The organism is Thermodesulfobacteriota bacterium, assembly GCA_035325995.1.
GTDB lineage: Bacteria > Desulfobacterota_D > UBA1144 > Nemesobacterales > UBA2774 > JADLGH01.
The window spans coordinates 115,343-230,685 of record DAOKYU010000003.1; the positions used below are offsets into that span (position 1 = coordinate 115,343).

Here is a 115,343-nt window from a genome sequence, read left to right on the forward strand (position 1 = left end):
GATAAACGATGCGATAGACGCGATACTCGCGATCCCGCAGCCGTTCCGCGATGCGATTCTCGATCCCAATGCGACCGACGATATAGTAGCGGCGCAGGAAGCCTGCATAAAAGCATTCAACACCCTTAACGGGGAAGTATTACCTGTCATAAGGCAGTAAATCCGCAAATAGAGCGCCCGCCCCGAGCCATCCCCAAGCGGCTCGGAGCAGGTGCATACATATTTCTTTTAAGGTGAGGGGAACATGTGTAAAACGGGTGAGTCCGAGCCGGGAGTTTTCCGCCGGCTCTTTTATGCTTTTGTTCTTTGTGCACTCTGCCCGGTGTTTTTTCTGGCGTCTTGCGGGGAGGGCGATTCGTCGGATACGTCACCGGAGCCTGAGCCGACTGCCGGGCCTGTAAGGGCAGGCGGCGATACGAGTGTCTATAACCGCACTTCTTTTGCATTCGAGGTGCCCGCAGCGAATCTGTCGGAGGAGTCCTTGATCAAGCATTTAAACGGCGACGTGACGTTCGGCGACATATTCGTGACGCCTCCCGCGCCGAGAAATCCGGGACTCGGCCCGCTTTTCAACAACGTGTCGTGCGAGTCTTGCCACGTGAAAAACGGAAGGGGGCAGCCCGTGTTCGGCAACACGGGCCTCAGGAGCCACGGGCTCATCAGGGTTTCCGACCCCGGAGGAACGCCGCTCGTCCCGGGCGGTAACCGCCCCGTCGAAGGCCTCGGCGAGCAGATACAGGATCACGCAACCTTCGGATTTACACCCGAGGGCGAGGTCTTCCTCGACTGGGAGGAAGTCCCCGGCGCCTACCCCGACGGGACGCCGTATAGTCTCAGGCGGCCCATAGTCGAAGTGATCCTCTCGAACGGCGAGCCGCTGCCGGATTATATAGAAAGATCCTTACGGCTGCCGCCGCCCGTAATCGGTCTCGGCCTTCTCGAAGCCGTATCGGAAGAAACCATTCTCGAAAGGGCGGACCCCGACGATGCAGACGGCGACGGGATTTCCGGGCGGCCGAACATGGTCTGGGACACCGTTACATCCAACTTCGAGCTGGGGAGATTCGGGCATAAAGCGAGCTCGCACAGCCTGCGTGAGCAGGCCGTGAAAGCATATTCCGAGGACATGGGGGTTACGAACCCTGACCTCCCGGGTGAAGACCCCGAGCCCGATATAGACGAGGAGACGGTCAAGCTCACGACGTTTTACACGCAGACGCTCGCCGTGCCGCTCAGGCTCGACACCGACGACACCGACGTACCCGCCGGAGAGCGCATCTTCAACGACATAGGCTGCGAGCAATGCCACAGGTCCGTCCTGCGGACGGGGCAGCACGAGCTCCCCGAGCTAAGCGATCAGCTCATACAGCCTTTCACCGACATGCTGCTGCACGACATGGGCGAGGGGCTCGCCGATCACAGGCCGGACCACGAAGCAACCGGGACGGAATGGCGGACTGCGCCGCTCTGGGCTATAGGACTCACGAGAACTGTCTCGGGCGTACAGAACTTTCTCCACGACGGGCGTGCAAGGACGCTCGAAGAGGCGATACTCTGGCACGACGGCGAGGCGCGCAACGCCAAAGAACGCTTTATGAACCTAAATAAAACAGAGCGTGAAAAGCTCATCAAATTCTTGAACGCACTTTGAGGAACGTGAAGATGAAAAAGTTTATTCTCCAACTCTTTATCGCCTTGGCGATACTTCTGCCGGGCGGCGATTTCGCCTACTCTCAGGCCCAGCCCAGCAGTACCGAAATGCAGGAGCTCAAGGAAATGATAAGGCAGCTCCAGCTCGACAACGCGCGGAGAGTGGAGGAGATCGAACAGCTCAAAAAAGAGAACGCAGAAAAAATAAAGGCGCTCGAAAAGAAGGTTGACGATCTCTCGGGCCAGAAGCCTGTCATGGTGGAAGAAGGCGCGCCCGGCAAGCCTGCCGCGCCTGCCGCGCCTGCGGCACCGGTAGCGCCGGGAGAAGCCACGGAGGAAGAAACCCTGAAAGCGGCCGAGGAAGAAGAGCGCGACGCCGGCGAGGAAGATTTCTTCGAGATGGTGAACAAGGGCGAAAAACCCTATAAGAAGCTCGTCGACGAAGGGCCGTTCCAACTCACCTGGGGGGGATACGCCGACATTCTCTTCTCCTGGTACGGTTACGGCCCGGACCAGACGCGGCCCGGCGGATCGGGCGACGACAACAGGCTCGAATTCGACATGACACGGTTCGTTCTCGAGCTCGAGGGCGAGATGTTCGCGGGGCTCGGCTTCGAGGCGGAGATAGAGTTCGAGCACGGCGGCACGGGCTCTACATTCGAAATCGAGTACGAGGAATTCGGCGAATACGAGCAGGAGATCGAAAAGGGCGGAGAGGTGTACGTCGAAGAGCTCTACCTCTATAAAAAATTCAGCGATTGGGGGAAACTCAAGGCCGGGCGTTTTTACCTTGCGTTCGGACTCATGTCGTTCCTGAGCAAGCCTACGGATTACCTGGCAGCTAGAAGACCCGAATCCGAGACGATGGTCATACCGGCCGTATGGGACGAGATGGGCGCAAGCTTCCAGTATTACGCGACAGACAGCCTCAATCTCACGTTCCAGGTTGTAAACGGGCTTGACTCGACGGGCTTCGGGTCGCTTAACTGGATACGCGGCGGACACCAGGGGAAATTCGAAACCATAAAGGCGACGGGGCTCGCGATGGTGGGCAGGATCGATTACAAGTTCCTCGACTACGGGCTTCTCGTTGGCACGTCGGCCTACTACGGCTTCGACACATCGGCCAACAGGCCCAAGGACGATCTTCCAAACGTGGACGCTCCGATACTGCTGCTCGACGCTCACGCCATATTCAACTACGGAAGATGGCGCGGAAGCGGTCTCTTCGTATGGGGGCACCTCTGGGACGCAGCCGAGATCTCGGAAAGGAACGCGAGACTTTCGAATAACCTCGACGTACCGAGGACCGCCGTTTCGGACAACGCGATTTCGGCATGGGCCGAGCTCGGCTACAACATAAACACATACGTCGGACTCGATCATCTCCACCGTCTCGAGCCCTTCTTCAGGGTCGATTACTACGACACGATGTACGACCCGCGGAACGACCTCTTCGACAACCCGAGGTACGAAAGAACAGTGCTCACGGGCGGGCTGTCGTATACGTTCGCAAACGCAGTCTTTCTAAAGCTCGACTACGGCTACAGGATGATCGCCGCGAGCGACATAAGCAACGAAAGCACGATAGACCTCGCCTTCGGGTGGGTCTACTGATTTTACGAGACGAATTGCCGGTGCTCACAGCTTCTGATTACCCGTGCGGAAGGAGCCGGCCTTCCAAACGGGGTGTATACACGCGGGGCTTTCGCTTATAATAACTCTGATGTTCGGAGATAAATTCCGGAAGGCTTACATCAAGACCTCAGGCGCAGGGATAAACCTCGTCCACGGGGGCGAGGGAAGGCCTTTGCTTCTCCTTCACGGCTATCCCGAGACGCACGTCATGTGGCACCTGACCGCGCCCGAGCTCGCAAAACATTTCCACGTCGTCTGCATTGATCTCAGGGGTTACGGCGACAGCTCGAAACCCGAATCGACGCCGGACCACCATACGTACTCCAAGCGCGCCATGGCCGAGGACTGTGTCGAGGTCATGGAGGCGCTCGGCTTCGGTAGATTCTTCGTCGCAGGGCACGACAGGGGCGGACGCGTGACGCACAGGCTTGCGCTCGACCATCCGGACAGAGTGAAAGCCGCATGCGTGATGGACATAGCGCCGACGCATACTATGTTCAAAACGGCCGACAAGAATTTCGCCACCGGATATTACCACTGGTTCTTCCTCATTCAGCCGGACGGCCTTCCCGAGAGGATGATAGGGTGCGACCCCGAATATTATCTAAGGGAGAAGCTCGGGAGATGGAGCGCGCCCGGCGCGGTGTTCGACGAAGAGGCCGTCAGGGAATACGTCCGGTGCTTCGGCTCGCCCGAGGCGATACACGCGAGCTGCGAGGATTACAGGGCTGCCGCGACGATAGACCTCGTCCACGACGAGGCCGATTTCGAAAAGAGGATCGAATGCCCGCTGCTCGTACTCTGGGGCGGGAAGGGATTCGTACACAGGACATACGACGTCCTCGCCACGTGGAGAGAGAAGGCCATTGACGTCAGGGGCGGGCCGCTCGACTGCGGGCACTTCCTTCCGGAAGAAAAACCGGAAGAGGTTACGGACGAGCTCCTTAAATTCTTATCGTCGATCTGAACCTTGCCGCAAGTATTCTCCACGGTTACCCTTGAGCCCTGAAAAGTAATTTGCCTAAAGCACCGGACACGATCCGGCCCCGGAGTAGACTAGGAGAAAATGCGATGAACAAGAGAATGGCGATTCCGCCCGACGGCGGCGACAGCTTCGACTTCGGCGGGTTCGGCGTACACTGGAAGATAGAAGGTGAAGAGACCGGGAAGAGGTTTTCTGTCGTGCATCACCCGCTTGCTCCCCGCGCGCTGGCAGCGCCTCTTCACTATCATCACAACGAAGACGAATACTCGTACGTCGTCCAAGGCACGCTCGGCGCACTCCTGGGCGACGAAGTTGTGACCGCCGGCCGGGGCTCGTGGGTATTCAAGCCGCGCGGGCAGTGGCACACGTTCTGGAACGCGGGCGACACGCCGTGCCTTATAATCGAGGTCATATCCCCGGCGGGGTTCGAGAACTATTTCCGCGAGGTGGCCGCCGCCTGGGGCGACCTCGGCAAGTTCGCCGAGATAAACAAAAAGTACTCGCTGGATATGGACTTCGGCAGCGTGCCCGCTTTATGCGAGCGGTTCGGCCTCACGTTTCCGAGCCTCTAAAGCGTAAGCGCAAATTTTCCACTCGCAAAAGAGGCTGCGCGCTACACCCCTGCGTCACTGCCGTGACCGGGATGTAACGCGCACACCGTCTCAGGGATCCAGCGTTACCTTCACAGGTACCGGATTCGACACTATGTCGAATACCGGGGAGCGCCTCTCCGCCAGCTTTACGAGCTCGTCTATCTCCTCCTTCGTGGCGCCGTCGGCCCTTATCCTCACCTTTATCCTTATCTCCTCGTAGCCGTTACGCTTCGCCCCTGGAATTCCGAGAAGGCCCCTGAGATCGAGGTCCCCCTCGAAGCTCGTCTCCATCTCGTCGATCCTTATGCCCTTTGCAGCGGCGTGGTAGACGAGCGTCGTCGTGATGCATCCCGCAAGCCCGTGGAGAACCTGCTCGACAGGGTTCGGCCCCCTGTCCTCCCCGAGAAGGACCGGCGGCTCGTCGTTATCGAGAACGAACGGCGCTTCCCTCGTGTGCTCGTTACACGCACCGTAGAAGCCGTCGACGAAGGACCTGTTGAGCCCTCCGGTAATCCACTGATTCCTGTTTCGGAACTGGAACTTCGCGGCCCCCGCGTCGCAGCTCATAAGGGCTATAGCACGAAATATTCCGTCGACGTTGACCCCGTTCAAAACCTTGTCTTCTGTGGTGTCCTTTGCCAGTTCTGACATTTTACTTACCTCCTTATTTAGATTTTGTTGTGTGTCAAGAACTGTTGAAACAAAAGTGCAAGGGGCATGCCAATCTGCTTCGGCAATGGAATATGTAATTATTTCAATGAGTTAACAATACCCTCCTATGTTCGGCGATATTACGGGATTTCGTAATTTACGAGACTTCGCGGATCGTCCTGACGATATCTCGCGAACATCCGTAACCACGGGGGCGTCTCGCCCGCCTCCTCCGAAACCTAACCCGCCGTGGAGATTGAACTATTGAAAATTTCCTCAAATTCGGCACGGAGGTTGCCATACTTCATCCAAACAGAGCGGGATTCGGTTCCCGAAATCAAAAATGGAGGTAAGCAAGATGGCGATAAGATGTCCGGCAGGATTCGACACGGAGTATCTGAGAGAAAGGGTTTACGAGACCTACGACAGGGTCGCCCGTGAGCCTCGCGGCGAGTTCCATTTTCACAGGGGGCCCGTGTATGCGTCGGGGTATCTCAAATACGATATGGAAGAGCTGATGGCGCTCCCGGAAGAGAGCACGGCCAGTTTTGCTGGCGTGGCCAATCCCCACAGAATAGGTAAGATCGCGCCGGGGGAAACTGTTCTCGATCATGCGTGCGGGGCCGGCATGGATCTCCTGCTGGCGGCAAAGCGCGTCGGCCCCGGGGGAAAGGCGATAGGCGTAGATATGACGAAGGCGATGCGCGACTGCGCCGTAGCCGCCGCACGTAAAGCCGGGATGTCGCATTACGTGGATATACGGGAAGGCGTTTTCGAAGAGCTGCCGGTGGAGGACGAGAGCGTAGACGTCGTTATATCGAACGGCGTCGTGAACCTCGCCCCGGACAAGGAAATAGTGTTTCGTGAAATCCACCGCGTGCTGAGGCCCGGAGGAAGGCTATTCCTGGGCGACGTGGTGGTGCAGAGGGAGCTGAAGCCCGAAGCGAGGGAAAACCCGGACCTGTGGGCGGCCTGTATAGCTGGGGCGCTTACCGAAAAAGAGCTGCCCGAAATCGCCGGGGCCTGCGGCTTTACGGACTGCCGGGTGACGGAGTACTTCGACTGCTTTAAAAACACGTCGGCGGAGGTGAAGGTTTCGAAGGACCTTTACGTCCAGGGGATCAATTTCTTTGCGAAAAAGCCCTGAGATCCCTATATATAAGGAAGAACGGACGACCGGGCAAAGAGCGTGACGTAGGGACTATCCCCCGCGCTTTATTCCGAGGGCTTTTATCCGCGAGCCGAGAGTGGTCGAAGGCACCCCGAGGAGCATCGCGGCCCCCTTTTCGCCCGAAACGCGCCAGCCCGATTTTTCGAGCGCCGCGACTATGTTGCTCCTTTCGAGATCGAGGAGCTCCTTATGCGTGAGGATGCGCCTGTCTCCGTCGGCCTCGGGAGCCGGGGCCGTCCGGGTAGTCCTTATAGAACCCGCCGGGAGCGCGCTGTCCAGGTTGAGCTCACCCGCTCGGGAGGTAATTACGGCGCGCTCCATCACGTTCTGAAGCTCGCGCACGTTGCCGGGCCAGTCGTATGACGTGAGCCTCTCTATCTGCTCCCCTGTAAGAGGCTTCACGGTCACCCCGATCTTGCGCGCAAACCTCTCTGAAAAAATGGCCGCGAGCGTTATTACATCCCCGTTCCGCTCCCTGAGCGGAGGTATGTCGAGCGGAAACACGTTCAGCCTGTAGTAGAGGTCTTCACGGAATTTCCCCTCCTTCACCATACGCATGAGATCCCTGTTGGTGGCCGCTATAACGCGCACGTCCACCCTCCGGATCTCGGAGCTCCCGACAGGTTCGAATTCGCCTTCCTGGAGCACGCGGAGGAGCTTTGACTGGAGGTCGAGCTGGAGCTCACCTATCTCGTCGAGGAAAATCGTCCCGCCGTCAGCGAGCGAGAACCTCCCCTCTCTCTTTCCAGTGGCGCCCGTGAAAGCGCCCTTCTCGTGCCCGAAGAATTCGCTTTCTATAAGCCCGCCCGGTATGGCAGCGCAGTTGACCCTTATGAGCGGCGAGTCGCTCCTTAAACTCTCGGCGTGCACGGCCCTGGCTATGAGCTCCTTGCCCGTTCCCGTCTCGCCCGTTATCAGCACCGTTGCATCAGTCCTGGCCACCCTCGCTATGTTGTTTATTACTTCGCTCAGGGCGGGGGAGTTGCCCGCGATCTCGCCGAAGTTTCTGAGCGAGTTAATCTCTTCGTTAAGATAATCGGCCTTCTCGGAGAGGGCTTTTATACGCCTTTCGGCTTCGAGCCTTTCCTCTATATTCCGGAGAATCACGGTGTAGAACCTTTTCTTTTTCATCTCGAACTGGGAAACCGTGGCTTCGGCCGTGAAAACTCTTCCGTCCGAACGCCTGGCCGACAGCCCTCCCGCGACCCATAGAAACCGCCTTCCCTCCGGGAGCACGGCGAGCTCGGAAATAATTCCCCTCAGCCTGGCCGCGCTTTCTCCGGAGAGGAAGTCGAGGAAGCTCTTTCGCCTGCACTCGGATATCCCGGTCCCGAACACACCCTCGGCAGCGGGGTTCAACATGCTGACTTCGAGCATGTTGTCGAGCTCGATGATGGCGTCCATGGCGCTGTCCACGAGGCGGGTCAGCTTTTCCTCCCTCTCGCGTACGCCCGTCTCGGCGCGGAGTCTCTGTAGCTCGGCCGAAGCGCGCGCCGCGAATATCCTGAAAATCGCTTCGACGCGGGATTCCTCGGGCATGGGTTTTGAATCGAGGACCGCCAGATGACCGAGCACGTCCCCCTTAGGATCGAGAAGTGGTACGCCCATGTAGCTCACAGCACCCATCGGGCCGAGGTCCGGGTCGTCGGGGAAGAGATTGACCACATTGTCTTCGATGCGGAAGATGGTCTTTCTCTCCACTACGAGCTCGCACGGGGTGCCGGATACACGGTATTCGTACTCGTCCACCCAGCCGTCGTCCAGGCGGAAGGCAAGAGAGCTCAGGCGCCCGGCCTCGGGGAGATACTCCGTCACCCACGCGCCCCTTGTGCCGAGCACGGCGGCAAGATTCCGGACCAGCGCTTTGAAGAACCCCTCGCCCGTCTCGGCGGCTGTGCCTTCCACTATGAGCCTGAGGGCTTTTTCTTCGTCCATCGCGTGCTGGCCGTGCTCGATCTTTCGCCGCATTCGTCTACCTCGTTTCTGAGTTTATACAGAGCTCATACGGGTCCCGCGAATATAATAAAAGCAACCATATATCATTTCAAAAGGAGTGATTTAACTGTAAAGAGTATCAGGACAAAACGATCAGGGCGAGAAGTATGCGTATCTCACAAAACAGGCATCCATGAGAAGCCCGGGTGCATCTTATTTCACGAGGAAAAGCCCCGCTGTTGAATAATCCGGTTTTCCCGGAAACTATATTTTTAATACCGATACCGCGCGGGCCGTATACATAGCCATATGCCGAGGTAATCCCAATGACGACCGATTCCATGCCAAGAGCTGAGCTGAAAGAAAACCGAAAGGCGGGCGAGCCCGAGACGATCTCCATACTCGCGGGCGACGGCTTTACGATAAGGGGCTCCATGTGGCGGAGCCCCGGGCCCGATTCTGCGGACAGGCCCGTCGTCATAATAAACGCGGCGAATTCGGTCAGGTGCAGATACTATTCCCGCTTCGCCTCGTTCCTGTTCAGGAACGGCTTCGACGTGATAACTTACGACTACCGCGGCATAGGTGTATCCCGGCCGGCCACACTCAGGGGATTCGACGCCGGATGGATAGACTGGGGAGAGCGCGACTTCGACGCCGTCATAAGATTCGCTCGGGACACGTTCCCCGGCCGGCCTATAGACGTCGCGGCACACAGCGTAGGCGGGTTCCTCATCGGCTTTGCGGAATCGAGCCGTCTCGTCCGGAGGATCTTCACCATGGGAGCGCAATACGCCTATTGGCGGGACTATGCGCCCGGCAAGAGGGCGGGAATGTTCGCCAAATGGCACGTCGCCATGCCGCTCCTGACGCTCCTCTTCGGCTACTTTCCCGGAAAGAGGCTCGGATGGCTCGAAGACACGCCCAGGAGTATAGTGAGGGACTGGGCGCGCAGCCGGCCGCGCTTCGAAGATGTCCCCGGCGGGAGCTGGGCGGCGCGCTATCCGGACAAACGAGTATTCCTCGACAGGTTTGAAGCCGTCACCGCCCCTACCTTAGCCGTAAGCGTCTCGGACGACGAGTTCGGGACCATACCGGCGGTGGAACGCCTGCTCTCCTACTACACCGGCAGCCGGCGGACACATCTCAGGATCCCGCCCGGGTCGATAGGCGAGCCTTCGATCGGACATTTTCCGTTTTTCAGTGGCAAGTTCGAAGAGAAGCTCTGGCGCATTCCGCTGGAATGGCTAAAGTCAGGAAAGATAGCTGAAGACTGGCCCGGCGAGATTATAACGCCCGAATGCCGCGGCTGAGCCGGATATAGACCGGATGTGGAATTCAAGGAATCCGCGCGGGCGTGGGAAATCTTCCCGCCCCGCGCGGAAAGGAGCTTTTTATAATCAATCGGGCCGCTCGTTGGCCGCCGTACTTCAGTGCCTCTGGCCGAGCTGGGAATCGAGAAGGAGGATTGCCGAGCTGTTGTCACCGGCCAGCTTTAATTTATCGAGTATCTCGGTGGCAGACTTTTCTTCCTCTACCTGCTCGTGTATGAACCACTGAAGCTCGACTGCCGTCGCGTGGTCGTTCTCGCTTATGGCCTTCTCGTAGAGCTTGTTTATCATCCCTGTGACCTCTCTTTCGTGATCGAGGGCCTGCTGGAAGATGTCGACGAGCGACTTGAACTTCGACTGGGGCTTTTCGATGCCCTGGAGTACGACCTGCCCGTCCCTGTCGACGATGTAATCGAAGAGCTTCATCGCGTGCTGGAGCTCCTCCTGGCTCTGTTTCCTCAGCCACTTGGCAAAACCCGTCAGGTTCTGCGACTCGCAGTGGGCCGCCATCGAAAGATAGGTGTAAGAAGCGAAATATTCGTTTTTAATCTGATCGTTCAGGGCATCCTGAATTTCTTTACTCAGCATAATAGCCTCCTCGCATGGTTGATGTGTCAGGGCACCTTCCGGCCTCTGCCCTTGTCACTAAAATTATGTCATAAAATGGAATTAAATACAAGTAATTATCAGGCGGAAATTATTACCAATTAGAATTTAGCTTCCAGGGGCCTCATGCTATATAAGTGTTGTAAACACTGTAATTTTGAATAAATACGGCGTATTCAGCGCCATTTTCTGGCAACGAGATAGTAAAAGCCCAGGAGCCCGCCTATAAGCCAGACAATGATTCCGAGGCCGAGCTTCCCCTGAGCACCGAAAGACTCGGGAAGGGAATAAGCCGCAAAAAAGGAGACCGGGGTCCAGAGAATCAGGAATACGGCAATGGCGGTCAATGAAGTCCCCGCCTTCCATTTTGAGTCATTTCCAATAATAATACTCGCAAAATCGGGACGAGGGGACACCACTGTCCGCCCGAAGAATCTCTAAAAAAATGACCGAAGCCGACGCGAAGGGCAAAAAGAGGGAAACCCTCAGCTGGTGTATGTACGACTGGGCGTATTCCGCCTTCGCCACCGTCGTTATCTCCGCCGTCCTGCCGGTTTACTACAGCCAGGTCGCGGCCTCGAACCTCGAAGGGCACATCGCGACCGCCTATTGGGGATACACCACCGTCATCACCCTTTTCATAGCCGCCGTACTCTCCCCGGTCGTGGGCGCAATCGCCGACTACTCCGGCATGAAAAAGCGTCTTCTCCTTCTATTCGCCGCACTCGGAATATTTTCGACCGCCCTTCTTTACTTCATCAAAACAGGGGACTGGCTCCTGGCTTCTCTCTTTTTCATTTTCGGGAACATAGGCTTTACGGTCTCCGAGGTCTTCTACAACTCGATGCTGCCCTACGTGGCCAGGCCGGGGGAGATGGACCGGGTGTCCATAAAGGGATACATATTCGGCTACACCGGCGGCGGCATCCTTCTGGCTATCGACATAGCCATGATCGAGCTCATGTCGGACAAGCTCCTGGCGACGAGGCTATCGTTCCTGACCGTATCTCTCTGGTGGGCCGTTTTTACGATCCCGCTAATTCTTAACGTAAAGGAGCCCCCGGGCGGGCGGAAGGGCGCCCGGGGCGTAAACCCCCTGACGGCAGGATTCAAAAGGCTTTCGGAGACTTTCAGGGAGCTAAGGAGGTACAGGGAGCTCGCCCTCTTCCTGGCGGCCTTCTGGATCTATAACGACGGCATCGGGACCATAATAAAGATGGCGACGATTTACGGGGCCGAGATAGGCATAAGCCAGACGGCGCTCATCGGGGCCCTCCTCATGACACAGTTCGTCGGCATACCGTTCTCCTTCGCCTTCGGACGGCTCGCGGGGATTATCGGCACGAAGAACTCGATCCTCCTCGGGCTCTCGGTGTATACGGCGATCTCCATAGGCGGCTACTTCATGGAGAACGCCGTTCACTTCTGGATACTCGCGTTCCTCGTGGGGACGGTTCAGGGAGGCACACAGGCCTTAAGCCGCTCCATGTTCGGCTCTATGCTGCCCGGGGACAAGACGGCCGAGTTCTTCGGATTTTACGGCATGAGCTCGAAGTTCGCGGGTATCGTCGGCCCCCTCGTATTCGCCGTCGTCTCGCAGACGACGGGGTCGAGCCGCCTGAGCATTTTCTCGCTGATAGCCTTCTTCGTCATAGGGGCCGCGATGCTCTCGCGCGTCGATGTCGAGAAGGGAATACGGGCGGCCCGGGAAGGGAAGGTATCCACAGATCCGGATACTCCGGGGGCGTAAAGATATCCACAGATTCGCCGGGGTGCGAAAATTCTCTTTTTCTTCCAACCCCTTGCGCCCGCGGGCAAGAATATCCACACCGGAAAGCTACACGCAAGCGCCACTTACCGCAATAAGATGCAAATACACGTGTCGATTTAGCATTTTTGTATAAGTTGCTGTAATAACTGAATAAAAAAAATAAACTTGACAATGTCTTTCGGCATCTGTTAGGATGTACCGTACGGATTAGGGTGGGGCTTAATTCACATACAAACCAGCACTACGATTTGTCCACAGGCTGTTGATGGATTGTGGATAAATTGCCTTTTTCAAGATGGAGGAATGATAGCAATTGGCCACTAAACGTACGCCCCTTAAACATAATCTGAGAACGATCTTCAACAGGCAAAAAGACGACGGAAAAGGGCTCGAGCAGTTCATGAGCAAGTCCATACGTCCGGGGAAATCCCACCAGAAGACAGCGGCCGAAAACACCGGCTCGGGGATTTGGGAAAGCGTCCTCGAAAGGATACAAAAGAAATCGAACCCGCAGGTCTTCTTCTGGTTCGCCCCCCTAAAACCCGTCGCCGAAACCGGGATATCCATAACCCTCGCCGCCGGGAGCGAATTCGACAGGGACTGGATAAACAACCACTACCTCGACTTCATAAGCGATACGATAAACGAGGTGTGCGGAAAGCGGCTCGAGGTTTCCGTGGTCGCCGATCACGAGAGGGCGCAGGCCGCTCACGAAAAGAAGGACAGGGACGAGCACAGGGAAAAGCCCGAAAAGGAGACGAAGGCTTCAAAGCTCTTCACCGGGGTCCTCAACCCGAATTACACGTTCGACAGGTTTATAGTAGGGCCGAGTAACCAGTTCGCCCACGCTGCGTCTACGGCGGTCGCCAGGAAGCCCGGAGAGGCTTACAACCCCCTCTTCATATACGGAGGAGTGGGGCTCGGAAAGACGCACCTTATAAACGCGATAGGGAATCACATAATCAAGTCCACTTCCAACATGGCGCGCGTGTGCTGCATATCGGCGGAGCACTTCACGAACCAGGTCATAAACAGCATCAAGTCGAACAAGATGGAGGAGTTTAGGAACCGCTACAGGTTCGGCTGCGACGTTTTGCTCATAGACGACATACAGTTCATCGCCGGAAAGGAGAGCACGCAGGAGGAGTTTTTCCACACCTTCAACACGCTCTACGAATCGAAAAAGCAGATAGTCCTTTCGAGCGACAAGTCGCCCAAAGACATGTCCTATCTCGAGGAAAGGCTCCGCTCCAGGTTCGAGTGGGGTCTCATCACCGACATACAGCCGCCCGAGACCGAAACCCGTATAGCGATTATAAAGAACAAGGCCGAATCGGAGGGGACGGCGCTTCCCGACGAGGTCGCCCTCTATCTGGCGCAGAACACGACTTCCAACATACGCGAGCTCGAAGGGACGCTCACGAACATCATGGCCCACGCGAAGCTCCTTAACACAGAGATATCGCTCGACCTCGCAAAGGACGTCCTTAAAAACATCCTAAAGCAGCACGATAGAAAATTCCTCAGCATAGAGAGCATACAAAAGGAAGTCGCCGGCTACCACGGCCTCAGGGTGCAGGATTTAAAATCAGCGAAGAAGCAGAAGAACATCTCCGTCCCGAGGCAGATAGCCATGTACCTCGCCAGGAGATACACCGGGGCTTCCTATCCCGAGATAGGCGAGAAGTTCGGCGGAAAGGATCACTCGACCGTAATACACGCCGTCAAGAAAATCGAGGGCACCCTCGGGAAAGACCCTGCGCTCGAAAATGCGGTGAAGGCGCTTTGCAGAAGAATAGAGGGCCTTACCGGCGGATAAGCGGTGGAAAGGCCTGTGAATGAAATTGTGGATAAAAACCGGTTTTGCGTTTTTACACCGTTCCTGTGGATGAATGTTGATAACCAGTCTTTTTAATCAACAGGGTTACAAACACCAAAAATCTTGTGTTTCTAGCCGGATGGGATACATTTTCACATTCTCACAGGGCCTACTATTACTACTGCTGAGAATATAGAATAATGTTTTAAAAAATAGCAGGAGCAGAGACCATGAAATTCAAGACTCGGGTAGAAGACTTTGCAGTAAAGCTCGGTCTCATCCAGGGCATTTCCGAGAGACGGGCCACCATGCCTGTACTATCGCACGTTTTGCTTAACGTCGCGAAAAACAGGATAGGGATTTCCGCGACCGACCTCGAAACGACCATGAGCACGTGGTCGCCGGCCGAGGTTTTGAAGGAGGGCGCACTGGCAGTGCCCGCGAGAAAGCTCTACGAGATCATAAAGGAGCTCGAAGGCGGGGACATAGAGGTCGAGGAGATAGGCAACCACTGGATAGAAATAAGGACGTCTTCCGCGGTCTTCAAGATAGCGGGTCTTCCGAGCGACGATTTTCCGATAATACCCGAGCTTCACTCGGACCATCTCTTCTCTGTCGAAAGCTCCCTTTTGGAGGAGATGATTTCGAAGACCATATTCGCGGTTTCGCCCGACGAGCTCAGGCGTAATCTCGCCGGCATATATTTCGAGGAGGCGGGGAGCAAGAGCCTCCGGCTGGTGGCGACGGACGGACACAGGCTTTCCCTCGTCGAAAAGAACATAGACAGCAGGGTTAAGTTTGAGAAGGGGTTTGTGGTTCCCAAGAAGGGCGTGGCCGAGCTTAGAAAGGTGCTCAAGCTTACGGATAAGGTTAGGATAGGCGTCGGGGACAGCTTCTTCATGGCCGAGGGAGAGGATATAGTCCTCGTGGCGAGGCTCATAGACGCCGACTTCCCGGACTATAAGCAGGTGACGCCCGAGGTGACGAAGGCTACGCTCACGCTCAAGAAAGGGGAATTTCTGAGCGCCCTGAAGCGCGTGTCGATTCTCTCTTCCGAAAAGACCCGGAGCGTTAAGTTCGTAATAGACAAGGACGGGATGACGCTCATATCGGTCTCGCCCGAAGTAGGCGAGGCGAAGGAAAAGATAGCGGTCGAGTATTCAGGCGAGCCCATGGAGCTCGGTTTTAATTCGAGGTATCTCATGGACGTCCTCGAGGTAGTGACCGAGGAAAGGGTTCAGATGGGCCTTATAGACGAGCTCAGCCCTGCCGTGTTGAGGCCCGAGGGCGAAGAGGTATACCTCTCCGTCATAATGCCGATGAGGGTCTGATAGAGGCGCGGGAGCGCGCGTAAGCACATCGCACGATGCCGTCCCCGGCGTCTTGGGATGAAGACGCGCCTTTCGCGTGAATCCGTCTCCGGTGCTTTCGGTCCGCAAAAAAATTTTGCGCAAGTCGGCCCGGGTCCGCAGTCGGTATACTTTTACCGGTGGCCGAATGTTAGACCTCGTCTTTCCCAAAACGTGTCCCGGGTGCGATTCCGCGATCGATGAAAACGAGAAGCTGTGCGGGGATTGTCTCTCCGGCATAACTTTTATAAGCGGATTGTCGTCGTGCGCCTGCTGCGGGATTCCGTTCGGGTTTTACAAGGATAAAAACGACTACGTGGTTAGAGGGAAGAACGAGGGGCATCTCTGCGGAAGGTGTCTTACGGAATACTATAGTTTTTCGAATGCCCGCTCCATAGCGTTATATGACGGTAAACTTATAGATATAATCTACGGATTCAAGTACAGGGGGAATCCCGGGCTCGGCGATTTTCTTTCCGGGCTCCTGGCGGGCGGCATGCCCTACGGCTCGGACGAGTTCGATGTCGTCGTCCCGGTTCCTTTGCACATAAACAAGCTCCGGTCGAGGGAATACAACCAGTCGGCCGTCCTTGCGAAGAATCTCGCAAAGAGCATCGGAGTAAAGCACGACCTTTTCAACCTAAGGAAGATAAGGGATACGATGCCGCAGTTCGAGATTCAGAAGGAAGAGGCGAGGCGGAAGAATGTAAAAGGAGCGTTTTCGGTTACGGACCCGGACGCCTTTTCCGGGAAATCCGTTCTCGTCGTGGACGACGTTTTCACGACGGGCTCGACGACCGACGAATGCGCGCGGGCGCTTTTGAAAGCGGGCGCTTCGGAAGTAAGGGTTTTGACGGTGGCCAGGGCGAGGTGGGCATAAATTCATTTGACTTTAAAGGGCCCTTACTTTAAATTTAAAGCGGAAGATTAAGTAATTTACTTAAACATGTACGGAAGATTTGCAGGACTCGATATAGGGAAGAAGGAAGTAAGGATAGCCTTAATTAACAGGGGATTGAGAGAAGTCCAGCTCCTTCAGACCATACGCGCCGAAATCGGAGGCGACCCGTCCGGGGCGCAAGAGAACTCCCTGGGCAATGTATTCAGGGAATATTCCCTTCCGAGGGGCGATGTAGCGGTTTCCCTCACGGACGACCCGGTATCGGTAAGGGTGATGAAGTTCCCCTTTTCGGATCCGAAGAAGATAGACCAGGTCTATGAATTCGAGCTCGAGAACATCTCGACGTTCGAACCCCAGGAAAAGATACACACGTACCATCTTATAAAGAACGCCTCGGGCGGCGAGGCCCTCGTCTGCGTCTTCGAAAAAGAGGACGTAGAGGGTATCCTTGGGCATCTTAACGAAGAGGGCATAGACCCCAAGGTTCTGACCTACACGCCCGCGGCATTCGGGGCGCTGGCGGATATAGTCGAGGGACAGAGGCCGCTCGTACTGGTCGATATAGGCGAGCGGGAAATCAGCTTTACGCTATTCGACGATTCGGGGTTTAAGCGCGGGAGGTCCTCGACGAGGGCGATTGCGCTCTTTATGGAGAATCTGGGCGAGTCGGGCGGCGGGGGCGAAGAAGACAGGTTCGGATTTTCGAAGGGGAAGCTGGAGCACGCCGAAAGCAGCCTCATGAAAGAGGCCCTTTCGCCGATCATAAGCGAGATCAGAAAGACCGTTCAGTTTTTTGAAAACGAGACCAAGGACAAGGTAAAGACTATACTCGTTTCGGGTTCGATGTCGCGTATCCAGGGCCTGTCGGAGCTTTTGAAAAACGAGCTCGGAAGGGACGTAAAGAAGCTCTTTATCCCGGACCTCGGCGTCGACAACTCGCCGCTTTACGCAAAGGCCTATGCGCTTGCGTTTTACGGGAGCTCTTACAGGGGCGGCTATCTCAATTTCAGAAAAGACCAGTTTAAATACCAGGGCGCCGATCGTGAGCTCCGCAAGGTGTTCATGGTCCCGGCGGTCCTGTTCGTCGTGCTCGCCGCTCTGCTCTTGTATAATATGACGTCCAGATATTTCGAGCTTAAAGATCAGGTGAGCGTGCTCGAGGCGCAGGTGGCCCGCGAGGTGAAGGAGACCTTCCCCGACGTTCAGACGATCCCGCGTCCCGCCGAGTACATGCAGTCGGAGGTGGCGAAGGTGAGGGAAAGGCTCAGCATGATAGAGGGCGTCGAGGGAGCGAGCACACCGCTCGAAATCCTGAGGAATCTTTCAGGCAGTCTCCCGCCCGGGATGAGCCTCAGGGTGAACGACATAAAGATAGAAGGAAATAACGGCGTAAAGGTGCAGGGGCTATGCGATTCGTATCAGGAAGTGGCCGAGATAGAGGAGGCTCTCTCCAAGTCCGGCAAATTCGAATCCGTAATCAGGAATCAGACGGGTAACGCCGTCGACGGAAAGACGAAATTCGAGATATCCCTCGTACTCAAGCGCGAGACATAGATATGGAATTAGGCTCTTTAACCGAGAGTATAAACAAGGCGGTGAGGTCCGCCCGTGAAAAACTGGCGCAGATTTCCTCGACGGAGCGCGACAGGAGGGCTGTAATAATCGGTGCCGCCGGTCTCTGTCTTCTCATTCTTTATATAGTATTCCACTCGATTTCCTCGGGTACGGACAGGCTCGAGAAAAGGGTTACGCAGCTCGAAACGGAGCTCGGGAGGATACAGGAGCTCAAGACCGAATACGAAGATTCTCAGAAAAAAATCGCGGTTCTTTCCAGCAAGATAAAGGAAGAAAACGAGCCGCTCATATCTATTGTCGAGCAGATACTCCTTTCGGAGAATCTCGACAGAAAGAATTTCTCGATAAGGGACGTCAACCTCCGGACCTCGGACTCGGAAGATTTTTACGAGGAGAGGAGCATAGACGTCGAGCTCAAGAACATATCGCTCAAGGACCTTGTGGACGTGCTGTACAAGATTCAGAACGCGCCGTCCTTTCTCAAGGTATCTAACCTTAACCTGAGCACGAAATTCGACAGATCCGACTCCCTTACCGTCAAGCTCCGGGTCTCGACGTTCCGCTTTAAAGAGGTAACCTGAAATGAAAGAGAAAATAAAAAAATATAAACACATAAAGCCCGTATCTTACACGCTCTTCTTTCTGGTCGTATTCACGCTGTTTTTATTCATGACCTTTCCGGGCGACATAATAAAGAAGCGCATAATCGCGGAGATAGAAAGCAATACTCCATACAAGGCCGACATCCAGAACGTAAAGGTCTCGCCTCTTTTGAGGATAAACATGGAGGGGGTAAAGCTCTCGAGAGCGAGCTCCGTTTTCCTGGAGCTCGAAAGCCTCGATCTCAGCCCCTCGCCCCTTTCGGTTTTCTCCGATAACCCCAAAGTGCCGTTCACGGCAAGGCTCTGGGGCGGCGAGGTGAGCGGAAGCATCCGGATCAATAAAACGACCGGCCGCGTGAGCGAGCTCGACGCGACGCTCGAGAGCGTGAGGATAAACTCCGTCCCGTCTCTTTTTTCCGAGGAGGCCGAAAAGTCCCTCAGCCTGGGCGGCGTGATAGACGGGAGAGTCAACCTCGTTATGACCCCTCCGGCGAGCGGGGACATACAGTTCGAGATAACGGGGCTCAAGCTCGAAAACATGAAGCTCAAGGGCATCACGCTACCCAACCTGACTGACCTCACGTCCATGTTCAAGGGCACCGTCGAGGGTGACATGACCAGGATAGATCAGTTCAGCATCGCGGGCGCGGACATAGACCTCGACATAACGGGCACGACGCCGCTCCCCTGGGAGATACAGAACGGCGGGGTAATAGATATCGGCTACAGCCTTCAGATGAAGGGCGGGCAGATGGCGAAGTACAAGGGCCTCCTCTCGCCCTACCTCGCGACGCAGAGGGACGGCAGCCTCGGCGGCAAGATACTCGGCACCGTCGCGAACCCGAGGTTCGAGAAGAGCTCCATAACCAGATTCTGATACGCCTGATCGGGGCGGTCGGCCGCCTTTACTAGGACGTCTTTCATGAATGAAAGAGAGTTTGAAAAAGAGCTCCTGGCCGAAGGGTTCTCGGGGATATTCGTCCACAGGGACGGCCCCGGCGCCCGCTATCCCGACCATACGCACGGCGGCATTACCGCCCACGTAGTTCTCGAAGGCGAGATAACGATTACGAGCGAGGGAAAGACTGTAACCTACGGCCCCGGGGAAAGATTCGACGTTCCCGCCGGCGCCGTCCATTCGGCCGTCATAGGCCCCTCGGGCTGCCGCTATATGATAGGGGAAAAGTAGGCGCGGGCCGGCCCGCATACCCGCGCTCCGGCTTGCGCTGATTCACCGTTTCTGCACATATCCCCGCGGGTTCTCTGTATGGCAGTTCACATTTGAAGTGCAGCGGACTGGAGAATGAGTAGAAAACTTCGGCCGGGGTTTTAAAGCCGGGACATTTTCTCTGGGCCCAGTCCGCCGCATCTGTCTCGTGAACCGCGCGGCCAGGCCCGGTCGTCTGCATAGGCGGGCCGCTCCGCCGGGCCGCTCCTTCTTGCTTCCCCGCGATATCGCCCCGGCCGCGCGATCCATACTCGCTGCAATTTGCCGGACCGTTTTACCGCTTTTCCGCATACGGGTAGTCATGCAGCGATCCTCCAGCGAGGGATGAGCGCATCTTCTTCCCATAACGACGACACCTTGGCACAGTGCTGCACTTCGTTTGTGAACTTAACGATTCGGTGCTTTGCGCCCGGTGCTTCCTTCGCGGAGCAGCTTTGTGCTATTCTTTTCCGAGGAGGTGACCGCTATGCGAATAAGGGGTTTGATTGCAAGCGCTTCGCTTTTGACCGTTCTATCTCTCGCCCTCACTCTGCCGCTGAGCGCGGAAAAGAAGCCCGAACCCGAGCAGGAGATGAAGATACAGGGGCTCGGATTCGACCAGCTCATGCAGGCGCCCGTCGTCCTTCTGGCGAACGAGAAGAAGGAGACAATGCTCCCCATATGGATAGGCCTCTGCGAGGCGAGGTCCATCGAAATCGGCCTGTCCGGCGCGGTGCCCCCGCGCCCGCTTACGTACGACATGGTGGCCGCGATGGTGAGGACGATGAACGCCGAAGTGAAGAGGATTGTAATCACCGACCTGAGAGACCAGGTCTATTACGCACAGGTGGAGATGTCGGTCGGGGGGAAGCTGTCGCGCATAGACGCCCGTCCGAGCGACGCCCTCGCCCTTGCCGCCCGCATGGAATCCCCTATATTCGTCAGGAACGCAGTTATCGAAAAGGCCGCGCTTATAGATTCGGACGTCGTTCAGAGGGAGCTTTAAGGGATTCCCGCTAAGTGCCAACGGCGTCGGGCCGGCGTTCTCTTTTCCGTGCGACGAAGGCCTTATTGACATATATTTTCACTGTCGCTATCATTCTCATCAAACCGCATTGACCGATAGATAATGGGCTCCTCTGAAGATCTCCGGAAATTAAGAAAAAAGATAGACGATCTCGACACCGAAATACTCATGCTCTTAAACAGGCGCGCCGAGGTTGCTCTCGGCATAAGGGAGCACAAGAAGGAGAACTTCGTCTGTGTTTACGATCCCAAGAGGGAAAAAGAGATAGAAAAAAAGCTTAGGGAGCTCAATACCGGCCCGCTCTCGGGCGATTCGGTCCTCAGTATTTACAGGGAAATAATCTCCGCATGCCGGGCGCTTCAGTATCCGCTCAGGGTTTCGTATCTGGGCCCGGAGGGGAGCTTCACGCACCAGGCAGCTTACAACGAATTCGGGGGCTCCGCCGAGCTCGTCCCCGCCGGGAGCTTCGACGAGATATTCGACGAGGTCGAAACCGGCCGGGCGTCCGTGGGCGTCGTGCCCGTGGAGAATTCGAGCGAAGGCTCTGTAGGCACGGTGCTCGATCTCCTTTCGGCGTCAAGTCTTACGGTTTCGGCCGAGCTATTCGAGAAAATAAATCATTTTCTTCTTTCGAAGTCCGACAAGCTGAGCGGTGTCAAGGTGGTCGCGTCCCATCCCCAGGCGCTGGCCCAGTCGAAGAAGTGGATAAGTAAAAAACTGCCCGACGCGAAGATAAGAGAGACGTCGAGCACGGCCGAGGCGGCGAGGCTAGCCTCGCGAAGTAAAGATATAGGCGCAGTTGCCGGGCTTCATTCGGCTTCCATCTACAAGCTCAACGTCCTCGGAAGGAACATCGCCGACAGCAAGCGCAATACAACCAGGTTTTTCGTAATCGGCCGCCAGATGAGCCCCCCCTCCGGGGACGACAGGACGTCCATCGTTTTTTCTCTGAAAGACAAGCCCGGCGAGCTCCAGAAGGTATTTTTCCAGCCCTTCGCCGAGGCGCGCGTGAACCTTAGCAAGATAGAATCGCGGCCCTCGAAGGAAAACCCCTGGGAGTACCTCTTCTTCGTCGATTTCAAGGGGCACCGCGACGAAAAGCCCATTGAAAAGCTCCTGGCCAAGCTCGCAGGCAACTGCGTTTACCTGAAGGTGCTCGGCTCCTATCCGGTCGGCGACCCGGGAAGATAACGCTTCCCATCTCCTTGCTCTATCCGTTTTCCGGAATATCCGGAAGGCAGGTCCATGGCCGGACAACCTGCGGAGTTCTCCGGATTTATACTTTATTATACGGGACGAGGTCGTCGGGGGATGTCTGGTAGCTATAGGGAAGGCTTATGCTGAACTTGCTTCCCGTGCCTTCTTCGCTCTGAACGTCGATTTTTCCGCCGTGCATCAATACGATGTGTTTTACGATACTGAGACCGAGGCCGGTACCCCCGAGATTCCGGGACCGCGTCTTGTCCACCCTGTAGAATCTCTCGAATATTCTCGGGAGATGCTCCTTCGGTATGCCTATCCCGGTGTCCTCTATTTCCGTCAGCACGGCGCCGCCCGAAGACGATACCCTGATGGCTATCTTACCGTCCTCCGGCGTGTACTTGACCGCGTTGTCTATGAGATTTATGAACATCTGCTCGAGGAGAAACCTGTTCGCTTTTATCCGGTTGGAGTCTTTGTCCATGCAGAGCGATACTTCGAGATCCTTTTCGGCGGCCGCCGACCTGAGCGCTTCGAGTGAAGATTTTATCACTTCGTTTACGTTGATCTCTTCGACGTCGGCATCGACCGCATCTCCGAAGGCGGTGTCCCTGCTTTCGACTTCGGACAGCACGAGCAGGTCGGACACTATGTTTATAAGCCTGTCCGTATGGCGCTTTATAATCCCGAGGAAGTGCTCCCTGTCCTCCGGGCTCTCGTACGCCTCCTCTTCGAGTGTTTCCGTGTAACCCTTTATGGCGGTGAGCGGGGTTCTCAGCTCGTGGGATACGTTGGCAATGAAATCGGCCTTTATCTTTTCGAGCCTCTTGAAGTCCGTAATGTCGAACATGACCACGATGATGCTACGGTCCGGGGAATCGAGCGGTATGACGTTTACAAAATAATGTCTCTCGTCCGGATATAGATAGAATATCTCCTTACTGTCGGGCGTTCTTTTCTCGAGGACCCCCTCGACGAGCCTCGTGAGCTCACGGTTCCGTATTATCTCCCAGAAAGGCTTTTTCCCCGGCTCTTCCTTAAGGTTGAACATGTTCCGGAGGGCCTTGTTGATTATGATGACATTACCGTCGCTGGATATAACCATGACGCCCTCGCTCATCGCTCCGAGGACCGCTTCGAGCTGGTTCTTTTCGCGGGAGATTTCCTTGAAGAGCCCGCCCAGGTTGCGGGCCATCTTGTCGAGGGCGCCCGTTATGCGGGACGCCTCGTCCCCATTGCCGGCGACTGGGATGCCGACGTCGAGGTTCCCCCTGGCCAGCTCCTCCGAGATGCTTATAATTCCCGATAGCGGGCGCGTCGTTCTTTTGGTGATGATGAAGAAGAGAAGCGCCGCGACCGCCGCAAGGAGCGCACCGATGTAGACGACGCGTTTTTCGGCCGGCGAGGGCTCGCCCCATATCGAGCCGAGCGGTAGCGCCGTCCGGACGGCCGCTATTGTATTTCCGGCTCCGTCCTTTACGGGGACGGCGAGATAATACATGTCGCTTTCGAGCTCGCTGCTGTACCGCCGGCTTTTGCCGATGTTTCCCGACAGGGCTTCCCCGACCTCCGGACTGTCGGAATAGCTCTCCCGCGGACGGGTGATCTTATGCGAATCCCCGAGGGCGTTTCCGCGCCGGTCTATAACCGTTACCCTCATGTCAGTCCTGCCGCCGAGATTTTTTAAAAGAGAGTCAACATCGACCTGTCTTCCCTCTTCGACTGCGGGCCTTAATGTTTCGCCCACGACTTTTGCCGACGTCAGGAGCATTTCCCCCGTGACCGATTCGTCATAGCTCCTGAGCTCGCCGATGACGAGGAACACGAACAGGGAGATTGTTATGAGGATTATTAAAACGGAGGCAAGGAATTGTTTCCAGAATATGCTCAATAGCCGCCTACTCTTCTAGTTTATACCCGATGCTTCTTACGGTTTTTATAAGGTTCCCCGCAGTGCCGAGCTTTTCCCTGAGGTTCTTTATGTGAACGTCGATCGTCCTGTCGTACACCAGCTTGTCGTCGCCCCAGAGCCTCTTTTTCTTAAGAAGCTGGTCCCTTGTAAATACCCTTCCCTTACCGCTTGCGAGGACTTCGAGTATCTTGAATTCCGTGGTGGTGAGGAGGACCTTTTCGTTGTCCACCGATACCTCGTATTTCTCGGTATTGATGGCGAGCGGCCCGATTTTTATCTCGTCGTCCTCGGAATCCCTGGCGCTCGTCCTTCTGAGGACGGTCTTCACCCTGGCGACGAGCTCGCGCGGGCTGAAGGGCTTTACTATGTAATCGTCGGCCCCAAGCTCGAGCCCCACAACGACGTCCGCCTCGGAGGCCTTGGCCGTCAGCATTATTATCGGCACCGATGCGGTGCTCGCCTTGTTTTTAAGAATCCTGCAGATCTCGAGGCCGTCTATACCCGGAAGCATTATGTCGAGGACCGCCAGATCCGGGACGACGGAATTCACGTAGGAAAGAAAATCCCTCCCGTTGTGGAACTCCTTGACCTGGAATCCCTCTCTTTTCAGATGATGCCCTACGAGCTTGACTATGTCCTCTTCGTCGTCTACTACCGTTATAAGTTTTTCAGTCATTCAACCTAACCTGTATTAAGTATATAGGAAATTTTACCTTTAGAATAAACGATAACGCCCGCCGTTCAATGATTCCCCAAGTCCGTTAACCGTATCTTAACATCGATTTCACATCATATTAACCCGGCTCTTTTATCTTGATAGTCCAAATTCTTGTAAAGGAGGAAGTGCGAGATGAAAACTCTAGCGAAGCTGCTATTCGCCGCTGCGCTCGTTTTACCGCTCTTTGTGACAGACGCGGCAGCGCAATCGACCAAGCAGCAGATTGAGGAATTACAGGAGCAGATACGGCAGTTACAGCAGCAGAACCAGCAGCAGATCCAGCAGCTCCAGCAGCAGGTACAGACGTTACAGAATGCTCAACAGCAGTCGGACCAGACGCTTTCTCAAATCAATCAGAAACAGGTTGAGTCGGAAGACGCATGGTACAACAAGTTTATGGCCAAGTATGACAGCGGTTTCGTCTTTGAATCGACCGATAAAGCGGGGATGCCGTTCAAGATGAAATTCGGCATACTCGCCCAGATTCAGGGTTATGTAAATGATACGGACGATGAGAACGTAGCGACAAACTTTCGTCTCAGAAGGCTTGAGCTATCGTGGTCTGGTATTGCGTTCGCACCCTGGTTTTATTATAAGTTCATGATTGACCCCACCAGCAGCCAGCTGATGAAGGATATGTATTTCACAGCTCAGTACGTGAATACGATCGGTCCCAGGATCGGGCAGTGGAAGGTTCCTTTCAACAAAGAAGAGCTGCAGTCATCTTCGGCCCTCCAGCTTGTTGAAAGATCTATTGTTAACGAGCAATTTTCACTTGAGAGGGATCGCGGTTTCACGCTCCAGGGCGCCCTCGGAGCACATAATAATTTTTCATATGCCGTGGGTATATTTAACGGGGACGGTATAAATGGGACAAGCGTCGATTCGAACATGCTCTATGTCGGCAGGATTCAGCTGGGACTGGGCGGAGACGGCGATGACAAGTTCGATGCGAACGGCACATATGCAACGGCGAAAGATTACGGTCTTACCCCCAATTTCGCCAAGGCTCCTACCTTAGTGATAGGCGCCGCCGGTTCTACGTTACCGGGTCTCAATTGTGATGTAAAACAGCCCAACGGCAACGTTTGCGACAGGATAGCGGACCTGGGATTCGGGACGGATGTGGACTTTAGCCAGGTAACCGGTGACATCATGTTCAAGATGCCGTGGTTCAACATAGAGGGTGAGTACGACGGCAGATGGCTAAATCCGTCCACCGGCGGTCAGGGTACTGCTTACGATCAGGGCTTTAGGGTACAGGCTGGTGTGTTCCTTCTTCCGAAGACATTTGAATTCGCGGCAAGGTACGCATATATCGACTATGATACGAGCGGCAGCGTAGTACCTCCGGGCGTCAGCCTCGAAAGCTCGCAGTGGGAATTAACGCCGGGCGTCAACTATTACCTTTCCAAATCTCACAAATGGAAGGTTCAGCTAAGCTACTCGTTTATAAGGAATGAATACACTCAGAACGCTCCCGATATAGACGAGAACATCGTCAGGGCGCAGGTACAGGCCAACTTCTAATCCGGCCGGGTACTGATGGGTGAACGAATAATGAGAAAATAGATCATCTCCCTTTAGTTCAGTCCGAGACCTCCAAAACCCGCTGCCGGGTGCAAGCTCCGGCAGCGGGTTTTTTTATTGCCCTATCCACTTCTATTAATATTAATAAGGTAAACATAGAGCCGCCGTGAATTAGCGGACGGAAAAATCCCGGTGTAGCCCGGGATGGGCACGGGTATGGTGTGAAAAAAGTGTGAGTTGGGAAAAATGGAGAGGAGATGTTTCCGACTAGCCGGCAGCCGCGCCCGAGAGCAGCATCGATATAAGCCTGCCCTTTACTTCGTAGGGCATCCTGCTTCTTTCGAGGCCCTTGACGGTTTTCTCTATATCGTACTTCACCCGCCTTATCGAGGCCTCGCCGTCCTCGATCACCGCGTAAGATGCGCGGGGGTCGTTATCCCTCGGCTGACCTACCGAGCCCGGGTTCAGGACCGCAGTGTCGCCGAAGCTCCTTATATAAGGTTTGTGGGAATGGCCGACGAGTATGAACTTCCGGCAGGAGACGGGGTCTGTTGTTTCCTCCCCGCGCTCGAGGATCGGAAGGGTCTCGGGGTCGGGCCTGTGGGCAAGCTCGAAGTCCATTCCGTCCAGGGATATCCTCTCTTCGAGAGGAAGCCTTCTCAGGAATCCTACCTCTCCGCTCGAAAGCAGACCCTCGCTCCATTCACGGGATACGTTCGATATCCTTTCCATCTCGCCGCCGGGAGAAGCGCCTATCCCGAAGGCCATGGCGTGGTCGTGCTCGCCCCTCACCCCCCAGAAGCGCATCCTTGCCGACTCCATGAGGAAGTCGATGCACTTTCGCGGGTCCGGGCCGAAATCCACCACATCCCCCAGGAAAATAAGGGCGTCGTAGCTCTCCCGTGCCAATACGGCCTCGGTGGCGTACCAATTTGCGTGTATATCCGACATTATGAGTATCTTCATATGTAGTCAAAAGGTATCGCGTTATTGTTAAGCCGTAATCAATGTATGGTTAAGGCGGCGTTTGCCCCATGGTTTGAAAAGACTGTAGTGTTTACATTAAGGATGTTGTATAATCCTATTACGGTTATGGAGAATTTTGTGATTTTTACAAATTTGAGCTAGATTTTTAGACAAAGTGTGATACAATGTCTAAATCGGAGAGAAGATGAAGAAAGCTTGCACAAGGGAGCCTCAAAAAACCCCTTGACAAAATTACGTGATTTATATAAAGTAAGCTCAGAACTTTAAAACTAAATCAAAGGAGGTAAGGAGAGATGAGTAAAGCCAAATGGCTTTTTATGTTTTTATTGGCTCTGACTATGGCCGCGCCTACGTTCGCCGTTGAACTCACACTGGGCGGCTTTCCGAGCTATATGCGTACCAGGGCTCGTTATATAGGAAACGCCACGTTTATATCGGCGTTGAGCAACAGTAACGCACAGGCGCTCGGATTTACTAACAACAAAGACGAGATATTCTTCGTAGACACGAGTCTGCGTTTAACTCCTCAGTTGGTGCTCAGCGATGCGGTAACGATCCGGGCCCAGTTTAACGTCTTTGACAACAACATCTGGGGCGGTTCAACTTCGGAGCTGCTCGGTGGACGTAACGGCGTAGTGAACTCGAACCTTTCGTTCAGCGACAGGTTCCGTGGCGCTATACTGACCGGGCCTCGTGCGATAGACGATCCGGGGTTCTTTAACGTGAGGATGCTTCATGCAGATATCGTGCTTCCTCATAACCTCGGTTTTGTAAGGATTGGACGCCAGCCGTTTGACTGGGGTCTCGGTATTCTTGCCAACGGCGGCTGGGATCCGTACAGCGACCTCGGTTTCGTAGTAGACAGGTTCCTCTATCTTAAATCTTTCTCTGCAGGTTCCTCGTCTATCACGTTCGTATTGGTTTCGGATATCTTCACACAGGGAAACAGCGTAGTCACCGGTCAGGGTAACGGTTACGATATCGCTGCTGCGGCTCTTATCTTCAACAACCCGAACGTCGGGGGCGGTAACCTCACCGTCGGTGGTTACATATTCCCGTATATCCACCAGAACAACATTGGTTCAATCCCGACCAGGGGGACGGACCCGGGCGTTCCGCCGAATGCCGGTGCGGCATCTGGCGATGTTAACCTCGACCGTCTGACCCTCTATGCCGGTTTCATCGACTATAAGACGGACCTCTGGAGACTCGTTGGTGAAATCCAGGGTGCCTGGGGTAAGATCAAGGTTGATGGCGTTCCTGGCAGCATAGACGTTGATTCGTCGAACATTATCTGGGCGGCCCGCGCGGAAGTTTATCCGGGATGGCCTCTTAAGATGGTTGCGGCTGAGTTTGGCTGGGCGAAGGGTGACGACCTCGGAACCGGTTCTACCGAGGGTGGCGTTATATTCTTCAACCCTGCTTACAACATCGACAACCTCCTCTTCAAGCACATGATACCTAACATCTACCAGGTAGAGAGCAGCGTTTACAACGCTTACTATGCCAGGATATGGGGTACCGTGAAGCTGATCGACGAGCTTTCCTTCACGCCGCAGGTTCTCGTAGCGTTTAACGAAGAAACCAGCAATCCGTATCCGGGTGTAAGCAACCTCGACACCTACATGGGTACTGAAGTTGAAGGTACGCTTACTTGGCACGTACATCCGGGTGTCAGCCTCGACGTAATCGGTGGCATAGTTTTCGCGGGAAGCAGTCTGGATACGCTCCTCGAAGCTCAGGCGCTGAATACGCTCGCAGCTAATGACGTTTCCCCTGACAGGGTAAACTACAATGAGACCCCTTGGACGGTTCAGGGCAGGCTGATGATCTTCATCGATCAGTTCTTCAAATAGAAACAACACATCGCAGTTGAGATGAAGTAACATCTCTCTTCGGTGTTACAAAATTAAACCCCTTCTCCTGCAGCAGCGGGAGGAGGGGTTTTTGTTTATGTAAGCATTCTCTCGCGTCTCACCACGCCTACATGTCCTCGTATAACATGCCGATTCTTTGGGTGAGTCCCACCCTCGTGATGTAACAATGGTCTCGCGAAATTCGACTGGCACCAGCCTCATCCCAAGGCTGGAAACGGCGTTCACGACCAGGGTTTTCGAACGCAGCGTGCGGAGGGGGGACTTAAGTATAACAGTCGGTAATTATTAGTATTTCGGGATATTGCAAGTTGTGATAAGGGATGCTCGCCTCTCTTTCCGTATAAACCAGGGCGTAAAGCGGGATTCCTCGATTCGGGGAGGGGGCTTAGAGCTTCGAAAGGGTCCTCTTGATCATCGCCCGCATGGTCTCGATCGACTGGCAGCCGTGTACAGGGAAGCTCCCGAGTATGAAGGTGGGAACACCGAGGACCGTGTATTTTGCGGCCTCTTTTTCGTTTGACTCGACTGCGCCGCGCATCGTTCTTCTTTCGAGCGACTCCGTAAGCGCCTTGCGTTCTATACCGGCCCGCTCGCCTATCGAGAGGAGTACGCCCGGCTTCCCTATATTGAGCCCTTCCCCGAAGTACGCCTCGTATACCACATGGTGAAAAGCATCGAAGCGCCCGACGATCTTCGCGAGCTCGGAGGCCTCGAGCGCAAGCCTGGAGTTCGCCGCAAACCCGGGGGGTCTGATTTCGATGCCTTCCTCTCGGGCAGCTTCCCCCATCGTCTCCCTTACAATCAGGCTTTTGACTGACCTGCCTCTCTTTGCGCCTTCAGGCGGGAACTCCGGATGTATCTCTATCCCTTTCCATTGCATGGATAGATCGAATTCCCCGGAGAGCAGGGTTAGTCTCCGGGAGGCGATGTAGCAGAAAGGGCAGTTATAGTCGTAGAATACGGTAACGTCCATTCTCCCGGAATTATAGATTGTGAGGCCGGGGGCGTCAAAGCGATTGTAGTGAACGGCACGGCTTTATAAGCAGTCCGGGGCTATAAAGAAGGGCGCGGCGAGTGCCGGGGGGTGTGGAGAGAAACGCGCGGCCGGCCGACCACGGCGACAGGGAGGGGCCTGGGGCTGTAGCGAGAATCGGTTCGTGGGTATCTAAAAGGAGCGCGCGAGTGCGAGGCGGCAAAGGGCCGGCTCGCATGAACTCTTCCGGAGTAGAGAAGGGAGAAGAAGGATGTTCACGAGTGAAGCCACGGCGGATTCCGGGAAACCTGAATCGGTAGCGGGCATGTGGCTTATATTGGGAGGGGAGGCCCGGAAGGGAATAGGGGGAGAATGTAAACTTGAGGAATACCGGCGGGCTAGAGCTGCCCCGGACCCGCCGGCTACAGTTGTTATTTCGAGTAGGTCAATGCTTGAAGTGTCTTACGCCGGTGAATACCATTGCGATCCCGTGCTCGTCAGCGGCGGCGACTATTTCACTGTCCCTTATCGAGCCCCCGGGCTGTGCTATGGCCGTAATACCCGCCTTGGCAGCCTCGTCTATACCGTCCCGGAAGGGGAAAAAGGCGTCCGAGGCGAGGACGGCGCCCTGCGTCGGAATCGCGGCCTTCATTGTCGCGATCTTAACGGAGTCCACCCTGCTCATCTGGCCGGCCCCTATTCCCACCGTTTGTCCCTTACGGGCGAAGACTATGGCATTCGACTTTACGTGCTTGCAGACCTTCCAGGCGAACTTGAGGGCCTCTAATTCCTCGTCGGTAGGCTGGCGCTGCGTCTCTACCTTCATATAGCGGAAATCGTTTTCTACGCCGGTGTCCCTGTCCTGTATGAGCGCGCCGCCCACTACCTTCTTGAAATCGAGCCCGGGCTTCACGTGGCCGTCGAGCGCCGGGGACTTCATTACGCGGAGGTTACCCTTGCTCGCCAGCACCTGGAGCGCCTTTTCGGAGTATCCCGGAGCGATTACGACTTCGAGGAACATGTTGGCGAGCTCGGAGGCCGTGACCTCGTCTACCTCCCTGTTAAACGCCACTATTCCCCCGAAGGCGCTCACCGGGTCGCACTCCTTTGCCTTGAGGAATGCCCCCACCAGGCTCTCGTCCGTCGCTACGCCGCAGGGGTTATTGTGCTTAACGATGACGCACGCCGTTTCGGTGAAGTCCTTCACAGCCTCGAACGCGGCGTCGGTGTCGTAGATGTTATTGAGCGAGAGCTCCTTTCCCTGGATCTGTGCCGAATTGGAAACGCACGGCTCCTCCACGCCCGGTATAACGTAGAAAGAACCTTCCTGGTGCGGGTTCTCGCCGTACCTGAGCTTCATCCTCTTTTCGAGGTGAAGCGTCATGCTCGAAGGGAACTTGCCGAAGCTGCCGTCGGCCTCTATCGCGCCAAGGTAATTCGAGATGGCGGCGTCGTATCTGGCTATGTACGAGAACGCCTTTACCGCGAGCCTGAAATTCGTCTCGGGCGTTATGCCGCCCTTGTTCTTTTTGAGCTCTTTCAGTATGTCCTTGTAGTCCTCGGGGTGCGTTACGATCGACGTGAAGTGATAGTTCTTCGCGGCCGCCCTCAGCATCGTCGGCCCCCCGATGTCGATGTTCTCTATGGCCTCGGCGAGCGAGACGCCGCTCTTTTTGATTACCTCTTCGAACGGGTAAAGATTGACGACGACCATGTCGATGGGCTCGATCTTGTTCTCCTTCATCTGTCCTATATGGACCTCGTCGTCCCTGAGAGCCAGTATGCCGCCGTGGATTACCGGGTGGAGGGTTTTGACCCTGCCTCCGAGTATTTCGGGGAAGCCTGTGAATTCCGATATGTCCTTCACCTCGACCCCACCGTCACGTAGCCATTTCGCGGTCCCTCCGGTGGAAAGTATCTCCACCTCGTAGTCCTGGAGGCCCTTTGCAAAGTTGCTTATGCCCTCCTTGTCGGAAACACTTATTATGACTCTCCGTATCTTGTTCATCGGTTATGGCTCCTCGCTAGAGTAATTTGTCCGGGATGCTGTCCGGCAGTCCGTCCCGAATCGCGGAATATTGTCATTCCCGGGATGGCGGCTGAAAACCTATATTGTAGCGGAATGGCGGTAAATTCCAATAGAGAGAGGGCGGCCGTGAATCCCGGCGCGCCGCGGCAGTTTTGTGATTCACCCGATTCTTACGTATAATCTTTTCAATCTGCCCGATGGGGGTTAGAATTTATCCAGTATTATCAACCGGTTTAATTTAGTAACAGGATTGTCGGGAGACCGTACATATGCGGAATCAGAAAGCCTTGAGCTTCAGAGTAGGCCTATTCGTCTTAATAACCCTGAGCCTGTTCGTGCTGATTGTATTCTTTCTTTCGGGCGAGCAGCGCTTCTTCGAGAAGAGCTATACGCTGACTACGACTTTCGCTAATACGGCGGGCCTCATAAAGGGCGCAGCGGTCAGGCTATCGGGCGTAAGGATAGGGGCGGTAACGGACATCGACTTCGCCGAGCAGCCCGTAGGCGACAAGGCAATCAACGTCGTCATGAAAATAAACAAAGACGGCATGGAAAGACTGAACCCCGACTCGAGGGCGACAATAAGGACCGAGGGGCTTCTCGGTGATAAATATATCGAGATAGTCCCCGGCACTCAGCCCCCGCTGGCCAAGCTGCCCGACACGCTTGCGATCGAGAGCCAGACCCCTGTAGAGTTTTCGAGCATAATCGGACAGTCGGGCGACCTGCTTACAAATATTATCAGCATTTCGGAAAGCCTCGACAAAATAGTAAAAGCCTTCGGACAGCAGGAGAATATAGAGAACATAAACCAGACCATACTTTCCGTGAGGCGGAGCTCCGAGGCCATTCAGAAGAACCTCGAAGCGATAGAGACCAATAACGGTATATTGAATACGATGATATACGGCGAGAAAGACGCTTCGGGCAAGAAGATAGACGAAAACGCCATAGTAAAACTCAACAGGGCTGTAACAAAGCTCGACAAGCTCATAAACGAGATAAATACCGGCGACGGGGCGCTCCACGATCTCATTTACAACGAAGAACTCTCGGGCGACATAAACAGCACCTTCGCCAACATCAAAACCGCGACGGCCGGGCTTAACGGAGAAGACGGGGTTGTAACCGAGCTCAAGGAGATCATGACGAACTTCAAGGAAATCTCCGAGATGCTGAAGGGCGGCGAGGGGACTCTCGGCGCGCTTCTCATAGACCCGAGCGTTTACGACAGCTTGAAGGGCATATTGGGCGAAGCGGAGAGGAGCAGGTTCGTCCGCGCCGCAGTCAGGTATTACATCGAGCAGGGTAAGGAAAACAGCGATTCGGACAACGATAAAGATCCATCCGCGCCGAATTAACAGCCTCTAGCGACGTACCGGCAACCCGATTTATTTGGCTGACATCCCGGCCTGGGCAAAGCCGGCCGATACGGTACCCCTTAAAGCCTCGACGTCGCGGGCGGGCGGGGCCCCGAACATTCTCGTATATTCCCGGCTGAAATGTGACGGACTTTTATAGCCGACGCGATGCGCGGCGTTTTCGGCGCTTAGACCCTCGGAAAGCATTATACGCCTCGCTTCGAGGAGGCGGAGATGCTTCCGGTATTGGAGCGGGCTCATGGCGGTCATTTCCTTGAAATGGTAATGAAACGAGGAGGGGCTCATGTATGCAAGCTCCGCCATATCCTCGATTCGCATAGCCTCCGGGATGTTCTCCTTTAGAGTCTGAATCACCTTCGCTATGCGTTCCGCATGGCTTCCGTTAACGGCGATCTGCGCGATTCTTTTTCCCTGCGCCCCGCTGAGGAGCCGGTAGCATATCTCGCGCGTTATCATCGGCGCGACGAGGGGAATATCCCCCGGCGCATCGAGAAGCCTCACGAGCCTTAGGACGGCGTCGGTCAGCGCCCCGTCGAGCTTGTCGACGAAGAGGCCGCGAGCGGTGCCGCCCCCCGCGAGGGCCGGCCCCCGGTCCATCTGCGTAATGAGCTCGCCGATATGCTTGGGGTCGATGTCTATCTGGAGGGAAAGATACGGCCTCTCGGGCGAGGCCTCTGTAACCTGCCCCGTAGCCGGGAGGCTGACCGATACCACGAGATACTCCGAGGGCTCGTAGCGGTAAATTTCGCCTTCGAGCATGACTTCCTTTTTACCCTGTACGATGACGCAGAATGACGGGCTGTAGACTACCGGCATCTTCATGCTCGGGCTCGACGATCTTATGCACCGGACGCCGGGTATGCCGGTATCGTGGATACCGTCTTCCCTGGAGTATTTGTCAATTAATTCTATAAGCTCTTTACGCTGAAATTCGTCCATGAGACTGGTTTCTCTCAAGTGTCGGCTGGGTTTATTGTACCGGTTTATAGAAAGAGTATAAGGTGATTGGAGGATTAGGCAATAATAAGGGAGTTCCGGGTATTCAGAAAATGCAGCCGGATTGTAGACTGAATCTTATCGAAACCAAAACCCGTAAACAAAAAGAGGAGGCAGTAATGAGCAGAAGCATTGAAGGTAAGGTTATCGCGATCACGGGGGCCAGCAGCGGAATAGGCGAGGCCACGGCGCGGCTTCTTGCCGGGAGCGGCGCGAGGGTAGTCCTCGGCGCACGCCGCACGGAGAGGCTCGAAGGCATAGTGAGAGACATACGGGGAAAGGGCGGCACGGCGGAGTTCAGGGAGCTAGACGTCAGGAGCCGCGAAGATACCGCGGCATTCGTCGATTTCGCCGGGGAAAAATTCGGGTGGCTGGACGTTATATTCAACAACGCCGGCGTTATGCCGCTTTCGCCGATGAGCGCGCTCAAGACGGACGAATGGGATAACATGATAGACGTCAACATACGCGGGGTTCTAAACGGCATTGCAGCGGCGCTTCCGGTCATGGAGGCCCAGGGCGGCGGGCATATAATCAACAACGCATCCATAGGCGCGCACGTGGTCGTGCCGACGGGGGCCGTGTACTGCGGGACGAAATATGCCGTATGGGCGATTTCCGAGGGGCTCCGCCAGGAATCTAAAAACGTGCGCGTCACGATCATATCGCCGGGCGTGATCGAGACCGAGCTCGGCTCGGACATCACGGACGACACCGCGAAGGGCGCCCTCGAAGAGTTCAGGAAGATATCGCTTACGCCGGATGCGATTGCCGGGGCGGTGCTTTACGCGGCGTCGCAGCCGGACAACGTGGACGTAAACGAGATTATCGTTCGCCCGACAGCGAGCGCTTTTTGAGGGATAATTAATCCAAAGAAATTAGACAGAAAGGAGGCAGCAATGAAAATCGCAATCGTAACCGGTGGGAGCAGGGGACTCGGGAAGAGCATGTGCCTTCACATAGCCGACGGGGGGCACGACGTCCTGCTGACATACCGCAGCCGTAAGGACGAGGCGGATGCCGTCGTCTCCGGGATTCAAAAGAAGGGCCGGAAGGCCGCGGCTCTCAAGCTCGACGCCGGAGATTCCGCGTCGTTCGGCGCTTTCGCCGAGTCGGTAAGGAGCATGCTCGGAGAAGCCTGGGGCAGGGACAACTTCGATTTCCTCGTCAACAATGCGGGTATAGGGATAAGCGCTCCTGTAACGGAGACTACGGAGGAGCAGTTCGACACCCTCTGCAACATTCATTTAAAGGGCGTTTTCTTCCTGACGCAGAAGCTTCTCCCTCTCATGGCGGACGGCGGGGGCATCGTGAACGTGTCCACGGGCCTCGCGCGCTTCACTCTCCCGGGCTATGCCGCCTACGCGTCGATGAAAGGGGCGGTAGAGGTTCTCACCCGCTACATGGCAAAGGAGCTCGGCCCGAGGGGAATCAGGGTGAACACGATCGCGCCCGGCGCGATAGAGACTGATTTCGAAGGCGGCGCGGTGAGGGACAACGAGCACATCAATGCATTCATCGCCTCGCAGACGGCCCTCGGAAGGGTGGGGCTTCCGGACGACGTAGGGAGCGCCGTCGCGGCGCTTTTGTCGGACGACGCGCGCTGGATAAACGGGCAGCGCGTCGAAGTCTCCGGCGGTATGTTCCTATAGGGGTAAACGCAGGGCTGCCGCAAGGCGGCCTTGCCTTATTTACGGTTTGGTTTGTCCGGGGATTGGGACTCTGGAGCGGGCGACGGGATTCGAACCCGCGACCCTAAGCTTGGGAAGCTTATGCTCTACCAGCTGAGCTACACCCGCGCCAGTTAAAAATCTATTATAACCTTGGGTGGTTGTCAATAAATTCCGGGGCGAAGTCCCGGCAAGATGAATTTCCTCTATGGGACGAGCGTACTCCCCGGGGGGCTCCAGTTGTTTTTTTCGGTGGACGGCTGTGTTACGATTAATCTACACGTCTCGCTTCCGGGCATTTCATTCTCGCAGCCTCAGAAATAAAACGCGGGGCGGAGGTTTCCGTAATGGCCGATTCCCCCATATTCATAGTGGGCTGCCCCAGGAGCGGCACGAAGCTTATAAGGGACCTCCTCCGCTCTCATTCGAACATAACGTTCCCGCCCGAGTCTCATTTTATTCCGCGCCTCTACAAACTGTACGGAAACCCCCGCAGCGAAAACGAGGCAGTCAAGATCGCGTCGGCCATACTCGATATACACTGGGTGAAGGGATTCGGGCTTTCCCTGACCCCGTCTTCGTTCTCCGGCTGCCGCGGCTACGGGGAGATAGTATCCGGAATCTTCCGGGAATGGGCCCGGATGGAGGGCAAGCCGCGCTGGGGAGACAAGACCCCCCAGTACGTTACCGACATCCCGGCGCTCGTCGAGATATTCCCCGGCTGCAAGATAATACATATATACCGCGACGGGAGAGACGTCGCCCTCTCTTTAATGAGCACATGGTTCGGCTCGGGGAACGTGTATTCGGCTGCCCGGGCATGGAAGCACATGATGGAGAAGGGGCTGCGCGACGGGCACAGGGCAGGCCCGGAGAGATACCTGGAGATCAGGTACGAGACCCTTATCGAAAGGCCGCGTGAGACAATGGAAAAAGTATGCGAGTTCATAGGCGAGCCTTTTAGCGAAGCCGTTCTCGCCCCCAGTTTTATAGAAAGCGAGGTCAAGCGCAACAGGCCCGGCGGGTACGGGACGAAGACCAAAATATTGAAAGGCAACCACGGCAAATGGAGGAATCGAATGTCCGAAGCCGACCGGTCAGTGTTCGAATCGATGGCCGGGGATTTACTCGATGAGCTGGGATACGAGACGGAGGGGCGTGCCCGTAGAATAGCTGCTCACGAAAAGCTTTTCTGGACGGCGCAGGATTACTGCAAATTTATATGGGGACGGAGAAACAGGATTGCGGCCAGGGGATGGCTCAGAAGCGAGCTTTTTCTCAGGTGGGCGGATTTAATGGGCAGCCCCAGGCAAAAGGACGGGCAATAAATTTCGGCCCGGTGTTAATAAGTCGGGAGCGGCGAGATATAATAGAACCGTGGCTGAATCCAGAAAGACAGGGCACCTCCTTACAGAGCGCGTTAATCCCCGGACGGAAAAGCTCGACGAGCTTCCGGCGCTCGGAATCGTCGAATCGATCATCTCCGAAGACGGCACCATAGTTTCGGCGATCGAAAAGGAGAAGGAGAATATAGCGCGCGCAGTCGAGCTCATCACGGAGAGGCTCGGACGCGGAGGACGCCTCGTTTTTATAGGCGCAGGCACCAGCGGACGCCTCGGAGTGATCGAGGCCGCCGAGTGCCCGCCCACGTTCGGCACGGACCCCGACACGATACTTGGGATAATCGCCGGCGGCCGGAAGGCCGTGTGGAGGTCGGCCGAGGGGGCCGAGGATTCCTCCGAAGAAGCGCGGAAGAAACTCGAGCGTATAGACCTTAAAAAGAAAGACGTGCTCGTCGGCATAGCCGCGAGCGGCGGCACTCCATTTGTCGAAGGCGCTCTCGCGTACGCGCAGAAAAAAGGGAGCGGCCGCATACTCGTCACCTGTAATCCTGTCGAAACGATCGTGCCCGAGGTCGTAATATCCCTACTCGTCGGCCCCGAGGTGATTACGGGCTCGACGCGTATGAAGGCCGGGACGGCGACGAAGATGGTGCTAAACATGTTAACGACGGCCTCGATGGTAAGACTCGGAAAGACGTACGGGAATCTCATGGTGGACGTTAGGGCGGGGTCGGCAAAGCTCCGGGACAGGGCGAAGCGGCTCGTCGTGATGATAACGGGCGTCGGCGAGGAAAGGGCCGCCGAGCTCCTCCATGGCTCGAAGTGGGACGTAAAGGCGGCAATCGTAATGGGGATAAAGAACGCGGACTATAAAAAAGCAAGGAAGCTCTTGAAGGAGCACGGGGGATTCCTCCGGGCCGTGATAGGCCAGGCACGAAAATGATAAAGGACCTGATGCTGCTGTTCAGAAAGAAGGAGAGGGTCGTGACAGGCCTCATCTCCGGGACGTCGATGGACGGCATAGACGCGGCCCTCGTAAGGATCAGGGGCAAAGGCGCCGGTACGGAAATCGAGCTCCTCGAATTCACGTGCGTGCCGTACACGCCCGAAATCACCGCGAGGCTCGGACGACTCCGGCAGGGATGCACGCCCGGCGATATCTCTGAGCTCAATTTCCTCGTAGGGGAGGCGTTCGCCGGGGCCGCTCTGGCCGTTATGGAAAAGGCCGGGCTCGCACCGAACGACGTGGACCTCATCGGCTCGCACGGCCAGACCGTGAGCCACGTACCGCCGTCGGCAGGAGCGGGGATTCCCTCGACTTTACAGATAGGCGAGCCCGACGTCATTGCCGAGCGGACGGGCATTACGACGATCGGCGATTTCAGGACGCGGGACGTCGCCGCGGGAGGGGAGGGCGCCCCGCTCGTGCCCTACGCGGATTACATACTTTTCTCGAAGCCGGGCGAAACGAGAATCGCACAGAATATCGGCGGCATAGCGAACGCCACCGTGATAACCGGGCACATGGACGGCGTGACTGCGTTCGACACCGGCCCCGGCAACATGCTGATGGACAGGATAATGACGCTCGCGTCCGGAGGGAAAGAAAGATTCGACAGGAACGGCGAGGAGGCTTCCAGGGGCAAGGTTAACGAGGCTCTTTTAAAGGAGCTACTGTCGGACCCATACTATACGAAGCAGCCCCCGAAATCGACCGGGGAAGAGCTCTTCGGGAGCGCCGTGGCCGAGAGGCTCTACGGAATGGTCGAAGGCGGCAAGCTCACTCTCGGCGATCTCATGGCCACGGTTCTCGCGCTCACAGTCGAATCCATATCGCTCTCCTATGAAGAATTCATATTCCCCGGGCACGAGGTAGGCGAGGTGATTCTAAGCGGCGGCGGATGCAGGAACGCCTTTCTGGTCGATAAGCTCCGGGAGAGACTAGGCGGCATCGAACTGACGACGACCGACGCCTACGGCATCCCGGCCGACGCCAAAGAGGCGGTCGCCTTCGCGATACTGGCGAACGAGTGCATCTCGGGGAACGCCGGCAACCTGCCCGGCGTCACGGGGGCGAGGCGGAGCGTGCCGCTGGGGAAAATATCGCCCGGAGGCCTCGGCTAAGACGTATACGTGATGAGCATTAAATCATGGCTCGATAAACGGGGGAATATAGACGCATCCGATTTAGACCTTTCCCGAAAGGTCGGCCAGGCCGTGATGCCCAGGCTGGATTTCAAGGTGGACGGCTCGCTAGAGCTTGCGAAGAAGCTGGTCAGGGAATTTCATGTCGGGGGATTCATAATCTTCGGCGGCAATACGGAATCCGTCCGAACCGCCGTAGAGGAGCTCCAGGCCGTGTCCGAGGTCCCTCTCCTCTTCGGATGCGACGCCGAAAGGGGCCTGGGGCAGATCGTTTCCGGCGGCTCGATCTTCCCTTTTACGATGGCTCTCGGCGCGGCCGGCGACGAGGGGCTCGTTTATTCCGAAGCGCTGTTAACGGCGCGAGAGATGAGGGGGTGCGGCTTCAATCTCGTCTTTGCCCCTGTCCTCGACGTGAATTCGAACTCAGAAAATCCGATAATCAACATCCGTTCTTACGGCGACGATCCGGGACTCGTATCCCGTATGGGAGGTGCATTCATAAGGGGCTGCCGCGACGGCGGTATATTCTCCTGCGGGAAGCACTTCCCCGGGCACGGGAGCGCGGCGGCGGACTCCCATTCCGAGCTCCCCGTGCTGACGCTCACTCGTGAGGAGCTTTTCGGGCGTGACCTGAACCCCTTCCGGAGCGCTATAGCCGAAGGGATCGATATGCTCATGACGGCGCACGTCGCCCTCCCCGGGATAACCGGGAGCGGCGAACCGGCCACTATTTCGGAGAAGGTTGTGAAGAGTATGCTCCGGGACGAGCTCGGATACGACGGAGTCGTGATAACAGACTCGTTTCGAATGTCCGGCATAAACGGGCTTGGAGGCGGGGCGGGCCTATCGCTACGCGCCCTTAAAGCGGGCTGCGACATAATCCTCGACCCGCTGGACCCGTACACGCTCCTTAAAGGATTGAACGAAGCCGCAGCCGAAGGAGCACTCGGCGAGGAAGTCATACTCGAGGCAGTGAACAGAATTATTTCGCTCAAGAAATCCCTCCCCGAGGGGCTGCCTGGAATTACTGCGCAATCGAAGGAAGAAGGACGAAAGCTCTCACGGCTCATAACGGAGAAGTCGGTTTCGATACTCAGGGGCGGAAGCTTAAGATCAGGGCGCGCCGTCCTCTGCACGTTCGACGTAACTGAGTCCGGGCAGGACACAGCAGCCGTATTCGCCGGCAGGCTTCGCGACGCCGGAGTCGTTTTCGAAGAGGTCAACGTAACCGCGTCTACGGATGTTGATAGACTCTCCGGCGACGCCGGGGATGATACCGCGCTCATATGCGCCGTCTTCACGACTGTCGGCGCGTGGAAGAAGCAGTTCTCGCTCCCCGACTCCATGAGGGCCGCACTGAAGCGGCTGTCCTCGGCCTCCGGAGAAAGCGCCCTCCTTTCGTTCGGCTCGCCCTACGTTGTGCGGGGTCTGGACGGCTTCGGCACGGTAATCTGTGCGTTCGATTCACTCCCGGAATGCCAGTCTGCGGCCGCCGGCGTACTTCTGGGAACCACCCCGGCCGTCGGCAGAATCCCGGTCGCCGCGTTATAGCGGCTGTTCCCGTTCTTTCCTATCGGGTAAATTACACCTCCAATGAACGCCGGCCTGAACTCGGTTTTCTCGTCCCTATCTCCGCTCGACTGGGCCATAGTGGCGGCCTACCTCCTGATTTCTCTCTTCGTCGGGATTTACTTCACGCGCCGCGCGAGCAGCAGCATGTCGTCTTATTTCGTCACCGGGCGTAATCTCTCGTGGTGGCTGCTCGGCACGTCGATGGTTGCGACGACGTTCGCCGCCGATACGCCTCTAGCCGTGACGGGATGGATAAGGACGGACGGCATATGGAAGAACTGGTTCTGGTGGAACTATATATTCAGCCACGTGTTCATAGCCCTCGTCTTCGCCAGGCTCTGGAGAAGGGCCGACGTCATAACGGACAACGAGCTCAACGAAATCCGCTACAGCGGGAAGCCCGCGGCGTTCCTCAGGGGATTCAAGGCCTTTTACTACTCCACCCTCTTTAACTTCATCGTCATGGGCTGGGTGATAAGCGCGATGGCCAAGGTGCTGAAGATTTTTTTCGGGGTGGAGACGACCATAGCGATTGCGATATGCCTCTTCATAGCGTTTTTCTATACGATGATGTCGGGGCTGTGGGGCGTGACGCTCACGGATTTCTTCCAGTATTTTCTCGCCCTTTCCGGGACGATAATCCTTGCCTGGGTCATCATAGGCTCGCCCGAGATCGGCGGATTCTCCGGTTTTATCGACAAGCTGGGCACGATAGACGAAAAGCACGTCTCACTTTTCATGACCCCCTCGCGTGGAGACCCCGTGAGCGACGGGTTCTGGTCGTCGAGCTTCTTTACGTTCTTCGTTTACCTTACCGTCATCTGGTGGTCTTCGCATAACACCGACGGGGGCGGTTATTTCATACAGCGCATGCTTTCGGCGAGGAGCGAGCGGGATTCGGTCCTGGGCACGGCGTGGTTCGCGATAAACCATTACATCATACGCTTCTGGCCCTGGGTGCTCATTGCGCTCGCGTCCTTGATTATATACCCCACGGCCGAGGTCGCGAACGGCGACCAGGAGGCGATGTACGTCGTCATGATAAACGAATTCCTGGGGCCCGGGCTGAAGGGAATCCTCTTCGTGACGTTTCTCGCGGCCTTCATGTCCACGTTGTCGACGCACCTTAACTGGGGGGCGTCCTACATAATGAACGACCTCTACCGGCGGTTCCTCTACAAGGACGGGACGGAAAGGCACTACGTCATGGTCTCCCGAATCTGCACGCTCGTCCTCACGATACTCGCCGGCTACTTCGCGATGCACATAAGCAACATAGGAAAGGCCTGGATTTTCCTCTGGGCGATGAGCGCCGGAATCGGGCTGGTGCTGATACTTAGGTGGTTCTGGTGGAGGGTGAACGCCTGGACGGAAATCGCGGCGCTGGCGTCGTCCCTCGCTGCTATTTTCGTACTCGTCCTCTACACCAGGTCGCAGGGCATTCCCCTAGAGCTGAAGCACCAGATCCTCGTCATCCCCGTTTCCGTGCTCACATGGATTATCGTGACGTTCGCGACCAAACCCGAGCCTATCGAAACCCTGAACGGATTCTACAAGAGGGTAAAGCCCTGGGGATGGTGGAAGCCCGTGAGCGACCTCAACCCCGACATCGAAAAGCCCAGGTTCGCGCCTGTGCTCGTAAACTGGGTGCTCGGCGTTTCGTTTATTCTCTTCGGGATGCTGGGTACGGGAAAGATGCTCCTGGGCTCGACGTTCTGGGGGCTAGTCATGGCCCTAATCTCAATAATCTCGGGCGTTACCGTCTATCTCAGGCTCCGGAAAGAGCTTACGGACTGAACCGAATCTCCGTCGAAACCCCACCCGGAACTTTAAAAATCCCCGGAGTATGTTATAACTTATCTGTAGTTCTTGATCCGGGAACGAACAATGGCTATCAAAATCAAGGTACTCAAGCATCCTGAGCTCACGTGGTACGAGAAGCTCTATCTTCCGCAGATAGTGCACGGGCTCTATCTTACCATTATGCACCTGATTAAATTCCGGCCGATAACCGTCCAGTACCCCGAAGAGGTAAAGGAGCTTCCGCCGAGATACAGGGGGCTTCACGTCATGCCGGGAGACGACGACGGCGAAATAAGATGCGTCGCCTGCAAGCTGTGCGAGGTCGCCTGCCCGACGCAGGCCATATCGATAGTGGCCGAGCCGGCGGACGATTACGGAATCGAGAGAAGGCCCAAGGTCTACAACATCGATTTCATGAGATGCGTCTTCTGCGGATTCTGTGTCGAGGCCTGCCCTTGCGATGCGCTCCGCATGGGGATGAAATACGAGCTCGCTTCTTACAACCGCGCCGGGCTCGTCCACACCAAAGAAGTCTTCTTCGACCCGAACGTCATAAGCCAGGCGCCGAGGGACAACGCCAACTTCCTCTACGAGATGGGCAAGGGGAATATTCTCGACAAGCCCGAAGAAATCGAAAAGGTCAAAAAGCTCACCGGAACGTACACCTCATCCGACTGATTCCCACGGATTATATGCTATATGCCGCCGGGGCTATTTTCGCTTCGACAATTTCTTTCCGAGCCAGCATAAGCCGTACGAGGCCGCGCTGTAGAAAAAATAGAGAAAGTGCACGGGTATGGCGAGAAGCGTGAAGCCGAGCCCCCTCTCTTCGAGGAAAAAGACGTAGAGGTATCTGTTAAGCAGTATCAACGAAATGACCAGTACGGCCGATAGTATAAGCGCCGGGTAGAGAGTCCCCGCGCTCCCGAACAGGGCCGCGAAGACGACAACCAGAACGGCGATTGACAGCATGCCCACGAGGGCCGCGCTCACCCTGTCGGCGACGCTGACGTTGAGGTCCCTGGGCGAGAATCCGCTTTCGAGTATAAGCTTCGACCACGGCACTGCGCGCCGGGATACGTCGGTTCTGAGCATCGACCAGAAGCCCCACTCCTTAAGATGCTTCACCTGAAGCTCCTTGTCGAGGAGTATTCTGTGTCCCTTCCGCTTCATCCTGTACCCGAGCTCTATGTCCTCGATCGAAGGTTTCGAGAAACGCACCCTGTCGAACCCGCCCATCTCCATGAATACGTCCTTTTTTACCGCGCCGCAGCCCGACCAGAACGTGCTCGCATCGCTCCGGGATTTCTGGTGAACGTAATGATGCAGAAGGTTTCGGTATTGAGACAGAAAATCGGGCGCCGACGGCTCAGTGTCATACGAGCCGAATACGGCGGCTATTTCCGGATTCCTGGAGAAGGTATCGAGTATGCGCGTGATGGTGTCGCCCCTCACGAGCACGTCCGCGTCGAGGAACAGCACAATCGGCGCTACGGCGGCTGCGGCCCCTTCGTTCCTGGCGGCTGCGGGGCCGTAGTTCCGCCCCAGCTCGAGGACCTTGACGCCGAAGCCTTTCGCTAACGCCGCCGAGCCGTCCCTTGAGCCGTCGTCCACCACTATCGTCTCGAACTCCGTATGAAACGACGCCTTAAGCGCGTGAAGGCACATCGACAAATACACTTCCCCGTTGTGGACGGGTATGACGACCGATATGTCGGGATTTTTGGAATTCATATCTATTTAATGCTAACTTCCGGTCGTGGCGAGCCTGTAAAATTCGCCCTTAAGCTTCATGAGCTCCGATTCCCCGCCGGATTCGACGACCCTGCCGTCCTTGAGCACGATGATCTGGTCCGCGTTTTTAATCGTCGAGAACCTGTGCGCTATAATGATAACCGTCCTGTTCCGGCTGAGCTCTGTTATCGCCCTGTGTATGAGCTGCTCGGTGGCCGTATCGAGGGAGCTGGTGGCCTCGTCGAGAATCAGGATCTCGGGGTTTTTGAGCGTCGCCCTGGCGATCGAAATCCTCTGCCTCTGTCCGCCCGAAAGCCTTATGCCCCTCTCGCCGAGCATCGTGTCGTACCCCTCGGGGAGCGCCGAAATGAACTCGTCGGCCCCCGCCCTCTTCGCCGCGTCCACGATTATATCGTCCGTGTAATCTCCCGTGAGGCCGAAAGCTATATTATTCCTGACGGTATCGTTGAATATAAATGTATCCTGGCTTACCATGCCGACGTGGCGAAGGTACGATTCCACCTCGTAGTCGGGGAGCGGCTTTCCGTCGATGAGAATCCTGCCCGACTGCGGATCGTAGAACCTCAGCAGGAGATTTATGACCGTGGATTTCCCGGCGCCCGATTTGCCGACTATGGCGGTCGTCTCTCCCTTGGGTATGAAGAAATTCGTCTCCGAGAGGGCCGCCCTCTCCCCTTCGTTATAGGAGAATGTCACGGAATCGAACGTTATGCCGTCTTTTAGGCCGGAATAAACCAGCTCTCCGTCCGTGATCTGCGGCTTGTTGTCGGTCCTTACGAGGTCGAAGACCGTGTCGAAGGCGGGGAGCCTGCTGACTATTATTCCCCTCGTCTGGTTCATAAGCTTCAGGACGGGCAATATGCGGGCGATTATGTATATGAAGGGCAGTATCTGCGTCAGGACGAGCCTGTAGTCCATCGCCGAGCTCTTTATCGCTATGAGAAAGAGCACCCCTATGGCGATGACGCCGAAGGCCTCCGTTACGACGTGCACCATGAACGTCGTGAAGTTGACGTTCAGCTGGTGGCGCGCGTGGCTTTCTATGTACTTATTGAGCTTCGCTATCTGCTCGCCTTCCTTCGTGAAGGATTTTATGACCTGAATACCCGAAAGCGTTTCGTGAAGCGAGGATGTAAGGTCCCTGCCGGTATCCACGAGCCGCCGGCCGTACATCGAAAGCCGCCTTATGTATATCGAGACCGCGTATGCTATGACCGCCGCGAGGACTATCGAGACCAGGGTCAGCTTCCACGAGAATATGACGAGAAGGACGAGGAGGATGATGCACGACATCACGTACCCGGCCATTTCGACAATCTTTTTTATGAGGTCGTCGGTGAGGACGGTATTGTAAATCGTCCTCTCGACGAGGTCGCCCGTTTTCACGGTGTTGTAAAATCCCATACCGGCGTGTACGAGCGAGTTCACGACCCTCGTCCGGAGGTTCGCTATGAGCCTCGCGGTGAGCCAGTAGGCCAGGTACTGGGAGACTCCGAGGACTATGTTCTTCAGGACTACCCCGCCCACGACGAAGGTGAGGGAGAGCAGTATCTGGGTTTCGATGGGGTATGCCGAGAATATTTCTATCAGCGAGCGGAGCGCCTCCGGCAGCTGGTCGTAGTTCTTTATCTGCTGTATCCCGGCGAGGAGCGGAACGAGCATGCCTATCGATACGCCCTCGAACGCTGACGCCAGGAACAGAAGGAAAAGCAGGAGCGCGATATGAGCTTTATACGGACGAAGGAGGTCGAGCACGAACTCCCTTTTTAGTTTCTTTTCGTCTTTCAATTCATGCATTCCGAATGATTATAACCCCTAAAAGCCAAGTTATTTTACTCTATATTAAGCCGACTTGAAAAATGGTCCGGAAACGCAAGATATTGTGAGGACGGCCTGAAATTCCGGCAAAGGAGACCTTCCATGGGCGCTTCGAACAAGGAATAAAGGAGCCTCGGAATGTGTTATCGCTGCCTGAACATAACGATGCGGTTATAGAGCCACCCTATGAACGTCCCCGCTAAGGTTCCGAGAGCAAAGCCGTAGACGAATCCGACGACGCTTCCCAAAAACGAGACGCTGTAGCCTATGAAGAACTGGCTCAAAAGCCCGAGATGTGGACCGACGACGTACTCCCCGGCGCTGTTAGGCTGAGGCCCTTTCACCAAAAGCCAGTTCGTCGCTATGAAAATCAGAAGCCCGAGGAGTATGCCGAACACGAGCCCCATGGATTTTGCATTGAGCAGCGCAACTGCCTGGAGGAGTTTCTCTTCTTCTGTTTTCTGCTTCGTCATGGCGGTCTTATATCATATATAATCTATGAAATTCTTGAAAGACGAGAGCTCTCTTTGGCGCTTTATCTTGAATATGAAGAGGCCCGTGAGGAAATTCCTCATATAAGCGAACAACCATCCGAATATAAATCCCCAGAAGAACGAGTATCCGAGCCCGATGAAGGCCCCCTCGACGCTGATCGTGTAGCCGGCGAAGTACTGGTTTAAAAGCCCGACGTATTTATGCGCTTCGGTGCCCCCTTTCAGAATGAGGAAAATGGTCGCCAGGAAAACCGTCAGCCCCGATGCCGTCCCTACGGACAGGGCGAAGGCGAGCTTGTCGAGCCTCGCAAACGCCCTCATTATGACCTGCTCTATCGGCCTGGGCGCGCTCTCCGGCACCCTGGGCTGGGTCGACGAGAGCCCCTCGTACTCCGAAAGCCCGTACTCCCCGGCCTCGCCTTCTTCGTGGTATTCCTGGTCGGTGTTGACCCTCCAGAGGTCGTAGTCGGCGCCGTTTATATTCCTTGCCGCCAGCATGGCCGTCAGCATGGAGTGGTCCTGGTTGTTGTATTTGTGCATGCCGTTACGGCCCACGAGCTGAAGATTGTCTATGCCCGAAAGATAGCCGCGTATGGTGGCGAGGGAGTCCCTGTAGGTTGAATCGTAAACCGGGTAGGCCTTCGGCATCCTGACCACGGTGCCGTCCACCACGAGCGACGGGTCGCAGAGGCCTATAATGCCGAGCTCCTTTTTCCCGAGCTCTATAAGGTCCCGGTCGCTCATCGTCCAGAGCCCGTCCCCCTCGAAACAGAAATATTCGAGCCCGAGACACGTCTTTTTCGGGTCGGGCACCATCTCCTCGCTCCAGTTCTTGAAGTTCTGTATCCTCCCGAGCCTTACCCCGGGGTCGTGTATGTATATCCAGTTGTCCGGAAAGAGTACAGGCGTATCTATTATCAGCGAGACGGTCAGAAAGTCCCTGTATTTAAGATCGTTTGCGGCTTTCACGACATCATCCGGCGGCGGCGGGTCGATTGCGCCTATGAGCTCCCTTACCGGCATGCTGCTTATGAAGTGAGACCCTCTTACCTCCCTTTCGCTGCCGCCGTGTCTCACCGTCACGCTCTCCACCTTCCCGCCCGAGACGCGAAGCCCGCACACGTCGGCATTCATGACGAGGTCGCTTCCGTCCCTCGATATCTTTTCGGCTATGGCTTCCCACATCATCCCGGGGCCGAGCCTCGGGTAATGAAAGCTGTCTATGAGCGTTTTAATTACATCTTCCCGCGAACGTCCCCTGTTCTTTAGAAGGGCGTTCTTCATGGCCTCGAGGAGAGACAGGCCCTTTATCCTCTGCGCGGCCCATTCTGCGCTTATTTCCGTGCACGGGATTCCCCACACCTTTTCGGTGTAGGTCTTGAAGAAGAGCTCGTAGAGACGTTTTCCGAACCTGTTGGATACCCACTTGTCGAACGTCTCCTCGGGCGTATCCGGGAAAGCCTGCGCCTTGAGGTAGCTCACGACTATCATGAAGCTGTTCCAGATTCCGAGCCCGAATACGGCGTTCATTACCTTGAACGGGTAGTAAAAGAATTTCTTGTTGTAATAGATGCGCGAAAGCCGCTTTCTTTCGACGAAGTCGTCCCCGAGCACCTCTTCCCAAAGGTCCTCCACGGCCTTTACCTTGGTAAAGAACCTGTGCCCGCCGATGTCGAAGCGGTAGCCCTTGTAGTTCACCGTTCTGGCGATGCCGCCCACAATGTCGTCCTTTTCGAGGACGATGGTCTTCCTGCCCGCCCTGGACAGCTCGTACGCGGCCGTGAGCCCGGCGGGGCCTCCGCCGATTATCACAACCCTCTCGTCTGCGAGGCCGTTTTGAGAACCGGGCCCGTCTGTCATTTGAGCCTCCGTCCGGGAATAGCGCTATTGCTGCTCTTTCTGGCTTTGACCATTATCGGCTCTTAACCACGGGGTAAGCCTGAGTATGCCGGAGATGGCGGCCTTGAGCTGGCTTCTTTCGGTGACGAGGTGTATGCCGCCTTTTTTCGAGAAAAACTCCGCCGTCATCGTCCCGGGATCGACCCCCCTGCCGCCGCTCGTGAGCTTTACGACCCTGTCACCGGCAAACGCCACCGTCGCCTTCCTTTCGGAGATTATGAAATCGCCCTGGACGGCGTAGCTCGCGAGCGCCCCGCCCGTGGTCGGATGGCCGAGGACGGATATGAACGGCAGCCCGGCATTCTTGAGCCTTATTATGGAGGAAATCGTTTTCGCCATCTGGTAAAGGGCGATCGTGCCCTCCTGCATCCTCGCGCCGCCCGATGCCGTGACGACGACGAGCGGAAGCCCCCGGGCTATGGCGTAGTCTACGATAAGCTTCATCTTTTCCCCGAACACAGCCCCCATGGAGCCGCCCATGAACCTGAATTCACTCACTGCAATAGCGACCGGCAGGCCGTACATGTCACCGTAGCCGACGATGAGCGAGTCCTTCGATTCGGACCGCCCGGAGCTCTTCCTCCTGGCGTCGCTGTAATCGTAGAAATTAAAGCGGTTGTCGATGTCCTCGACGCTGAGGTCAGAATGAAGCTCGTGAAACGAGTCTATGTCCAGAAGAATGTCGAGGTATTCGTGCCCGCCTATAGGGTTAGGCTTTTCGCAGTAGGGGCAGGCGAAATAGTTCCTCTGGAATTCCTCTTTCGCGAAATGCTTCCTGCACCCGGCCCTGACTATCTTGCCTTCGGGGTCTTTCTCGTCGTTGCAGAAATGAGGCTCTGCCCCGTAGAGCGCAAGCTGCATGTGGGAAACTTCGGGTGTGGGGGCCTTGCCGAAGGAATAATGCGGGAGCCAGCTTCTTATCTTTTTGGCTATGGCCTGGTACGTATGCTCGGAAGTTTCAACCCCGCCGCATTCCTGAATTTTCTTAACGAGGTTTTCCCGAAGATAGTTTACGTCCGTCTTTTCGAGCTCTTCAGAGGCGGATACTATGGCTTTCTCGATATTAGCGAGCACCTTTTTCTTGTAGTCCGAAGAGGTCAGCGGCGGCTCTTTTATAACGCTGTCAACGATGCCGTACTTCAGCATGTAGTCGGACGTCGGCTGGAGGACCTCCAGAGCTTCCTCTATCTTATCTGCGCTCCTGAAGAGTATGGCGGAGCACCCCTCTGCGGTGATGACCGAGTACTCGGCCCGGGCGAGCATGAATCTCCTGTGGGCTAGCTGAAACGCTATCGCGCCGCCGCTGCCGCCGCTGCCGAGGACTATCGATATGGTCTTGGTCTTGAGGGATATCATCCGGGCCTGGCAGTCAGAAATCAGCCACGACTGGAGTTTCCCGGCCGAATATTCGAACGGGTCGCCGCCGATGGTGTCGATGTACGTATGCAGCATGAGCCCGTTTTCCTCGGCGTAGGTCATCATGCTAAGCGCCAGCGCATAACCGTCCGCCTTCACGAGGCCGTAGTTGAGCCTCGTCCTGTCGGCGTCGCTCGACGGCATCTGCTGGGCTATGACGGCGACCTTTTTGTTGGTTTTTCTTAACTGCGCAGTGCCTACTATGACGGCGGGGTCGTCAACGATGTCGATGATCTGTCCCGTCCTCGTGACGTACTGCATGGGGAAATCGGGAATCTCGTTGTAAGGCACGAAATTCTTGTAAAGCGAGTCGATTATCTCCCCTGATTTAATCTTTTCGTAGGACCTTGCCTGTTCGTGTATCGTAGTCAGCTTCGAGGTCATTTACTAAATTCTCCGTGTATATCCGGTCATGCTGGCTTTGTTGACAGGATGAGGTGAATTATTATAACCATAGAAAATTCGATATGATACAGTGGGCCGGCCAAAACCGGATTGCAGACGTCCGGTCCCGGCCGGCTACTTCCAAATATCTCCGAAGCCTCTGTCAGCCTTCCGTGCGGTTCAGGAAACTTCCGGCAGCACCTTTTCGACGAAGAGCTTCATGGACCTCACCGCCTCGTCGTGTGTTATGCCCGGGAACTTGAACCTGCAGATGAGGTTATCGACGGGCAGAGCTTCCTGGTACCGCTTTATGGTCTCTATGCACTCCTCTGGCGTTCCTATTATCGACTGCTCCCTCGCTATGTCGTAAAGAATCGGATCGCTCGGATCCGACAGCAGGTTGCCGTCGCGGTCCACCATCGACCCCCACGACGCATATCCCTTGGCCGTATACGTAACGTGCTCCTTTATCTTCTCCCATACTTTGTCGGCGCCCTCGTCGGATATGTACATCTCCCGCACGAGCGGCTTTTCGAAATCCGCCGGGTTCCTGCCGTATTCTTCGAGCAGCCCCGCGTGCATGTCGAAAAGATACTTCACGATAGGAATAACCCCTATAGCCGGCACGAAGAGCGGCGCCCCTATCCTGGCGGCCCTCCGTATAGCGGGCTCGGTAAACGCCCCTATCCATACCGGGATGGGCTTTTGAACCGGTTTCGGAGTAACGCTGGTGTTCTCTAATTTATAGTATTTACCGTCGAAGCTGAACGGCTCGTCGGCCCAGCCCTTCCGGAGTATTTCTATGCTCTCTTCCATCCTGCCCTTTCTTTCTTTAAGAGTCCTTCCGAAGGCCGAGAACTCCTCCTGGCGGTATCCGAGCCCGAGGCCCAGTATAAGCCGTCCGCCTGAAATGAGGTCTACGACGGCGGCGTCCTCGGCGACCCTTACCGGGTCGTGGAGAGGCATGAGGAGAACCCCCGTTCCTATGCGGACATTCTTTGTCCTGGCGGCGATGGCGGCGGCCGCAACGAGAGAGGACGGGCAGTAGCCGTCTTCCAGGAAATGGTGCTCGGTGAGCCACGCGGAATCGAAACCCATCTGGTCCGCGAGGCTTATTTCGTCGAGCATCTCGGGATAAAGCTCCTTATGCGGTCTGGGGTTGTGGGGCGGGGACTGAAGACTATAATATCCAACACCGAATTTCATGGTACCTCCTCCTTTAGCGGGTATTTGGCTTTACAACGAGCTTGATCCGATTATCCGCAGCAGCTGCCCGGACCGGACTATTATAACCTGAAAGGGAAATTTAAAACAAACAAAAACAGCCCGTCACGGCCGGGCCGGGACAGGCTGTATATTTTTGATTTCGTGATGTTGTTTTGTTTAGGCCGTGAAGGACGAGCCGCAGCCGCAGGAGCCTTTGGCGTTCGGGTTATTGATGGAAAACCCCGTGCCGTTGAGCCCGTCTTTGTAGTCGAGCACCGCGCCTTCGAGGTAAGGAAAGCTGAGCTCGTCTATCGCTACCATTACGCCATCGTTCTCGATAATCTGATCGGACTCTTCGGTTTCGTCGTCAAATCCCATCTCGTAGGAAAACCCCGAGCAGCCGCCCGGAACCACCCTTACCCTGAGCACGGCGTTCGGTATATCCTCTTCATTTAAAAGCCTTTTTATCTCTTCTGCCGCTTTATTCGTTACAGTAAACATACAGAACCGCCTCCCTCTAATGATAATCCTTACTCCCTATTAGTATAGGCATTAATTACCAATATGGCAATTCCGAGCACGAATACGCTTATGTTCATTATGGCGGAACGGGCGTGGAGGAGCCTGAATTTATTGTGTACCGCCTGGTAGCCGGGCGACCCCTCGGTGAGCGTCCTCATCTCGGCCCTCGTCTCCGCGGCCACCGGGCGGACGACCTGGCCCGCGTAGAGCGAAAGCCCCAGCATAAGGACGAGCCCTCCTATCCTGAGGTAGTTCACGATGCCTCCCCGGCTGCTGTAGACGAGCCAAAGCACCGCAGCGGTAATTAGCGTGACCACGCCGCATACGTAACCCACCATGTAATATTTCGGGAATATGTCCGAAACGACGTTCCCGGCCGTCTCCCTCGGGAGCACCTTGAATATGCTCGGCGCAGCCATGAAGGAGAAAAAGAATATGCTGCCCACCCAGAGCGAGATCGAGAGCGTGTAAAGGAATTTAAGAGCCGTTTGCATGGTCAGTTACCGAAACTGCATCCGTCGAGCGTAATCTTGCATTCCTCGCTTTCGCTTTCGGCGTAAGAGCCCGTAACCGATCTGAATGTCCCGACCGCCGTGAGCTTACTCCCCTTAGGCGTGCTGTCGAGGACGCTTTTATACTGGGGGTCGGTGCAGAAGCATTCGAGTATCGTCCCCCGCCTGTCTATCGCCTCGAGCGTAAAGGTGCCCTCGGGCCCCTCGCCGCACACGGACGGTATCTTTCTTATGGAATCGACCTCTATGGTCAGCTTCACCTGTTTGTTCGTATACCTGTCCGGGAAGTCGGCGGCCATGGGCGAGTCCATGTTGCTGCCGCATACCTGTTCGAGGTTGACCGTTTCCTGCGCCGTGGCCGAGGCTGCCGCGCCCATGTATAAAATGAACGCCGTAACTGCCGCGAGCCTGAGAAATTTAGTCATAAGAGCCCCTTTAAGCATGATTTTATGAGCCACATCATTATAACACGGAGGCCGGTCTTTATAAACGCGTATTCGATGCCGCGCCGAAGCCGAAGGCTTGATAAGAAACGGCCTTACGGTATAGTGTCATTTTATGAAGAAGGACGCCATCCTCATAATCGACACGAGCGAAGAAAACGCCGACCTTTACTACAAAACCAGGTTCTTCGTTCCGGACCCCGTCATTTATCTCGAACACGACGGCGAAAAAATCCTCGTCCTGAGCGATCTCGAAATCGACAGGGGCAGGAAAGCGGCGACTGTGGACAGCGTTATCCCGCTTTCCGACCTTCAGCGAAGGCTCCTTGCCGAAAAGAAGCGCCCGAAGCTGATAGATGCGGCGGCGCTTCTGCTCGGGGACAGGAAGATAAAGAAGGTTACGGTCCCGGGGAGGTTCGGGCTCAAGTACGCCGACGAGCTAAGGAACGAGGGATTCAAGGTCGCGTCCGCCCTCGCCGAGCCGCTCTTCATGGAAAGGCTCAGGAAAACACCCGAGGAGGTAAGGTTCATAAAGGACGCCCTCGTCAAGACGGCGCAGGCCATGGACGCCGCCGTAAAGATGATAGCCGCATCCGAGGTCCGTAAGAACAGGCTTTATCTCGACGGAAAGCCTCTCACTTCAGAGAGGGTGAAGGGCGAGATCGACTCCTTTCTCTCAAGAGCCGGTTTCTTGGCCGCCCATACCATAGTGGCGTGCGGCATTCATTCCTCGATGCCCCACGATTCGGGACATGGGCCCCTTTTCGCGGGTAAGCCCATAGTCCTTGACATATTCCCGAGATCGCAGAAAACAGGCTACTTCGGGGATATGACGAGGACCGTAATAAAAGGCGAGCCGACGAAAGGGCTCCTGGACATGTACGACACAGTCCTCGAGGGCCAGAAGCTCGCAATAGACATGATCGGGCCCGGCGTTGCCGTGAAGGACGTTCACAAGGCCGTCGTCGATTACTTCGACAGCCGCGGGTACAAAACGGGAGCCGTAGACGGCAGGACAGAAGGGTTCATTCACTCGACCGGGCACGGGCTCGGACTCGAAATACACGAGCCGCCTAGGGTCGGGATGGGGGACGAGGTGCTCGAAGAAGGGAACGTCGTCACGGTCGAGCCCGGTCTCTACTACGCCAGGACGGGCGGCATAAGAATAGAAGATGTGGTAGTAGTCGAAAAGAAAGGCTGCAGGAACCTCACGAGATATCCTAAAAAATTCAGGCTCTAGATCGCCGGATTAAAGGCTCATTCCCATTTTATCTCGTACTTGCAGGACTCGGCGCCCTTATACCTGCACTCTGTCTGCGTGATCGTGACGGAGCCCGTCCCCGACATCAAAAGGCCCGTCTTGAACCATTCGGGCACCGCGAACGTGCAAATCGCGACCCCGGAAGCCCTCGTCTCGTCGGCGAGCTCGTATAGAACCAGCGTCGAGCTCTTGTCGTCTATGTTTACCCTCTCGACTTCCATTCTCCCGGTGTCGAAATACCTGCTCCACAGCGAGGGAGCGCTGTTCAGTATGACCTGCGGATTTTTGAGATCGACGAAAACCTCGAAAACGGGGCCGAGATCTTTTTTCGCGATGTACTCGGCCACGGGGGCAACGGACAGGAAGTCGCCGTTCCCCACGATCAGGTCGTACGTGTTTACGAGATTGTTAAGATGCGTAACGGGGTACCATTCGTTTTTAGCTATATTCTTTTCGAAGAACGCGGCATCCTCCCCCGGCAGGTTCGCGAGGATCAGTTTCCACACGCTGTCACCGATGGAATTGACGATGTAGTCCTTTGAGTTCAGGAAAATCGATCCTTTCGCTCTTCCGATTTTCGTGTCCATATAAATTACTGTAGAATTGACGGTATATTCCGAATCCGGGCACAGTTATTTAGATAAATATTATCACCGATTGCATCCATTTTCACCCGGAATTATTAATGCCCCGGAATTATTAATGCATGGAGAAAGATATGAAAAAGACATTCGACGACCTCGTAGAGCTGTCGCGGCACCTGAGGGGGCCCGAGGGATGCCCCTGGGACAAGGAGCAGACCCTCGATACGCTCCGGCCTTACATCATCGAGGAGGCGTACGAGGTCGTGCAGGCAATAGAGCAGAAGGACAAAGACGAGCTCATCGAGGAGCTCGGCGACCTCTTTTACGAAGTTCTCTTCGCCTCGCAGATAGCCTCGGACGAAGGGGCGTTCGAAATTGGGGACGTCATAGACAGGCTCCACAAAAAGCTCGTCAGCAGGCACCCGCACGTCTTCGGCGAGGAGAAGGCGGCCAACGCGGAGGAAGCGGTGAAGAGATGGCACGCGCAGAAGCTGAAAGAGAAGTCTCGGAAGAGAAGGCTCCTTCACATCCCGCGCACGATGCCGTCCCTTCTCCGCGCGCAGCGCGTGGGCGAGAAGGCCTCGCAGGTTGGGTTCGACTGGCGGAGCGCCGGCGAGGTGCTCGAAAAGGTGCGCGAAGAGCTGTCGGAGCTGGAAACGGAGATCAAGTCCGGCGACGAAAAGGGCGTCGAGAAGGAGTGGGGCGACCTCGTCTTTTCGCTCGTAAACCTCGGAAGGCATCTTAAGCTCGACTCCGAAGGAACGGCTCACAAGGCCATAGACGGGTTCATCGAGCGGTTCGGTTATATAGAAGACAAGGCCGAGGCCGATGGAAAGCAGGTCTCGGACCTGACTCCGGACGAGATGAACGAGCTCTGGGAAGATGTGAAGAAGCGGGAGCGCGGGTAGCGCCCTGTCCGGTGTTACATGAAGGCCGGTATGACCTTCTTCGCGAAAAGCTCAAGATGCGGCTGCGCCCAGCTCGCGGGGAGCCCGGGCGGTATCGTGAAGGAATAGAAATTCGTGATGGGCACCTCTTTCACGTATGCCCTTATCATCTCGATGCACGTGTCCGGGTCGGCGACGTTGAAAATGCCGAGCTCCTTTAAATGCCCGGCGTCGCGTACGTAGGGCAGGAGCGGCATCCCGGCCTTCTCGAACCATTCGGCGTAGCCGTTAAGCTGGTAAAGGACGTGGTCCACTGCCTCGTTCCACGTCTTTTCCGGGTCTTCGGAAGCTATGAGCCAGAAATAGCCGCCCGCGACCTTGAGATTCGTCGTCGGCTTTCCGAGCCTCTTAAGCTCGGCGACATATTCTTCGTAGAGCTCTTTTATAGGCCCGGTGCCTAAAAATCCGTCCCCGAGTCTTGCGGCGCGTCTTGCCCCCGCCGGGCTGAATCCGCCGACCCAGAGGGGAGGGCGGGGCTTTTGGACGGGCTCGGGCGCGAGCCTCGCGTTATGTATCTCGTAATATTTACCCTCGAACGTGAGCGTTTCGCCTTCCCACAGGCGGCGTATGATTTCGAGCCCCTCGTTCGAGCGGCCGCCGCGCTCCTTTCGGGAGATGCCGAAGCTCTCGAACTCCTCGACCTTGTACCCGTTCCCGACGCCGAGCTGAAACCTGCCGCCCGACAGTATGTCCACGGTCGCACCGTCCTCGGCCACGCGTACGGGGTTGTGGAGCGGCAGAAGCATGACGCCCGTTCCTATGCGTATCTTTTTCGTCCTCGCCGCGATGGCAGCCGCTATCGTCATCACCGACGACGAAAAGCCGTCGTCGTGGAAGTGGTGCTCCTGGAGCCAGACGTCATCAAAGCCGTTGTCCTCGGCCCAGGCCACCTGGTCGAGCACTTCGGCGTATACCTCCGTGTACGGCCGGCGCCACTCCGGCGGGTTGCGAAAGTCGTACCACAGTCCGAAACGCAGTTTTGGATTTGTATCGGCGCTCATCTGAATCTCAGATTTCCTTTCCGGTCAGCATCCCGAGAAGCCGCCAGCCTTCCTGAACGAAGACATCCGACGTGGCCGCGGACTTTTCGGTGTAGACGAATTTATCGTTCTTTACGCTCTCGTCCTCCGAGCTGTAAATGGCGAACGGCACGGGCTCGTTCACGTGCGTCCGGAGGTCTATCGGCGTAGGGTGGTCCGACATTACGAGTATCCTGTAATCCCCGAACCTCTTTATTCCTTCGAGCACCCGGCCCACGACGCGGCCGTCGAAGTCCTCCACGGCCTGCACCTTCAGCTCGGCCTTGCCGACGTGCCCCGTCTCGTCCGTCGATTCGATATGTATCATTGTGAGGTCCACCTCTTCCAGCGAGTCGAGGGCGTAGTCCACCTTGCCCTCGTAATTCGTGTCGAGATACCCTGTCGCACCGGGAACGTCTATGACCCTTAGCTTCGCGCAGTGCCCTATCCCCTTAACGAGGTCCACGGCTGAAATGACGGAGCCCGTAAGCCCGTAAAGCTCCTCGAAGGGCGGCATCTTCGGCGCGGTGCCCTGGCCCCATAGCCATATGCTCGTCGCGGGGTTCTTACCCTCAGCCAGCCTTTTTTTATTCACGGGGTGTTCTTTAAGAATCTCCCTAGATTTTTCGATCATGCGGTTCAGGATTTCGGTCCCTGCTCCGGTCGGGATATAGGAGTCTATCGCCTTTCCCGATATGTCGTGAGGGGGGGTAGTGTGAACGTCCTTGTTGCCGCCTGTCCAGACGAGGAGATGCCTGTAGCTGACGCCCGGGTAGAACGTGAAATTTTCCTCTTCGAGCTCCTTCTTGAGGTCGAGGATTATCTCCTTCGCCTCTTCGGTCGTTATGTGCCCGGCGCTGTAGTCTTCCATTATAGTCTCGCGGCCGTTTTCGGCCAGCGTGACGAGGTTACACCGGAGCGTAACGTCCTTCTCGCCGAGCGGGACGCCTATGCTCGCGGCTTCGAGCGGCGAGCGCCCGGTGTAATAAACCATCGGGTCGTACCCAAGAACGGTGAGGTTGCCGACGTCGCTCCCCGGGGGGAGCGGGTCGGGTATGGTCTTCACCATGCCGAAGGTCACGGCGCACCTGGCTATCCTGTCTAAATTAGGGGTTCTCGCGGCTTCGAGCGGCGTCTTTCCGCCGAGCTCGGGAAGGGGGTGGTCGGGCATCCCGTCGCCCTGGAGTATCACGTATTTCATGAGATTAAGATGTTAAATGTTTTGGGGGAAGAATCAAGAAAATATGGAATCCCGGATAAGCCGATTCCGATAAAACCGCCGGCTCAGGAAAGACTCTCGCCCAGCTTCGCGACCTGCTTCTCGGCGTGGTACGAGCTCCTTACGAGCGCGCCGGCCTCGATGTGCGGTATCCCTATGACGTTCTCGCCGTAGGTCTTCAGTGATTCGAACTCCATCGGGTGGTAGTACCTTGTCACTGGCAGATGGTCGTGCGTCGGCTGGAGGTACTGGCCTATCGTCACGATGTCGCATCCGACTCCCTTAAGGTCTTTCAAAGTTTCGAGGAGCTCTTCCTCTTCTTCGCCCAGGCCGACCATGATCCCCGACTTCGTCAGCATGCCATCGTTTCCGTAAGCCTTGCTCTCTTCGAGGAGCCTGAGCGAGCCCTCGTAATTCGCCTGCGGCCTCACGGAGCGCTTCTTTCCCGAGGGCGTCGTCTGCGGGAGGCGGTAGAGCCTCGGCACGGTCTCGATGTTGTGGTTAAGGACGTCGGGCCGGGCTTCGAGGACCTGCTCCAGAGCGGCGCTGTCGCCCTTGAAGTCGGGTATGAGGACCTCTATCTTGACGTTCGGGTTATATTCCCTGACCTTTCTTATGGTCTCTCCGAATATGCAGGCGCTCTCGTAGTTTTTGTCGTCCCTGTTTACGGAAGTGATGACTATGTGCTTTACGTGGGCGTTATTCTCCGCGAGCTTCTCCACTGCCTCGGCGACCCTCTGCGGCTCGTCCCAGTCGAGCTCGCCGCCGCGGCCCGTCTTCACATGACAAAAGCCGCAGCTCCTCGTGCATACGTCGCCGAGTATCATGAAGGTGAGCGTCCCCGCGCCCCAGCATTCGCCTATGTTGGGGCACCTGGCCTCCTCGCAAACCGTGTGGAGGTTGAGCCCCCTCATGAGGCCCTTTAAGTGTGTGTAATTGGGGCCCTGGGGTATCTGGGCCTTTATCCAGCTCGGCTTTCCGGTATTTCGCATAAGAGTAAGTTTAATCGATCGGGGCCGGTTTACGAAGCGGGCCCCTCGCGGGAGCGCAGGATCAGCTCTTTTCCTCGTCTACTACCGTCGGGGAGGAAAACGGGGATTGATCCGCCGGGTCTGTCGCGGCTGTCGCTGAGGACGCAGATGCGGCGGTTACGGCCGATTTTTCCTTTTCCCTCTGAAGCCTCTGGTTCTCGTCCGCGAGCTGCCTGTTCCTGGCTTCGAGCTCTTTTATTTTCCTGCTCTTGTCGCGGGAATCGGCGCTCGAGGACAGGGACTGAAGCGCGCCGAAGAAGATCGTAACAAGGGCGCCGACCAGGAACGCGGCGAGTATTATGACGACGTTTTTCGTTACGTAGGGCCCGATTACGTGGGTCTTAAGGTCGAGCTGGAGCTGAAAATCGTGGGTGAAAACGTCCAGGTTCTGCGTATAAATTATTGCGAAAAGAAGTATTATCAGCACTATGAACAGTATTTTTATAAATTTCATCTTTCACCTCTCTAACGTATTTAATTGCCGGCTAAGGGTTTCATAAGTGTCTTCAAGGTATTCCGGCATTACCCTGACGTCGGCTATGACGGGCATGAAGTTATTGTCGCCGCTCCACCTGGGGACGACGTGAAAATGAAGGTGGTCGTCTATACCGGCCCCGCCCGTCTTGCCGAGGTTCATGCCTATGTTGAACCCGTCGGGCGAAAGCGCCTTCAGTATTTCCGTGCATTTTATCGTAAGGCTCATGAGCTCGAGTCTCTCTTCTTCGCCTAGGTCCGATAGATTACTCGTGTGCCTGTACGGAACGGCCATGAGATGCCCGTTCGCATACGGGTAACGGTTCATGATTATAAAACTCGTCTGACCATTATATAATATGAGGTTCTTTTTGTCATTCCCCTCACCGGGCTTGCGGCAGAAGATGCATCCCTGTTCCTTTTCCCCGGTTATGTATTCGATTCTCCAAGGAGCCCAGAGCAGTTTCATTTTCAATTTATTATATCGACGAGATAAAAAAGTCCAAAGCTCGCTTTCGACGGGAAGCCGGTGATGCCGGGAATCTCCACCTTCGATTGCAGGAGCTCCATGAGCTGTGATTTTTTCTTGGGATAGTATATTAGGCCGGGCTCGCCCGTTATGCCCGCCGCCTCGGAGGCATAATCCACGGCGTCGTTTATCGTGCCGAGCTCGTCCACGAGGCCGAGCTCCTTGGCCTGGGCGCCTGTGTATATCTTGCCTTCTGCGACTATGTCCATCTGCGCCGTGTCCAGCCCCCTGGATTCCCCGACGGCGTCCTTGAACTGGACGTAAACGCTGTCGATTAGCCCCTGGATGTACTCGCGGTCCTTCTCGGTCATTTCCCTGAAGGGCGAGCCGATGTCCTTGAACTCGCCGCTCTTTATGACCTCGACGTCTACCATCGCCCATTCGAGGAGCTTCTCGTAGCTGACGAACTGTGCGACGACGCCTATGCTGCCCGTTATGGCCCCGGGGTTGGCGTAAATCTTCTCGGCGGCGCACGCTATGTAATAGCCGCCCGAAGCCCCGACGTTGCCTATGCTGGCTACGACGGGCTTTTCCTCTCCGAGCTGCTTAAGCTCGCTGTAAATCTCCTGCGACGGGCCCACGGCCCCCCCGGGAGATTCTATTCTCAATACGAGCGCCTTTATCCGGGAATCGTTTTTTATGGAGGTGATGCTGTCGAGATAGGCCTGGTCGTCGAGTATGACGTCTTCGATCTTAAGCACGGCCACCTTGTCCCCGGACGAGAGCGCGTCGTCACCCGAAATGAGAAGGCCGCACCCTACGCCGGCTATGAACGTGAAAAAGAGGAAAATGACCGCCAATATGGCGAAGACGGCTCCGCGCAACCTCAGACTACCTCGCCGTTGTTGATGTCTTTAAGCTTTTCCTTGAGCACGTCTCCGAGCTTTACGGAAGGCTCGCCCTGAGAGGACATGAAGTTCGAAACCCTTTCTCTTTCGAGCTTGTCGTCGTGTCTTCTCTTGCTGAGGTTCACCTGGCGCTTTATCTTGTCGAACCCGGTTACGAGCGCCGTTATCTCGTCGCCGGGGCTCAGGTTCCGGGGGACGTCCCTGTTTTCCCTGTCCTGGCTGAGCTCGTTGGCCCTTATCCAGCCCTCTATATCGTCTTCGAGCTCGACGGTAACGCCCCTGTCCCTGACTTCCTTTATCTTGCCGGTGATTATCGTCTCGCCGGACTTGTATTTCTTCTGGGCGCTTTCCCACGGGTCGGAGCCGAGCTGCTTTATGCCGAGGGCTATCCTCTGGTTCCTGTCGTCCACGTTAAGAACGACGACCTCGATCTCGCTCCCCTTTTCGAAAGACTCTTCTTCGGGATTGACCCTTCCTTTCCAGCTGATGTTGTCGGGCCTGACGAGGCCGACTATATTCTCCGCGACTTCGACGAATATACCCTTGTCGGTCACGTTCCTGATGATGCCCTTTATCCTGGTGCCGGAAGGATGGGTTTCCTTGAACTGCTCCCACGGGCTCTGCTCTATCTGCTTTAAGCTGAGGGATATGCGCCTGTTCCCGGCGTCTACGTCGAGAACGACGGCTTCGAGCTCCGTACCCGGCTGAATGACTTCCTTCGGGTGCCGGAATTTTTTGGTCCACGTGATTTCGGATATGTGAACGAGCCCCTCGACCCCGGGCTCGAGCTCTACGAATACGCCGAAGTCCGTGAGCGATACGGCCTTGCCGCGGACGTTTGTCCAGGGCATGTACTTGCCCTTTACGGATTCCCACGGGTCGGGCGTCGTTTCTTTCAGGCTGAGAGTGATCTTCTCGTTGTCTTCTATCTTTATTATCTTCGTCGTTACCTGCTGGTCTCTCGATACTACGTCTTCCGGGTGGGCCACCCTTCCCCACGCGATCTCGCTTACGGGGATGAATCCCTCGACGCCGCCTATATCGACGAACGCACCCTGATTTATGATGTTGAGGACCCTTCCGGTAACTTCCTTGCCGACTTCGATGGAAGCCAGTGTTTCCTGCCTCAGGCTCTCGCGTACTTCCTCGAGGTGTACCCTCCTCGAAAGGACTACGTCGCCCTGGTTGAACTTTATTATCTTCGCTTCGATCGTCTCACCGATGAGGTTATCGAGGTCGCGCCTCGGGACGATGTCGATCTGCGACGCCGGGATAAAGGCCCTTATGTTTACCTTTTCGCCTATATCGGCTATGAGGCCGCCCTTTACCTTCTGCTGTATTACCGCCTGTACGAGCTTGCCCTGCTCGAAGCTCTCTTGTATCGCCTGGTTTTCCTTGACAAGGTCGGCCTTGATCTTCGAAAGCCTCGGGAGGCCTTCGCTTACCCAGTTGTCGAATACGACTTCCACCTCGTCGCCGATCTTGACGTCGAGCTCGTCCTTCTTGTTGTAGAATTCCTTTATAGAAACCGCTCCTTCGGACTTCGAGCCGAAGTCTATGAATACGTCGTCCTGGTCGATCCTGACTACGATTCCCTTGATCGCCACTCCCTTGTCGGGAACGGCCATACTTTCATCGACCATTTCTGCAAAATCTTTTTCGTCTACCATATACCTGCCTTCTTTTGTCGAGTATTGTCCTTCCAAGCTAACTGCCCGAGTTCACTATTAGAAGTAGAATGGGGTAGTGTTTACTTCTTCAGCTATCCTTGAACCGCCGATATTATTCTACTTATTACTTCATCGGTCAATAGATTTGTAGTATCTATTATGACCGCATTCGGTGAGGGATGCAAGGGAGATTCTGCCCTCTCGCTGTCCTGTCTGTCCCGTACGAGGAGCTCCCTTTCCACCTCCGCGAGGTCCGCTTCCCTGCCCGATTCCCTGAGCTGCGCCCATCTCCTCCTGGCTCTTTCCTCTGTCGTGGCCGTAAGATAGAACTTGAAATCGGCGTCGGGGAATACGTACGTCCCCATGTCCCTTCCCTCGGCGACTATATTCCCCGAGGAGCCTATTTCGCGCTGGATCGCGACGAGCTTTACCCTGACGGGCCTTTTCGTCGCGACGTCCGAGGAAAGCCGCGACACTTCGGGGGTCCTTATTTCACCCGCGACGTCTTCCCCGTCGAGGAGTATCGATAAGCCGCCGTCCGGGTTCTTTCTGAATCCGACCGAAGTGCTGTCGAGGAGTTTCGAGAGCTCGGCCTCGTTCCCTATGTCGATTCCTGAAGTCGCGGTTTTTAAGGCTATCGCCCTGTACATCGCGCCCGTGTCGAGATATATACAGCCGGTTCTCTCCGCCACGGCTTTCGATACGGTGCTTTTCCCGACCCCCGAGGGGCCGTCTATCGTTATAATCATCGCTTGACGTTATCCTGAACGGATTCGCGCCGCGCGTATTCCATCACGCGGCTAGCTTCTTAGCCCCTTAAGCACCTCGAAGAATTCCGGGAACGACACGGCCACCGCCCCGGCGTCGTCTATCTCCGTCTCGCCCTCGGCCCTGCTCGCCGCGACCGCGACCGCCATCGCAATGCGGTGATCCCCCCGGCTCTCGCACGCGGCCCCTGTGAGGCGTCCCTTTCCGGTAATCGCCATACCGTCTTCGAATTCCTCGACGTCCGCGCCCATCTTGCCGAGCTCTGTCGCTATCGCCTTTATACGGTCCGTTTCTTTCACCCTCAGCTCGGCCGCGTCCCTGATGACGGTCGTCCCCTCGGCGTACGCCGCAGCGGTCGCGATCACGGGCAGCTCATCTATGGCCCTCGGTATCAGCGCCCCGCCTATGGTCACGCCCTTGAGCGCGCTCGATTTTACGAGCAGGTCGGCCACGGGCTCGCCGGACACCTCCCTTTCATCCAGGAGGGAAATATCGCCGCCCATGTCCTTCAATATATCCACTACGCCCGTCCTGAGCGGGTTAACGCCGACGTTTCGTATGAGGACCTCCGAGCCCGGATTTATGAGCGCGGCGACCATGAAAAACGCGGCCGACGAGATATCCGCGGGCACCGAAATTTTCCTGCCCTCAAAGTCCCTCTCCCGGGGGGTGATGGTTATGCTTTCGCCGCTTCTTTGGAGAGTGACGCCCATGTAGCCGAGCATCCTTTCGGTGTGGTCCCTCGTGGGCTCGGGCTCTATCACCTCCGTCTCGCCCGAGGCGTAGAGGCCCGCGAGCAGTAGCGCGGACTTAACCTGCGCGCTCGCGACCGGGAGCCTGTAGGAGATCCCCCTGAGCCCTCCGCCGTCTATTGCGAGGGGGAGCTTGTTGCCGCCTTCCCTGCCCGTTATGCGCGCGCCCATGAGCCGAAGCGGGTCCGTTACCCTCTTCATCGGCCTCGCCCGGAGATACTTGTCCCCCGTCACGACGGAGAAGAAATCCTGGGCGCCGAGGAGGCCCGTCAGGAGCCTCGTGGTCGTCCCGGAATTGCCGGCGTCGATGACGTCTCCGGGCTCCTTTAGACCCCGGAGGCCGTTTCCGACGGCTGTGACGTCCGTCCCGTTTATCTCGATCCCGGCCCCCATGGCCCGCATGGCGTTCGCCGTGGATATCGTATCCTCGCAGTTAAGAAAGCCGGTGACGACGGTCTTCCCGGTGGCGAGCGCGCCGAGCATGAGCGACCTGTGCGATATGGACTTGTCCCCGGGCGGCGTAACCTCGCCCTTAAACGGTTTCGTGCTTCCCTTGACGACCTTCTTTGGCATGATCCGACCCGAAAATTATTTTGCCTGAATAATACCGTAGGTTAAATTGTTAGGAAAATATTCGCGAACACGGAGATTTACAAATGAGGCCGGAGTTTTTATCCCCCGCCGCTATATTTGCTTTATTCTTTCTTGCAGCTTACGCCGCCTTTTCAAACCCGCTTCCGGCCGCAGCCGGCATATGCGGGGAGTGGGGAGAGGCTAAAAAAACAGGGACTCTCGACCATTTACGTATAGACGAGGCCAGCGGCGTCGCCGTCTCGACGAAGTTCCCCGGGAGGCTCTACCACATAAACGATTCCGGCGGAGGACCCTATTTTTATATAACGGACACGGCCGGCGGTAATACCAGGGCCGTCAGGATAGAGGGCTACGATTCGAAGAGGCTCGACTTCGAGGACATGAGCATCGGCGAGTGCGCCCCCGGCAGATCATGCGTATTCATCGCTGACATCGGTGACAACCGGAAGCGAAGGGATTACACAGAAATCATAGCCGTCGAGGAGATAGAGGATTTCGCGGGCGCTGTAAAGCCTCTCAAGAGGGTAAAAATCGCCTACCCGGACGGCCCACGCAACGCCGAAGCCCTCGCCGTTCACCCCGGGGGCGACATATTCATACTCACTAAGGAAGAAAAACGCGACTATACCGAGGCCTACCCCGCACGGCTCTACAGGCTGCCCCGTGACAAGTGGCGTAACGCGGGCGAGGGCGTTCTAAAGCCCGAATATGTCGGCGAAATCGACTTCCCCTCGCTCCTTCCGGGCGCGTCTCCCCTCGGGCAGGTCGTAACGTCTTTCGACATCGCCCCCGACGGCAAGAAGTTCATAGTCCTGACGTACGAAAAGGCCGTCGAATTCGGAATCGATCTCTCTGCCGGGGACCTGAAACCGGCCGCGAAAATGGAAGAGGGAAAGGACTACAGGGTCATAGAGGTCATGCCCCTACCCCAGCAGGAGAGCATCGCATACGTGGACGGCGGCAGCGGCTTTATATACGACACCGAGCATCACCTCTTCGAGGTTCCAATAATGCGCGTCGGCTGCGTCGGCGGCGAATAGGCGCTCCCGCGCCTCAATTCAGCAGGAACGCTATAATGACGGGAGTCGTCACGGCCGATATCAAAGTCCCTGCGAGTATTATCGAGGCGACCGTCTCGGAGTCCTGGTTGTATCTGTCCGCGAGGACGAAGTTGAACACCGCGGGCGGCATGGCCGCGAGTAATATCACGACGCTGGCCTCGACGCCTTCTAAGTGTAGAATCCGCACCGAAAGCACCCCTAGAATAATGCCGAACAGAATTCTCATACCGCCCGCCATGAACGACTTGCCGACGTCCTTTATCGCCACCTCGGACAGCTTGCACCCGAGGGCGAATATCATCGCCGGAATGCTTGCCTCGCCCAGGAGGTCGAGCGACCTGAATATGGCGACGGGCAGCTCCCACCCCGAAACGCTTAGCAGCACCCCTGCAACGGCTGAATAAACGAGCGGGAGCCTCAGAACCTCGAACGGGCTCTCATCGTAGCTCAGTATGTATATCCCGAGCGTATAATGAATGACGGTGGTGGAAACCATGTACAGTATCGCGACGCTGAACCCCGCCTCGCCGAATGCGAAGAGGACGAGCGGGAGCCCCATGTTCCCCGTGTTCGCGAAAAGAACGGGCGGCAGATAGACCTTCACGTGGAGCTTCATCGCCCTTATGACGACGAGCCAGAGCACGAGGGATACTCCTATCACTATGCAGACTGAAAGAAAGACCTTCCCCGCTATGGCCAGGTCTATAGGATCTTCGGAGAGGGACGATATTATTAGCGCCGGAGTCGCGAGGTATATGACGAAATCGTTTATGGCGGAGAGGTTTATTTTCCTCTTTTTGCCGAAGATATAGCCGGCTGCGGTGATGAGGAAAACGGGAAGTACGACGTTTATTATCTCGATTGTGATGGCGCGTATCCCCCTTGATAGGCCTTTAACTTCCGGGGTAGGGAAAATCGCGGGGAATCATGAGGAATCATTTCGAGACAGCCGGACCATTTGAGATGAATGGAGCCGCACGCTCTGCGGCAAGTCCCGCTACCAGTTTACGACGGCGGCGCCCCATGTAAAGCCGGCCCCGAATACGGATATGAGGATCTTGTCGTCCTTTTTCACCCTGCCGCTCCTTACTGCCTCGTCGAGCGCTATGGGCACGGACGCGGACGACGTGTTCCCGTACCTGTCGAGGTTGCTGAACACCTTTTCCGCCGGAAGCCCTATGCGCTTTCTTACGGCCTCGAGGATCCTGTAATTGGCCTGGTGCGGTATGAATAGGTCGATGTCGTCCGGCGTAAGGTCCGCCAGGCGTATGGCTTCGAGCGAGGACGATTCTATGGCCTTTACGGCCTCCTTGAAGACCTCCTGACCCGCCATTTTGAGGAAATGCGCCCTGTTCCTGACGGATTCCTCGCTCGCCGGCACGCGCGAGCCGCCGCCCGGCATGTAGAGGAGCTCCCACTGGCTTCCGTTGGCCCCCATGGTTATGGACATGATGCCGGGCGTGTCGGACTTGGACAGGACGGCCGCTCCCGCCCCGTCGCCGAAGAGTATGCACGTCGAGCGGTCCTGGAAATCCATTATCGTCGAAAGCGTCTCGGCGCCGACGACGAGAACCTTCTTCGCGTTGCCGCCGTCGATTATGCCCTTCCCGGCCTGGAGCGCGTACATGAAGCCCGAGCATCCCGCTAGAAGGTCGAAGGCCATTATATGCCTCGCGCCGAGCCTGCTCTGGAGAATACAGGCCGTCGACGGGAAAATGTAGTCCGGGGTAACCGTGCCCACTATAATAGCGTCGAGATCGACCGGATCGACCGATGCGCTTTCGAGCGCCCGTACGCAGGCGTCGTATGCTATGTCCGAAGTGGCGGTTCCGGGCTCGGCAATCCTTCTTTCACGGATTCCCGTCCGGGTTTGAATCCACTCGTCCGAGGTATCTACGATTTTTTCGAGGTCGGCGTTTGCGAGCACCTTTTCAGGGGCCGCCGAGCCTGTGCCAAGGAACCTTACAAAGCTCAATTAAAGCCTTCTCCTTAATAAATACCAGTCGGGGAATAGTATAGGGAAGACAGGCCTTTGTCAACTTACTCCCCGTGTCTCGCGAGTAGAGAGCCGAGCTCCGTTCTCTGCGCGTCCGTCAGCGCGGCGCGCCTTACCCGCTCTATGTCCTCGTCGTAGTAAAGTATGTCGAAATACTCCCTGTCCCTAAGCAGCCCGAGGAGCTCTTTTTCTTCTTCGGATTCGAGACTGAAGTAGTAATCGAACCGGAACTGCCGCCCCGAGGCTATATCTACCGTGATAGTTACAGTGATGCAAGGGAATTCGGACCTTTCGAGAAGCTCGAATCCGAGCGATATGGCGTCCGACTCCTTGAGCGCCGCCATGTCCTCGCCGGAGCATTTCAGTATGAGGACGGGGCTCCCTTCGACGAACACGAAAATGCACCCCGATTCCATCATCGAAAGGGTGATTGCCGTCTCGTTTCCTATTTCGGCCGGGGGCTTAATTTCCTTGTGTCCCCCGAGAAAGGGTTTAAAAAGTATAGATAATAGGTTTTTACCCATTTTTCGTTAGTCTAATGCAACATTCGCGCACGGCAAGGCCCCGAGCCATATTGCCTGGTCTTCGGCGTACCCTGCCGCCGGGGACGCCGCCCGCGCGCCGCCCCGAAATTTTTCCTTGACATTGGCATGGCAAATTTATTAGTATCAAGATATCGGAGCGTTTTGGCCGGTGTTGTTTCCTTAATTTCTCAAAAAAAGCGGGGAATTTCGGATGAACGGAGGCTAAATCGAGCACACGTTCGATTCCCTGCATTTTGAAAGGGAGGAAGAGTTGAGATGATGTGGACACTGATTGTCATAGGATTGGCCTTTTTGGTATGGCGTTACATGGGCCCTGTCGGAGCCCAGGAAGCCCCTGCGGCCGCAGCGCCGCCCCCCCCGCCCCCTGCGGCTGAGCCCGCGGCAGCGAGTGGAGGCTCCGGGTCTTCTTCCGGCGAGGTAGATCCGTTCAAGGCTCCCGGCTCGTAAACCCGGGCACGTAAGAATGAAACGGCCTCTATGCTGACACAGACCGGGTAAAGCCCGATAGGTCTGCCCCGGAAGCGGAGCTAGACTATCACCTCTTTCTTGGTCCGTATCAGGAGCCAGAGGAAGAACAGCCCGCCTATGGAGGCCGTTACGATTCCGACAGGTATCTCCACCGGCGATATCAGGGTTCTGGACACCGTATCGGCCAGCGTCAGGAACGACGCGCCCAGTAGAAACGAGCAGGGGAGTATTATCCTGTTGTCCACCCCGAGGATCATCCTCAATATGTGCGGGATGATGAGCCCCACGAACCCGATCGGTCCCGTCACCGATATCACCGCCCCGGCCGAAAGCGACGTGGCGAAGTAAATTTCCTTTTCCATCTTCCTCACGTCCACGCCCAGGGAAGACGCGACGTCGTCCCCCAATCCGAAAAGATTCATTTCCTTCGTAATTGAAAGCAGGAGAAGGCATCCGGGGAGGGCAAACAGGAGCGTCCTCCACACATCGCCGTAGCCGACGATGTCGAGGCTCCCCATTATCCACCGCATCGTCTGGAGCGATTCGGTGAAGTTTGAGAAGAACTGGACGAACAGTATGAAGGCCGAATAGAGGAAGTTCATCACGACCCCGGCGAGAAGGAGCCTCCCCGTCGCGACTATCCCCCCGACCCTCGACACCGAATAAACGAACAGCATCGTCAGCAGCGAAAAGACGAAGGCGAATATCGTGACCACCGAAAAGCCGAGAAAGCCCGCGGCGAGGCCCGTCCTCATGGCGATTATCGCCCCGAGCGACGCCCCTCCCGAGATGCCGAGCGTAAACGGCGAGGCGAGAGGGTTCCTGAAAAGGGCCTGGAGCGCGGCCCCGCATATGGCGAACGTGCCCCCGGCTATGGTAGCCATGAGCACCCTCGGTATCCTTATCTTGTAAAAGATCGTGCTCGCGAGCCGGTCTCCTCCCGTCACCGTCTCCATGATCCCGGCGTCGTATATACCCGAGAAAACGCTTGCGAAGGCGACCGCTATCCAGAGGACCGTCAATGCTGCGATGGCTGTCAGGAATTTCTTTTTGGCTGGCATGAGCTCACGTGAATTCCGGTAACGGGGGCTAATCTCCCGGGTATACGAACACCTTCCCGTCCTCTTTTCTTACAGCTACACTGGTTCCGTAGAGCGTGCTCAGGTTCTCGCCCGTTACCACTTCGGCGGCATTCCCCTCGGCGAAAACCCTTCCTTCCCTTATCATTATTATCTCGTCGAAATAGTAGAGTGCGCCGAATATGTCGTGCGTCGCCGCGATTATCAGGATACCGCGCTCGTCCCGGAGCTTCTTAAGTATGTTCATTATCTCGCTCCGGTGCCTGATGTCGAGGAACGTCGCCGGCTCGTCGAGTATCATCACCTCGGGCTCCTGGACGAGGGCGCGCGCTATGGACGCGAGCTGCCTTTCCCCGGACGAGACTTCGCTTATGAGCCGCTTTCCGAGATGCGGTATGCCGACTGTCTCCATAGCCCGACGGGCCGTTTCGATATCGCTCTCCCTTTCGAATTCGAACCTGCCGATATACGGCGCGCGGCCCATGAGTATCACTTCCGAAACTGTAAACGGAAAGGCGAATACGGGGTCCTGCGGTATGTATGCGATTTTCCGGGCGACGTCCCTCTGTCCGAGGGAGCGGAGCGGCTTTCCCCTGTAGAGCACCTCGCCCGTTTCGGGCCCGAGGGCTCCCGTCAGGAGCTTTAGCAGCGTAGATTTACCGGCGCCGTTCGCGCCGAGTATGCCGTGCATGCTCCCCTTCCCGAAAGAGAGGCTTATATCGCAGAGAATCCGCCTCGGACCGTACGAAAACCCTACCCCGCGGCATTCAATCAACGTTTCCATTTCCCTCTCCGGCTTCCGGGTGCAGGACGCCCGCCAGCACCGCTGCGCCCTCGGCTATCGTCTGGCTCGGGTGTAGGACGACGGTCGTCGGCAGTATGTAGACCTCGCCGTTCCTGACGGCCCTCGACTCGGGAAGCCCTCTCCATATTCCGAGTATCTCCTCTTCCTTGTCCGGCTGCTCGTGGTTCACTTCGATGATTACGTCGGGATCGAGCGTCAGAATCGCTTCCCTCGTGAGCTTCAGCGAGAATCTCTCGTTCTCGACGACGTTCTCGCCGCCTGCGATTTCTATGAGCTCGTTGATGTAGTTGTTCTGCCCTATGACGTAGATATCTTCGAGGGTCCCCGGGTTACGCCCGACGACGAGGAGCACCTTCTTCCTCGGGAGATTCTCCGTCTTCTTCTTTACGGCGGCGAGGCTCTCTTCGACGTGCCCCGTAACTTCCTTCGCCCTGTCTTCCCTGTTTAAAAGCCTGCCGAGGAAGTTTATAGTATCCACTATGTCGGCGACGGAATCGTTGCCGTTTACGATTACGGTCCTGAGCCCGAGGGACCGCAGCTTGCCCCCGAACATCGAGTCCTGGTCCTTCATGAGTAAAACGGCGTCGGGCCTTAGGGCGACGACCGCCTCGAAGTTCGGGTTCACCCAGCCGCCCACCTTGGGCAGATTCGCCGCCTCGGGCGGGAACTCCGAGTATATCGTCACGCCCACTATCCTGCCAAATTCCCCGAGGGCGTATACGATGTGCGTAAGGCTCGGCGAGAGAGATACTATGCGAGCGGGCGGCTCGTCCGCTGACGCCGGGAAGCACGCCAGCGCGAAGAGTATGGCCATGAGAAAAATGCGTTTGACTGCGGAAGGCATATTCTATCCGAGGAACTGCTCGAAGCGCATGTAGTTTTTAAGGTTGACGACCGACCCTGCCGGCGGCTCGTAGCCCTTCATGACGCCCGGGTGCATCGTGTGGGCGAGTATTTCGAGCCCGTCCACGACGCGCGGCCCCGGCCTGCTGAAGTAAGAGTTCGCGTCGAATACATAGGCGAGCCCGTTGGTCGTCGACGGAAGCGAAAACCACTCGTCGTTCTTCATGACGACGTCTATTTCGTCGAGCGCTTTTTCGGCGCTGAAACCGCACGGCATTATCATCGTCATGTGCGGCGAGAAATCCACGATATCCTTCCACGTCACCCTGAACGACGGCTCCCCCGGCTTTCCGAGCCCGTTCACCCCGCCCGCAATCTCGACCATCTCCGGCACCCAGTGCCCGGCCGCGTAGGGCGGGTCGAGCCATTCGAGGCAGAAGACCCTCGGCCTGTCGCGCATGGCCTCGAAGTGGTCCCTCACCTTGTCTATCCTGTGCCCGAGCTTCCCGGTTATCTCCGCGGCCGCTTGGGCCGTGCCCGTCGCTTCGCCGATTATCATTATCGATTCCAGTATCTCGCCGAGCGTCGAAGGCTCGAGTGATATTATCTCGGGCGCCCGTCCCAGGACCGAGGCCGCGTCCGTCACTTCGTTCCCCGAAACGGCGCACACCTCGCAGAGCCCCTGCGTCAGTATGAGGTCCGGCGAGGCTTCCCTGAGCGCGTCCCTGTCGATGAGATAGGTGCTCTTTCCCTCGGCGGCGTTTCTGCCGACGACCTCGTCTATCTCCCTGCTGGACAGCTTTTCAGGGTCGATGAAGCTCACGATGACCCTCGTCTTCTCGCGGGCCACGGGGGGATAGTCGCACTCGTGCGTAACTCCCGTCACGCTGTCGCCGAGGCCGAGCTCGTAGAGTATTTCCGTCGTACTTGGAAGAAAGGAGCAGATTCGCATGATATACCGCCTTTTCTCGATAATCCGGAGGGGGAGGATTTCTCCCGGTCCCCCTCCTTTAATTATCGTTGACCTGCTTTCTTTATGCAAACCGCTCGGCTATTCGAGCCCGAGCGTCGTATCGACCGAGCCAAGCTGCTCGCTTATGCCCGTGATGAAGAATATGTCCGGACCCTGGAAATCCACGCCCGGGATCCCCGGCCTGATGGCGAGGGACTGCACACCGTCGAATAAGCTCGCGCTCGGATCGTACGCCCTGATTCCCGCCGGGAACGGCGCCATGTACGGGAAGGGATCGAGCCGGTCGTTATTCGTATCTAGGACCGCTAACTGGTCCGTGTTAAAGAGAGTGGTGAAAAGGAGGTTATCCCTTATGGCGACCGGCGAGGTGCTGTTAAGTCCAGTCGTATCCGTTATCACTATGGGGTTATCGGTGCCGTTGATTACTTCTCCCGAAATCAAATCGACTTTAAGAAGCGATCCAACGAGACCGATACCCATGTACCCGAGCCCGTCCGGCGTGGCCGCGAGAGAATTAAAGAGACAGATCAGCGGGTTCTGGGCGCTGAGAGGGATGTCGATAGTATCGATTACGGTATTGGTCTGGATATTTATTACGTCTATCGACGGCGGGAATTCCGTGTTGCACGTGAATACGCCGCTATCCGGAAAATATATCGTAGCCCCGCCGTTTACGGCATACATGCTGCCCTCGAATAAAAGCATGCTTCCCGTGTTCGCCCCGGACGACTCTATAATCGTCACGAGGAGATTATTGGCGGTGTTCAATACCGTTATAAATCCGTTTCCGGCCGGATTGAAATTCGGGTCGAAGTTGTTGTTGGATACGAAGGCCTTTCCGTCGGCTATGGTGATGCCGGCGGGCTCCTCGAATGCGTTCCCCGCTATGACCTGTACCGCTTGGCAGGGCTGGGTGTCGCCGGAGTGTCCGGCCTCGACTATGAGCACTTCGCATGCCCTCGTCTGCACGTTCACGACGGCCACGCTCTGCCCGGAATAGTTAGGCACGTACGCCCGCGTATCGTCGAGGAACGCGATGTCGTAGGGGTTCGATCCCGGCGGCACGACGATTGTGCCCGCCTGGCTCGGCGGGTTCTGGTTAAGGTCGAATATCTGAATATTGTCCGAGAACCCGTTCGTGACGTAGGCCCTGTTGTCCCTGATCCTTATATTGGTGGGAATGCTCCCGAGCTGGGCCAGGTTCTGCTGGACGGAATCGGAAAGGAGCGTCACGCCTATGACGATGTCTTCCACTATAGTCCCCCCGTCGGTGACGATAACGTTAAACTCGTCGTCGGTGCTGCCCGTGAAGGTTATGGGCGGAAAGCTCTCGTCGCCCTGCCCGGAGGACGCCCCGGTCTCGCCGGTGTCGAGGTTGGTTACCTCTATAGCGCTTCCCTCGGGTACCGAGCCCACGAGCCCGCCTACCTCTATCGTTATGTTGGAGCCCGGTATCGCGGCCACGGCCAGGATATCTCCCGTGGGCACGAATCCGCCTCCGCCGCCCGATTCGTCACAGCCCGCGAGTGTGAAGCATCCGGCAACTATCAGCAATATCGAAAGTAAAGTTTTCATGTCTAAATCCTCCTCGTGGTGTATCGGTTATTTTCGTTTCAGAAATTCACTCCTGCGGTTGCGTAATAAGTCCTCCCCGGCAGCGGAAAGTCGAGCGCGTCCCTGACGTCGAGGTTATTGAAGAGGTTCTTTATCTCGAACGTGAAAAAGAGCTTCTTCCATTCCGCCTTCGCCCCGGCGTTGTATACGGTGCGGGCCGGGGTCGTCTTCGAATTCGGGAACGCGCTGACCGGTATCCTGTCCACGTAATTCGTCTCCCAGAAGAAAGAGACGTAGTCGAAGTCCAGGACCGCCCGGAGGTCGAACTTGTTCCTCGGCCTTCCGGGGAGCTGGGCCCCCGTTTCGTCTATCTCGCCGTCGAGGAACGTGTAGCCCGCGAAGAGCTCGAAGAAATCGAAAGGCTTAAGCGCCAGGCTCGCCTCCACGCCCTGCTCGTTCACGTCGCCGACGTTCCTCGGCTCTATCGTCAGAGAGCTTATGTAGACGAACATTATCAGGTCCCGGACGTGGCTTCTGAAATACGTGACTTCGAGGGCCGCCTTCGGGTGCGACAGCACGAAGCCGACGTCGAAGTCGTACGACGTCTCGGGCTTTAGGTTCGGGTTTCCGCGTATGAACCCCTCGTTCGGATAGAAGAGCTCGCCGAAGCTGGGCGCCCTGTACGACCGGCCCGCGTTGGCCTTGAACGACAGGAAATCGAACGGCGCGACGATGACCCCGAGCCTCGCCGAGACGCCCGAATCGGTGTCGGTCGTTTCGTGCCGCGTCCTCCACACGTCGTACCTCGCTATCGGGTTAATCAACAAAAGCCCGTCGAAGAGATTTATTTCGTCCCCGGCGAAAAGGCCGAGGCTGAACCTCTTCGGGTCGTCGTAGGCCTCGTTAAGAAGAATGTCCTCCCTCGCATCCAAGGCGAACGTGAATACCTGGTTATAAGGCGCGAACCACCTGAGCGTCGGGTTTATGCCGAAGGAGTAGGTCTTGCTGTGGGTGTCGAGCGGGAGGCCCACTGTCGGCTCCGGGTTCTTGTACTTCAAATCGTCGAACCTGTTGAATATGAGCACGTCGAGGCCGAAGTTCTCGTTTATGAATTTCTCCTTCGATATATTTATGCTGGTCAGGTTCCTGAGGTCCTTCTGGTTTGCGTCCGGCTGCTGGAATTCGCCGAGGCCCGGCACCCCGCAGTCGTCGTAGAAAAACTCGTTAAGGAGGCTTATCTTCCACCCGTTCCCCGGGTCGTACGTAACTTTCCCCAGCAAACTCTCGGAATGAAACTCGTTATTGATGCGCGTGAGCGTGAGGTCGTTCACCGACTTGAACTTGAAGTCGCCCTTCGACTGCGAGTGCGTGAACGATACAAGGTAGCTGAAATCGCCGACCTTCTGTGCACGCGAGGCGTTAAGGCTGAACGTCTCGTAAGAGCCGTAGGTCGCCGAGGCGAATGTGAACGGCTTTGCCGAGTCCTTCGTCACTATATTTACGACGCCGCCTATCGCGTCGCTCCCCACGAGCGCCGAGGCGCCTCCGCGAAGTACCTCGTACCTTTCGACGTAATGGACCGGGATTGTAGAAAGGTCCACCCCGCCGCCGACGGGGCTGTTCAGCCTCACGCCGTCGAGTAGCACGACCACCTGGTCGTTCGACGATCCCCTTATGGAGAGGGTCTTAAGCTGCCCGAAGCCGCCGTAGTCCCTGACGACTACTCCCGGCGAGAAGGACAGTATCTCGGAGGCCGTGTTGTACTCGCCCATGAAGCTGCCGAGCTCGAGGACGGTGGAAAAGGCGGAGGGGTAGTCGAGGGGCGGCGCCTCCGGTGCGTCTTCGACTATGACGGTTTCGAGGGTATCCCCGTCGTCCTGCCCGAACGCGGGCATGGGGATGAATATGGCAAGGAGGAATATTAAGAGTCTTTTCAATTTCGCCACCGGTTCACGAGCTTCGAACCGGGAGGCGGGTCTGTGCGAACGCCGAACATTTACCTTCTCCCCTCGAAGAAAAGTAAATTCACAGTCATAAGGCAGATGTTCTGGCTCGTAGCCTCGGGACTCCGCCGCGCCTTCCCGGAATAACCAGTGGCGTTTTTGCGGCGGACTTTAAGGACTACTCACAGCAGCGAGCGGGCTGCGCCGGATTCTCACCGGACTTCCCTTTTAAGCCTGGGCACCTTATATCCATAAATTTTAAAGAGCGAAAATAATCCCTTACATATTAACTCCTGGAGGGGCGAATTCAAGTGCCCCCGAAGCGGCTATTTGAAGCGCGGTATAATACCTTTCCCGAACGTCTCTATGCACCCCGATATGACGTCGTGCGGGGCCTGGGGGAAAACCATCCTGCAGGCTATGTATTTTATCCCGAGGGTGTCCCTGTACATCTCTATCTCCTTGACGCAGTCTTCCGGCGTGCCGATAATGAACCTGTCCTCGGCCAGGTGCTCGAAGAGGGGGTCGTCGAGCCCCGTGAGCTGCTTTCCCCTGACGAACATCCTCACCCCGAGGGTGAAGTAGTACCTGTACATATCGATGATATATTTCGTTCCGCCCTCCAGGGCTTTATCCCTGTCCGGGGAAACGAACGTCTCGCGGAGGAGTATGTGCTCGACGGCTTCGGGGTCCTTCCCCGCCTTTTTCGCCTCGTCGTTGTAATACCCGAGCGTGTCCCTCACCATGCTCACCGTCCTCCCCGGGCCTATGAGGAGCGGATAACCGAACCTCCCCGCACGCCTTATCCCGGGCTCCTCGAAAGCCCCCACGTAAAGCGGTATCGGTTTCTGGACGGGCTTCGGGGTCACCGTCGTATTCTGAAAATTAAACCTCTTGCCCTCGAACGAGAACGTCTCGCCGGAAAGCGCTTTCCCGAGAACCTCGAGCCCTTCCTCCATCCTCGACGGGCGCTGCTTCATCGAGACGCCCATGCCGTCGTACTCTTCCTTCCTGTATCCGAGGACGACCCCGAGGTCGAACCTGCCGTTCGATATGTTGTCCACGACGGCGGCGTCCTCCGCGACGCGGACGGGATTTTGAAGGGGCAGTATTATGCCGGCCGAGCCGATTCTTATACTCGACGTAACGGCCGCCATCGCCGCCGCGGCCACCGCAGGCGACGGGCAGTAGCCGTCGTCCAGGAAATGATGCTCGGATATCCACGCCGAATCGAAACCGACGCTCTCGGCGAGCCTCACCTGCCCGAGGCTGTTTTTATAGAGCTCCGGGTGGCCGTACGGGAGCTCACCGTGTGTCTGCATGCCGAATAGTCCGATGCCGAATTTCATGATATCCCTCCTGAGCGTTCTTTAGCCTGCGCACTATTATAACATCCGCTATAACATCCGCGACTTAACGGATTCCATGTAATTACACGTCTGCACGTCCGCACAAAAACGTTGCGATTCCGATGCCCATGGGTTTATAATCACAACTATTAACCATTGAGAGGTGAATAAATAATGAGTAAAGATATAAAATTCGGCCTGTCGGCCCCCATGCCCGGCGCCGACATGGACGGACTCCTTAAATTCTCGGTCCTCGCCGACGAGCTCGGGTTCGATACTGTGTGGTATCCCGACCACGTGGTTTTCGTTTCACCGACGGAAGCCCACGAGGCATGGACCATAGCGACCGCGGCGGCCATGAAAACGAAGAGCATAAAGCTCGGCACGGTTTCGGACCCGCACAGGATGCACCCCGCCGTTTTCGCGCAGAGGCTCGCGTCCATAGACCACCTGTCCGAGGGCAGGGTCACGCTCACTCTCGGCGTCGGCGAATCGATGAACCTCGACGCCTACGGCATAAAGTGGAACAAGCCCCTTTCGAGGCTGAGGGAATCGATGGAGGTCATGCAGAAGCTCTGGGCAGCGGACGGGCCGATAGATTACGAGGGCGAATTTTTCAATCTCAAGGATGCATTCCTCCAGGTAAAGCCGTACAAGAGGGACAGGATACCGATGTACATCGCGACGCACACCCCTAAAGGGCTCAGGCTCGCGGGCGAGCTCGGCGACGGGTGGCTGCCCATAGACCTTAACCCGGGCCTCTATGAGGAATATTATGGCACTATCAAGGAAAGCGCGAAAGCTGCCGGAAGGGACGAGTCCGAGATAGACCCGGCGCTATGGGTGTTCACATCGCTCGGCAACGACGAGGACGAGGCCTACAAGTCCCTCGAACCGTTCAAGTACGTCCTCGTCATGCAGGACCAGCTCAAGAAGGCGGGATACGACGTCGAAATCCCCGAGGAGTACCACGGCCTTAACTACTTCAACGTCATTCCGCAGGACGAGGCGGGGAGGCAGAAGTTCAGGCAAATAGGGCAGTTCTTCCCGAGGGAGGCGATAATAGACTTCACCATCACGGGCTCGAAGAAGGACTGCATAGCCAAGATCGAGAAGTACATAGACAAGGGCGTCAGGCACTTCGTCCTCTTTTACAGGTTCAGCCCCGACCCCGAAAATGCGCTCAGGACCTACGCGAAGGACATCATTCCTTACTTCAAGGGCTGAGCGGTCCGGCAGTATTCACCGGCGGCCCTGTAATCTATTCCTCCCCCTTCCATGGGGGAGGATGAAAACGGGGTACCCTCTATTCGGCGGGGTTATTCCGGCTCGGCCGCTGCCGCATTTTCCTTGACCGGGTCCTCGAAGTAGACGTACTTGAACAAGACGAGGTCGAGCGGGTTAGGCACGAGTCCCTTCACGTAGGGCTTTATCATGTTCTGCTGGTTAGAGACGAACATCGGGACTATCGGGACGTCGTCCTCCGTCAGTATCTTCTGGGCCTTGTCGTAAAGCTCAACCCTCTTCGCGGGGTCTGTCTCCTCGGCAGCCTTGTAGACGAGGGCGTCGTATTCCTCGTTACACCACCTGGTCCTGTTGTTCCCCGAGGTGCACGTAAATAGCGTCATGAAGTTGTGAGGGTCCGGGAAATCCGCCCCCCATCCGGCCCTGTGTATCTCGGGCGGGTCCGTGTTTATGGTGCTTAGGTAAACCTTCCATTCCTGGTTCATGAGATTCACCCCGACGCCGAGATACATCTTCCACATGCTCTGGAGCGCCTCGGCTATAACCCTGTTGCTGCTGACGTCGGGCCAGAGGAAGGATACTTCGGGGAAGCCTTTCCCGTCCGGGTACCCGGCCTCGGCGAGCCACTTCTTCGCCTGCCCGGGGTCGAAGTCTATCCCTACCTCGCCGTTATACCCGAGCATGTCGTTGGGTATCCACGACTTCGTCGTAACGCCGGCGCCCTGTATGAGGTCTACTATGCTCTGCCTGTCTATGGATGCCGCGAACGCCTTTCTGACGAGCGGGTTGTCGAAGGGCGGCTTCTCCGTGTTAAACGCTATGTAATTGGTCCTGAACATGAGCGTCGCCTTGAAATCCGGGAGGTCTTTAAGCCTCGGCACTTCGAGAGGCGGTATGCTCTTACTGTCCGCGTAGTCGAGCTCGCCGCTCTCGTATTGCGCGAGTGCCGACGAAGGATTCTCGTTCATTATTATCCTGACCTTCTCGATGCGCGGCTTTTCGCCCCGGTAGCCGCCGTTTCGCGTGAGGAGTATGTGGTCGTGGTGCTTCCACGACGTTAGCGTATAAGGGCCGAGCGTTGCGATGTTCTCGGGCTCGGTCCACCTTATCCCGTGCTCCTCGACGACGTCCTTTCGCATAGGATACGTCGCCATGAACGACAGCAGGCTCGGGAAATAAGCCGCCGGCTTCTTGAGCCTGACTTCGAGCGTACCGTCGTCCACGACCTTAATCCCGACCTTGCCGGCCTCTTTTATCCCGCCGGTGTTGTACTCCTCGGCGTTCACTATGTCGTAAAGGAAGTAAGCGTAATCCGCGCCCGTTTCGGGGTTGAGGAGCCTCTTCCACGAATACTCGAAGTCGCCCGCCGTGAGCGGCTTCCCGTCGGTCCACTTCACCCCTTCCCTTATCTTGAACGTATAGGTCTTGCCGTCGTCGCTCACAGTCCAGCTCTCGGCCAGCGCCGGGAGCGGGTGGAACTCCGCGTCGAACTGCGTAAGCCCCTCCATTATGTTGTTGAGGACGGTGTAAGAAGAGGTGTCCGTAGCCAGGGACCAGTCGAGCGAAGGGGGCTCGTTGCCGAGGTTTATGTTGATCGTGTCCCGTTTCGCCGCGCTCTCCGCGCCCTTGTCGGCGCTGCACGAGACGAGGACGAGCGCCGCGATAACAATGAGCCCGGCCGCAAGGGCGAATCTAAACCGATGGATGTTAGGGTATGAGCATGTCGTCATGCGAGGCTCTTCTCTTCGGAAATTTCGTAGGCGACGATACTTTCAGAACCGTCTATGAGCCCGGGGAAAGCGTCGGCGAATTCAAGGAAGTGGGGCTCCCTGAAATGAAGCTCCAGGTCTTCCATGCTCCGCCATCTCTCGTAGAACGTGAACGAATCGGGGTCGAACGCATCCTGCAAGAACTCGTACACTATGCATCCTTCCTCGGCCCTCGACGGCCCGATGAGGCCCCGGGCCATCTCTTTCATCCTGTCCCTCGTCTCCGGTTTTGTCCTGAATTTCGCGATGAGTATAAGCACCGGGTCTCCTTTACAAAGAAGCGTAAAAAACGTAGTATAGGCACTGCGTCCGAATTATTCAAGGATTGTAAGGGGGGAGTTACACATGTCCGACGACAAGTACAAACGCGGGGTCGAAAAACTAGAGGAAATCTCGCCTGGAGCCGCCGCCAGGACCGAGGCGAGCCTGAACGACATAGCGCCCGACATGGTGCGCTACCTGATGGAATTCGTCTTCGGTGAAATCTCCTCCCGCCCGGGCCTCGACATGAAGTCGCGCGAGATAACGGCCGTCGCGGCCCTCGCGGCCATAGGCACCGCGCCCAACCAGCTCAAGGTCCACATAAAGGGTGCACTCACATGCGGATGCACGCGCGACGAGATAGTCGAGGTGCTCATACAGGTGCTCGTTTACGCCGGTTTCCCGGCAGCGCTGACGGGCCTCAGGCTCGCGAAAGAGGTGTTCCAGGAGCTGGACGGCAAGGGCAAGGCCGGCGCCTGAGCCCTGGCCCCCTGTTGTAAGGTGGGACAGGCTCTCCTTTGCCGCCAAAAAATATTATTTTCCGCGAAATATATTCCAGCCTGTGAAATCGGAGTCCATGATATAATACAAACGTTGCCCGGATGCAGGCTTGCATGGCGCGGCAAAATCACCGGGATGGGTTTATATAATCCAGTTTGAGGAGAAACAGATGAGGGCATCAGTTATTTTGTTATCGGTAATTTTGTCTGCCGTGGTTTTGTCCGCCTGCGCAAGGCCCAAGGGCGCTACTCCGCAGGAAAAAAGGGACTTCGTCCTCAGGATGAAGGACAGGACGCTCGAAGACCTTTACGCCGCCAAGCCCTTTACGAGAGACCTCATAAAGAACGCGGCGGGATACGGCGTTTTCAGCAACATAAACACCCAGCTTCTTGTCCTTGGCTCGGGTAGCGGATACGGCGTCATCGTCGATAACGCGAACGGCAAAACGACTTACATGAAAATGGCCGAAGGCGGCGTCGGGCTCGGCGTCGCGGTCACGGACTTCAGGGAAGTGATAATCTTCAATAATCCCACCGTCATGAGACAGTTCATCAGCAGCGGGTGGGACTTCGGGGTGCAGGGCGACGCGGTCCTCAAATCCAGGACGGAGGGCGGCGGCGCGAGCGGCGAGGTTCCGTTCCAGTCGGATATAGTCATCTACCAGCTAACGAAGCAGGGTATCGCTTTAAGGACGAACGTCGGCGCCGAAAAATACTGGATAGACAGCGAGCTAAACTACTACTAGAAGCGGCCCCGGTGTTAAACCCGCCTGTTCGGATTGCGCAGGCTCGCCCTGCGTCCGGGATTACTTTACCGTTATGTCACAGAGACTTGTTCTTGCATCCTCCTCTCCGAGGAGAAAGGAGCTACTCGAATCGGTCGGCCTCTCGATCGAAGTGATAAGCCCCTCGGCCGACGAGGTCATGCACGGCGGCGAATCCCCCGGCGAATTCGCCTTGCGGGTCGCCTTCGAGAAGGCGGCGTCCGTTTCGCGCTGTCTCGGCGGTAATAGCTTCGTCCTGGGCGCGGATACGATAGTCGTCGTGGACGACGTCGTTCTCGGAAAGCCGGCGGACGAAAATGACGCCGCCCGAATGCTCGGCCTCCTCTCCGGGAGGGAGCACCACGTCCTCACGGCATTCTCGATCGTAAAGCCCCGCGAAGAGCCGCTCCACGCCGAAATCGTAAGCACTTCAGTCCGCGTAAGCCGGCTTGCGGCTTCGGAGATAGAAGGTTACATTAAGACCGGAGAGCCCATGGACAAGGCCGGTGCGTACGGCATTCAGGGCATCGGGGCATTCATGGTCGAGGGTATTACGGGGTCATACACGAATGTCGTCGGCCTCCCGGTGCCCGAGGTCTTAAGGGCCCTCACGAAGCTCGGCGCGGTACGGCTCTTTGGCAGAGATGAATCTTGAAGCCCGCATAGACGAAATCAGGAAACGTATTGAGGCGGCGGCCGTCAGGTCCGGCAGACGGGCGGAAGACGTAAAGCTCGTTGCCGTCACGAAACAGGTCGAGCCCGAGGTCATAGTCCGCGCGGCGCGATACGGGCTTCTCGCCTTCGGAGAAAATTACGCGCAGGAGCTCCGGCTCAAGCAGGAGATAGTGAACAATACGATTTACAACGCCGGCGTCGAATGGCATTTCATAGGCCGCCTCCAGAGAAACAAGGTCAAGTACCTCGTCGGGAGCGTCGCGCTTATCCACTCGCTCGATACCGTTTCGGCCGCAAGCGAGATCGACCGCCGGGCGCGCGCCGGTGACGGAATAAAAATGCCGGTCCTGGTCGAGGTTAACACAGGGGGAGAGACCAAGGGCGGGGTCGAGCCCGAGACCCTCGATGACTTTCTGAGCGAGCTTTCCGGGATGGAGGGCGTCGACGTGAGGGGGCTCATGACTATGCCTCCCTATTTCGACGATCCGGACAGCGCGAGGCCATATTTCGCGAAACTGAGGGATTTGAGAGACAAGCACTCTTCGAAGTATCAGGGCCTAAAAGAGCTGTCGATGGGCATGAGCGGGGATTTCGAAACCGCCATCGAAGAGGGGGCGACGATTGTAAGAATAGGCTCCGCGATATTCGGAAGCAGGGCATAATATTTCGGAGGGCGGAGGAACGATATGGGTAAAATAGGATTCATCGGCGGCGGGAACATGGCCGAGGCCCTCATAAAGGGCCTGATAGCGTCGGGAGCGGTCAAGAAAGGCGACATAACGGTGAGCGAGCCCGCCGATAAGAGGCGCTCCCACCTCAAGTCGGCTTACGGCGTCGCCGTCACCGGCGACAACAAGGAAGCGGCGTCCAGGTCCGACGTCGTAATCCTTTCTGTAAAGCCTAATACCATCAAAAAAGCGCTCCTCGAAATAAAGCCCCAAATTACGGCTAAAAAAATCCTCGTGTCGATAGCGGCAGGCATAACCACGGCCTCCATCGCCGCAGCCCTCAAAAAGAAGGCGAAGATAGTCCGCGTCATGCCGAACACCCCGGCCCTCGTTCAGGCGGGCGCTTCGGTGCTCTACTGTGCCCCGGGCCTGAGCCCCGAAGAGAGGGAGCAGGTGAAGAAGATATTCGAGTCCGTGGGCACGGCGGATATAGTCGAGGACGAGAAGCTCCTCGACGCCGTAACGGGGCTCAGCGGCAGCGGCCCGGCGTTCGTATCGATGTTCATCGAAGCATTGTCCGACGGCGGCGTCAAGATGGGCCTCCCCCGCCAGGTAGCGCTCGGCCTCGCCGCCCAGACCGTCTACGGCACGGCGAAGATGATAATAGACGAAGCGTCGCACCCGGCTGTGCTGAAGGACAAGGTATCCTCTCCCGGAGGCACCACCATCGAGGGCATACACAAGCTCGAAGCCGGGGGCTTCCGGGCGAACGTCATATCCGCCGTCGAGGCGGCCGCCAACCGTTCGAGGCAGCTTTCAAAGGAGGATAAATAATTGAGCGTTCTCGGTAATCTTGTCTCTGCATTAGCGACGGTTCTGGATCTGCTGCTTAACGTCTATATGTGGATTATCGTCGCGCGCGCGATAATCTCATGGGTCAGCCCGAACCCCTATAACCCGATAGTCAGCTTCCTCTACATGGCCACGGAGCCCGTCCTGAGATACGCGCGAAGGATAATACCCCCCATTGGAGGCACTCTCGACCTGTCGCCCATACTGGTGCTGGTGGCAATAGTATTTTTGAGACAGTTTCTCGTTCAATCGCTGATGCAGATAGCCAACGGACTTTAGTCAAGATGACCGACGACCCCATAACTATCGACGTTCTCGTAAAGCCCAGGTCCTCCCGGGGCGGTATAGACGGGGTCGAGGAGGGGAGGCTCAAGGTCAGGATTTCGGCCCCACCGGTCGACGGCAAGGCGAACGAGCAGCTTACCGAGATCATATCGAGCGCGCTTGGCGTCCCGAAGTCGAGCATCGAAATCATACGCGGGCGGACGTCGCGTCGAAAAACCCTTCGTGTGGCAGGCCTCACGAGGGAATTTTACGATAATTTTCTGGAGAAGCTCGCAAAATAAAACACGGAGCGCATTTCGAAAACCATGCCTGAGATAAGCGTCAACGGAACCGTTATTAACTACGCCGGAAGCGGAGAAATCGACCCCTCGCGCCCCACGGTCCTCCTCATACACGGCGCGGGGCAGAGGCTCGCCACGTGGAGGTTCCAGACGGGTCCCCTCGACGACGCGGGATGGAATTACGTTATCCCGGACCTTCCGGGGAGGGGAGGCTCCGGTGGAAAGGGCCTCCGCTCTGTCGAGGAATACAAGGATTTCGTAAAGGATTTCGCCGACGCCCTCGGCCTCGGCAAGCTCATACTCGCGGGCCATTCGATGGGGGGCGGCGTCGCGCTCAATTTCGCGCTCGACTACCCCGAAAAGGTAAAGGCGCTCGTCCTCGTCGGGACTGGGGCCCGTCTCCGCGTCGCCGGCGAAACGCTAAAGGTCGTCAAGAACAACTATCCGCTATTCTGCGACGTCTCGCCGTCGAGGTCCTTTGCCGAAACCTCTCCCGAAGAACTCAAGGAGGAGTTCAAAAACGGGCTCATCGCTACGCCGGGCGAGGTCTGTTATCACGATCTCTCGGCCTGTAACGAGTTCGACTTCATGGAGCGCGTACACGAAATAAAGGCCCCCTCCTGCATCGTCGCCGGCACGCTCGACATACTCGCGCCCGTGAAATACTCCGAATACCTGCACGAAAAGATAGAGGGCTCCGAGCTTTACGTTATCGAAGGGGCCGGACACTTCGTCATGCAGGAAAAAGCGGAGCGGTTCAACGCCGTTTTGGCGGATTTTCTCAGCCGGAACAAATAGGCGCCCGGGCCGTTCGTGAATCCATCTAACGGAAATCTCATCTATTGAAAATGTGGGCTCCTATCTATATATTAATAAATAGGGAGAGTTGCGGTTGCCGGCGATGGGCGGCAACAATAAGGACTGAGGTAAGTCGGGTGAGATTAATCTTATTATTGCTTATATCCATGTTCTTCGCCGGGACCGAAGCGGAGTCCATAGCGCTCGATTACGAGCAGGGAAATCCGGAAGTCACGTACGAATTGGGCCCGAAAGCCTATTGCTATAACTATACCTTTATAGACGCCGACGAAATCGCGGCTACTCTCGAGCCCTCGCCGGACGAGTACGAAATCACGCCGCTTGGTTTGGACATACTCTACGACAATAAACTCAACGTCTGTAAGCCCTACGGCAAGACGCTGATTTCCTCGCTCGGTATGAACACACCGTCCGGCGGTCTTGTGTCTTATGAAGAGCCCGTTCTTACCGGGCCCCAGGTTTCTTTCGTCGAGGATACGAATCCTTTCGACGGCATAACGTCGAAGCAGACCGTATTCTACGGCGGCGTTGTGCCGTTTGTCGCGATTCCCGACAACATCCTCGACAACGAGGACTCCTTCTTCAACGGAGAGAGCTTCTCGTTCTTCCTCTATTTCAAGACAAAGTTCTGATTGCCGCCGGCCAGCCGCGTGCGACGGACTCCGCTAAAACCCCCTGTAGGCCATAAATCCCCCTCAGGATGGTGTCCCTTTACTCGCACGGCTACTTTGTTAAAATAGATTCAACTAACTTCAGGGGGAAAAATCACATGAAAATTGCACTCTTGGGCGGTACGGGCGACATAGCCGAGGGGCTCGTCCTCAGGTGGTCCAGGGCGGGGCACGAAATCTTCATCGGCTCCAGGAGCGACGAGAAGGCAAAGGGCATCGCAGACGAATACCAGGCCAAGCTCAGGGAGCTCGGAATCGATTCAACGATCCACGGCATGGCGAACGCCGAAGCGGCGAAGGAGGCTGAGGTCATCATTATCAGCATCCCTCCCGAATATGCTGCGGCTACAATATCGCAGGTCAGGGACAGCATCTCGGACCAGGTAGTAGTAACTCCGGTCGTATCCATGAAGCGCGAGGGGAAGACCTTCCTCTTCAATCCCCCGGCGCAGGGCTCTTCCGCGCTCGAAATCAGGGAAGCGCTCCCTGAAACCGCGAAGCTCGTCTCGGCCTACCACAACCTCCCGGCCAGGGAGCTCAGCGAGATAGACCGCGAGCTCGACTACGACGTCGTAATCTGCGGCGACGACGATGCCGCCAAGGAAATCGTCAAGAAGCTCACGGAGGATATGCCGAAGCTGAGGGTTCTCGACGCCGGCGGGCTCGAAGTCTCCGCGATGATAGAGGCGATGACCCCTCTCATCGTGAACCTCAACGTAAGGTATAAACCCCGGCATTTTTCTGTAAAGTTCGTTTAAGAACTCCGAAGGCGGGGAGGCGGCCGGGAAGGCCGTCTCCCATACTACCGGCTACTCGCCCACTATCTGGACTATTATCTCTCTCGACCGCGACCTGTTGTCGAAGTCGACGAGCACTATCTGCTGCCACGTCCCGAGTAAAAGCTCGGAGGAAACGAAGGGCACCGTGAGCGACGCGCCCTGGATAGCGGCCCTTACGTGCGAGTGGCCGTTTCCGTCGCCCCACCTCGCGTTGTGGTGGTAGTGAATATCCCTGGGCGCTAACCGCCCCCACGCCTCCCTGAGGTCCCTCAAAGCGCCGCCCTCGTACTCTATCGTCGTGACGCCCGCGGTGGAGCCCGGGACGAATACGGTTGCTATGCTTGAAGATACGCCCGACTCGGCGACGCACCTTTCAACCTCCCGCGTAACATCGACGACGTCCGTATTCCCCTGCGTCGTGAGTTTTATGGTTTTTGTAACGACAGCCATTTCCGCCTCCTATAGTAGCTTAAGCTGCGCCGGCTTGTGGAGAGCCGCCGCGTCGAACCCCTTTTTCCTGAGCGCCTGCGCGAACTCGAGCGCGCGGCCGTACGCGAGATAAACCTTCCCCGGCCTCACGAGCTCGACCATCTGCACGAGCTCGTCGAAGCCGGCCCGCGTCGAAAACAAAAAGGCCTCGTCGGCCCCGTACGCCTTCATTAAATCCGCCCTCTCGCCGGGGGAGAACTCCGCGATCACCGCCGCCCTCTTTCGAGGCAGCTTTTCGAGCCCTGCCCGGGGCCCCTTCCCGAGGGGGAACATAACCACCCTTCCTTCTGCGCGCCCCGGTTTGTACGCCTCGTAATTCGAAATTTCCACGCCGAGCTCTTCGTATATTTTCATTGTCTCATAGATTGACTTCCGGAGCGAGAGCGTGAATCCCTCGTCCGATAACATCTTCGCGAGCTCTGGGGCTTTACCCGGAGACTCGGCGAGCAGCACGGGCACGTCGCCCGCCGATATCGCCCCGCGTACGAATTCCACTATTTCCCCGGCGACCTTGTGCCTGGGCGGGAACGAATATTCCGGTGCGGCGTACGTGCATTTCAAAACGAGCACGTCGCATTTTCTCACCAGCGCGGGTCTCGCGGTGCGCAGATTACCGAGGCATATATCCCCGGCGTAAATAACCGTCGTTCCGTCCTTCTCCACGCATATCTGTGACGAGCCGAGCATCGAACCCGAAGATATCAGCTCGACGCGCGCGCTCCCGAGCGAAAACGGCCTCTCGTAAGGGCACGCGAGCGCGGCCGGATTCTTAATCCTGCCTTCGAGGAGCCTTATGGTCTCGGGGGTGGCGATGATTTTCTCTGAATTGAAGGGGCCCTCGACGGCGGCGCTCGATACGAAGGACAGCTCTCTCTTCCTTCCCGAATCGAACCAGAGGTCCGTGCCCTTGAGATGAATCCCTTTGTCGTACTCTATCATGGGAGTCAGGTGCTAGTCTACTTCGGGACGGGGCTTTTTCAAGCCCCGGTTCCGCGTCTTTTTTTCACAGATTACCGCCGGCCGAAAAGCGGCTTTTTGTTGACAAAAGTTCGGTGAAACGGTGATACTTCTAAACTCCTCCCGCCGGAGGCGCCTTCAGGAAAATTCCTGACACACATTATATAGACCAGAGGGAGTTATACGTATGGACAAGACCGAAAAGATGTTAAAGGAGCTCACCGAGGCGAGCGGCATACCCGGATACGAAACCGAAATACGCGGCATCATGCGGAGGCATTTAAAGGCCCTGGGCAGGATAAGCCAGGACAACATGGGGAGCCTCATCTGCGAGAAGCCCGGGAAGTCCCCCGCGCCCGGGATCATGCTCGCGGGCCACATGGACGAGATAGGTTTCATGGTGAAGCACATAGCGTCGGACGGGTTCATAAGGTTCACGACCCTAGGCGGCTGGTGGGATCACGTCCTCCTGGGGCAGAGGGTGTCTATAATCACGCGTAAGGGTGAGGTCGTGGGCGTCATAGGCGCGAAGCCGCCGCATCTCCTTTCACAGGACGAGCGCGGAAAGCTCGTTCAGCGGAAGAACATGTATATCGACATAGGCGCGTCGTCCGAGGAAGACGTCGAGAAGGCCGGCGTAAGGGTCGGCGACCCGATAGTCCCCGTAAGCGAGTTCACTGTGCTCGCCAATCCGAAGACCTACATGTCGAAGGCCTTCGACGACCGCGTCGGCTGCGGGGTGATGCTGTCGGCGATGCAGTCCCTGCCCTCCGGCAAGCATCCGAACACGGTCTACGGCGTCGCCACCGTTCAGGAAGAGGTCGGAGTACGCGGCGCCACGACGAGCGTCGAGATGGTAAGCCCGGACGTGGCCATAATACTCGAATCGGACATCGCCGGCGACGTGCCCGGAATAAAGCCGGACGAATCCTCGACCAAGCTCACGGGCGGCCCGTCGCTACTTCTCTACGACGCCCGCATGATACCGAACCTCAAACTTAGGGACCTTGTCATCGACACCGCCAAGAAATCGAAGATACCGCTTCAGTTCACGACGATGGAGGGAGGGGCGACGGACGGCTCCGTGATCCACCTCCACAAATACGGCGTCCCGACCGTCGTCCTCGGCGTCCCGACGCGCCACATACACAGCCACAACTCCATAATCCACAGGGACGATTTCGACAACACCGTAAAGCTCGTAAACGCCGTCCTACAGAAGCTCGATAAAAAGACGGTGGACGATATTAAATCGTTCGCATAAGAGCGTAAGGGCTACGGTGCGTCCCGGAATATGAGTAATTCGGGCAGGTTACGAGGGCCTGTTCGGTAAATCCAAATAGCAGGTAAACTTATATTCCACCTTGAAATCCATCAAGATTACCGGCGCGAGGGAGCATAACCTGAAGGATATTTCCCTCAGCCTCCCCAGAAGAAAGCTCGTCGTCATAACCGGTGTAAGCGGCTCCGGGAAGTCCTCCCTCGCCTTCGATACGCTGTTCGCCGAGGGCCAGAGGAGATACATGGAGTCCCTCTCCGCATACGCGAGGCAGTTCGTCGACAAGATAGACAAGCCCGACGTCGATTCCATCGAAGGGCTTTCGCCGTCGGTGTCCGTCGATCAGAAGACATTCCAGCGTAACCCGCGCTCGACGGTTGGCACGATCACGGAAATCTACGATTTCCTCCGGCTCCTCTACGCCCGGCTCGGAAAGCCGCACTGTCCCGACTGCGGCATTGAGATAACGGCGCAGAGCCTCGATCGAATGATAGAGCGCGTCTCGGGCCTCGGCGACGGGGAGAGGGTCTACATGTACTCCCCGATAATACGGGGCAGGAAGGGCGAGTACAAAAAGGAGCTCGACGACCTCAGGCGCGAGGGATTTTTGAGGGTCAGGATAGACGGCGAGGTGCGCGACCTCGACGAGGAGATAAAGCTCGAACGCCGGAAGAAGCACACGATAGAGCTGCTCGTGGACGTGATAGCCCTTCGCGATGGAGAGCGCACCGAAAGAATCGCCGGTTCCCTCAGGCTTGCTCTCAGGCGCTCGGGCGGCGTGGTCAGGGTCGAAACCGCATCCGGACAGGGCATGACGCTCAGTGACAAGTTCGCATGCTCCCAGTGCGGGATGAGCTATCCGGAAATTTCGCCGCGCCTCTTTTCGTTCAACAGCCCCTATGGCTCGTGCCCGGAATGTCAGGGCATGGGCGAGACGTGGTTCTGCGACCCCGAGCTCTTCATCGACGAGGAGCTCTCGCTCGAAGAGGGCGCGGTCATACCGTGGAGCGGCTCAAGCTACTTTAAAAACATCCTCGAAAACGTCGCCGCGCACTACGGTATCGATATGACTGTCCCGTTCAAAAAGCTCCCGGCGAAGGCGAAAAAGATCATCATAAACGGCTCGGGCGGCGAAGACATCGTCTACAAGAGGGAAAGGAATGGGAGGACGATAAAGCACCGGGACGAATACAGCGGCGTCGCCGCGATACTCACGGCATGGTACACCGAAACCGATTCCCCGCCGGTCAGGGAAAAGCTGGCGCAGTTCATGCGGACGACAGTCTGCCCGGCCTGTAACGGCTCACGCCTCAGGAAAGAGGCCCTTTCGGTGCTTATAGAGGGCAGGTCTATATACGGCGTGGCATCGATGTCGGCGTTAAAGGCCCTTGAATTCATTGGCAATCTGAGCCTCACGCCGCGCGAAAAGGCCATAGGCGAAAGGGTGGTCACCGAGATCGTCTCCCGCCTCACGTTCCTGACGGAGGTCGGGCTCGGGTACCTGACGCTCGACCGCACGGCGCCGTCGCTCTCGGGCGGCGAGGCCCAGAGGATAAGGCTCGCGACGCAGGTGGGCTCGAAGCTAACGGGCATAACATACGTCCTCGACGAGCCGACGATAGGCCTCCATCCGAGGGACAACAGGCGGCTCATCGACACGCTCAAATCCCTCCGCGACATCGGCAACACCGTCATCGTCGTCGAGCACGACGAGGAGACGATAAGGAGCGCCGACTTCATCGTCGATATAGGCCCCGGGGCGGGTGAGAAGGGCGGCTGGATAGTGGCCGAGGGCGGCGTGGACGACATTATCAAAAAGCGCGGCTCGCTCACGGGCGGCTATCTCTCGGGCGACATCACCATCCCCGTCCCCGTGACGCGGCGGCAGCCGAAGGGGTATATAAAAATCGAAGGGGCTTCCGAGCACAACCTGAAAAACATAGACGTCCCTTTCCCGCTCGGCGTCTTCACGTGCGTGACGGGCGTATCGGGCTCGGGCAAAAGCACACTCGTCATCGACACCCTATATAACGCCCTCGGCAAGAAGCTTTACAGGAGCAAGGAATACGTCGGGAGGCACGAGAAGCTCACGGGCGACGAGGGCATAGATAAAGTCGTCAACGTCGAGCAGACGCCGATAGGCCGGACGCCGAGGTCGAACCCCGCGACTTATACGGGAATATTCACGCCGATAAGGGACCTCTTCGCGATGCTGCCGCAGGCGAACATAAAAGGATACAAGCCCGGACGGTTCAGCTTCAACGTCAGGGAAGGGCGTTGCCCCGTCTGCCTCGGCCACGGCGTCGTCAAGATAGAGATGCATTTCCTTCCCGACGTCTACGTTACCTGCGAAAGGTGCGGCGGGAACAGATATAATTCCGAAACCCTCGAAGTTAAGTATAATGGTAAAAACATCGCGGAGGTTCTGGACATGACCGTCAGCGAGGCGGCCGAATTTTTCAGGAACGTCCCGCATATAAAATCGAAGCTCGACGTGCTCGAAGCGGTGGGCCTCGAATACATAAGGCTCGGCCAGCCGGCGACGACGCTTTCGGGCGGCGAGGCGCAGCGCATAAAACTCTCCCGCGAGCTTTCGCGGCGCGCCACCGGAAAAACGCTATACATCCTCGACGAGCCGACGATAGGGCTTCACTTCGACGACGTCAGGAAGCTCATCGACGTCCTTCAGAGGCTGACGGACATGGGAAACACCGCGATAGTTATAGAGCACAATCTCGACGTGATAAAATCAGCGGATCACATCATAGACATGGGCCCGGAGGGCGGCGAGGCCGGCGGCTACGTCGTGGCCGAAGGGACGCCCGAGGAGGTCGCGGCGAATAAAACGTCGAGCACGGGCTCCTTTCTCAGGGAAATACTCGCACCACAGAGGATACGCGGCAAGGGAATGAATTAATTGGATCTTATACAGTCGATAATCCTTGGGGCGGTGCAGGGTATAACGGAATTCCTTCCGATAAGCAGCACTGCGCACCTCGTCCTCGTTCCGTGGTTTCTCTCGTGGCAGGACGAGGGGCTTCCGTTCAACGTCGCGCTCCACGTCGGGAGCCTCGTCGCCATAATCTTCTTCTTCTGGCGCGACTGGGCCGTCATTATAGACGAGTTCGTAAGGAGCGTATTCAAGGGAAGCTTCGAGGGCCGTCCGAACGGAAGAATCGGCGTTTATCTCTTAATCGCGACCGTGCCAGGGGGGCTCGCCGGGCTCGTCTTCGAGGAGCAGGCGGCCGGCATTCTCCGAAACCCGCTCTCGATAGCCTTTTTCCTGTCCCTCTTCGCGATACTCCTTTACCTCTCCGACAGGTTCTCGAAAAAAAGAAAGTCCGTCGCCGACATGAACGTCACGGACTGCATTATCATAGGCCTTTCGCAGGCCCTCGCGATAATCCCGGGAGTATCCCGCTCGGGCGTCACTATAACGGGCGCGATGATGAGGGGATTCAGGCGCGACGAGGCCGCAAAATTCTCGTTCCTCATGGCCGCCCCGCTCATAGCCGGCGCCGGGGTCTTCGAAGTCCGGCATCTCGATCTCTCCGCCGTCACGAGCACGCCGTTCGTGGCCGGCTTTCTGGCCTCGGCGGTCTTCGCGTTCCTCGCGATAAAATTCCTCCTCGGATTCGTAAGAAACGCCAGCTACACCGTCTTCGTCATATACAGGCTGGTCCTCGCCGTGGTCATGGCCTTTTTCTATCTTTACAAGGGATAGTTGAGCGATCTCACTTTACATAGACTTACCCGGGAGTAAGCTTTTACATTTATGAATTCACGACTCGTTCTTTTAAGATATACCGCGCTGCTGGTTCTCCTTGCCGCGGCTTTTTATTCGCTACCCGCGTCTCCTGCCACGCAGGACATGCCGAAAAACGACATGCGAAGGGACGATGCCCTCGTTCTCGACGCAATGAGCGACGAGCTCACCCGCTCTATGGGAAAGCTCAGGCTCGAAGGCTACGAGGACCCATACTTCATCAGCTACCAGATTAAGGACAACACGTTTTACGAGATAGAGGCCAAGTACGGCGCCGTCGTCTCATCGACCGAAAACAGGATCAGGCGCCTCTTCGTGGACGTCCGCGTCGGGGACTACGAGTTCGATAATTCCATTAAAGGACGCTCGGGCGGCGGGCTGCCGTTCGGCGGCTCGTCCTCGGTGCCCATAGACGACGACCCCGACGCAATAAGGACGGTGCTCTGGCAGGTGACGGACTATGCATATAAAGACGCCCTCACGCAGTATCTCAACAAAAAAGCGGGCAACGTGCAGGAAGTGAAGGACGAGGAGATCGGCAGCTTCACGAAAGAGCCGGCCCACGTCTTTTACGGTCCGGAGCTAACGCTCCCGTTCGATCCCGAAAAGTGGGAGAAGATCGCGAGGGACGTGTCGGCGGTTTATAAGGAGTACAAGGACATCCTCGACGCCGACATCGCCGTTACGGCCCAGAAGGAGACGGTGTACTTCGTCAACACCGAGGGGACCCGCTACATCAGGGACGAGATACTCTATTCCATAGACGCCCAGGTAACGGCCAGGGCGGACGACGGCAAGATAGTCGAGAACTACAGGAACCTCTACTACGTTTCACCCGAAGACATCCCTTCGCCGGACGAGCTCGAAAAGACGGTCAGGGAGATGGTCGAGGAAACACTCCTCATGAGGAATGCACGCGCGCTCCAGCCTTTGACCGTCCCCGCGCTCCTCGAGCCCGAGGCGGCCGGAGTGGTGTTCCACGAGGCCCTCGGGCACAGGCTCGAAGGCGAGCGCCAGATCGACGACGACGAAGGCCAGACATTCAAGGAGAAGGTCGGAAAGAAGATAATCCCCGAATTCCTCACGGTCGTAGACGACCCCTCCAGGAGCAGCTTTCAGGGCACGCATCTCATGGGCTACTATCCCTTCGACGACCAGGGCGTCCCCGGCCAGAGGGTCGTCCTCGTCGAAAACGGCGTCCTCAAAAACTTCCTCCTCTCGCGGACGCCCGTAAAAGGGTTCGACAGATCGAACGGCCACGGGAGGGCTTCGTACGGCATCTCCCCGATGGCGCGCATGAGCAATACCATAGTCGAATCCTCGGCCGAATACCCGAGGGAGAAGCTAAAAGAGATGCTCATCGAGGAAGTGAGGAAGCAGAACAAACCCTTCGGGCTTCTCATAAAGAGCATGAGGGGAGGGGAGACGAATACGTCCTCGTACAACTTCCAGGCCTTCCGCGGGACGCCGCTCGTCCTCTACAAGGTGGACCCGAAAACCGGAGAGGAAACCCCCGTCAGGGATATAGAGATAGTCGGCACGCCGCTCGTCACCATAAACAAGATAATCGCCACCGGCGACGACTACGCCGTATTCAACGGCTTCTGCGGGGCGGAGTCCGGATACGTGCCCGTATCGACGATCGCGCCGAGCATACTCGTCTCCGAGATGGAATTCCAGCGCGAGTCCTCGAAGAAAGAAAAGCCGCCGCTCCTCCCGCCGCCGTTTTTCGACAGGACGAACTAGGCCTGTGATCGAGCGCTGCTACCACGCATATTTCACGCCCTAAAGCCGCCCTGCTTTGGACCTTAAGGCGAATAGCATTATAATTTGCCGATGGCCGATATTCCGAAAATGCCCGCGCCGATCGAGAACGGGATGCTCGTTCCGACGCTCGACGGCGAAGGGTGGATATGGCTTTACAGGGACGAGATTACGCAGGCATACATCGACCACGCCGGCAGGACGAAGGGCCTCATGCTTGAAATCGGGGCCGGCTACGGGGACATCGTCCTCGAAGTCCTCAAAAGGGGCGCCCGCGCGATCGCCGACGAAATATCCGGGCCCCAGCTCGAAATAATAAAAGCGAGGGTCTCCGAAAGCGGCCTAACGGGCCTCGAAGCCATAAAGGCGGAGTTCCCCGAAGAGCTGGATTTATCGCCGGGCTCCATCGACGGGATACTCGTCTCCCGGGTCTTTCACTTCTTCCCGGGCGACAGGATACGGGGGAGCCTCCGTAAGGCCGCCGAATGGCTCAAGCCGGGCGGCAAGGTGTTCATAGTCACCGATTCCGTATACAGGAGCATATTCAGGGACCTCGTGCCGGTCTACGAAAAGAACGTCTCGGACGGCCTCGAATGGCCGGGCTGGACTGAAGACGTCCGAAAATTCATACCGCGGGGCAGGCTCGACCCCGAAACCCAGCCGCTCGCCATGAATTTCCTCGACCCGCGCCTCGTCAGGCGCGAGCTCGAAATCGCCGGGCTAGAAACCGAAACATCGGCATTTTTCAAATACGCCGCCGATCCCGACTTCGCCCGCCTCGACGGGAGGGAGATCGTGGGCGCGGTGGGCGTAAAGGTCTAACCCAGCGGTCGCGATCCCCGTCTCGCCTCCGCCATTTAAAAGTCTTCAATTCGAACGCGACATTTGTTAGTATTGAAATAATCTCACCCGGACCCTTTTTCCATAAAGGAGGCTTAAATGGCTGACGCCGTAAAAACGATAGAAGACCTTCTCATCGAAGGACGCACGTTCCCGCCCGGAAAGAAATTCAGCAGGAAGGCAAACGTCAATAACGCCGCCGTCTACAAAAGGGCGGCAAAAGATCCCGAAAAATTCTGGGCGGGCTTCGCGAAGGAGCTCGACTGGTTCGAGAAGTGGAGCAAGGTCTCGAGCTGGAAGCCGCCGCATTCGAAATGGTTCGTCGGCGGCAAGCTCAACGTTTCGTATAACTGCATCGACAGGCACGTAGCCACGGCCCGGAAGAACAAGGCGGCCATAATCTGGGAGGCCGAATCCGGCGAGAGCAAGACGCTAACCTACTGGGAGCTCTACAGGGAGGTCAACAGGTTCGCCGGCGTGCTGAAGTCGCTCGGCGTCAAAAAGGGCGACAGGGTAACGATATACCTCCCCATGATTCCCGAGCTCGCCGTGGCAATGCTCGCGTGCGCCAGGACAGGCGCGCCTCACAGCATCGTCTTCGGCGGGTTCAGCGCCGAGAGCCTCCGTGACAGGATAAACGACTCGCAGGCCCGTATACTCATAACCTCCGACGGCGGCTACAGGCGCGGGAAGATCATACCTCTCAAGAAAAATTCGGACGAGGCGCTCAGGGACGCGCCGACGGTCGAAAAGGTGATCGTCGTAGAGAGGGTCGGCGCCGAGGCCAGGCCGAAGATGGTAAAGGGAAGGGACCTCTGGTGGCACGACCTCATGGCCAAGGCCGAGCCTTACTGCGAGCCCGAGAAGATGGACAGCGAGGACACGCTCTTCATGCTCTACACGAGCGGAACGACGGGAAAGCCCAAGGGCATAGTGCACACGACGGGCGGGTATCTCGTCGGCGTCTATGCTACTACGAAGCTGGTGTTCGACCTGAAGGAAGAAGACACCTACTGGTGCACGGCAGACATCGGCTGGGTTACGGGACACAGCTATATCATATACGGCCCGCTCGCCAACGGGGCGACAACGATAATGTTCGAGGGCACCCCCGACTACCCGGACGTAGACAGGTTCTGGGCCATAGTCGAGAAGTACGGGGTCACGATTTTTTACACGGCCCCGACGGCTATAAGGTCGTTCATGAAGTGGGGCGAGGAGCACCCCAACAAGCACGACCTCGGCTCGCTCCGCCTGCTGGGCTCGGTCGGCGAGCCGATAAACCCCGAGGCGTGGATGTGGTACTACCTCCACATAGGCAACAGCAAGTGCCCGATAGTCGATACGTGGTGGCAGACGGAAACGGGCTGCATACTCATAACGCCGCTGCCCGGAATAACCACCCTGAAACCGGGCTCGGCCACGCTCCCGTTCCCCGGCATAGACGCCGACATAGTGGACGAAAAGGGGAAGACGATAAAAGAGGGGGCGGGCTACCTCGTCATAAGAAAGCACTGGCCCGCGATGCTGAGGACGATATACGGCGACTCGAAACGCTACGTAGACCAGTACTGGAGCAGGTTCCCCCACATGTACTTCACGGGCGACGGCGCCAAGAGGGACAAGGACGGCTACTTCTGGCTTCTCGGCCGCGTGGACGACGTCATGAACGTGGCGGGGCACAGGATAAGCACGATGGAGGTCGAAAGCGCGCTCGTCGATCATCCTTCCGTCGCCGAGGCCGCCGTCATAGGAAGACCGGACGAGCTCAAGGGGCAGGCCATAGTCGCGTTCACCACACTCAAGAGCAAGGTCAAGTCGAGTAAGCAGCTGACGGACAAGCTGAGGGCGCACGTCGCCGGCAAGATTGGCGCGATAGCGAGGCCGGACGAAATCATATTCACGGCCGAGCTCCCCAAGACGAGGAGCGGCAAGATCATGAGGCGGCTACTCCGGAATATCGCCGAGGGCTCGGTGATAGGCGATACGACAACGCTTGCCGATCCCGCCGTGGTGCAGGACCTGAAAACACAGTACGAGCACCTGGAAGGCTAGGGGGGGATTACAGGCCGGCTGTCGTTCCGGGCCCGGTGTCTTCGGCGCCGGTTACGACGCCCGTCCGGTCCGACTGCCATTTTCTGAATTTTTCTATGTCGTTCTTCACCGACGCCAGGACGAACCCTATCACGCCGGCGTCGTCTACGAGGCCGGTCGCCGGCAGTATGTCGGGAATGGCGTCAAGTGGATTCACGAAGTAAACGAGGGCGCCGGCCGTAAGAAGAAGCGTCGGCCAGGGCACTTCCCTGTACTCCCTTCTCATCCAGGCCCTTACGAGGTCTCTCAGGGTGCGTGCGTCGTTTCCGACGGATTTTATGCCTGCGTGGGCGGAATTCAGCTTGTCGCCGGCCGAGCCGACGAGGGTCTTGAGCCTGTTCTCGTCCCTGAGCGCCGCGGCCGCCGCGCCCAGGGCGCCGAACAAAAGCGGCCGGGCCATGCGTTTTACGAAGACCGACATATCAATCTACAATATAATCAGGGCTGGCCGGATTTCCAGTAATTTTTTGGAGGGGTTTAGCCGAGGTCCTTTATCGTGAGCCCGTTATCCTTCAGAAAAGGAAGGAGCCCTTTCTTGTTTATCGTCCTTAAGGCGCGTGTGGTAATCCTTATCCTGACGCTTCTTCCGAGCTCGGGGACGAATATCCTCTTCCACTGAAGATTCGGGTTCTGACGGCGTTTCAGCTTGTTGTTCGCGTGGGATACGTTATTCCCGACGAGCGGCTTTTTCCCTGTGATCATGCATTTTTGCGACATGGTATTCTCCCGATTTCCTGTAAAAACGATTAAGTATCCCACAAGATACGCATTTGTAAACCCTGCAGCGTCGAAAAACATAGTAGCGAGCGGAAGCTTTCTACACCGGCCTCACCGTGCGGGATTAGGCTCCAGGCACCCCTCGAAATGCGCTTCCAGCATCTCCGCGTCGACGCCGTCGGGCGTTCCAATAAGCACGAATCTCGAATGCGGCCTTTGAGCGCCCCACGGCCTCCCCCACGAAAGCGCGCACCTCCTTCCGACGACGTTCAGAACCCCGCGCATGTCGGGGAACGTGTCCAGGTGCAGTATCCCCTTCGCCCGGAATATAGTCGGCGGGAGTGTCTTCACGGCCTTACGGACTAGCTCATATGAAAGCATCCTGCCCGTCTCGAAGCTCCACGTCGCGAACACCTTTTCGTGGCTGCGGTCCCCGGCGTGTGAGTGACCGGGCTCTCCCGCGTGAACGTGCACGTCTACCGGCTCCCTTGCCAAAAGCCTGTCCGGGTCGTAGCCCCCGAGCCCGAAGACGAGCTCGAGCGGCACCCTGCCGAACCTGGCCTCCACGATCCGCGCGCCGGGCATAATCCCGCGCAGCCATCCCCTGACGCCGGACAGCCTCTCGTTACCGACGAGGTCCGCCTTGTTCAGCACCAGGACGTCGGCGACGGATATCTGTGCGATTCCGAGCTCGGCGCTCTCTCCCCTGGTCAATCCCTTTACCTGCTCCGCATCGACGACCGTTATAATGTTCTCCACCCTTATAAGCCTCCTTACGTCCGGCATCGGGAAGCTAAGGGCGATAGCCGCGGGGTCCGACACCCCGCTCGCCTCGATGATGATGTATTCAGGCGGCTCCGGCTGTTCGAGGAGCTCTATTATCGAAAGGAGCATGTCTCCCCTGAGCGAGCAGCAGATGCATCCGTTCGAAAGGCTTATCGTGTTGTCCACTTCGTTCTCTATGCCGACGATGAGCTCCGAATCTATGTTAATCTCGCCGAAGTCGTTCACCAGCACGGCGACCTTCCGCCCGTGCTCCGCGTGAAGCACGTAATTGAGTAGGGTCGTCTTTCCCGCACCGAGGAAACCGCCGATTATCGTGAGCGGAACAGGATTATCCGTATTCATTTCTTCTCTTTCCATTATGAAAACCGGGATAAGGCCGTTCCATCCGGCCGCCTGCCGATTCCTAAATCAGCCTCGTTACCGCGTGCCCGCCCCAGGCTATCACGAGCGCGAAACACGACGCCGCGGCCGCCTGCCTCGCCATCATCCAGAGAGCGAATCTTGCCGACGTCTCCCGCGCCACCGTAAGCGACGTTACGAGGCACGGGAGGAGCACGCCCGCGAGATACACGGCTGTAAGCACCTCGACCGGCCCCCCGAGGGGCGCCTTTAACGAATCCATCTCCCCGTTTAAGAGGCCTATCGCTATCCCGTCTTTCCGTATCGATCCCAAAATGAGGGCCGGCGCCGCCTGCCAGGGGAGGTGGAAGAGCGACATGACCGGCGCCAGCGCCTCGCTTAAAAAGCCGAGCAGGCCGGACCACTGCATCAGCGCGGCCGCTATGCATATAAGGAAAAAGACCGGTAACGCCATGACGAAAAACTGCTTTATCACGTACCAGCTTTCGCGCCATATGTCTTTCGGCCGCGGCCACTGTAGAAAAACCCGTCCCGTGAGCCTGAGCCTGTTTGTCCTGAGCCGCGCCTCGCGGGGCACGGTTATCCTGAGGTAGATGAGAGTGGTCGCGGCCAGGAGCGCGAGATACCAGGGCGCGAGGTACGCCATGCCCGCCGCGCCGAACACGGCCAGAGTCGCGGGGAGCTGGTAGGAGCAGGCGGAGCCGAACGATATTGCGGAGATGCACGCCCCGCGCGAGCAGCTCGAGCACGAGCGCGTGTTTATGACGGCGGGGACGTTACATCCGAAGCCCATTATTACGCGCACGAGATCGCGGCCCGAAATCCCGAACGGCAGGAGGAGCGGATGAAGCGAAACGGTCAATCTGTCGATGAGGCCGCTGCCCTTGTAGACGGCGAGTATTACCGAGAAGACGATCACCGTGGGGACGGCGTATAAAAAGAGGAACGGGCTCATGGCGAATAATCCGTAATCGCCGCCCAGCGTCGCTGCGAGCGGCCCGGGAAGTGCGTTCACTGCTCCAAGTAAAGGGGCAAGCGCTCTTCCGAGCGGGTCGTAAAACGAATCGGCCAGGCCGTTCGCGTTCCGAACGGCTATCCATGCGGGAAGAAAAAGGAGAATAAGTGATAAAGCCTGCCCCAGTACGGGGATTTCGAATACGCCTCTTTCGGGCGGCGCTTCGAGCCCGGTTTTTTCGTTTTCATTTCCGGGGGCGAACATGCCCGGGGACAAAAGCGCCTCATCGATCGCCGACTTGTCCGCGGCAGACAGGTTCCGGGCATTGACCGGGATTACCGGAACGCCTGCCCGCGCCCTCAGCTTCCCGAACGCGGCCTCGGCGTTCGAAAGCCCGTCCACCTTGTCCCGGAACGTGACGATCATGATCCCGAGCCTGCCCTCTGCAAGGGGAAGCAGCTCTTCCAGGTCCTCGTCCATGCTCGTCGCCTGGACGACGAGTATCACCGGGTCGTTCTCCTTCAGCTGCCTGAGCGTCATGCGCACCGCTATGCTGTCCGAGTCCCGCATTATCCCGGGCGTGTCGAGGAAGGCCGTGTTCCCGAGCGTGTATTTGTCTATCGATACGGTGGTGCCCCTGAAGTTGGAGGAGCTCGCCGGCTTCCCGGTGAGCGAGGCTATGAGCTGCGACTTCCCGACGCTCTCCCTCCCTACGACGACGTAAGTTTTCCCTATGTTCTCTATGCTGCGTTCCGCCCGGCCCATGCCGCCTCCCTGAAATTTTTGCTATAACCGATTCAATATCCGGATTTCGTTCAGCACTCACACTCGTCGCCGCAGCAGGAAAGGTCGTCGAGGAACATCCCCTTCCGGCGGTAAAAATCCAGGACCGATTCGTCGAGCTTCCGCCTCCCGAGCCTTTCCGCGAGCTCGCTCGCTATTACGGCGAAGCGCTGCCTGAATTTATAAATGAAGCAGAATATGAGCTCCCCGTGCCTTACGTTCGGGCCGGTGAGGAAGAGGCCCGGCGTGACGGTGGATTCGTCGTGCTCCGTCAGAAGCGGATAGCTTTCCTTCTCCTCCCACTCGAACAGGTCTCTTACCATCACGAGGCTCGATTTGAATCCGGTCGCGAGAACCGGCGGGTTGCTCGTAAAAAGCTTTTTGGCTCCGTTCGAAAGGATGTATCCCCCGTCCGTCTTCTTGACGTCCCCGATGCCCGAATTCCCGTTCAGTGTAAGGCGCCCGGAATCCACGGCCGATATCAGCCGGCGCGACGTATACGGCGACAGGCTACAGCTCGGGTCGCTCGACTCGCTCTTCCACGCCTCTTCCCTGTCGTACACGCTCACCTTCTTCCCGAGCGCGGTCAGGTTTACGGCCGCGTCTATGCCGCTCTCGAATCCGCCGATAACGACGACGTCCCCGCCCTTTATGTCCCGCCACGACGAGACGGCCGAGTTGTGTATGCAGTGCTCGGAGCCGGGGAAGGCGTCCAGGGCCGGATACTGGTATTCCCCGGCCGCCCATATAACGAACCGGCTCCTTATCGCGCCCTTATTCGTTTGTATGTCGAAGCTCCCGGCTTGGCGGGGCTCGATGCGGGCGACGTCGACGCCGGTCCTTACCGGCAGCTCGAAGTGTGTGGCCACGCTCTTGAGATATATCCGGTAGCTCTGCCCGTCCGGGTGCTCCAGCTTGAATATGTGGCCTGGGGACGTGTTCGGCACGACGGCGTTCAGGTCCAGCATGTCGAACCCGTGCCCGGGGAACGACGGGGTGATAAAATTCATCTCCCGGGGCCATTTGCCGAAAGACGCGCCGACTTCGTGCCTTTCGAGGAGGATGAATTTCCTTAGGCCCAGGAGCCTGAGCAGCGAGCCCATTCCCACACCTGCCGCCCCCGCGCCCACAATAACGACGTCGAATTTTTCCTTCTTCGCTGAATTCATGTTTCCTTCCCCTAATGGAGCGGCCGCCGGTGTTGAGGATCCCGGCGGCCGCTGTCTGGTCGTAGCCGCTCAACCGGCGGCTTTCTTCGTCAATGCTGAACCTCTTTAATCGCAAAGGCCGTCATCGTGCCGGGGGTTCCGCCGACTTCTATCTCGCGGATGATCTCCGGCTCGTGGAGCCCTACCTCTACGACCGTCCCGTCCTCCGGTATGCTGACGTACGCGACCCCCGGCCCGGCCGAGAGCCTCGGGCGGATTCCGGTGCACGAAAACGGCGAGGTTACCGGAATACTCTCCTCTATCGTCCACGTGTTGGAATCGATAACCTGAATGAATCCGTCCACGGTAAGGACGGCGACCTCGTTCCCGCCGTCTTGCTCGAAGACGAATCCGCACTGGTCCGCGGGCAGGTCCAGGACGTCCGTCGCGGAATTGGACGGGTTGATTTTTATAAGCGCCGCCGTGCCGAAATTACCGACGAAAAAGCCTTTGGACTCGTGCGCGATCAGGGTTCCCGTCCTGACGTCCGCTGCGGGATACGGGATATTCTTCGAGGTAAACTGTCCCGAGACCTCGTTATAGGTCAGGACCAGTACCCCGAAATCGGCTCCGCAGGCGAATGCGTAATGGCTCCCCGTGACGGCCTCGCCGTGAAGGTCCACGCACGAGCTGTCCGGGTCCTCGACGTCGGCGAATTCCTGGAGCACAAAGCCGAATTCGTCGTACACGTTTACGCCTATGGGCAGCGAGGATGCGCCCGGCACGCCGTTTACGTACTCGGGATTCGGTACAGTGATCAGGAATTTATTGTCATGTGCAGGTACTGCCGCCCCGTGCGCCGGCCCGTCCAGCGCGAAGAAAAGCACCTCGGGCTCGCTGTCCCCGAGCGTGCTTTCGAGCACAGCCGCCACTTCGGCGTCTATCCCATCGTCCCGGCTGCCGTCGAAATGAATCGCGCTCCATCCGTCGTGTGATACGAAGTGCACCGGCGTCGTGCCGAAAAGCTCGAAGCCCAGAAGCTCGGGCTCGCCTACGTGAAGGTGAAAATGATCCCCGTGCTCCTCTATCTCGATCCCGGTATCTATGAAATTCACCAGGCCTTCCTCCGTCTGTACCGCAACCCCGTAGTACGTGTGAGCGGTCGGGTATATGGTCGCCGGGCCCTCGAGGTCAATCGACGATACTACGTCGCCGTCGTGGAGGTCCACGATGTCGATGCGACCGGCCTCGGCGTCCGATACCAGGAGCGCCCCTACTATCTCTTCGTGGTCGTGATCGTGCGAGTCCCTTTCTTTCTTGTCGCATCCCGCCGCCCCGAGCCCCGCTATCACGAGAACGAAAAACAAAAGTCTCCTTACCGCTGATTTCCGCCTCATTTGAATCCTCCTTTTAAACCTGTTTTTCTACCTGGCTCATAACCTAACACAGAAGATTCAAAATGCAAATGATTTGCGCAAAGAATTTGCGTTAAAATTTATTCGGTGTCGTAACTTACCGCGATAACAGCGTAATTGTTTTCGCTTTCGGATCGGCTTATTCGGGAAAAGTGCTTTTTCCGGTTTTTTGTTGTAGCTTATACGAAGAAAAGCGAGCGAAGGATAAAAGGCCTGATGAGAGCGAGCTTCACAGAGCTTAGGAAAGAAATACTGAGGATCATCGAGGAGTCGGCACAGCCGCTGATGGTCAAGGACGTCCTGACCCGGCTCGAGCCGAAACCGAACCTCTCGACAATATACCGGGCCCTCGATTTTCTCTGCAGGAAGGGGCTCGTAAAGTCGGTTTCGTTTTCCTCGGATGCAAACTACTACTTCAGCGCGAAGAAGGGACACGCGCACTTTCTCTACTGCAGAGGGTGCTCCGAAATACAGGTATTCGACCAGTGCTTTGCTGATAAAATACAGAAGAACATCGAGCACGAGTTCGACTACAAGATAACGGACCACTTCTTTTACTTCTCCGGGATATGCGACGACTGCCGCCACCGCATGGTCGATCTCCGGTCCGGCTAAAACCCTCCGGGAAAATAATCGCCCGTTATGTGTGGATTGGTTTCTGAAGGGCCGGGCGGCCCATCGGGGCCGCCCGGATAGTGTGAGATTTTATTCGGTGGTTACGTTGACAGCCCTTTCGGTGTCGTTGAACGCCCCCTCTACCACGTTCCCGTCCTTGTCGAGCAGCTGAAGCCTGACGCCGTACTCACCCGCCGGCAGCCCGGCGACGAAAGCCGGCGTCCAGTCGGTAAGCGTTATCGTTCCGACCTCCTCACCCGAATCCTTCTTCGTTATCGTGTACTTCGCCTTGTATCCGTCCGGGCTGAGCTCGACGTTATTGAGGTAAAAGTCGAGCAGTATCTTTTCTGCGTCTTTCCCCTTATAATCGCCCTTCGGCCTGCTGTAGATTATGGTTGGCGCCGACTTGTCGAGGAGGAATTCGCCCTCTTCCTTGCCGACGTAAAAGTTAAGTATCTCGGCCGCGTCCGGCGACTTCACGCTCTCGTGGTACGAGCGGCTCGGGAAGACGACGAGCGTGTGCGGCCCCTCGGTGAGGACGCCTATGTCAAACGGCTCCCCGGCCTTGTAATCGGCGAGATACGGGTCGTTATCGAGAATTATATGCGCGTGCTGGCCCTCGGCCGAGTTGGCTATCTCCTCAGCCCTCGGGGTGTCGGTCTGTACCCCGAGCTCGAAGTTCTCTACGTCCACTATCACGGAAACCTTGGCGTCGTCGAGGACGCTCCCGTCCTCGAAATTCGAAACGCGGGTACTGGCCCCCTCGAAGGACGGCGAGTTGTCCCACGCCTCTATCGTTACTCCTTGGGCGCCCGTGGCCTCCGGCCCGGGAGTCGGTGCCGGCGCCGGAATAGGCTCCTCGGGCGCCGGCTCGGGCGTCGTAGCCGTTTCCTCGACCTCCACGCTCTCCTCTTCGACGACGCCCTCGTCTCCCTGGCGGCACCCCAGCGTAAGCGCCAGGGCCAGTACGAAAATTCCGAAATATGCCATGGTAAGATTGTTCTTTCTCATAACTTGTCCCCCCTTTGCAATTGGTCTTCTTAATGTATTCTAATGGATAACGTACTCTCCACCAATAAAAATATATATAACGCCCGGGATTAACGGAGGGAAAAAATGCTCGACGAGGCTCTTTTGGCCGTAATAGTCTGCCCCGAAACGAAACAGGACCTCGAGCCCGCGGGGCCCGATCTCGTCGGTAAAATCAACTCTTTAATCGAGAAGGGCGAGCTCCTCAGCAGGTCCAGGCAGAAAATAACGGAGCCCATAGACGGCGGGCTCGTAAGAAAGGGGGACAGGAAGTATCTCTACCCCGTAAGGGACGACATCCCCGTTCTCCTGGTGGACGAATCGATACCGCTCGAAGGGATTCAGTAATCCCTGAAAACCTCCACGCTCTTTCCCGTCATCGTGTATAGGCCACCCACGAGATTGCCTTCGCCTATCCTGAGTTTCCCTGTCACCCTGAGCGGGATGTCGGTCATATACTTTGCGCTCTTCCCCTCGGGCATTTCGACGTAGACGAACTCGTTCATCCTGGGCATCACCCCGAAGCAGCACCCCATCTGGTTATTAAGGAGCATGAAGCTTCTCACCTCTCCCGAATCGAAATCGACGGGCAGCATGTAGCCTATAACCTTCACGTCCTTCCCGTCGAGCTCCATCACCTTCGCCGGGACGACGTTATCCTTCTCGTAATCGAACCCGCCGAGGAAATCGAAATCCACCTTGGCGGCCCCGTCTTCGGTCTCAAGGGCCCCGGCCGTCGCGTAGTCGAAATTCCGGTCGGGTCTGAAGTGGATCCCCAGAGCGGGGAATAGGAGTATGCTCGCGACGACCAGGATTTTAACCACGTGCCTCTTCCACTCGAAGCGCTTTTCGCCCTTGAGCGAAGCTCCCTCGCTTTCGTTTTTTATATTCTTGGAATTACTCTCCGCCGTCATTCGTTGCCCTCCGGAAACCTGAACTCTACTTCCTTAAATTCCTTGCCTCTTACCGTTATCGCCGTAACGACGGCGCTGAAATGCTCCAAACCCTTAAGTCTCTCCGAACGCGCGGCAAACTCCGACGTATCCCCCCCTTTCTCCCCCGTGAGTATATTGTAAACGGCGTCCAGACTAAGCGTGAGCTCGCCCGCGGGCGCCTCGCCGCCTGTATCGGGAGCCACGATTCTTATCTCGATATTTTCCTGCCCGAGCCTTACCGGGTTCTCGGCCTCGCCGTCGAGGACGTACGCCGTGAGCTCTCCCGTTCCCGGATCGAGCACAATCTCCAGATGCGCGAATTCGTCGCCGAGCACGACAAGCGTCCCGCCGTGCGGGGCGGTGTGCTCGTGCCCGTTATGATTTGCGTCGGCGTCTCCGTGGGCCCGGGCGGCGGCCGCCATCGCCGTCGCAAGAATCAAACACAGTACCAGTTTCATGACGTCCCTCCTTTTATTCACGTTTTCTAGCTTAGCGGTGCGAGGTTCGACGCGACGTCCGTCGAGTACGCCTTTAGGGCCGGTATGACCCCGGCCAGTATGCCGAGCGCTATCATCGCCAGGGGCGCCGCGAGGAGGGCCGGCCCCGGCTTCAGCACGTCGAGGACGACGCCCGTCTCTGCCCTTATGACCACTGCCGCCCCGGCCAGTATGAGCGCGTACACCGCGCAGCCTAGCGCGGCCCCGATCGCCGCTATCGACGCCGATTCCAGGATTATAGCGGCGAAGACGGTCCCGCGCCTGGCGCCGAGCGCCCTCAGTATCGCGAATTCCCGCCGCCTCTCGTTCATGGTGTTGTAGATGCTGGCCAGTATCGACCCCGCGGCGACAAGAACGACGAGGTACGCGACCAGCGACAGGACGTTATTCACCCAGCCGATTTTACCGAACAGCTCCGCCATGACGCGCCCGATGGGCCACGCGAGTGTCGCCGCCGTCCCCTGCCTGTTTATCGTCTGGTCGAGGAGAAAGCCCCCCTGCGGATTCCTGAGCTTCAGCATGACGGCGCTCACCTCCTTGTACCTGTCGGGGATTTCCTCCCCCGCCCTGGGCTCGTACGTCCCGCCGCCGCCCCTCAGCACGTGGCCCGATATCCTGTAGAACTCGTCGATCGGTATCCATATCACCCTGTCGGAAGGCGAGTTCGTCGGCTCGAGCACCCCCGTAACCGTGTACTCCTCGGCGTGCTTTTGCCTTTCGTCGAAAACGAGCCCGTGGAAGGGATTAAACTTCGAGCCCGCCCTGAGGCCCGTTTTGTCCGCGACGTAGCTCCCGACGACGGCTTCCCGTTTCTCCGGGTTGAAGAACTCCCCCTCGGCGAGGGTGAACTTGCGCCCCTTTCTGTATTCGAGGTCGGTGAACAGGCTCCTTTCCGTTCCTACGATCCTGTAGCCGCGGTAGTTGTCGCCGACGGCGTAGGGGACGGCGAGCTCGACGTTCGGATTTTCCTTTATCGCTTCGTACATCTCCCAGGGGATATTCCCGGGGGACGTCTCCAGGTGAAATACGGTATTGAGGACTAGCTGGAGCTGGCTCCCGCGCGCCCCGAGAACGGCGTCGAACCCCGTGGGGCCCCCGGTGAAGGCGTCGTACGTCTGGTCCCTTATGCTGAATACGGCCATCACGAGCCCCGCCGCGAGGGCCACCGACAAGACGGTTATCACGGTCGAGAGCCTGTGCTGCGCAAGGCTCTTCCTGGCAATGAGAAATATCCCGCCCACGTTTTCCCTGTTCATTTTTCTATCCCTCCGCGGGGTGCGCGGTTGATTTCGCCGAGGTCCTTAACGCCCCCGAAATTCCCGAGGACCTTATCGTCGTGGCTTACCAGAAGTAGCGCCGCGCCGCTCTCGGCGCACATCTCCTTTATCAGCGAGACCGCCTTTCCGGCGGTCCCCGGATCGAGGTTCCCCGTGGGCTCGTCTGCAAGGACGAGGGCGGGCCTGTTGGCGAGAGCCCGCGCGAGGGCGACCCTTTGCTGCTGGCCGACCGAAAGCTGGGACGGCTTGTAACCCGCGCGGTCCCCGAGCCCGACGCATTCGAGGAGGCCGAGGGCGAACCCCTTGTCCACCCCCTTTCCGAACATCATCCCGAGGAGGACGTTCTCGAGCGCCGTATAGCCCTGGAGGAGATTGAACGTCTGGAATATGTAGCCGATTTTGTCGGCCCTCAGCCTGTCCCTCCCGGCCTCGGAAAGCGCCGTCGCGTCCTCGCCGCCGAGGAGTATCCGCCCGCCGTCCGGCCTCAGTATCCCGGCGACGAGGTTAAGGAACGTGGTCTTCCCCGAGCCGCTCTCTCCCGAAAGGGCGATCTGCTCCCCGCTTTCGAGGGCGAACCCGGGGACGTCTATGACGGTCAGGATTTCCCCGTCGGGGGTCGTGTAGCTCTTTTTGAGGTTCTCGATTTCCAGTATACGCATCGCATCCCGCCTATTTAAGCCACGGGGATTTCCGCTCCCCGCCGCCCGTATCTTCCGTCTCTTCCTCGACCGAAATCCCGACGAATATGTCTTTATATTTTTCGTCGAGCTCCCCCGCCACGGGCCCGGCGTAGCCGTTCTCGACGAGCAGCACGTTCAGCATCTTTCCGCCCGGCACGAAGACGTAGCTAAGCGGCCCTCCGCCCTCGTCCACCGACTCTCCCGTCTCCACCTTAACGAGCGTCCCCCTCCTCAGGATCGATTCCGAGAACTTCTTCGCGCCGCTTTCTTCATCAGGGGGTATGTCTACCCCCGCGAGCCTTATTTTCAGCATGCTCATGTCGGGCGGCTCGCAGAAGAAGCTGTCCCCGCTCTCGACTCTCATGACAGTGCACGTGAAGTATTCGTATTTGAGGAAGTCGAGAGAGCGCGCCGCCTCTTCGTATTTACCGCCGCACCCGGCCGAGAGCATCGCCGCCGCGATCGCCGCGAACAGAACACCGGCGCGTTTTCCATTCAGGATTATTCCTTTCAATTTTTGCCTCCACGGCTCAGACGCGTTTACGCACCTCGCGCCACAAGAGCCCCGCGATGAAAAATACGCACGCACACATCGCCATCGATGCGCCCGTGGGTAACGACAGCACGAACGAAAAAAAATATCCGAGCACGGCGGAGAGAACCCCCATCGCCGCCGAGAGTATGAATACAAGCTTTAATCTTTCTGTAAAATAAAGCGCCGCGAGCGGCGGCAGCGCCAGGAACGCGAAGACCGGCAAGGCGCCCAGAGCCCTTGTCGCCGCAGCGGCGACGACGGCTATCATCACCATTAGCCCCGCGTTAAGCGCCCGCACCGGGTATTTAAAAAGCCGCGCGGATTCCTCGTCGAACGAGACGAATACGAAGTCCTTCATGTAGATGAGCAGTATGGCCCCGACGGCTATGGCGATGGAAGGAATGATGTATACGTCCTCGGGGGCGACGACGACGGCGCTCCCGAACAGTATGCTCGCGATGTCGTGAGAGCCCTTCGTTATGCGGTCCCCCAGTATGACGACCGCTGCCGAGGCGACGAGGAATCCGAAACCGATGATCCCCTCCCTGCTTATGCGGGAGTAGTCCTTCTTAAACGCGAAGAATACGGCCGCCGCTACGGTAAGCCCTATCGACAGCGCGAACGGGTGCACGGCCGCCGAAAGCGCCCCGAGGCCCAGCCCTTCAATGTAAAACGAAAGCGCGACACCGAAGCTCGACACCTGCGTAAGCGCGGCGCTCACGAAAATTATTCGCCTTAAGACGACATAGACGCCGAGGAATCCGCATATCGCGCCCGCGGCCGTGCCGACTATCATCGGGTCCCGCCAGAGGAAATAACTGTGGAGGAATTCTCCGAACGTTATCATGCGCCGCCTCCGCCGGGCCCGGATATTTGCACGTTGAAATCGCTCCCCGGGTTTAGCCCGAAGAAATCCGCGAGGACGCCGCTCGTCATCAGCTCAGGCTTCGCGCCCTCCCGGAAGACGCCCTTATCCGCGTCCACGAGTATTATCCGCTCTGCGTACTTTGCAGCCGTCCTCAGGAAGTGGCTCACCATTATCACGGCCGCGCCGCTCTCCTTTCTTATCGATTCGACGAGCTCCATTATCACGGCCTCACCCCTGACGTCGACGGCGGCGGTAGGCTCGTCTAGGACGAGCGCGTCGGGCTCACCCGCGACGGCGCGGGCTATGAGGGTCCTCTGCTTCTCCCCGCCCGATAGCGACCGGAACGTCCTCCTTGCGAGGCGGCTCACGCCGGCCATTTCCATCGAGCGGTCTACGCATTTCCTGTCCGCCTTCGACAGCATCCTTCCGGCGGGCACCCTGGCGTACCGGCCCATCGAAACGACTTCCTCGACGGACACGGGAAAGAGCGGGTCGAAATGCCCGTTCTGCGGGACGTATCCGAAAACGATGCCCGGCTCCCTGTCCACGCTGCCCGAAACGGGGGGGACGAGGCCGAGTATGGTTTTAAGGAGGGTCGACTTCCCGCCGCCGTTGGGGCCGAGTATGCCGGTGAATTCCCCTCTCCCGACGGAAAGCCCGACGGGTCCCAGGATGGCCTTCCCGTCGTACCCTATCGTAACGTCTTTGAGTCTTATAAGCTCCTTCATTTTCCACCTTGAAACGGGCGGCCCCGGGAGTGTAGGGAGGTAAGAATCCCGGGGGCCGCCGCGAATAATTTCCTATCCGTTCCGCATGGAGCCCCCGCTCCCCGCCGCCCCGGACCCGCTCCCGAGGGCCGAGGTTATCTGTCCGACGATCGCGTCGAAGAGGTCGAAGTACGTATTTATCCCGTCTTCACCCCCGACGCTCGTCGGGATGGACAGGAACACCGCTCCCGTCTTCTCCGAAATTATCCTCGGAGTTTTCTGCGGGTAGTAATTTGAAGCGATTACGAGCTTTACGTCCTCGGCCTCCATCTTCTTTATAAGCGACGCCACGTGGGACGGCGTCGGCGGTATGCCGGGCTTGGGCTCTATGTATCCCGCGTCCTCGAACCCGGCCCACCTCGTGAAGTAGTCGAGATTCTTGTGGTAGGATACGATCTTGGTCCCCTTGTACGGCGCCAGCTCTTTCGACCATTCGCCTATCCTGAGCTCGAGCAGCTTCGCGAAATTGCCGTAATTCTCCTCGTAATACGCGGCGTTTTCGGGGTCTATCTCCGAGAGCTTTTCCATGACGCCCTTCGCCACGAGAAGACCGTTTCGCGGGTCGAGCATGTAATGGGGATTCCCCCTCGGATGTATGTCTCCCATCGACCTGTCCACGGGGCTCGTCGGCACGTCGAGAACGACGGTCAGAAACCTGGAAGCGTCCACGTTCCCCGGGGAGTTAAGCGTGGCTATGTTCGAATTCCTCGCGCCCGTGACGAGTATCGGCAGCCACCCGATCTCGAGGTCGAGGCCGTTATAAACGAGGATGTCCGCCCTGTTGAGCTTCGTTATATATATCGGTTTCGCGTCGACGAAGTGGGGGTCCTGGTAACCCTTGGCGAGGCTCTCGACGTCGACCTTGTCCCCGCCTATTTCCTTCGCGATCGCCGCGAAATCCGGCGTGGACGTGACCACCCTCACCTTCGCCTCGGCGCTCCCGCCCGCGAATAACGTAACCGCCGCCGCTATGAAAAGCGCGAGTCCGGGAAATGATTTAAACATTTTCATCGTTCGTCTCCTTTCCTTGATTATTTAAAACGGGTGCGCCCCGTGCGCCCCGATCGCGTACTGGAACTGAAGGAATATCGCATGCTGATTAGGCCCGTAGTTCTGGTTCAGATAATCGTACTGTAGCCTTATGCTCGAAAATTCCGACGGCCTGAAAGTCAGCATCGGCGATATGCGGTACGCCCTTCCGAGGAGGCCGAGCGTCTCGTCGTGGACGTGCCCCTCTTCGGGCTCTTCCTCCTCGTGTTCATGGTCGTGGTCTTCCTCTTCGTGGATGGGCGTGTTGGTGTCCGTGAAATCGAACCTGAGCCCGGTGTTCCACCTCTTGGCGAACCTGTACATCGCCTCGGCGTAAAACCCGTAATCCTCGAGCTCCTCCTCCGGTGTCTCGGCCTGCCTCCACATGAACTCCGACTGGAGCGACACTTCCTGGTACGGATTATCTTTAAGCGGCCTGTACTTCGCGAAAAAATCGACACCGTAGAGGTTAGACCTCTCGTCGGGTCCCGACTCGTTACTGCCCGTTGCGAAAGACGCCCCGAGGCTAACGCCGAGCGATTCGCCGACGTCGAAGAAGTTGGCCATGTGGAATATGTAAAGGAGATTCCCGATGTTGTTGGCGTCGGGGCTCCTGCCGAACGTAGGCGTCTCGACGTCCGGGCTTCCGCCGGATGCGCTCAGCTCAAGATACCACGGCACGGGGACGAGGAAGCTCGCCTCGACGCTCGTCGGGTTAAGGTGCTCTCCCAGGAACTCCGCGACGACTATCGGCAGCGTCACGAAGTTCTGCGCGTGCCTGTGTATCTGGTTTATCCTTCCGAACTTCGCCCTCGCCCGCCCGATCTTCAGCTGCGAGTTAAGCGGCATGCTGAAGAGCGTCGTCCCGTAAGCCTCTTCCAATTCGACGCCTTCCGTTCTGAACGAAAAGAACGAATCGAACCTGAAGTAGGGATCGACGACGCTCTGGAACCCGACCTCGATCTCCTGCATGTTGACGCCGGTATTCTCGGGGTCGTTTTCCGCGAAGACGACGGGGTTGTTAAGCGAATACCAGGTCGGGGTTATCATGGCCACGACGCTTATTTCCGGGTTCAGCGACTGGACGACCTTGCTCAGAAAACCCTGCGGCGCCCCCTGTGACGGCGAGGCGGGCACCGTAACCGTCTCCTCTTTTACGACGACCTCTTCTTTTGACTCGCGGCTCTCGACCTCGGCCTCGAGCGCCCTGTTCTTTTCTTCGAGGTCGTCGATTCTCTTCTGCATCTTCTCCATCATCTGCTTAAGCTCGCCAAGCTCCTTCTGAACATCCTCGCCGCCCTGGGCAAACGCATCGCCCGGATGCCACGCCTGACAGGCAACCAGGGAAATGACGAGCACAGCGATAATCCTTCTAACGCTCATTATTCACCTCCAGATTTTTTTGTGAATGAATTCCGGAGCGCCGCGCCGGCATCGGAACAGGGGCGAGTGCGGGCGTTATGCGCCCGCGCGGTAGGTGTATGCAGCGAAGGGGCGTTCACGACCGGACGGAACGATGCCTTCTATATAGAGATATTTACGAGTTTTCGCCCTGGAATTCCTCGGCCGATACGGCTCAGGCGAGCGGAGGCGAGCGCGTCGATTTGTAAAGCGTCAGGAACGACGCCGGGATCAATGGTACGTCTGTGCTGAAAGAAATCAATACGGGTGAATCTATAAGGACGGGTAAATTTTCCCTTTCGGGAAGCTCCAGGTTTCCGTGGAGCCTGCACGCAGAGCACTGCTCGACGGAATGCCCCAGGTGGTCTGTGGATTTCGTTATGCGTACGCCGCTGTCGGCGGCGAAGCCGTGGTTGTGGACGCTCAGGGATAAAACGAAAACGATGGCGAGCGCCGCCGCGAAAAACGTGCTTACTCTCTTTGTCTTTGCCTTCGTTGCGTCCATTATCCGTGTCCGGCCTTGCCCTCAGATGATAACATATGATTCGCGATCGTGAGAGCCGCATCCTTTACATTTAGCGACGGGTCGAGGTCGATACCGAGCTTCTTCAGCTCGGCGAACAGTTCCCCGAGGACGGGCGGCTCTATATGACATTCGGCGAGCGCGCCGGTCATCGAAAACACCTCTTTCGGCGTCCCCTTGGCGACAATCTTCCCCCCGACCGCCATGAGATAAACGGTGTCGGCGATGAGAGGGACGGTATTCATGTTATGCGTTGACAATATTATAGCCGTTTCGTTTTCATGATTCACCGAATTAAGGAGCCTTATCATCTCGGTCCTGCACATCGGGTCTATGTGCTCGAAGGGCTCGTCCAGTATCAATAGCTCGGGCTTCGTGACCAGAGCCCCCGCGAGAGCGACCTTCGTCTTCTCGCCGCCGGAAAGGTAATGGGGCACCTTGTCCTTAAGGTGCTCGATTTCGAGCCTCTTGAGCACATCGCCCACAAGCTCCTCCGTCTTTTCCTTCCCGTACCCGTAATTCCTCGGCGAGAACGATACGTCGTCCCAAACCCTGG

At 57.1% G+C, this 115,343-nt stretch carries 110 protein-coding genes, 1 tRNA gene, 1 pseudogene and 1 riboswitch (2 of these 113 running past the window's edge); of the genes and pseudogenes, 50 read left to right on the forward strand and 62 right to left on the reverse strand.

What is annotated here, in order from left to right; genetic code table 11:
• The 5 genes from PKC29_05320 to PKC29_05340 all read left to right on the forward strand — a co-directional run.
• Window positions 1–160 carry the end of an imelysin family protein gene (locus PKC29_05320; GenBank protein ID HML94830.1) on the forward strand. Its footprint begins 923 nt before the window's first position, so the window shows 160 of its 1,083 coding nt (coding positions 924–1,083); the start codon falls outside the window, past its left edge; it ends in the stop codon at window positions 158–160.
• An 84-nt stretch (window positions 161–244) separates the two neighbouring features.
• A complete protein-coding gene (locus tag PKC29_05325) occupies window positions 245–1,651 on the forward strand; it encodes a di-heme oxidoredictase family protein (GenBank protein ID HML94831.1) in 1,407 nt (468 codons plus the stop codon).
• An 11-nt stretch (window positions 1,652–1,662) separates the two neighbouring features.
• Window positions 1,663–3,267, forward strand: coding sequence for a porin (locus tag PKC29_05330; protein HML94832.1), 1,605 nt, complete (start codon window positions 1,663–1,665; stop codon window positions 3,265–3,267).
• Window positions 3,268–3,376: 109 nt separating this feature from the next.
• The gene (locus tag PKC29_05335) at window positions 3,377–4,255 is read left to right on the forward strand and encodes an alpha/beta hydrolase (GenBank protein HML94833.1); all 879 of its coding nucleotides are present in this window, start codon (window positions 3,377–3,379) and stop codon (window positions 4,253–4,255) included.
• A gap of 104 nt (window positions 4,256–4,359) precedes the next feature.
• Window positions 4,360–4,845 (forward strand): cupin domain-containing protein, encoded by a 486-nt coding sequence (locus tag PKC29_05340; GenBank protein ID HML94834.1) that lies wholly within the window; start codon window positions 4,360–4,362, stop codon window positions 4,843–4,845.
• A 90-nt stretch (window positions 4,846–4,935) separates the two neighbouring features.
• Here the strand turns inward: PKC29_05340 and PKC29_05345 are convergent, their stop codons facing one another.
• Window positions 4,936–5,517 carry an OsmC family protein gene (locus tag PKC29_05345; GenBank protein ID HML94835.1) on the reverse strand — a complete coding sequence of 194 codons (582 nt, stop codon included), beginning with the start codon at window positions 5,515–5,517 and terminating at the stop codon, window positions 4,936–4,938.
• Between the two features lie 358 nt (window positions 5,518–5,875).
• Between PKC29_05345 and PKC29_05350 the strand changes: the two genes are divergently transcribed.
• Entirely contained in the window at window positions 5,876–6,664 is a 789-nt protein-coding gene (locus PKC29_05350) for a methyltransferase domain-containing protein (protein HML94836.1), read from the forward strand.
• A gap of 54 nt (window positions 6,665–6,718) precedes the next feature.
• Here the strand turns inward: PKC29_05350 and PKC29_05355 are convergent, their stop codons facing one another.
• Window positions 6,719–8,656, reverse strand: coding sequence for a sigma 54-interacting transcriptional regulator (locus PKC29_05355; protein HML94837.1), 1,938 nt, complete (start codon window positions 8,654–8,656; stop codon window positions 6,719–6,721).
• Between the two features lie 308 nt (window positions 8,657–8,964).
• Here PKC29_05355 and PKC29_05360 point away from each other — a divergent pair, with 308 nt between their 5' ends.
• On the forward strand, window positions 8,965–9,936 hold the full coding sequence (locus PKC29_05360; GenBank protein ID HML94838.1) for an alpha/beta fold hydrolase: 972 nt from the start codon (window positions 8,965–8,967) through the stop codon (window positions 9,934–9,936).
• 117 nt (window positions 9,937–10,053) lie between these two features.
• On the opposite strand, the gene PKC29_05365 is transcribed toward PKC29_05360, so the two are convergent.
• Window positions 10,054–10,542, reverse strand: coding sequence for a ferritin (locus tag PKC29_05365; GenBank protein HML94839.1), 489 nt, complete (start codon window positions 10,540–10,542; stop codon window positions 10,054–10,056).
• A 194-nt stretch (window positions 10,543–10,736) separates the two neighbouring features.
• On the reverse strand, window positions 10,737–10,907 hold the full coding sequence (locus PKC29_05370) for a hypothetical protein (protein HML94840.1): 171 nt from the start codon (window positions 10,905–10,907) through the stop codon (window positions 10,737–10,739).
• Window positions 10,908–11,005: 98 nt separating this feature from the next.
• On the opposite strand from PKC29_05370, the gene PKC29_05375 reads away from it, so the two are divergent.
• The 10 genes from PKC29_05375 to pheA all read left to right on the forward strand — a co-directional run bounded on the left by PKC29_05375 (window position 11,006) and on the right by pheA (window position 22,002).
• Window positions 11,006–12,310 (forward strand): MFS transporter, encoded by a 1,305-nt coding sequence (locus PKC29_05375; GenBank protein ID HML94841.1) that lies wholly within the window; start codon window positions 11,006–11,008, stop codon window positions 12,308–12,310.
• Window positions 12,311–12,644: 334 nt separating this feature from the next.
• Window positions 12,645–14,150 (forward strand): chromosomal replication initiator protein DnaA, encoded by a 1,506-nt coding sequence (gene dnaA, locus PKC29_05380; GenBank protein HML94842.1) that lies wholly within the window; start codon window positions 12,645–12,647, stop codon window positions 14,148–14,150.
• Between the two features lie 230 nt (window positions 14,151–14,380).
• On the forward strand, window positions 14,381–15,481 hold the full coding sequence (gene dnaN / locus PKC29_05385; protein HML94843.1) for a DNA polymerase III subunit beta: 1,101 nt from the start codon (window positions 14,381–14,383) through the stop codon (window positions 15,479–15,481).
• Between the two features lie 166 nt (window positions 15,482–15,647).
• A complete protein-coding gene (locus PKC29_05390; protein HML94844.1) occupies window positions 15,648–16,379 on the forward strand; it encodes a ComF family protein in 732 nt (243 codons plus the stop codon).
• 66 nt (window positions 16,380–16,445) lie between these two features.
• Window positions 16,446–17,954 carry a hypothetical protein gene (locus PKC29_05395; protein HML94845.1) on the forward strand — a complete coding sequence of 503 codons (1,509 nt, stop codon included), beginning with the start codon at window positions 16,446–16,448 and terminating at the stop codon, window positions 17,952–17,954.
• 2 nt (window positions 17,955–17,956) lie between these two features.
• Window positions 17,957–18,556, forward strand: coding sequence for a type 4a pilus biogenesis protein PilO (gene pilO, locus PKC29_05400; protein HML94846.1), 600 nt, complete (start codon window positions 17,957–17,959; stop codon window positions 18,554–18,556).
• Between the two features lies 1 nt (window position 18,557).
• Complete coding sequence (gene gspN / locus PKC29_05405) at window positions 18,558–19,454, forward strand: type II secretion system protein GspN (GenBank protein HML94847.1); 897 nt, start codon at window positions 18,558–18,560, stop codon at window positions 19,452–19,454.
• A 45-nt stretch (window positions 19,455–19,499) separates the two neighbouring features.
• Window positions 19,500–19,766, forward strand: coding sequence for a cupin domain-containing protein (locus PKC29_05410; GenBank protein HML94848.1), 267 nt, complete (start codon window positions 19,500–19,502; stop codon window positions 19,764–19,766).
• Window positions 19,767–20,271: 505 nt separating this feature from the next.
• Complete coding sequence (locus tag PKC29_05415) at window positions 20,272–20,790, forward strand: bifunctional nuclease family protein (protein ID HML94849.1); 519 nt, start codon at window positions 20,272–20,274, stop codon at window positions 20,788–20,790.
• A 123-nt stretch (window positions 20,791–20,913) separates the two neighbouring features.
• On the forward strand, window positions 20,914–22,002 hold the full coding sequence (gene pheA, locus PKC29_05420; GenBank protein ID HML94850.1) for a prephenate dehydratase: 1,089 nt from the start codon (window positions 20,914–20,916) through the stop codon (window positions 22,000–22,002).
• An 85-nt stretch (window positions 22,003–22,087) separates the two neighbouring features.
• Here pheA and PKC29_05425 read toward each other — a convergent pair whose 3' ends face one another.
• Together PKC29_05425 and PKC29_05430 are read right to left on the reverse strand one after the other, a co-directional pair.
• Window positions 22,088–23,902 (reverse strand): ATP-binding protein, encoded by a 1,815-nt coding sequence (locus PKC29_05425; protein ID HML94851.1) that lies wholly within the window; start codon window positions 23,900–23,902, stop codon window positions 22,088–22,090.
• A 7-nt stretch (window positions 23,903–23,909) separates the two neighbouring features.
• A complete protein-coding gene (locus PKC29_05430) occupies window positions 23,910–24,599 on the reverse strand; it encodes a response regulator transcription factor (protein HML94852.1) in 690 nt (229 codons plus the stop codon).
• A gap of 174 nt (window positions 24,600–24,773) precedes the next feature.
• Between PKC29_05430 and PKC29_05435 the strand changes: the two genes are divergently transcribed.
• The gene (locus PKC29_05435) at window positions 24,774–26,171 is read left to right on the forward strand and encodes a porin (protein ID HML94853.1); all 1,398 of its coding nucleotides are present in this window, start codon (window positions 24,774–24,776) and stop codon (window positions 26,169–26,171) included.
• 267 nt (window positions 26,172–26,438) lie between these two features.
• On the opposite strand, the gene PKC29_05440 is transcribed toward PKC29_05435, so the two are convergent.
• Window positions 26,439–27,137 (reverse strand): metallophosphoesterase family protein, encoded by a 699-nt coding sequence (locus tag PKC29_05440; protein ID HML94854.1) that lies wholly within the window; start codon window positions 27,135–27,137, stop codon window positions 26,439–26,441.
• A gap of 314 nt (window positions 27,138–27,451) precedes the next feature.
• Between PKC29_05440 and PKC29_05445 the strand changes: the two genes are divergently transcribed.
• Window positions 27,452–29,014 carry a hypothetical protein gene (locus PKC29_05445; GenBank protein ID HML94855.1) on the forward strand — a complete coding sequence of 521 codons (1,563 nt, stop codon included), beginning with the start codon at window positions 27,452–27,454 and terminating at the stop codon, window positions 29,012–29,014.
• Window positions 29,015–29,420: 406 nt separating this feature from the next.
• On the opposite strand, the gene PKC29_05450 is transcribed toward PKC29_05445, so the two are convergent.
• Together PKC29_05450 and purH are read right to left on the reverse strand one after the other, a co-directional pair.
• A complete protein-coding gene (locus tag PKC29_05450) occupies window positions 29,421–30,008 on the reverse strand; it encodes a DsbA family protein (GenBank protein ID HML94856.1) in 588 nt (195 codons plus the stop codon).
• Window positions 30,009–30,453: 445 nt separating this feature from the next.
• Window positions 30,454–32,016, reverse strand: a complete 1,563-nt coding sequence (purH, locus tag PKC29_05455; GenBank protein HML94857.1) for a bifunctional phosphoribosylaminoimidazolecarboxamide formyltransferase/IMP cyclohydrolase — start codon at window positions 32,014–32,016, stop codon at window positions 30,454–30,456.
• Window positions 32,017–32,306: 290 nt separating this feature from the next.
• Here purH and PKC29_05460 point away from each other — a divergent pair, with 290 nt between their 5' ends.
• Window positions 32,307–33,398 (forward strand): MlaD family protein, encoded by a 1,092-nt coding sequence (locus PKC29_05460; protein HML94858.1) that lies wholly within the window; start codon window positions 32,307–32,309, stop codon window positions 33,396–33,398.
• A 30-nt stretch (window positions 33,399–33,428) separates the two neighbouring features.
• On the opposite strand, the gene PKC29_05465 is transcribed toward PKC29_05460, so the two are convergent.
• Window positions 33,429–34,358 (reverse strand): AraC family transcriptional regulator, encoded by a 930-nt coding sequence (locus PKC29_05465; GenBank protein HML94859.1) that lies wholly within the window; start codon window positions 34,356–34,358, stop codon window positions 33,429–33,431.
• Window positions 34,359–34,534: 176 nt separating this feature from the next.
• Between PKC29_05465 and PKC29_05470 the strand changes: the two genes are divergently transcribed.
• Entirely contained in the window at window positions 34,535–35,272 is a 738-nt protein-coding gene (locus PKC29_05470) for an SDR family oxidoreductase (protein ID HML94860.1), read from the forward strand.
• A gap of 42 nt (window positions 35,273–35,314) precedes the next feature.
• Entirely contained in the window at window positions 35,315–36,067 is a 753-nt protein-coding gene (locus PKC29_05475; GenBank protein ID HML94861.1) for an SDR family oxidoreductase, read from the forward strand.
• Between the two features lie 71 nt (window positions 36,068–36,138).
• Here PKC29_05475 and PKC29_05480 read toward each other — a convergent pair.
• Window positions 36,139–36,214, reverse strand: a tRNA-Gly gene (locus PKC29_05480).
• A gap of 218 nt (window positions 36,215–36,432) precedes the next feature.
• Here PKC29_05480 and PKC29_05485 point away from each other — a divergent pair.
• The 6 genes from PKC29_05485 (at window position 36,433) to PKC29_05510 (ending at window position 43,626) form a co-directional block, all read left to right on the forward strand.
• The gene (locus tag PKC29_05485) at window positions 36,433–37,413 is read left to right on the forward strand and encodes a sulfotransferase (GenBank protein ID HML94862.1); all 981 of its coding nucleotides are present in this window, start codon (window positions 36,433–36,435) and stop codon (window positions 37,411–37,413) included.
• A 49-nt stretch (window positions 37,414–37,462) separates the two neighbouring features.
• The gene (murQ, locus tag PKC29_05490) at window positions 37,463–38,371 is read left to right on the forward strand and encodes an N-acetylmuramic acid 6-phosphate etherase (GenBank protein HML94863.1); all 909 of its coding nucleotides are present in this window, start codon (window positions 37,463–37,465) and stop codon (window positions 38,369–38,371) included.
• Complete coding sequence (locus PKC29_05495) at window positions 38,368–39,552, forward strand: anhydro-N-acetylmuramic acid kinase (protein HML94864.1); 1,185 nt, start codon at window positions 38,368–38,370, stop codon at window positions 39,550–39,552. The genes murQ and PKC29_05495 overlap by 4 nt, the downstream gene beginning before the upstream one ends.
• 12 nt (window positions 39,553–39,564) lie before the next feature.
• Complete coding sequence (locus PKC29_05500; GenBank protein HML94865.1) at window positions 39,565–41,124, forward strand: glycoside hydrolase family 3 N-terminal domain-containing protein; 1,560 nt, start codon at window positions 39,565–39,567, stop codon at window positions 41,122–41,124.
• Window positions 41,125–41,166: 42 nt separating this feature from the next.
• A complete protein-coding gene (locus PKC29_05505; GenBank protein ID HML94866.1) occupies window positions 41,167–42,942 on the forward strand; it encodes a Na+:solute symporter in 1,776 nt (591 codons plus the stop codon).
• A 90-nt stretch (window positions 42,943–43,032) separates the two neighbouring features.
• The gene (locus PKC29_05510) at window positions 43,033–43,626 is read left to right on the forward strand and encodes an NADH-quinone oxidoreductase subunit I (GenBank protein ID HML94867.1); all 594 of its coding nucleotides are present in this window, start codon (window positions 43,033–43,035) and stop codon (window positions 43,624–43,626) included.
• A gap of 33 nt (window positions 43,627–43,659) precedes the next feature.
• Here the strand turns inward: PKC29_05510 and PKC29_05515 are convergent, their stop codons facing one another.
• From PKC29_05515 to PKC29_05555, 9 genes and pseudogenes are all read right to left on the reverse strand, one after another.
• Window positions 43,660–44,682 carry a glycosyltransferase gene (locus PKC29_05515; protein ID HML94868.1) on the reverse strand — a complete coding sequence of 341 codons (1,023 nt, stop codon included), beginning with the start codon at window positions 44,680–44,682 and terminating at the stop codon, window positions 43,660–43,662.
• A 12-nt stretch (window positions 44,683–44,694) separates the two neighbouring features.
• A complete protein-coding gene (locus PKC29_05520) occupies window positions 44,695–46,500 on the reverse strand; it encodes an ABC transporter ATP-binding protein (protein HML94869.1) in 1,806 nt (601 codons plus the stop codon).
• A 164-nt stretch (window positions 46,501–46,664) separates the two neighbouring features.
• Window positions 46,665–46,994 carry a hypothetical protein gene (locus tag PKC29_05525; GenBank protein HML94870.1) on the reverse strand — a complete coding sequence of 110 codons (330 nt, stop codon included), beginning with the start codon at window positions 46,992–46,994 and terminating at the stop codon, window positions 46,665–46,667.
• A 438-nt stretch (window positions 46,995–47,432) separates the two neighbouring features.
• A pseudogene (locus PKC29_05530) lies at window positions 47,433–48,875 on the reverse strand (NAD(P)/FAD-dependent oxidoreductase).
• 24 nt (window positions 48,876–48,899) lie between these two features.
• Entirely contained in the window at window positions 48,900–50,714 is a 1,815-nt protein-coding gene (locus PKC29_05535) for a carboxyl transferase domain-containing protein (GenBank protein ID HML94871.1), read from the reverse strand.
• Window positions 50,715–50,894: 180 nt separating this feature from the next.
• Entirely contained in the window at window positions 50,895–51,920 is a 1,026-nt protein-coding gene (locus PKC29_05540; protein ID HML94872.1) for an LLM class flavin-dependent oxidoreductase, read from the reverse strand.
• Between the two features lie 177 nt (window positions 51,921–52,097).
• A complete protein-coding gene (gene erpA, locus PKC29_05545) occupies window positions 52,098–52,448 on the reverse strand; it encodes an iron-sulfur cluster insertion protein ErpA (GenBank protein HML94873.1) in 351 nt (116 codons plus the stop codon).
• Between the two features lie 2 nt (window positions 52,449–52,450).
• On the reverse strand, window positions 52,451–52,936 hold the full coding sequence (locus tag PKC29_05550; protein HML94874.1) for a DUF4149 domain-containing protein: 486 nt from the start codon (window positions 52,934–52,936) through the stop codon (window positions 52,451–52,453).
• 2 nt (window positions 52,937–52,938) lie between these two features.
• Window positions 52,939–53,379 (reverse strand): hypothetical protein, encoded by a 441-nt coding sequence (locus PKC29_05555; GenBank protein ID HML94875.1) that lies wholly within the window; start codon window positions 53,377–53,379, stop codon window positions 52,939–52,941.
• A 133-nt stretch (window positions 53,380–53,512) separates the two neighbouring features.
• Here PKC29_05555 and PKC29_05560 point away from each other — a divergent pair, with 133 nt between their 5' ends.
• Entirely contained in the window at window positions 53,513–54,637 is a 1,125-nt protein-coding gene (locus PKC29_05560) for a Xaa-Pro peptidase family protein (protein ID HML94876.1), read from the forward strand.
• A gap of 17 nt (window positions 54,638–54,654) precedes the next feature.
• On the opposite strand, the gene PKC29_05565 is transcribed toward PKC29_05560, so the two are convergent.
• Window positions 54,655–55,245, reverse strand: a complete 591-nt coding sequence (locus PKC29_05565) for a hypothetical protein (GenBank protein HML94877.1) — start codon at window positions 55,243–55,245, stop codon at window positions 54,655–54,657.
• Between the two features lie 131 nt (window positions 55,246–55,376).
• On the opposite strand from PKC29_05565, the gene mazG reads away from it, so the two are divergent.
• The gene (gene mazG / locus PKC29_05570) at window positions 55,377–56,150 is read left to right on the forward strand and encodes a nucleoside triphosphate pyrophosphohydrolase (GenBank protein HML94878.1); all 774 of its coding nucleotides are present in this window, start codon (window positions 55,377–55,379) and stop codon (window positions 56,148–56,150) included.
• Window positions 56,151–56,164: 14 nt separating this feature from the next.
• On the opposite strand, the gene PKC29_05575 is transcribed toward mazG, so the two are convergent.
• The 9 genes from PKC29_05575 to aroA form a co-directional block, all read right to left on the reverse strand.
• On the reverse strand, window positions 56,165–57,190 hold the full coding sequence (locus tag PKC29_05575; protein ID HML94879.1) for an LLM class flavin-dependent oxidoreductase: 1,026 nt from the start codon (window positions 57,188–57,190) through the stop codon (window positions 56,165–56,167).
• Window positions 57,191–57,197: 7 nt separating this feature from the next.
• Window positions 57,198–58,409, reverse strand: coding sequence for a cofactor-independent phosphoglycerate mutase (locus tag PKC29_05580; protein HML94880.1), 1,212 nt, complete (start codon window positions 58,407–58,409; stop codon window positions 57,198–57,200).
• A gap of 83 nt (window positions 58,410–58,492) precedes the next feature.
• Window positions 58,493–59,419, reverse strand: a complete 927-nt coding sequence (gene lipA, locus PKC29_05585; GenBank protein HML94881.1) for a lipoyl synthase — start codon at window positions 59,417–59,419, stop codon at window positions 58,493–58,495.
• A 61-nt stretch (window positions 59,420–59,480) separates the two neighbouring features.
• The gene (locus PKC29_05590) at window positions 59,481–59,912 is read right to left on the reverse strand and encodes a LapA family protein (protein HML94882.1); all 432 of its coding nucleotides are present in this window, start codon (window positions 59,910–59,912) and stop codon (window positions 59,481–59,483) included.
• A gap of 3 nt (window positions 59,913–59,915) precedes the next feature.
• Entirely contained in the window at window positions 59,916–60,401 is a 486-nt protein-coding gene (locus PKC29_05595; protein ID HML94883.1) for an HIT domain-containing protein, read from the reverse strand.
• 2 nt (window positions 60,402–60,403) lie between these two features.
• The gene (sppA, locus tag PKC29_05600; protein HML94884.1) at window positions 60,404–61,261 is read right to left on the reverse strand and encodes a signal peptide peptidase SppA; all 858 of its coding nucleotides are present in this window, start codon (window positions 61,259–61,261) and stop codon (window positions 60,404–60,406) included.
• A 26-nt stretch (window positions 61,262–61,287) separates the two neighbouring features.
• The gene (locus tag PKC29_05605) at window positions 61,288–62,979 is read right to left on the reverse strand and encodes a 30S ribosomal protein S1 (protein ID HML94885.1); all 1,692 of its coding nucleotides are present in this window, start codon (window positions 62,977–62,979) and stop codon (window positions 61,288–61,290) included.
• A gap of 92 nt (window positions 62,980–63,071) precedes the next feature.
• Window positions 63,072–63,728 carry a (d)CMP kinase gene (cmk, locus tag PKC29_05610; GenBank protein ID HML94886.1) on the reverse strand — a complete coding sequence of 219 codons (657 nt, stop codon included), beginning with the start codon at window positions 63,726–63,728 and terminating at the stop codon, window positions 63,072–63,074.
• 51 nt (window positions 63,729–63,779) lie between these two features.
• Window positions 63,780–65,072 carry a 3-phosphoshikimate 1-carboxyvinyltransferase gene (gene aroA / locus PKC29_05615; protein HML94887.1) on the reverse strand — a complete coding sequence of 431 codons (1,293 nt, stop codon included), beginning with the start codon at window positions 65,070–65,072 and terminating at the stop codon, window positions 63,780–63,782.
• An 83-nt stretch (window positions 65,073–65,155) separates the two neighbouring features.
• On the opposite strand from aroA, the gene PKC29_05620 reads away from it, so the two are divergent.
• The gene (locus PKC29_05620) at window positions 65,156–66,133 is read left to right on the forward strand and encodes a hypothetical protein (GenBank protein ID HML94888.1); all 978 of its coding nucleotides are present in this window, start codon (window positions 65,156–65,158) and stop codon (window positions 66,131–66,133) included.
• A gap of 13 nt (window positions 66,134–66,146) precedes the next feature.
• On the opposite strand, the gene PKC29_05625 is transcribed toward PKC29_05620, so the two are convergent.
• From PKC29_05625 to PKC29_05670, 10 genes are all read right to left on the reverse strand, one after another.
• A complete protein-coding gene (locus PKC29_05625; GenBank protein ID HML94889.1) occupies window positions 66,147–67,007 on the reverse strand; it encodes an AEC family transporter in 861 nt (286 codons plus the stop codon).
• Between the two features lie 144 nt (window positions 67,008–67,151).
• Entirely contained in the window at window positions 67,152–68,129 is a 978-nt protein-coding gene (locus PKC29_05630) for a beta-ketoacyl-ACP synthase III (GenBank protein HML94890.1), read from the reverse strand.
• Window positions 68,130–68,194: 65 nt separating this feature from the next.
• Entirely contained in the window at window positions 68,195–68,674 is a 480-nt protein-coding gene (locus tag PKC29_05635) for a hypothetical protein (GenBank protein HML94891.1), read from the reverse strand.
• 548 nt (window positions 68,675–69,222) lie between these two features.
• On the reverse strand, window positions 69,223–70,224 hold the full coding sequence (locus PKC29_05640) for an iron ABC transporter permease (protein ID HML94892.1): 1,002 nt from the start codon (window positions 70,222–70,224) through the stop codon (window positions 69,223–69,225).
• A 28-nt stretch (window positions 70,225–70,252) separates the two neighbouring features.
• Window positions 70,253–71,026, reverse strand: coding sequence for an ABC transporter ATP-binding protein (locus tag PKC29_05645; GenBank protein ID HML94893.1), 774 nt, complete (start codon window positions 71,024–71,026; stop codon window positions 70,253–70,255).
• A complete protein-coding gene (locus PKC29_05650) occupies window positions 71,010–71,891 on the reverse strand; it encodes an ABC transporter substrate-binding protein (protein ID HML94894.1) in 882 nt (293 codons plus the stop codon). The genes PKC29_05645 and PKC29_05650 overlap by 17 nt, the downstream gene beginning before the upstream one ends.
• Window positions 71,892–71,894: 3 nt before the next feature.
• On the reverse strand, window positions 71,895–72,842 hold the full coding sequence (locus tag PKC29_05655) for a cobalamin-binding protein (protein ID HML94895.1): 948 nt from the start codon (window positions 72,840–72,842) through the stop codon (window positions 71,895–71,897).
• A 99-nt stretch (window positions 72,843–72,941) separates the two neighbouring features.
• Entirely contained in the window at window positions 72,942–74,438 is a 1,497-nt protein-coding gene (locus PKC29_05660; GenBank protein HML94896.1) for a hypothetical protein, read from the reverse strand.
• 38 nt (window positions 74,439–74,476) lie between these two features.
• The gene (locus PKC29_05665) at window positions 74,477–76,354 is read right to left on the reverse strand and encodes a TonB-dependent receptor (protein HML94897.1); all 1,878 of its coding nucleotides are present in this window, start codon (window positions 76,352–76,354) and stop codon (window positions 74,477–74,479) included.
• 82 nt (window positions 76,355–76,436) lie between these two features.
• Window positions 76,437–76,621: riboswitch (cobalamin riboswitch) on the reverse strand.
• A gap of 65 nt (window positions 76,622–76,686) precedes the next feature.
• Window positions 76,687–77,709 carry an LLM class flavin-dependent oxidoreductase gene (locus PKC29_05670; GenBank protein HML94898.1) on the reverse strand — a complete coding sequence of 341 codons (1,023 nt, stop codon included), beginning with the start codon at window positions 77,707–77,709 and terminating at the stop codon, window positions 76,687–76,689.
• A 174-nt stretch (window positions 77,710–77,883) separates the two neighbouring features.
• Between PKC29_05670 and PKC29_05675 the strand changes: the two genes are divergently transcribed.
• Complete coding sequence (locus PKC29_05675; GenBank protein HML94899.1) at window positions 77,884–78,936, forward strand: LLM class flavin-dependent oxidoreductase; 1,053 nt, start codon at window positions 77,884–77,886, stop codon at window positions 78,934–78,936.
• A gap of 92 nt (window positions 78,937–79,028) precedes the next feature.
• Here PKC29_05675 and PKC29_05680 read toward each other — a convergent pair whose 3' ends face one another.
• Window positions 79,029–80,684, reverse strand: a complete 1,656-nt coding sequence (locus PKC29_05680; GenBank protein HML94900.1) for a peptide ABC transporter substrate-binding protein — start codon at window positions 80,682–80,684, stop codon at window positions 79,029–79,031.
• Window positions 80,681–80,983, reverse strand: a complete 303-nt coding sequence (locus PKC29_05685) for a putative quinol monooxygenase (protein HML94901.1) — start codon at window positions 80,981–80,983, stop codon at window positions 80,681–80,683. The genes PKC29_05680 and PKC29_05685 overlap by 4 nt, the downstream gene beginning before the upstream one ends.
• An 85-nt stretch (window positions 80,984–81,068) precedes the next feature.
• Between PKC29_05685 and PKC29_05690 the strand changes: the two genes are divergently transcribed.
• The 10 genes from PKC29_05690 to npdG all read left to right on the forward strand — a co-directional run bounded on the left by PKC29_05690 (window position 81,069) and on the right by npdG (window position 87,257).
• Complete coding sequence (locus PKC29_05690) at window positions 81,069–81,464, forward strand: carboxymuconolactone decarboxylase family protein (protein HML94902.1); 396 nt, start codon at window positions 81,069–81,071, stop codon at window positions 81,462–81,464.
• A gap of 190 nt (window positions 81,465–81,654) precedes the next feature.
• Entirely contained in the window at window positions 81,655–82,230 is a 576-nt protein-coding gene (locus tag PKC29_05695; GenBank protein HML94903.1) for a hypothetical protein, read from the forward strand.
• Between the two features lie 73 nt (window positions 82,231–82,303).
• A complete protein-coding gene (locus PKC29_05700) occupies window positions 82,304–82,903 on the forward strand; it encodes a Maf family protein (GenBank protein ID HML94904.1) in 600 nt (199 codons plus the stop codon).
• Window positions 82,893–83,585 carry a YggS family pyridoxal phosphate-dependent enzyme gene (locus PKC29_05705; protein HML94905.1) on the forward strand — a complete coding sequence of 231 codons (693 nt, stop codon included), beginning with the start codon at window positions 82,893–82,895 and terminating at the stop codon, window positions 83,583–83,585. The genes PKC29_05700 and PKC29_05705 overlap by 11 nt, the downstream gene beginning before the upstream one ends.
• A gap of 24 nt (window positions 83,586–83,609) precedes the next feature.
• A complete protein-coding gene (gene proC, locus PKC29_05710) occupies window positions 83,610–84,425 on the forward strand; it encodes a pyrroline-5-carboxylate reductase (protein ID HML94906.1) in 816 nt (271 codons plus the stop codon).
• Window positions 84,426–84,722, forward strand: a complete 297-nt coding sequence (locus PKC29_05715) for a YggT family protein (protein HML94907.1) — start codon at window positions 84,426–84,428, stop codon at window positions 84,720–84,722.
• 5 nt (window positions 84,723–84,727) lie between these two features.
• Window positions 84,728–85,009 carry a DUF167 domain-containing protein gene (locus PKC29_05720; protein HML94908.1) on the forward strand — a complete coding sequence of 94 codons (282 nt, stop codon included), beginning with the start codon at window positions 84,728–84,730 and terminating at the stop codon, window positions 85,007–85,009.
• A 24-nt stretch (window positions 85,010–85,033) separates the two neighbouring features.
• Window positions 85,034–85,807, forward strand: a complete 774-nt coding sequence (locus PKC29_05725) for an alpha/beta hydrolase (GenBank protein ID HML94909.1) — start codon at window positions 85,034–85,036, stop codon at window positions 85,805–85,807.
• 137 nt (window positions 85,808–85,944) lie between these two features.
• Entirely contained in the window at window positions 85,945–86,460 is a 516-nt protein-coding gene (locus PKC29_05730; protein ID HML94910.1) for a hypothetical protein, read from the forward strand.
• 137 nt (window positions 86,461–86,597) lie between these two features.
• The gene (gene npdG, locus PKC29_05735; protein ID HML94911.1) at window positions 86,598–87,257 is read left to right on the forward strand and encodes an NADPH-dependent F420 reductase; all 660 of its coding nucleotides are present in this window, start codon (window positions 86,598–86,600) and stop codon (window positions 87,255–87,257) included.
• A gap of 51 nt (window positions 87,258–87,308) precedes the next feature.
• On the opposite strand, the gene PKC29_05740 is transcribed toward npdG, so the two are convergent.
• Both PKC29_05740 and PKC29_05745 read right to left on the reverse strand, forming a co-directional pair.
• Complete coding sequence (locus PKC29_05740) at window positions 87,309–87,728, reverse strand: secondary thiamine-phosphate synthase enzyme YjbQ (protein HML94912.1); 420 nt, start codon at window positions 87,726–87,728, stop codon at window positions 87,309–87,311.
• Window positions 87,729–87,737: 9 nt separating this feature from the next.
• A complete protein-coding gene (locus tag PKC29_05745) occupies window positions 87,738–88,706 on the reverse strand; it encodes an MBL fold metallo-hydrolase (protein HML94913.1) in 969 nt (322 codons plus the stop codon).
• A gap of 205 nt (window positions 88,707–88,911) precedes the next feature.
• Between PKC29_05745 and PKC29_05750 the strand changes: the two genes are divergently transcribed.
• From PKC29_05750 to acs, 6 genes are all read left to right on the forward strand, one after another.
• Window positions 88,912–89,988, forward strand: coding sequence for a M42 family metallopeptidase (locus PKC29_05750; GenBank protein ID HML94914.1), 1,077 nt, complete (start codon window positions 88,912–88,914; stop codon window positions 89,986–89,988).
• 100 nt (window positions 89,989–90,088) lie between these two features.
• Window positions 90,089–92,920, forward strand: a complete 2,832-nt coding sequence (uvrA, locus tag PKC29_05755; protein HML94915.1) for an excinuclease ABC subunit UvrA — start codon at window positions 90,089–90,091, stop codon at window positions 92,918–92,920.
• Window positions 92,921–93,727 (forward strand): undecaprenyl-diphosphate phosphatase, encoded by an 807-nt coding sequence (locus PKC29_05760; GenBank protein HML94916.1) that lies wholly within the window; start codon window positions 92,921–92,923, stop codon window positions 93,725–93,727. It begins immediately after the preceding gene.
• A gap of 51 nt (window positions 93,728–93,778) precedes the next feature.
• A complete protein-coding gene (locus tag PKC29_05765) occupies window positions 93,779–95,515 on the forward strand; it encodes a TldD/PmbA family protein (GenBank protein ID HML94917.1) in 1,737 nt (578 codons plus the stop codon).
• Between the two features lie 108 nt (window positions 95,516–95,623).
• On the forward strand, window positions 95,624–96,355 hold the full coding sequence (locus PKC29_05770; protein ID HML94918.1) for a class I SAM-dependent methyltransferase: 732 nt from the start codon (window positions 95,624–95,626) through the stop codon (window positions 96,353–96,355).
• Between the two features lie 117 nt (window positions 96,356–96,472).
• Window positions 96,473–98,428, forward strand: a complete 1,956-nt coding sequence (acs, locus tag PKC29_05775) for an acetate--CoA ligase (GenBank protein ID HML94919.1) — start codon at window positions 96,473–96,475, stop codon at window positions 98,426–98,428.
• Between the two features lie 7 nt (window positions 98,429–98,435).
• On the opposite strand, the gene PKC29_05780 is transcribed toward acs, so the two are convergent.
• The 6 genes from PKC29_05780 to PKC29_05805 all read right to left on the reverse strand — a co-directional run bounded on the left by PKC29_05780 (window position 98,436) and on the right by PKC29_05805 (window position 104,613).
• Complete coding sequence (locus tag PKC29_05780; GenBank protein HML94920.1) at window positions 98,436–98,888, reverse strand: YkvA family protein; 453 nt, start codon at window positions 98,886–98,888, stop codon at window positions 98,436–98,438.
• A 56-nt stretch (window positions 98,889–98,944) separates the two neighbouring features.
• Entirely contained in the window at window positions 98,945–99,184 is a 240-nt protein-coding gene (rpmB, locus tag PKC29_05785; protein ID HML94921.1) for a 50S ribosomal protein L28, read from the reverse strand.
• Between the two features lie 111 nt (window positions 99,185–99,295).
• Window positions 99,296–100,327 (reverse strand): GTP-binding protein, encoded by a 1,032-nt coding sequence (locus PKC29_05790; GenBank protein ID HML94922.1) that lies wholly within the window; start codon window positions 100,325–100,327, stop codon window positions 99,296–99,298.
• Between the two features lie 46 nt (window positions 100,328–100,373).
• Complete coding sequence (locus PKC29_05795) at window positions 100,374–102,050, reverse strand: nucleoside recognition domain-containing protein (protein ID HML94923.1); 1,677 nt, start codon at window positions 102,048–102,050, stop codon at window positions 100,374–100,376.
• 50 nt (window positions 102,051–102,100) lie between these two features.
• The gene (locus PKC29_05800; protein ID HML94924.1) at window positions 102,101–103,237 is read right to left on the reverse strand and encodes an NAD(P)-binding domain-containing protein; all 1,137 of its coding nucleotides are present in this window, start codon (window positions 103,235–103,237) and stop codon (window positions 102,101–102,103) included.
• Window positions 103,238–103,326: 89 nt separating this feature from the next.
• Window positions 103,327–104,613 carry a hypothetical protein gene (locus tag PKC29_05805; protein HML94925.1) on the reverse strand — a complete coding sequence of 429 codons (1,287 nt, stop codon included), beginning with the start codon at window positions 104,611–104,613 and terminating at the stop codon, window positions 103,327–103,329.
• Window positions 104,614–104,847: 234 nt separating this feature from the next.
• On the opposite strand from PKC29_05805, the gene PKC29_05810 reads away from it, so the two are divergent.
• Window positions 104,848–105,246 carry a Fur family transcriptional regulator gene (locus PKC29_05810; protein HML94926.1) on the forward strand — a complete coding sequence of 133 codons (399 nt, stop codon included), beginning with the start codon at window positions 104,848–104,850 and terminating at the stop codon, window positions 105,244–105,246.
• 90 nt (window positions 105,247–105,336) lie between these two features.
• Here the strand turns inward: PKC29_05810 and PKC29_05815 are convergent, their stop codons facing one another.
• On the reverse strand, window positions 105,337–106,257 hold the full coding sequence (locus PKC29_05815) for a hypothetical protein (GenBank protein ID HML94927.1): 921 nt from the start codon (window positions 106,255–106,257) through the stop codon (window positions 105,337–105,339).
• Between the two features lie 105 nt (window positions 106,258–106,362).
• Between PKC29_05815 and PKC29_05820 the strand changes: the two genes are divergently transcribed.
• Window positions 106,363–106,623, forward strand: a complete 261-nt coding sequence (locus PKC29_05820) for a hypothetical protein (protein ID HML94928.1) — start codon at window positions 106,363–106,365, stop codon at window positions 106,621–106,623.
• Here PKC29_05820 and PKC29_05825 read toward each other — a convergent pair.
• The 11 genes from PKC29_05825 to PKC29_05875 form a co-directional block, all read right to left on the reverse strand.
• On the reverse strand, window positions 106,617–107,189 hold the full coding sequence (locus tag PKC29_05825) for a DUF3299 domain-containing protein (GenBank protein HML94929.1): 573 nt from the start codon (window positions 107,187–107,189) through the stop codon (window positions 106,617–106,619). The two genes, PKC29_05820 and PKC29_05825, sit on opposite strands and share 7 nt — an antisense overlap.
• Window positions 107,186–107,668, reverse strand: coding sequence for a hypothetical protein (locus tag PKC29_05830; GenBank protein ID HML94930.1), 483 nt, complete (start codon window positions 107,666–107,668; stop codon window positions 107,186–107,188). The genes PKC29_05825 and PKC29_05830 overlap by 4 nt, the downstream gene beginning before the upstream one ends.
• Window positions 107,669–107,694: 26 nt before the next feature.
• A complete protein-coding gene (locus PKC29_05835; protein HML94931.1) occupies window positions 107,695–108,963 on the reverse strand; it encodes an ABC transporter permease in 1,269 nt (422 codons plus the stop codon).
• Window positions 108,960–109,643, reverse strand: coding sequence for an ABC transporter ATP-binding protein (locus tag PKC29_05840; protein HML94932.1), 684 nt, complete (start codon window positions 109,641–109,643; stop codon window positions 108,960–108,962). Before PKC29_05840 ends, PKC29_05835 begins: the two co-directional genes overlap by 4 nt.
• A gap of 10 nt (window positions 109,644–109,653) precedes the next feature.
• Window positions 109,654–110,178, reverse strand: a complete 525-nt coding sequence (locus PKC29_05845; protein ID HML94933.1) for a thermonuclease family protein — start codon at window positions 110,176–110,178, stop codon at window positions 109,654–109,656.
• 16 nt (window positions 110,179–110,194) lie between these two features.
• Complete coding sequence (locus PKC29_05850; protein ID HML94934.1) at window positions 110,195–111,046, reverse strand: metal ABC transporter permease; 852 nt, start codon at window positions 111,044–111,046, stop codon at window positions 110,195–110,197.
• Window positions 111,043–111,795 carry a metal ABC transporter ATP-binding protein gene (locus tag PKC29_05855; protein ID HML94935.1) on the reverse strand — a complete coding sequence of 251 codons (753 nt, stop codon included), beginning with the start codon at window positions 111,793–111,795 and terminating at the stop codon, window positions 111,043–111,045. Before PKC29_05855 ends, PKC29_05850 begins: the two co-directional genes overlap by 4 nt.
• Window positions 111,796–111,867: 72 nt before the next feature.
• A complete protein-coding gene (locus PKC29_05860; GenBank protein ID HML94936.1) occupies window positions 111,868–112,839 on the reverse strand; it encodes a metal ABC transporter substrate-binding protein in 972 nt (323 codons plus the stop codon).
• A gap of 30 nt (window positions 112,840–112,869) precedes the next feature.
• Window positions 112,870–114,246 (reverse strand): hypothetical protein, encoded by a 1,377-nt coding sequence (locus tag PKC29_05865; protein HML94937.1) that lies wholly within the window; start codon window positions 114,244–114,246, stop codon window positions 112,870–112,872.
• A 193-nt stretch (window positions 114,247–114,439) separates the two neighbouring features.
• Window positions 114,440–114,769 carry a hypothetical protein gene (locus PKC29_05870; GenBank protein ID HML94938.1) on the reverse strand — a complete coding sequence of 110 codons (330 nt, stop codon included), beginning with the start codon at window positions 114,767–114,769 and terminating at the stop codon, window positions 114,440–114,442.
• A protein-coding gene (locus tag PKC29_05875; protein ID HML94939.1) for an ATP-binding cassette domain-containing protein crosses the window boundary here: on the reverse strand, window positions 114,769–115,343 show its 3' portion. 283 nt of this gene lie beyond the right edge of the window; only the last 575 of its 858 coding nucleotides appear in the window; its start codon lies beyond the right edge, outside the window; its stop codon occupies window positions 114,769–114,771. The genes PKC29_05870 and PKC29_05875 overlap by 1 nt, the downstream gene beginning before the upstream one ends.

Excerpts from the sequence above, each read along its gene's own strand:
- PKC29_05830 (HML94930.1), bottom strand. The coding sequence starts at position 107,668 with ATGAAACTGGTACTGTGTTTGATTCTTGCGACGGCGATGGCGGCCGCC.
- PKC29_05750 (HML94914.1), top strand. The coding sequence starts at position 88,912 with ATGGACAAGACCGAAAAGATGTTAAAGGAGCTCACCGAGGCGAGCGGC.
- PKC29_05505 (HML94866.1), top strand. The coding sequence starts at position 41,167 with ATGAACGCCGGCCTGAACTCGGTTTTCTCGTCCCTATCTCCGCTCGAC.
- PKC29_05415 (HML94849.1), top strand. The coding sequence starts at position 20,272 with ATGCGAATAAGGGGTTTGATTGCAAGCGCTTCGCTTTTGACCGTTCTA.
- PKC29_05435 (HML94853.1), top strand. The coding sequence starts at position 24,774 with ATGAAAACTCTAGCGAAGCTGCTATTCGCCGCTGCGCTCGTTTTACCG.
- gspN (HML94847.1), top strand. The coding sequence starts at position 18,558 with ATGAAAGAGAAAATAAAAAAATATAAACACATAAAGCCCGTATCTTAC.
- PKC29_05670 (HML94898.1), bottom strand. The coding sequence starts at position 77,709 with ATGAAATTCGGCATCGGACTATTCGGCATGCAGACACACGGTGAGCTC.
- PKC29_05810 (HML94926.1), top strand. The coding sequence starts at position 104,848 with ATGAGAGCGAGCTTCACAGAGCTTAGGAAAGAAATACTGAGGATCATC.
- PKC29_05410 (HML94848.1), top strand. The coding sequence starts at position 19,500 with ATGAATGAAAGAGAGTTTGAAAAAGAGCTCCTGGCCGAAGGGTTCTCG.
- pheA (HML94850.1), top strand. The coding sequence starts at position 20,914 with ATGGGCTCCTCTGAAGATCTCCGGAAATTAAGAAAAAAGATAGACGAT.
- PKC29_05450 (HML94856.1), bottom strand. The coding sequence starts at position 30,008 with ATGGACGTTACCGTATTCTACGACTATAACTGCCCTTTCTGCTACATC.
- PKC29_05565 (HML94877.1), bottom strand. The coding sequence starts at position 55,245 with ATGGACACGAAAATCGGAAGAGCGAAAGGATCGATTTTCCTGAACTCA.
- PKC29_05705 (HML94905.1), top strand. The coding sequence starts at position 82,893 with ATGAATCTTGAAGCCCGCATAGACGAAATCAGGAAACGTATTGAGGCG.
- PKC29_05575 (HML94879.1), bottom strand. The coding sequence starts at position 57,190 with ATGAGCGCCGATACAAATCCAAAACTGCGTTTCGGACTGTGGTACGAC.
- PKC29_05795 (HML94923.1), bottom strand. The coding sequence starts at position 102,050 with ATGGGCCGGGCGGAACGCAGCATAGAGAACATAGGGAAAACTTACGTC.
- PKC29_05835 (HML94931.1), bottom strand. The coding sequence starts at position 108,963 with ATGAACAGGGAAAACGTGGGCGGGATATTTCTCATTGCCAGGAAGAGC.
- PKC29_05640 (HML94892.1), bottom strand. The coding sequence starts at position 70,224 with ATGCCAGCCAAAAAGAAATTCCTGACAGCCATCGCAGCATTGACGGTC.
- PKC29_05820 (HML94928.1), top strand. The coding sequence starts at position 106,363 with ATGCTCGACGAGGCTCTTTTGGCCGTAATAGTCTGCCCCGAAACGAAA.
- PKC29_05355 (HML94837.1), bottom strand. The coding sequence starts at position 8,656 with ATGCGGCGAAAGATCGAGCACGGCCAGCACGCGATGGACGAAGAAAAA.
- PKC29_05470 (HML94860.1), top strand. The coding sequence starts at position 34,535 with ATGAGCAGAAGCATTGAAGGTAAGGTTATCGCGATCACGGGGGCCAGC.
- PKC29_05485 (HML94862.1), top strand. The coding sequence starts at position 36,433 with ATGGCCGATTCCCCCATATTCATAGTGGGCTGCCCCAGGAGCGGCACG.
- mazG (HML94878.1), top strand. The coding sequence starts at position 55,377 with ATGAAAAAGACATTCGACGACCTCGTAGAGCTGTCGCGGCACCTGAGG.
- PKC29_05595 (HML94883.1), bottom strand. The coding sequence starts at position 60,401 with ATGAAACTGCTCTGGGCTCCTTGGAGAATCGAATACATAACCGGGGAA.
- pilO (HML94846.1), top strand. The coding sequence starts at position 17,957 with ATGGAATTAGGCTCTTTAACCGAGAGTATAAACAAGGCGGTGAGGTCC.
- PKC29_05375 (HML94841.1), top strand. The coding sequence starts at position 11,006 with ATGACCGAAGCCGACGCGAAGGGCAAAAAGAGGGAAACCCTCAGCTGG.
- PKC29_05800 (HML94924.1), bottom strand. The coding sequence starts at position 103,237 with ATGAATTCAGCGAAGAAGGAAAAATTCGACGTCGTTATTGTGGGCGCG.
- PKC29_05390 (HML94844.1), top strand. The coding sequence starts at position 15,648 with ATGTTAGACCTCGTCTTTCCCAAAACGTGTCCCGGGTGCGATTCCGCG.
- PKC29_05365 (HML94839.1), bottom strand. The coding sequence starts at position 10,542 with ATGCTGAGTAAAGAAATTCAGGATGCCCTGAACGATCAGATTAAAAAC.
- PKC29_05540 (HML94872.1), bottom strand. The coding sequence starts at position 51,920 with ATGAAATTCGGTGTTGGATATTATAGTCTTCAGTCCCCGCCCCACAAC.
- PKC29_05850 (HML94934.1), bottom strand. The coding sequence starts at position 111,046 with ATGATAACGTTCGGAGAATTCCTCCACAGTTATTTCCTCTGGCGGGAC.
- rpmB (HML94921.1), bottom strand. The coding sequence starts at position 99,184 with ATGTCGCAAAAATGCATGATCACAGGGAAAAAGCCGCTCGTCGGGAAT.
- PKC29_05655 (HML94895.1), bottom strand. The coding sequence starts at position 72,842 with ATGCGAATCTGCTCCTTTCTTCCAAGTACGACGGAAATACTCTACGAG.
- PKC29_05335 (HML94833.1), top strand. The coding sequence starts at position 3,377 with ATGTTCGGAGATAAATTCCGGAAGGCTTACATCAAGACCTCAGGCGCA.
- PKC29_05475 (HML94861.1), top strand. The coding sequence starts at position 35,315 with ATGAAAATCGCAATCGTAACCGGTGGGAGCAGGGGACTCGGGAAGAGC.
- PKC29_05395 (HML94845.1), top strand. The coding sequence starts at position 16,446 with ATGTACGGAAGATTTGCAGGACTCGATATAGGGAAGAAGGAAGTAAGG.
- PKC29_05675 (HML94899.1), top strand. The coding sequence starts at position 77,884 with ATGAGTAAAGATATAAAATTCGGCCTGTCGGCCCCCATGCCCGGCGCC.
- PKC29_05510 (HML94867.1), top strand. The coding sequence starts at position 43,033 with ATGGCTATCAAAATCAAGGTACTCAAGCATCCTGAGCTCACGTGGTAC.
- PKC29_05745 (HML94913.1), bottom strand. The coding sequence starts at position 88,706 with ATGATAGAGTACGACAAAGGGATTCATCTCAAGGGCACGGACCTCTGG.
- PKC29_05350 (HML94836.1), top strand. The coding sequence starts at position 5,876 with ATGGCGATAAGATGTCCGGCAGGATTCGACACGGAGTATCTGAGAGAA.
- PKC29_05525 (HML94870.1), bottom strand. The coding sequence starts at position 46,994 with ATGACGAAGCAGAAAACAGAAGAAGAGAAACTCCTCCAGGCAGTTGCG.
- PKC29_05440 (HML94854.1), bottom strand. The coding sequence starts at position 27,137 with ATGAAGATACTCATAATGTCGGATATACACGCAAATTGGTACGCCACC.
- PKC29_05550 (HML94874.1), bottom strand. The coding sequence starts at position 52,936 with ATGCAAACGGCTCTTAAATTCCTTTACACGCTCTCGATCTCGCTCTGG.
- PKC29_05520 (HML94869.1), bottom strand. The coding sequence starts at position 46,500 with ATGCATGAATTGAAAGACGAAAAGAAACTAAAAAGGGAGTTCGTGCTC.
- PKC29_05815 (HML94927.1), bottom strand. The coding sequence starts at position 106,257 with ATGAGAAAGAACAATCTTACCATGGCATATTTCGGAATTTTCGTACTG.
- PKC29_05790 (HML94922.1), bottom strand. The coding sequence starts at position 100,327 with ATGGAAAGAGAAGAAATGAATACGGATAATCCTGTTCCGCTCACGATA.
- proC (HML94906.1), top strand. The coding sequence starts at position 83,610 with ATGGGTAAAATAGGATTCATCGGCGGCGGGAACATGGCCGAGGCCCTC.
- PKC29_05740 (HML94912.1), bottom strand. The coding sequence starts at position 87,728 with ATGGCTGTCGTTACAAAAACCATAAAACTCACGACGCAGGGGAATACG.
- PKC29_05500 (HML94865.1), top strand. The coding sequence starts at position 39,565 with ATGAGCATTAAATCATGGCTCGATAAACGGGGGAATATAGACGCATCC.
- PKC29_05325 (HML94831.1), top strand. The coding sequence starts at position 245 with ATGTGTAAAACGGGTGAGTCCGAGCCGGGAGTTTTCCGCCGGCTCTTT.
- PKC29_05645 (HML94893.1), bottom strand. The coding sequence starts at position 71,026 with ATGGAAACGTTGATTGAATGCCGCGGGGTAGGGTTTTCGTACGGTCCG.
- PKC29_05725 (HML94909.1), top strand. The coding sequence starts at position 85,034 with ATGCCTGAGATAAGCGTCAACGGAACCGTTATTAACTACGCCGGAAGC.
- PKC29_05515 (HML94868.1), bottom strand. The coding sequence starts at position 44,682 with ATGAATTCCAAAAATCCCGACATATCGGTCGTCATACCCGTCCACAAC.
- PKC29_05870 (HML94938.1), bottom strand. The coding sequence starts at position 114,769 with ATGGACGCAACGAAGGCAAAGACAAAGAGAGTAAGCACGTTTTTCGCG.
- PKC29_05430 (HML94852.1), bottom strand. The coding sequence starts at position 24,599 with ATGACTGAAAAACTTATAACGGTAGTAGACGACGAAGAGGACATAGTC.
- purH (HML94857.1), bottom strand. The coding sequence starts at position 32,016 with ATGAACAAGATACGGAGAGTCATAATAAGTGTTTCCGACAAGGAGGGC.
- npdG (HML94911.1), top strand. The coding sequence starts at position 86,598 with ATGAAAATTGCACTCTTGGGCGGTACGGGCGACATAGCCGAGGGGCTC.
- PKC29_05580 (HML94880.1), bottom strand. The coding sequence starts at position 58,409 with ATGAAATACGTGATACTCCAGGGCGACGGGATGCCCGACCACCCCCTT.
- PKC29_05805 (HML94925.1), bottom strand. The coding sequence starts at position 104,613 with ATGAGGCGGAAATCAGCGGTAAGGAGACTTTTGTTTTTCGTTCTCGTG.
- PKC29_05590 (HML94882.1), bottom strand. The coding sequence starts at position 59,912 with ATGAAATTTATAAAAATACTGTTCATAGTGCTGATAATACTTCTTTTC.
- PKC29_05650 (HML94894.1), bottom strand. The coding sequence starts at position 71,891 with ATGCCTTCCGCAGTCAAACGCATTTTTCTCATGGCCATACTCTTCGCG.
- PKC29_05860 (HML94936.1), bottom strand. The coding sequence starts at position 112,839 with ATGTTTAAATCATTTCCCGGACTCGCGCTTTTCATAGCGGCGGCGGTT.
- PKC29_05460 (HML94858.1), top strand. The coding sequence starts at position 32,307 with ATGCGGAATCAGAAAGCCTTGAGCTTCAGAGTAGGCCTATTCGTCTTA.
- PKC29_05780 (HML94920.1), bottom strand. The coding sequence starts at position 98,888 with ATGTCGGTCTTCGTAAAACGCATGGCCCGGCCGCTTTTGTTCGGCGCC.
- PKC29_05840 (HML94932.1), bottom strand. The coding sequence starts at position 109,643 with ATGCGTATACTGGAAATCGAGAACCTCAAAAAGAGCTACACGACCCCC.
- PKC29_05720 (HML94908.1), top strand. The coding sequence starts at position 84,728 with ATGACCGACGACCCCATAACTATCGACGTTCTCGTAAAGCCCAGGTCC.
- PKC29_05465 (HML94859.1), bottom strand. The coding sequence starts at position 34,358 with ATGGACGAATTTCAGCGTAAAGAGCTTATAGAATTAATTGACAAATAC.
- PKC29_05660 (HML94896.1), bottom strand. The coding sequence starts at position 74,438 with ATGAAAACTTTACTTTCGATATTGCTGATAGTTGCCGGATGCTTCACA.
- PKC29_05360 (HML94838.1), top strand. The coding sequence starts at position 8,965 with ATGCCAAGAGCTGAGCTGAAAGAAAACCGAAAGGCGGGCGAGCCCGAG.
- PKC29_05330 (HML94832.1), top strand. The coding sequence starts at position 1,663 with ATGAAAAAGTTTATTCTCCAACTCTTTATCGCCTTGGCGATACTTCTG.
- acs (HML94919.1), top strand. The coding sequence starts at position 96,473 with ATGGCTGACGCCGTAAAAACGATAGAAGACCTTCTCATCGAAGGACGC.
- PKC29_05445 (HML94855.1), top strand. The coding sequence starts at position 27,452 with ATGAGTAAAGCCAAATGGCTTTTTATGTTTTTATTGGCTCTGACTATG.
- PKC29_05340 (HML94834.1), top strand. The coding sequence starts at position 4,360 with ATGAACAAGAGAATGGCGATTCCGCCCGACGGCGGCGACAGCTTCGAC.
- dnaN (HML94843.1), top strand. The coding sequence starts at position 14,381 with ATGAAATTCAAGACTCGGGTAGAAGACTTTGCAGTAAAGCTCGGTCTC.
- PKC29_05680 (HML94900.1), bottom strand. The coding sequence starts at position 80,684 with ATGACGACATGCTCATACCCTAACATCCATCGGTTTAGATTCGCCCTT.
- PKC29_05700 (HML94904.1), top strand. The coding sequence starts at position 82,304 with ATGTCACAGAGACTTGTTCTTGCATCCTCCTCTCCGAGGAGAAAGGAG.
- PKC29_05495 (HML94864.1), top strand. The coding sequence starts at position 38,368 with ATGATAAAGGACCTGATGCTGCTGTTCAGAAAGAAGGAGAGGGTCGTG.
- PKC29_05825 (HML94929.1), bottom strand. The coding sequence starts at position 107,189 with ATGACGGCGGAGAGTAATTCCAAGAATATAAAAAACGAAAGCGAGGGA.
- PKC29_05560 (HML94876.1), top strand. The coding sequence starts at position 53,513 with ATGAAGAAGGACGCCATCCTCATAATCGACACGAGCGAAGAAAACGCC.
- PKC29_05345 (HML94835.1), bottom strand. The coding sequence starts at position 5,517 with ATGTCAGAACTGGCAAAGGACACCACAGAAGACAAGGTTTTGAACGGG.
- PKC29_05770 (HML94918.1), top strand. The coding sequence starts at position 95,624 with ATGCCCGCGCCGATCGAGAACGGGATGCTCGTTCCGACGCTCGACGGC.
- PKC29_05535 (HML94871.1), bottom strand. The coding sequence starts at position 50,714 with ATGACCTCGAAGCTGACTACGATACACGAACAGGCAAGGTCCTACGAA.
- PKC29_05865 (HML94937.1), bottom strand. The coding sequence starts at position 114,246 with ATGAGCGTTAGAAGGATTATCGCTGTGCTCGTCATTTCCCTGGTTGCC.
- PKC29_05765 (HML94917.1), top strand. The coding sequence starts at position 93,779 with ATGAATTCACGACTCGTTCTTTTAAGATATACCGCGCTGCTGGTTCTC.
- PKC29_05695 (HML94903.1), top strand. The coding sequence starts at position 81,655 with ATGAGGGCATCAGTTATTTTGTTATCGGTAATTTTGTCTGCCGTGGTT.
- lipA (HML94881.1), bottom strand. The coding sequence starts at position 59,419 with ATGCGAAATACCGGAAAGCCGAGCTGGATAAAGGCCCAGATACCCCAG.
- cmk (HML94886.1), bottom strand. The coding sequence starts at position 63,728 with ATGATTATAACGATAGACGGCCCCTCGGGGGTCGGGAAAAGCACCGTA.
- PKC29_05605 (HML94885.1), bottom strand. The coding sequence starts at position 62,979 with ATGGTAGACGAAAAAGATTTTGCAGAAATGGTCGATGAAAGTATGGCC.
- PKC29_05635 (HML94891.1), bottom strand. The coding sequence starts at position 68,674 with ATGGGTAAAAACCTATTATCTATACTTTTTAAACCCTTTCTCGGGGGA.
- PKC29_05555 (HML94875.1), bottom strand. The coding sequence starts at position 53,379 with ATGACTAAATTTCTCAGGCTCGCGGCAGTTACGGCGTTCATTTTATAC.
- PKC29_05620 (HML94888.1), top strand. The coding sequence starts at position 65,156 with ATGAGGCCGGAGTTTTTATCCCCCGCCGCTATATTTGCTTTATTCTTT.
- PKC29_05690 (HML94902.1), top strand. The coding sequence starts at position 81,069 with ATGTCCGACGACAAGTACAAACGCGGGGTCGAAAAACTAGAGGAAATC.
- aroA (HML94887.1), bottom strand. The coding sequence starts at position 65,072 with ATGCCAAAGAAGGTCGTCAAGGGAAGCACGAAACCGTTTAAGGGCGAG.
- PKC29_05855 (HML94935.1), bottom strand. The coding sequence starts at position 111,795 with ATGAAGGAGCTTATAAGACTCAAAGACGTTACGATAGGGTACGACGGG.